Source organism: Blautia luti (genome assembly GCF_033096465.1).
Lineage (GTDB): Bacteria > Bacillota > Clostridia > Lachnospirales > Lachnospiraceae > Blautia_A > Blautia_A luti.
Window position 1 is genome coordinate 1,692,501 of sequence record NZ_AP028156.1, and the last position, 115,343, is coordinate 1,807,843.

110 protein-coding genes, 1 tRNA gene, 1 rRNA gene and 1 pseudogene (2 of these 113 cut by a window edge) are annotated in these 115,343 nt (G+C 41.6%); 29 read left to right on the forward strand and 84 right to left on the reverse strand.

Going from position 1 to position 115,343, the window contains the following annotated elements:
- From R8695_RS07965 to rsfS, 14 genes are all read left to right on the forward strand, one after another.
- Positions 1 to 1,136, forward strand: a 23S ribosomal RNA gene (locus tag R8695_RS07965) (it extends 1,748 nt beyond the left edge of the window).
- Between the two features lie 72 nt (positions 1,137 to 1,208).
- Positions 1,209 to 1,282, forward strand: a tRNA-Asp gene (locus R8695_RS07970).
- A gap of 127 nt (positions 1,283 to 1,409) precedes the next feature.
- Positions 1,410 to 1,676 (forward strand): hypothetical protein, encoded by a 267-nt coding sequence (locus R8695_RS07975; RefSeq protein ID WP_154780616.1) that lies wholly within the window; start codon positions 1,410 to 1,412, stop codon positions 1,674 to 1,676.
- A 242-nt stretch (positions 1,677 to 1,918) separates the two neighbouring features.
- Positions 1,919 to 3,790, forward strand: coding sequence for a TIGR03960 family B12-binding radical SAM protein (locus tag R8695_RS07980; protein ID WP_154780617.1), 1,872 nt, complete (start codon positions 1,919 to 1,921; stop codon positions 3,788 to 3,790).
- Positions 3,774 to 4,481, forward strand: a complete 708-nt coding sequence (locus tag R8695_RS07985; RefSeq protein WP_154780618.1) for a TIGR03936 family radical SAM-associated protein — start codon at positions 3,774 to 3,776, stop codon at positions 4,479 to 4,481. Before R8695_RS07980 ends, R8695_RS07985 begins: the two co-directional genes overlap by 17 nt.
- Positions 4,465 to 5,679, forward strand: a complete 1,215-nt coding sequence (locus tag R8695_RS07990; protein WP_167829773.1) for a ribonuclease E/G — start codon at positions 4,465 to 4,467, stop codon at positions 5,677 to 5,679. The genes R8695_RS07985 and R8695_RS07990 overlap by 17 nt, the downstream gene beginning before the upstream one ends.
- Positions 5,680 to 5,964: 285 nt before the next feature.
- Positions 5,965 to 6,270, forward strand: a complete 306-nt coding sequence (rplU, locus tag R8695_RS07995) for a 50S ribosomal protein L21 (RefSeq protein ID WP_020993901.1) — start codon at positions 5,965 to 5,967, stop codon at positions 6,268 to 6,270.
- 12 nt (positions 6,271 to 6,282) lie between these two features.
- Positions 6,283 to 6,603 (forward strand): ribosomal-processing cysteine protease Prp, encoded by a 321-nt coding sequence (locus R8695_RS08000; RefSeq protein ID WP_118511529.1) that lies wholly within the window; start codon positions 6,283 to 6,285, stop codon positions 6,601 to 6,603.
- Between the two features lie 4 nt (positions 6,604 to 6,607).
- Positions 6,608 to 6,895: a 50S ribosomal protein L27 gene (gene rpmA / locus R8695_RS08005; protein ID WP_008703124.1), complete on the forward strand. Its 288-nt coding sequence runs from the start codon at positions 6,608 to 6,610 to the stop codon at positions 6,893 to 6,895.
- 123 nt (positions 6,896 to 7,018) lie between these two features.
- Positions 7,019 to 8,314 (forward strand): GTPase ObgE, encoded by a 1,296-nt coding sequence (gene obgE / locus R8695_RS08010; protein ID WP_154780619.1) that lies wholly within the window; start codon positions 7,019 to 7,021, stop codon positions 8,312 to 8,314.
- A gap of 97 nt (positions 8,315 to 8,411) precedes the next feature.
- Entirely contained in the window at positions 8,412 to 8,708 is a 297-nt protein-coding gene (yhbY, locus tag R8695_RS08015; protein ID WP_118511525.1) for a ribosome assembly RNA-binding protein YhbY, read from the forward strand.
- A gap of 30 nt (positions 8,709 to 8,738) precedes the next feature.
- Positions 8,739 to 9,374: a nicotinate-nucleotide adenylyltransferase gene (gene nadD / locus R8695_RS08020; protein ID WP_118511523.1), complete on the forward strand. Its 636-nt coding sequence runs from the start codon at positions 8,739 to 8,741 to the stop codon at positions 9,372 to 9,374.
- Positions 9,375 to 9,383: 9 nt separating this feature from the next.
- The gene (gene yqeK, locus R8695_RS08025) at positions 9,384 to 9,974 is read left to right on the forward strand and encodes a bis(5'-nucleosyl)-tetraphosphatase (symmetrical) YqeK (protein WP_154780620.1); all 591 of its coding nucleotides are present in this window, start codon (positions 9,384 to 9,386) and stop codon (positions 9,972 to 9,974) included.
- Positions 9,975 to 10,057: 83 nt separating this feature from the next.
- Positions 10,058 to 10,417 (forward strand): ribosome silencing factor, encoded by a 360-nt coding sequence (gene rsfS / locus R8695_RS08030; protein ID WP_118511520.1) that lies wholly within the window; start codon positions 10,058 to 10,060, stop codon positions 10,415 to 10,417.
- Between the two features lie 67 nt (positions 10,418 to 10,484).
- Here the strand turns inward: rsfS and lexA are convergent, their stop codons facing one another.
- A complete protein-coding gene (lexA, locus tag R8695_RS08035) occupies positions 10,485 to 11,105 on the reverse strand; it encodes a transcriptional repressor LexA (RefSeq protein WP_118511518.1) in 621 nt (206 codons plus the stop codon).
- A 304-nt stretch (positions 11,106 to 11,409) separates the two neighbouring features.
- Between lexA and R8695_RS08040 the strand changes: the two genes are divergently transcribed.
- The 13 genes from R8695_RS08040 to R8695_RS08100 all read left to right on the forward strand — a co-directional run bounded on the left by R8695_RS08040 (position 11,410) and on the right by R8695_RS08100 (position 23,910).
- Positions 11,410 to 12,882, forward strand: a complete 1,473-nt coding sequence (locus tag R8695_RS08040) for a biotin/lipoyl attachment domain-containing protein (RefSeq protein WP_154780621.1) — start codon at positions 11,410 to 11,412, stop codon at positions 12,880 to 12,882.
- Between the two features lie 32 nt (positions 12,883 to 12,914).
- Complete coding sequence (locus R8695_RS08045; protein ID WP_118511514.1) at positions 12,915 to 13,616, forward strand: YggS family pyridoxal phosphate-dependent enzyme; 702 nt, start codon at positions 12,915 to 12,917, stop codon at positions 13,614 to 13,616.
- Positions 13,617 to 13,634: 18 nt separating this feature from the next.
- Positions 13,635 to 14,297, forward strand: a complete 663-nt coding sequence (locus R8695_RS08050) for a cell division protein SepF (RefSeq protein ID WP_154780622.1) — start codon at positions 13,635 to 13,637, stop codon at positions 14,295 to 14,297.
- 7 nt (positions 14,298 to 14,304) lie between these two features.
- Complete coding sequence (locus R8695_RS08055) at positions 14,305 to 15,057, forward strand: YlmH family RNA-binding protein (RefSeq protein ID WP_154780623.1); 753 nt, start codon at positions 14,305 to 14,307, stop codon at positions 15,055 to 15,057.
- Between the two features lie 36 nt (positions 15,058 to 15,093).
- Positions 15,094 to 16,185 (forward strand): 3-dehydroquinate synthase, encoded by a 1,092-nt coding sequence (gene aroB / locus R8695_RS08060; protein ID WP_118511508.1) that lies wholly within the window; start codon positions 15,094 to 15,096, stop codon positions 16,183 to 16,185.
- A complete protein-coding gene (gene lspA / locus R8695_RS08065; protein ID WP_118511506.1) occupies positions 16,182 to 16,706 on the forward strand; it encodes a signal peptidase II in 525 nt (174 codons plus the stop codon). Before aroB ends, lspA begins: the two co-directional genes overlap by 4 nt.
- Before the next feature lie 4 nt (positions 16,707 to 16,710).
- Positions 16,711 to 17,625, forward strand: coding sequence for an RluA family pseudouridine synthase (locus R8695_RS08070; protein ID WP_118511505.1), 915 nt, complete (start codon positions 16,711 to 16,713; stop codon positions 17,623 to 17,625).
- 66 nt (positions 17,626 to 17,691) lie between these two features.
- On the forward strand, positions 17,692 to 18,327 hold the full coding sequence (locus R8695_RS08075; protein ID WP_118511503.1) for a cytidylate kinase-like family protein: 636 nt from the start codon (positions 17,692 to 17,694) through the stop codon (positions 18,325 to 18,327).
- Positions 18,328 to 18,468: 141 nt separating this feature from the next.
- Entirely contained in the window at positions 18,469 to 19,926 is a 1,458-nt protein-coding gene (locus R8695_RS08080; protein ID WP_154780624.1) for an AI-2E family transporter, read from the forward strand.
- Complete coding sequence (gene dtd, locus R8695_RS08085) at positions 19,923 to 20,369, forward strand: D-aminoacyl-tRNA deacylase (protein ID WP_154780625.1); 447 nt, start codon at positions 19,923 to 19,925, stop codon at positions 20,367 to 20,369. The genes R8695_RS08080 and dtd overlap by 4 nt, the downstream gene beginning before the upstream one ends.
- Before the next feature lie 45 nt (positions 20,370 to 20,414).
- Positions 20,415 to 21,947: a peptidoglycan DD-metalloendopeptidase family protein gene (locus R8695_RS08090; RefSeq protein WP_154780626.1), complete on the forward strand. Its 1,533-nt coding sequence runs from the start codon at positions 20,415 to 20,417 to the stop codon at positions 21,945 to 21,947.
- Between the two features lie 37 nt (positions 21,948 to 21,984).
- A complete protein-coding gene (locus tag R8695_RS08095) occupies positions 21,985 to 22,440 on the forward strand; it encodes an acyl-CoA thioesterase (RefSeq protein WP_118511495.1) in 456 nt (151 codons plus the stop codon).
- A gap of 390 nt (positions 22,441 to 22,830) precedes the next feature.
- Positions 22,831 to 23,910, forward strand: coding sequence for a tyrosine-type recombinase/integrase (locus R8695_RS08100; RefSeq protein WP_118511493.1), 1,080 nt, complete (start codon positions 22,831 to 22,833; stop codon positions 23,908 to 23,910).
- 86 nt (positions 23,911 to 23,996) lie between these two features.
- On the opposite strand, the gene R8695_RS08105 is transcribed toward R8695_RS08100, so the two are convergent.
- From R8695_RS08105 to R8695_RS08245, 29 genes are all read right to left on the reverse strand, one after another.
- Positions 23,997 to 24,257 (reverse strand): hypothetical protein, encoded by a 261-nt coding sequence (locus R8695_RS08105; protein WP_118511491.1) that lies wholly within the window; start codon positions 24,255 to 24,257, stop codon positions 23,997 to 23,999.
- A 283-nt stretch (positions 24,258 to 24,540) separates the two neighbouring features.
- Positions 24,541 to 24,960: a twitching motility protein PilT gene (locus R8695_RS08110; protein ID WP_118511489.1), complete on the reverse strand. Its 420-nt coding sequence runs from the start codon at positions 24,958 to 24,960 to the stop codon at positions 24,541 to 24,543.
- A 202-nt stretch (positions 24,961 to 25,162) separates the two neighbouring features.
- A complete protein-coding gene (locus tag R8695_RS08115) occupies positions 25,163 to 25,711 on the reverse strand; it encodes a hypothetical protein (protein ID WP_154780627.1) in 549 nt (182 codons plus the stop codon).
- The gene (locus tag R8695_RS08120) at positions 25,708 to 26,526 is read right to left on the reverse strand and encodes a GTP pyrophosphokinase (RefSeq protein WP_118511548.1); all 819 of its coding nucleotides are present in this window, start codon (positions 26,524 to 26,526) and stop codon (positions 25,708 to 25,710) included. The genes R8695_RS08115 and R8695_RS08120 overlap by 4 nt, the downstream gene beginning before the upstream one ends.
- 71 nt (positions 26,527 to 26,597) lie before the next feature.
- Positions 26,598 to 27,821 carry a D-alanyl-D-alanine carboxypeptidase family protein gene (locus R8695_RS08125; protein WP_243139551.1) on the reverse strand — a complete coding sequence of 408 codons (1,224 nt, stop codon included), beginning with the start codon at positions 27,819 to 27,821 and terminating at the stop codon, positions 26,598 to 26,600.
- Complete coding sequence (locus R8695_RS08130) at positions 27,818 to 28,978, reverse strand: FtsW/RodA/SpoVE family cell cycle protein (RefSeq protein WP_118511485.1); 1,161 nt, start codon at positions 28,976 to 28,978, stop codon at positions 27,818 to 27,820. The genes R8695_RS08125 and R8695_RS08130 overlap by 4 nt, the downstream gene beginning before the upstream one ends.
- Before the next feature lie 2 nt (positions 28,979 to 28,980).
- Positions 28,981 to 29,223: a cell division topological specificity factor MinE gene (minE, locus tag R8695_RS08135; RefSeq protein WP_118511483.1), complete on the reverse strand. Its 243-nt coding sequence runs from the start codon at positions 29,221 to 29,223 to the stop codon at positions 28,981 to 28,983.
- Positions 29,224 to 29,238: 15 nt separating this feature from the next.
- The gene (gene minD, locus R8695_RS08140; protein WP_118511481.1) at positions 29,239 to 30,027 is read right to left on the reverse strand and encodes a septum site-determining protein MinD; all 789 of its coding nucleotides are present in this window, start codon (positions 30,025 to 30,027) and stop codon (positions 29,239 to 29,241) included.
- A gap of 74 nt (positions 30,028 to 30,101) precedes the next feature.
- Positions 30,102 to 32,999, reverse strand: coding sequence for a penicillin-binding transpeptidase domain-containing protein (locus R8695_RS08145; protein ID WP_118511479.1), 2,898 nt, complete (start codon positions 32,997 to 32,999; stop codon positions 30,102 to 30,104).
- The gene (gene mreD, locus R8695_RS08150) at positions 32,984 to 33,511 is read right to left on the reverse strand and encodes a rod shape-determining protein MreD (RefSeq protein WP_118511477.1); all 528 of its coding nucleotides are present in this window, start codon (positions 33,509 to 33,511) and stop codon (positions 32,984 to 32,986) included. Before mreD ends, R8695_RS08145 begins: the two co-directional genes overlap by 16 nt.
- A complete protein-coding gene (gene mreC, locus R8695_RS08155; RefSeq protein WP_118511475.1) occupies positions 33,501 to 34,391 on the reverse strand; it encodes a rod shape-determining protein MreC in 891 nt (296 codons plus the stop codon). Before mreC ends, mreD begins: the two co-directional genes overlap by 11 nt.
- A gap of 16 nt (positions 34,392 to 34,407) precedes the next feature.
- Positions 34,408 to 35,421, reverse strand: coding sequence for a rod shape-determining protein (locus tag R8695_RS08160; protein WP_118511473.1), 1,014 nt, complete (start codon positions 35,419 to 35,421; stop codon positions 34,408 to 34,410).
- 43 nt (positions 35,422 to 35,464) lie between these two features.
- A complete protein-coding gene (gene radC / locus R8695_RS08165) occupies positions 35,465 to 36,175 on the reverse strand; it encodes a RadC family protein (protein WP_118511471.1) in 711 nt (236 codons plus the stop codon).
- A gap of 84 nt (positions 36,176 to 36,259) precedes the next feature.
- Positions 36,260 to 37,846 (reverse strand): NAD(P)/FAD-dependent oxidoreductase, encoded by a 1,587-nt coding sequence (locus tag R8695_RS08170; RefSeq protein ID WP_154780628.1) that lies wholly within the window; start codon positions 37,844 to 37,846, stop codon positions 36,260 to 36,262.
- Positions 37,843 to 39,033 (reverse strand): BaiN/RdsA family NAD(P)/FAD-dependent oxidoreductase, encoded by a 1,191-nt coding sequence (locus R8695_RS08175; RefSeq protein WP_154780629.1) that lies wholly within the window; start codon positions 39,031 to 39,033, stop codon positions 37,843 to 37,845. Before R8695_RS08175 ends, R8695_RS08170 begins: the two co-directional genes overlap by 4 nt.
- A 24-nt stretch (positions 39,034 to 39,057) precedes the next feature.
- Positions 39,058 to 40,335: a methionine gamma-lyase family protein gene (locus R8695_RS08180; protein ID WP_118511465.1), complete on the reverse strand. Its 1,278-nt coding sequence runs from the start codon at positions 40,333 to 40,335 to the stop codon at positions 39,058 to 39,060.
- Between the two features lie 33 nt (positions 40,336 to 40,368).
- On the reverse strand, positions 40,369 to 41,313 hold the full coding sequence (gene miaA, locus R8695_RS08185; protein WP_154780630.1) for a tRNA (adenosine(37)-N6)-dimethylallyltransferase MiaA: 945 nt from the start codon (positions 41,311 to 41,313) through the stop codon (positions 40,369 to 40,371).
- A 9-nt stretch (positions 41,314 to 41,322) separates the two neighbouring features.
- Positions 41,323 to 43,551, reverse strand: coding sequence for a DNA mismatch repair endonuclease MutL (gene mutL, locus R8695_RS08190; RefSeq protein WP_154780631.1), 2,229 nt, complete (start codon positions 43,549 to 43,551; stop codon positions 41,323 to 41,325).
- Positions 43,552 to 43,557: 6 nt separating this feature from the next.
- A complete protein-coding gene (mutS, locus tag R8695_RS08195; protein ID WP_118511544.1) occupies positions 43,558 to 46,173 on the reverse strand; it encodes a DNA mismatch repair protein MutS in 2,616 nt (871 codons plus the stop codon).
- A gap of 168 nt (positions 46,174 to 46,341) precedes the next feature.
- Positions 46,342 to 47,619, reverse strand: a complete 1,278-nt coding sequence (locus tag R8695_RS08200; RefSeq protein WP_118044560.1) for a tyrosine-type recombinase/integrase — start codon at positions 47,617 to 47,619, stop codon at positions 46,342 to 46,344.
- Between the two features lie 70 nt (positions 47,620 to 47,689).
- Entirely contained in the window at positions 47,690 to 47,887 is a 198-nt protein-coding gene (locus R8695_RS17875; RefSeq protein WP_005422911.1) for a helix-turn-helix domain-containing protein, read from the reverse strand.
- Between the two features lie 94 nt (positions 47,888 to 47,981).
- The gene (locus R8695_RS08210; RefSeq protein WP_154780632.1) at positions 47,982 to 49,541 is read right to left on the reverse strand and encodes a hypothetical protein; all 1,560 of its coding nucleotides are present in this window, start codon (positions 49,539 to 49,541) and stop codon (positions 47,982 to 47,984) included.
- Between the two features lie 638 nt (positions 49,542 to 50,179).
- Positions 50,180 to 52,369, reverse strand: coding sequence for a PcfJ domain-containing protein (locus tag R8695_RS08215; protein ID WP_243139552.1), 2,190 nt, complete (start codon positions 52,367 to 52,369; stop codon positions 50,180 to 50,182).
- Between the two features lie 102 nt (positions 52,370 to 52,471).
- Positions 52,472 to 54,664 carry a PcfJ domain-containing protein gene (locus R8695_RS08220; protein ID WP_154780634.1) on the reverse strand — a complete coding sequence of 731 codons (2,193 nt, stop codon included), beginning with the start codon at positions 54,662 to 54,664 and terminating at the stop codon, positions 52,472 to 52,474.
- Complete coding sequence (locus tag R8695_RS08225; RefSeq protein ID WP_154780635.1) at positions 54,661 to 55,203, reverse strand: DUF7666 domain-containing protein; 543 nt, start codon at positions 55,201 to 55,203, stop codon at positions 54,661 to 54,663. The genes R8695_RS08220 and R8695_RS08225 overlap by 4 nt, the downstream gene beginning before the upstream one ends.
- Before the next feature lie 11 nt (positions 55,204 to 55,214).
- Complete coding sequence (locus R8695_RS08230; protein WP_167515485.1) at positions 55,215 to 55,934, reverse strand: Cas9 inhibitor AcrIIA9 family protein; 720 nt, start codon at positions 55,932 to 55,934, stop codon at positions 55,215 to 55,217.
- Between the two features lie 67 nt (positions 55,935 to 56,001).
- Entirely contained in the window at positions 56,002 to 56,415 is a 414-nt protein-coding gene (locus R8695_RS08235; protein ID WP_005422924.1) for a hypothetical protein, read from the reverse strand.
- On the reverse strand, positions 56,381 to 56,716 hold the full coding sequence (locus tag R8695_RS08240; RefSeq protein WP_005422925.1) for a hypothetical protein: 336 nt from the start codon (positions 56,714 to 56,716) through the stop codon (positions 56,381 to 56,383). Before R8695_RS08240 ends, R8695_RS08235 begins: the two co-directional genes overlap by 35 nt.
- A gap of 45 nt (positions 56,717 to 56,761) precedes the next feature.
- The gene (locus R8695_RS08245) at positions 56,762 to 57,181 is read right to left on the reverse strand and encodes a DUF4313 domain-containing protein (RefSeq protein ID WP_148446896.1); all 420 of its coding nucleotides are present in this window, start codon (positions 57,179 to 57,181) and stop codon (positions 56,762 to 56,764) included.
- Positions 57,182 to 57,839: 658 nt separating this feature from the next.
- Between R8695_RS08245 and R8695_RS08250 the strand changes: the two genes are divergently transcribed.
- Positions 57,840 to 58,973 carry a hypothetical protein gene (locus tag R8695_RS08250; protein WP_154780637.1) on the forward strand — a complete coding sequence of 378 codons (1,134 nt, stop codon included), beginning with the start codon at positions 57,840 to 57,842 and terminating at the stop codon, positions 58,971 to 58,973.
- A gap of 262 nt (positions 58,974 to 59,235) precedes the next feature.
- Here R8695_RS08250 and R8695_RS08255 read toward each other — a convergent pair whose 3' ends face one another.
- The 18 genes from R8695_RS08255 to R8695_RS08340 form a co-directional block, all read right to left on the reverse strand.
- The gene (locus tag R8695_RS08255) at positions 59,236 to 59,448 is read right to left on the reverse strand and encodes a Rossmann-fold NAD(P)-binding domain-containing protein (protein WP_243139553.1); all 213 of its coding nucleotides are present in this window, start codon (positions 59,446 to 59,448) and stop codon (positions 59,236 to 59,238) included.
- A 36-nt stretch (positions 59,449 to 59,484) separates the two neighbouring features.
- Positions 59,485 to 59,631 (reverse strand): ketopantoate reductase family protein, encoded by a 147-nt coding sequence (locus R8695_RS08260; protein ID WP_226845139.1) that lies wholly within the window; start codon positions 59,629 to 59,631, stop codon positions 59,485 to 59,487.
- Positions 59,628 to 60,470 carry a class I SAM-dependent methyltransferase gene (locus R8695_RS08265; protein ID WP_154780638.1) on the reverse strand — a complete coding sequence of 281 codons (843 nt, stop codon included), beginning with the start codon at positions 60,468 to 60,470 and terminating at the stop codon, positions 59,628 to 59,630. Before R8695_RS08265 ends, R8695_RS08260 begins: the two co-directional genes overlap by 4 nt.
- A gap of 9 nt (positions 60,471 to 60,479) precedes the next feature.
- Positions 60,480 to 61,253, reverse strand: coding sequence for an alpha/beta fold hydrolase (locus tag R8695_RS08270; RefSeq protein ID WP_154780639.1), 774 nt, complete (start codon positions 61,251 to 61,253; stop codon positions 60,480 to 60,482).
- A 10-nt stretch (positions 61,254 to 61,263) separates the two neighbouring features.
- Positions 61,264 to 61,758 (reverse strand): hypothetical protein, encoded by a 495-nt coding sequence (locus tag R8695_RS08275; RefSeq protein ID WP_114000343.1) that lies wholly within the window; start codon positions 61,756 to 61,758, stop codon positions 61,264 to 61,266.
- Entirely contained in the window at positions 61,758 to 62,459 is a 702-nt protein-coding gene (locus R8695_RS08280; protein WP_118046639.1) for an L-2-amino-thiazoline-4-carboxylic acid hydrolase, read from the reverse strand. Before R8695_RS08280 ends, R8695_RS08275 begins: the two co-directional genes overlap by 1 nt.
- A 51-nt stretch (positions 62,460 to 62,510) precedes the next feature.
- Positions 62,511 to 63,194, reverse strand: coding sequence for a class I SAM-dependent methyltransferase (locus R8695_RS08285; RefSeq protein ID WP_154780640.1), 684 nt, complete (start codon positions 63,192 to 63,194; stop codon positions 62,511 to 62,513).
- 44 nt (positions 63,195 to 63,238) lie between these two features.
- A complete protein-coding gene (locus R8695_RS08290) occupies positions 63,239 to 64,144 on the reverse strand; it encodes an alpha/beta hydrolase (protein WP_148446886.1) in 906 nt (301 codons plus the stop codon).
- Between the two features lie 12 nt (positions 64,145 to 64,156).
- Positions 64,157 to 64,762 (reverse strand): class I SAM-dependent methyltransferase, encoded by a 606-nt coding sequence (locus R8695_RS08295; RefSeq protein WP_118046645.1) that lies wholly within the window; start codon positions 64,760 to 64,762, stop codon positions 64,157 to 64,159.
- A gap of 1 nt (position 64,763) precedes the next feature.
- On the reverse strand, positions 64,764 to 65,378 hold the full coding sequence (locus tag R8695_RS08300; RefSeq protein WP_154780641.1) for a class I SAM-dependent methyltransferase: 615 nt from the start codon (positions 65,376 to 65,378) through the stop codon (positions 64,764 to 64,766).
- 111 nt (positions 65,379 to 65,489) lie between these two features.
- Positions 65,490 to 66,068 (reverse strand): TetR/AcrR family transcriptional regulator, encoded by a 579-nt coding sequence (locus tag R8695_RS08305; protein WP_148446882.1) that lies wholly within the window; start codon positions 66,066 to 66,068, stop codon positions 65,490 to 65,492.
- A gap of 419 nt (positions 66,069 to 66,487) precedes the next feature.
- Positions 66,488 to 66,658: an erythromycin esterase family protein gene (locus R8695_RS08310; RefSeq protein ID WP_330384949.1), complete on the reverse strand. Its 171-nt coding sequence runs from the start codon at positions 66,656 to 66,658 to the stop codon at positions 66,488 to 66,490.
- Positions 66,659 to 66,873: 215 nt separating this feature from the next.
- Complete coding sequence (locus tag R8695_RS08315) at positions 66,874 to 67,245, reverse strand: metal-dependent transcriptional regulator (protein ID WP_148446880.1); 372 nt, start codon at positions 67,243 to 67,245, stop codon at positions 66,874 to 66,876.
- A gap of 11 nt (positions 67,246 to 67,256) precedes the next feature.
- Positions 67,257 to 68,993 carry an ABC transporter ATP-binding protein gene (locus R8695_RS08320; protein ID WP_154780642.1) on the reverse strand — a complete coding sequence of 579 codons (1,737 nt, stop codon included), beginning with the start codon at positions 68,991 to 68,993 and terminating at the stop codon, positions 67,257 to 67,259.
- Between the two features lie 14 nt (positions 68,994 to 69,007).
- Positions 69,008 to 70,753, reverse strand: a complete 1,746-nt coding sequence (locus R8695_RS08325) for an ABC transporter ATP-binding protein (protein ID WP_167829774.1) — start codon at positions 70,751 to 70,753, stop codon at positions 69,008 to 69,010.
- Positions 70,750 to 72,222 carry an ABC transporter ATP-binding protein gene (locus R8695_RS08330; RefSeq protein WP_148446873.1) on the reverse strand — a complete coding sequence of 491 codons (1,473 nt, stop codon included), beginning with the start codon at positions 72,220 to 72,222 and terminating at the stop codon, positions 70,750 to 70,752. The genes R8695_RS08325 and R8695_RS08330 overlap by 4 nt, the downstream gene beginning before the upstream one ends.
- A gap of 17 nt (positions 72,223 to 72,239) precedes the next feature.
- Positions 72,240 to 72,980 (reverse strand): energy-coupling factor transporter transmembrane component T, encoded by a 741-nt coding sequence (locus tag R8695_RS08335; RefSeq protein WP_015524598.1) that lies wholly within the window; start codon positions 72,978 to 72,980, stop codon positions 72,240 to 72,242.
- A complete protein-coding gene (locus tag R8695_RS08340; RefSeq protein ID WP_015524597.1) occupies positions 72,980 to 73,564 on the reverse strand; it encodes an MptD family putative ECF transporter S component in 585 nt (194 codons plus the stop codon). The genes R8695_RS08335 and R8695_RS08340 overlap by 1 nt, the downstream gene beginning before the upstream one ends.
- A gap of 200 nt (positions 73,565 to 73,764) precedes the next feature.
- Here R8695_RS08340 and R8695_RS08345 point away from each other — a divergent pair, with 200 nt between their 5' ends.
- On the forward strand, positions 73,765 to 74,757 hold the full coding sequence (locus R8695_RS08345; protein ID WP_148446870.1) for an AraC family transcriptional regulator: 993 nt from the start codon (positions 73,765 to 73,767) through the stop codon (positions 74,755 to 74,757).
- Positions 74,758 to 74,814: 57 nt separating this feature from the next.
- On the opposite strand, the gene R8695_RS08350 is transcribed toward R8695_RS08345, so the two are convergent.
- The 36 genes and pseudogenes from R8695_RS08350 to R8695_RS08525 form a co-directional block, all read right to left on the reverse strand.
- Positions 74,815 to 75,168 carry a TnpV protein gene (locus R8695_RS08350; protein WP_148446868.1) on the reverse strand — a complete coding sequence of 118 codons (354 nt, stop codon included), beginning with the start codon at positions 75,166 to 75,168 and terminating at the stop codon, positions 74,815 to 74,817.
- Between the two features lie 26 nt (positions 75,169 to 75,194).
- Positions 75,195 to 76,965: pseudogene (locus tag R8695_RS08355) on the reverse strand (DUF4368 domain-containing protein).
- A gap of 184 nt (positions 76,966 to 77,149) precedes the next feature.
- Positions 77,150 to 78,028 carry an ATP-binding cassette domain-containing protein gene (locus R8695_RS08360; protein ID WP_114001641.1) on the reverse strand — a complete coding sequence of 293 codons (879 nt, stop codon included), beginning with the start codon at positions 78,026 to 78,028 and terminating at the stop codon, positions 77,150 to 77,152.
- 3 nt (positions 78,029 to 78,031) lie between these two features.
- Positions 78,032 to 78,688, reverse strand: a complete 657-nt coding sequence (locus R8695_RS08365; protein WP_226845194.1) for a transporter — start codon at positions 78,686 to 78,688, stop codon at positions 78,032 to 78,034.
- Entirely contained in the window at positions 78,685 to 79,755 is a 1,071-nt protein-coding gene (locus tag R8695_RS08370; protein ID WP_154780643.1) for an ABC transporter permease subunit, read from the reverse strand. Before R8695_RS08370 ends, R8695_RS08365 begins: the two co-directional genes overlap by 4 nt.
- A gap of 116 nt (positions 79,756 to 79,871) precedes the next feature.
- Positions 79,872 to 81,050 (reverse strand): sensor histidine kinase, encoded by a 1,179-nt coding sequence (locus R8695_RS08375; RefSeq protein ID WP_154780644.1) that lies wholly within the window; start codon positions 81,048 to 81,050, stop codon positions 79,872 to 79,874.
- Positions 81,038 to 81,712, reverse strand: coding sequence for a response regulator transcription factor (locus R8695_RS08380; RefSeq protein ID WP_114001644.1), 675 nt, complete (start codon positions 81,710 to 81,712; stop codon positions 81,038 to 81,040). The genes R8695_RS08375 and R8695_RS08380 overlap by 13 nt, the downstream gene beginning before the upstream one ends.
- 733 nt (positions 81,713 to 82,445) lie before the next feature.
- Positions 82,446 to 82,631, reverse strand: coding sequence for a hypothetical protein (locus tag R8695_RS08385; RefSeq protein ID WP_195566220.1), 186 nt, complete (start codon positions 82,629 to 82,631; stop codon positions 82,446 to 82,448).
- 67 nt (positions 82,632 to 82,698) lie between these two features.
- Positions 82,699 to 86,271 carry a trypsin-like serine peptidase gene (locus R8695_RS08390; RefSeq protein WP_154780645.1) on the reverse strand — a complete coding sequence of 1,191 codons (3,573 nt, stop codon included), beginning with the start codon at positions 86,269 to 86,271 and terminating at the stop codon, positions 82,699 to 82,701.
- Positions 86,252 to 87,391 carry a ComEC/Rec2 family competence protein gene (locus tag R8695_RS08395; RefSeq protein WP_119199902.1) on the reverse strand — a complete coding sequence of 380 codons (1,140 nt, stop codon included), beginning with the start codon at positions 87,389 to 87,391 and terminating at the stop codon, positions 86,252 to 86,254. The genes R8695_RS08390 and R8695_RS08395 overlap by 20 nt, the downstream gene beginning before the upstream one ends.
- Before the next feature lie 637 nt (positions 87,392 to 88,028).
- The gene (locus R8695_RS08400) at positions 88,029 to 88,790 is read right to left on the reverse strand and encodes an Rpn family recombination-promoting nuclease/putative transposase (protein WP_005422984.1); all 762 of its coding nucleotides are present in this window, start codon (positions 88,788 to 88,790) and stop codon (positions 88,029 to 88,031) included.
- Between the two features lie 217 nt (positions 88,791 to 89,007).
- Positions 89,008 to 89,220: a hypothetical protein gene (locus R8695_RS08405; protein WP_015525098.1), complete on the reverse strand. Its 213-nt coding sequence runs from the start codon at positions 89,218 to 89,220 to the stop codon at positions 89,008 to 89,010.
- A complete protein-coding gene (locus R8695_RS08410; protein WP_243139554.1) occupies positions 89,217 to 91,652 on the reverse strand; it encodes a hypothetical protein in 2,436 nt (811 codons plus the stop codon). The genes R8695_RS08405 and R8695_RS08410 overlap by 4 nt, the downstream gene beginning before the upstream one ends.
- Positions 91,649 to 93,787: a hypothetical protein gene (locus R8695_RS08415; protein ID WP_117753974.1), complete on the reverse strand. Its 2,139-nt coding sequence runs from the start codon at positions 93,785 to 93,787 to the stop codon at positions 91,649 to 91,651. The genes R8695_RS08410 and R8695_RS08415 overlap by 4 nt, the downstream gene beginning before the upstream one ends.
- Before the next feature lie 62 nt (positions 93,788 to 93,849).
- Complete coding sequence (locus tag R8695_RS08420; protein ID WP_117593952.1) at positions 93,850 to 94,329, reverse strand: hypothetical protein; 480 nt, start codon at positions 94,327 to 94,329, stop codon at positions 93,850 to 93,852.
- Positions 94,319 to 94,990 carry a hypothetical protein gene (locus R8695_RS08425; RefSeq protein WP_117753973.1) on the reverse strand — a complete coding sequence of 224 codons (672 nt, stop codon included), beginning with the start codon at positions 94,988 to 94,990 and terminating at the stop codon, positions 94,319 to 94,321. Before R8695_RS08425 ends, R8695_RS08420 begins: the two co-directional genes overlap by 11 nt.
- Before the next feature lie 2 nt (positions 94,991 to 94,992).
- Positions 94,993 to 97,146, reverse strand: a complete 2,154-nt coding sequence (locus R8695_RS08430; protein WP_243139555.1) for a cobaltochelatase CobT-related protein — start codon at positions 97,144 to 97,146, stop codon at positions 94,993 to 94,995.
- 19 nt (positions 97,147 to 97,165) lie between these two features.
- Positions 97,166 to 98,956 carry a P-loop NTPase family protein gene (locus R8695_RS08435; RefSeq protein ID WP_243139556.1) on the reverse strand — a complete coding sequence of 597 codons (1,791 nt, stop codon included), beginning with the start codon at positions 98,954 to 98,956 and terminating at the stop codon, positions 97,166 to 97,168.
- A 97-nt stretch (positions 98,957 to 99,053) separates the two neighbouring features.
- A complete protein-coding gene (gene recD2 / locus R8695_RS08440; RefSeq protein WP_154780647.1) occupies positions 99,054 to 101,276 on the reverse strand; it encodes an SF1B family DNA helicase RecD2 in 2,223 nt (740 codons plus the stop codon).
- 14 nt (positions 101,277 to 101,290) lie between these two features.
- On the reverse strand, positions 101,291 to 101,908 hold the full coding sequence (locus R8695_RS08445) for a hypothetical protein (protein ID WP_154780648.1): 618 nt from the start codon (positions 101,906 to 101,908) through the stop codon (positions 101,291 to 101,293).
- A 23-nt stretch (positions 101,909 to 101,931) separates the two neighbouring features.
- A complete protein-coding gene (locus tag R8695_RS08450) occupies positions 101,932 to 102,591 on the reverse strand; it encodes a single-stranded DNA-binding protein (protein WP_070102282.1) in 660 nt (219 codons plus the stop codon).
- Between the two features lie 35 nt (positions 102,592 to 102,626).
- Positions 102,627 to 102,935, reverse strand: a complete 309-nt coding sequence (locus R8695_RS08455) for a hypothetical protein (protein ID WP_015525087.1) — start codon at positions 102,933 to 102,935, stop codon at positions 102,627 to 102,629.
- Between the two features lie 345 nt (positions 102,936 to 103,280).
- Positions 103,281 to 104,633: a HEPN domain-containing protein gene (locus R8695_RS08460; protein WP_154780650.1), complete on the reverse strand. Its 1,353-nt coding sequence runs from the start codon at positions 104,631 to 104,633 to the stop codon at positions 103,281 to 103,283.
- A gap of 93 nt (positions 104,634 to 104,726) precedes the next feature.
- The gene (locus R8695_RS08465; protein ID WP_154780651.1) at positions 104,727 to 105,296 is read right to left on the reverse strand and encodes a hypothetical protein; all 570 of its coding nucleotides are present in this window, start codon (positions 105,294 to 105,296) and stop codon (positions 104,727 to 104,729) included.
- A 4-nt stretch (positions 105,297 to 105,300) separates the two neighbouring features.
- Positions 105,301 to 106,350: a M48 family metalloprotease gene (locus R8695_RS08470; RefSeq protein WP_154780652.1), complete on the reverse strand. Its 1,050-nt coding sequence runs from the start codon at positions 106,348 to 106,350 to the stop codon at positions 105,301 to 105,303.
- A gap of 149 nt (positions 106,351 to 106,499) precedes the next feature.
- Positions 106,500 to 106,757 carry an Ig-like domain-containing protein gene (locus R8695_RS08475; protein ID WP_317676258.1) on the reverse strand — a complete coding sequence of 86 codons (258 nt, stop codon included), beginning with the start codon at positions 106,755 to 106,757 and terminating at the stop codon, positions 106,500 to 106,502.
- Between the two features lie 185 nt (positions 106,758 to 106,942).
- Positions 106,943 to 108,013, reverse strand: coding sequence for a DUF4179 domain-containing protein (locus R8695_RS08480; protein WP_154780654.1), 1,071 nt, complete (start codon positions 108,011 to 108,013; stop codon positions 106,943 to 106,945).
- A complete protein-coding gene (locus tag R8695_RS08485) occupies positions 107,986 to 108,540 on the reverse strand; it encodes an RNA polymerase sigma factor (protein WP_154780655.1) in 555 nt (184 codons plus the stop codon). The genes R8695_RS08480 and R8695_RS08485 overlap by 28 nt, the downstream gene beginning before the upstream one ends.
- Before the next feature lie 300 nt (positions 108,541 to 108,840).
- Positions 108,841 to 109,041: an Ig-like domain-containing protein gene (locus R8695_RS08490; RefSeq protein ID WP_226845428.1), complete on the reverse strand. Its 201-nt coding sequence runs from the start codon at positions 109,039 to 109,041 to the stop codon at positions 108,841 to 108,843.
- A 173-nt stretch (positions 109,042 to 109,214) separates the two neighbouring features.
- A complete protein-coding gene (locus R8695_RS08495) occupies positions 109,215 to 111,860 on the reverse strand; it encodes an ABC transporter permease (RefSeq protein WP_154780656.1) in 2,646 nt (881 codons plus the stop codon).
- 13 nt (positions 111,861 to 111,873) lie between these two features.
- Positions 111,874 to 112,545, reverse strand: a complete 672-nt coding sequence (locus R8695_RS08500) for an ABC transporter ATP-binding protein (RefSeq protein WP_110103130.1) — start codon at positions 112,543 to 112,545, stop codon at positions 111,874 to 111,876.
- A 135-nt stretch (positions 112,546 to 112,680) separates the two neighbouring features.
- Positions 112,681 to 113,580, reverse strand: coding sequence for a sensor histidine kinase (locus tag R8695_RS08505; protein WP_154780657.1), 900 nt, complete (start codon positions 113,578 to 113,580; stop codon positions 112,681 to 112,683).
- On the reverse strand, positions 113,573 to 114,250 hold the full coding sequence (locus R8695_RS08510; RefSeq protein ID WP_154780658.1) for a response regulator transcription factor: 678 nt from the start codon (positions 114,248 to 114,250) through the stop codon (positions 113,573 to 113,575). The genes R8695_RS08505 and R8695_RS08510 overlap by 8 nt, the downstream gene beginning before the upstream one ends.
- A 173-nt stretch (positions 114,251 to 114,423) precedes the next feature.
- Entirely contained in the window at positions 114,424 to 114,603 is a 180-nt protein-coding gene (locus R8695_RS08515; RefSeq protein WP_225876922.1) for a DUF2007 domain-containing protein, read from the reverse strand.
- A gap of 195 nt (positions 114,604 to 114,798) precedes the next feature.
- On the reverse strand, positions 114,799 to 115,170 hold the full coding sequence (locus tag R8695_RS08520; RefSeq protein ID WP_154780659.1) for a metal-dependent transcriptional regulator: 372 nt from the start codon (positions 115,168 to 115,170) through the stop codon (positions 114,799 to 114,801).
- A 10-nt stretch (positions 115,171 to 115,180) separates the two neighbouring features.
- Positions 115,181 to 115,343: the 3' end of an ABC transporter ATP-binding protein gene (locus R8695_RS08525; RefSeq protein ID WP_154780660.1), read on the reverse strand. 1,574 nt of this gene lie beyond the right edge of the window; 163 of the gene's 1,737 nt are visible here — the last part of the coding sequence; its start codon lies beyond the right edge, outside the window; the stop codon is at positions 115,181 to 115,183.

The window sequence follows — 115,343 nt, forward strand, 5'->3', positions numbered from 1 at the left end:
AGGCTCAAGCAACTGTTTAGCAAAAACACAGGTCTATGCGAAACCGAAAGGTGAGGTATATGGGCTGACGCCTGCCCGGTGCTGGAAGGTTAAGAGGAGAGGTTAGCGCAAGCGAAGCTTTGAATTTAAGCCCCAGTAAACGGCGGCCGTAACTATAACGGTCCTAAGGTAGCGAAATTCCTTGTCGGGTAAGTTCCGACCCGCACGAAAGGCGTAATGATTTGAGCGCTGTCTCGACAATGCATCCGGTGAAATTGAAGTACCAGTGAAGATGCTGGTTACCTGCGCCAGGACGGAAAGACCCCATGGAGCTTTACTCCAGTTTGGTACTGGGACTCGGTATTGCATGTACAGGATAGGTGGGAGGCTAGGAGATAGTAACGCCAGTTATTATGGAGCCGCTGTTGGGATACCACCCTTGCAGTATTGGGTTTCTAACCAGCCGCCGTGACCCGGCGGTGGGACAATGCCAGACGGGGAGTTTGACTGGGGCGGTCGCCTCCGAAAGGGTATCGGAGGCGCCCAAAGGTTCCCTCAGAATGGACGGAAACCATTCGAAGAGTGCAAAGGCAGAAGGGAGCTTGACTGCGACACCGACGGGTGGAGCAGGTACGAAAGTAGGGCTTAGTGATCCGGTGGTATTAAGTGGGAATGCCATCGCTCAACGGATAAAAGCTACCCTGGGGATAACAGGCTTATCACTCCCAAGAGTTCACATCGACGGAGTGGTTTGGCACCTCGATGTCGGCTCATCGCATCCTGGGGCTGTAGTAGGTCCCAAGGGTTGGGCTGTTCGCCCATTAAAGCGGTACGCGAGCTGGGTTCAGAACGTCGTGAGACAGTTCGGTCCCTATCCGGCGTGGGCGTAGGATATCTGAGAGGAGCTGTCCTTAGTACGAGAGGACCGGGATGGACGGGCCGCTGGTGCATCGGTTAGACTGCCAAGTCTACGGCCGAGTAGCCAAGCCCGGAAGGGATAAACGCTGAAGGCATCTAAGCGTGAAGCCCCCCTTAAGATGAGATATCCCATTCGAAAGAAGTAAACCCCCTTGAAGACGACGAGGTAGATAGGGCAGAGGTGGAAGTGCAGTAATGCATGGAGCTGACTGTTACTAATCGGGTGAGGGCTTGACCAAGAATCGCAGGAAGTAATGAATCTCAAGGAAATGTCAACATGTATGTAGTTTTGAAGGTGCAAAACCTTTAATGGCCCAGTGGCTCAGTTGGTTAGAGCGTCGCCCTGTCACGGCGAAGGTCGAGAGTTCGAGTCTCTTCTGGGTCGTTAATAGCGGAAACTTCCGGGGAAACAGATAAAAATAACAGCGTGGTACTTATAAAAAGAGTATCGCGCTGTTTTTGAATGCAGCAACCATAATTCGACAATCTGCTTAATTTTTTGGGTTGAAAAAATGCCTCAAAATGCATTAATATATGAATATGACAGAAACTGGAGAAAAAATGATACATGTCTGAAAGCAGACGGAGCAGATCAGGCGAAACCGTTTTTTGAAAATAAAGATGAGCAGGAAGCATTCATACAGCGGCACCCCAAGAAGCAGATCAGAGAAATCCGTTTGAAAGAGGGGGAAACACTGAGAGCTTATCTGGGAATTGACTCAGGAAGTACAACCACCAAATTTGTGCTGATGAATGAAGAGGAAGAAATATCTGCTTGAACTTATGCAATAATATAGGTATAATAGGAACATTATGGGGTGTTTAGAAGCTCCAGGTCAAAAACTCTTATGGCAGCTTGAAAAAAGTTTGTGACCAAATAGATTTTTTGATAAAAAATAAGCTTCAAAAGTGCCTGCGGTTTTGTACACTTTTGAAGCCTGTTCAAAGATAATAACTGCATACTCAACCTCAAATTATATAGATGTTTTTTGCGAGTGTGCACAAAATCGAAAGGATAAAGATGAGAAAGTTAGCATTAAGTGATGAAATTTTAATGAAAGTTGACAAGGCCGCCCGCTATATTGGTGGTGAAGTTAACTCTATAATGAAAGATAAGAACAACGTAGATATCCGATTTGCCATGTGCTTCCCGGATGTCTATGAAATCGGTATGTCCAACCTCGGCATGATGATCCTCTATAATATGTTCAACGAACGCGAGGATGTCTGGGCGGAGCGTGTGTTTTCCCCGTGGCTGGATCTGGATAAGATCATGCGTGAGAAAAATATTCCACTCTTTGCACTGGAATCTCAGGAACCTGTTAAGGATTTTGATTTTCTGGGAATTACTCTTGGATATGAGATGTGCTATACAAATGTACTTCAGGTTCTGGATCTGAGCCATATTTCACTTCTGGCAAAAGATCGTGAAGAGGATGACCCGATCGTGATTGGCGGTGGTGCATGTGCCTATAACCCGGAACCGATTGCAGAATTCTTTGATATGTTTTATATCGGTGAGGGGGAAACCGTTTATGATGCTTTATTTGACGCATATAAGGCCAATAAGTCAGCAGGTGGCTCCAGAGCAGACTTCCTGTATGCAGCTTCCCAGATTCCTGGAATCTATGTTCCTTCTTTATATAATGTAACTTATAAAGAAGATGGAACTGTCGAATCCTTTACCCCTGTCAGAGACGGAGTACCGCAGAAGGTATGTAAACAGCTGATTACTGATATCAACAAAGAATACCGCGCTATCAAAGCTCCGGTAGTACCTTTTATCAAAGCTACTCAGGACCGTGTCACTCTGGAAATTCAGCGTGGATGTATCCGCGGATGCCGATTTTGTCAGGCAGGTATGATCTACCGTCCGACCAGAGAACGTGATGTAGAAACTTTAAAGGCAAGCGCCAGAGAAATGCTTCAGAATACCGGTCATGAGGAGATTTCCTTAAGTTCCTTAAGTTCCAGTGACTATTCTGAACTGAAAGAACTGGTAAACTTCTTAATCGAAGAATTCCACGGAAACGCTGTCAATATCTCCCTGCCGTCTCTTCGTATCGACGCTTTCGCTCTGGATGTTATGAGCAAAGTACAGGATATCAAGAAGAGCAGCCTGACATTCGCACCGGAAGCAGGTTCCCAGCGTCTGCGTAACGTTATCAACAAAGGTCTGACAGAAGAGAACATTCTTCACGGTGCAGGAGAAGCATTCAAGGGTGGATGGAATCAGGTAAAACTCTACTTCATGCTCGGACTTCCGACGGAAACAGAGGATGATATGAAGGGTATCGCTCATCTTGCTCAGAAGATCGCAGAAACCTATTATGAAGAAGTGCCGAAAGAAAAACGTAACGGCAAAGTTCAGGTCAACGTAAGTACCTCTTTCTTTGTACCGAAACCATTTACCCCATTCCAGTGGGCCGGCATGTACAGAGAAGAAGATTTCGTAGAGAAGGCCAAAGTTGTAAAAAGCGAAATCCGCGCACAGGTAAACCAGAGAAGTATCCGTTACAGCTGGCATGAGCCGGATGTCACAATCCTTGAAGGCTTCCTTGCAAGAGGTGACCGCCGCTGCTCAAAAGTTATCCTCAGAGCATATAAGAAAGGCGCAATCTACGATGCCTGGTCCGAAAGCTTTGACTATAATATATGGAAAGAATCTTTCGCAGAAACCAATACAGACATTGATTTCTACACACTCCGCGAACGTTCCACAGATGAAATCCTCCCATGGGATTTTATTGATGCAGGAGTGACCAAGAAGTTCCTGATCCATGAATGGGAGCAGGCAAAGAAAGAAACCGTAACACCAAACTGCCGTCAGAAATGTTCCGGCTGCGGTGCTATGCGTTATGGCGGAGGTGTATGTTATGAAAGTAAGAATTAAATTCAGCAAAGAGGGTCCGATCAAATTTGTCGGACATCTGGATACCATGCGTTATTTCCAGAAAGCAATCCGAAGAGCAAATCTCCCGGTAGCTTTTTCCGGCGGTTACAGTCCACATATGATCATGTCCTTTGCAGCACCGCTTGGTGTAGGCACGGAAAGTCTGGGAGAGTACTTCGACCTGGAGCTTACAGAGACCGTTCCTACTGATGAAATCACTCGCCGCCTGGAAGCAACTATGGTAGAGGGTGTTCGTGTCATCAGCGCCCGTCAGGTAGAAGATGGAAAAGCAGGCAAAGCAATGTCCCTGGTGGCTGCCGCTGATTACTATGTAGAATTTCGCCCCGGAAAAGAACCGGAAATCTCCTGGAAAGATAAGATCAATGATTTCCTGGCACAGCCGGAGATCAAAGTAATGAAGAAAACCAAGCGAAGCGAAAAAGAAATCGATATCCGCCCGTTTATCTATAAAATGGAACTTCAGGGAGATAAAATCTTCCTGATGCTTGCTTCCGCAAGTGCCAATTACACAAAACCGGAACTGGTAACAGACACATTCTTCTCATGGCTCGGCGTAGAACTTCCTGAGTTTGCTTATTCCATCAAACGTCTGGAAGTATATGCTGACAAAGGAACAGAAGAAGAACATAAATTTGTAACTCTGGAAGCGTTAGGTGAAGAAGTTGAGTAAACTGGTCATTACCCAAATGGATATCCGACAGGTACCCTGTTATGTATGTGCATATGAAGAAGACGGGAAAGTAATGGAACTTCGTATGGAGCCCATAGGCGGAAAATCTTCTCTTGGCAATATCTATGTGGGACAGGTTGAAAATGTGGCTGCCAACATCGGCGCTGCATTTGTCCAGATTTCTGCAAACGAGAAATGCTATCTGCAGCTTTCCGATGTTCCAAATGCGATCTATGCTTCTGTAAAAAAAGGCGACCGCCCGTTAAAAGCAGGAGATGAGATTCTTGTGCAGATCAGCCGTGATGCAATGAAGGGAAAGCTTCCGGCAGTAACCACAAATCTGAACTTTACAGGCAAATATCTTGTGCTTACAACCGGAGATAAGAAATTCGGATTATCTTCCAAACTTTCCAATGATGATCGAAGTCGTCTCAGCAAATGGATGGAAGAGGAAATCAACCGCCCGGATAAAGAATTCGGGATCATTGTTCGTACAAATGCGGCAGATGCTTCAAAAGAAGAAATCCTGAAAGAACTGAAATATCTGAAAGGCTTATATCATAAAGCCGCTGTAGACGGCAGATCACGCACCTGTTTCAGCTGCGTATACAGAACAGAGCCTTTTTATATTTCCGCAGTCCGCGACGCCAACAGCCGAAACCTGGAAGAGATCATGACAGATATTCCGGAAATTTCTCAGCAGATTTCTGATTACCTTACCAGTAACAGCCCGGAGGAAAAAGAGAAACTTCGTTTCTATGACGATAAACTTCTCCCACTTTACAAACTCCACCGGCTGGAATCTGCACTGGAAGAGATCCAGCATGAGAAAGTTTGGTTAAACAGTGGCGGCTTTCTGGTGATCCAGCAGACAGAAGCATTCGTGTCTATCGATGTAAACAGCGGCAAGTTTACAGGCAAAAAGAAAATGCAGGAAACCTACCGTAAGATCAATCTGGAAGCAGCAAAAGAGATTGCCAGACAATTACGTCTCAGAAACCTGTCCGGAATTATCCTGATTGACTTTATCAATATGGAAAACCCGGATCATCAGGACGAGCTGTTCCATGTCCTGCAGAAATATCTTCGCAAAGATCCGGTAAAGGCAAAAGCAGTGGACATCACTCCACTGCATATCCTGGAACTTACCAGAAAGAAAGTGCGAAAACCTGTGATTGAGGAAATCAGAGAATTATAGTTTACCATAAAATAATTATGTAAACCAAACAAACATCTGCAATTCTCATCGATATTTTTCCGTAACTGAATAACTGCTCTGCAGTTTGTATTTTATCACAGATCCTGACGGATACCGGATTGAAATTGTACCTGTAAAATAAAAGAAAAAAAATCAAAGAAATTGAAAAAAACTTATTGACAAATCGAATTTTGTCCGCTATTATAAACTGGATGCCGCACAGAGAGGTACAAGCACCGAAAGGTCACCATATCTGGCGAGTAAAGATTATAGGAGGTGCCACAGATGTACGCAATTATTGCAACAGGTGGTAAACAGTACAAAGTTGCTGAAGGCGACGTAATCAGAGTTGAGAAACTCGGTGTTGAAGCTGGTGAAACCGTTACTTTTGATAATGTTATTGCAGTAAGCAATGACGGATTAAAAGCTGGTGAAGATGTGAAAGATGCCAGTGTTACCGCTACTGTAGTTGAGAACGGTAAAGCAAAGAAAGTTATCGTTTACAAATACAAGAGAAAAACTGGATATCACAAGAAAAACGGTCATAGACAGCAGTACACTAAAGTAAAAATCGAAAAGATTAACGGTTAATCTGGTGTCATTATGATTACAATTACAGTTAAGAAGAGAAATGGAAATTATCTGGAATTTGTTTCGAAAGGTCACGCCGGATATGCAGAAGAGGGACAGGATATTGTCTGCGCTGCTGTTTCTGTACTGGTGATTAATACTGTAAATTCTCTTGAAGCATTTACAGACGATCAGTTTGAAGTACAGGAAGATGACGGTTATGTATCTTTTCATTTCACGGCTCCGGTTACTGAGAGGGGAATACTTCTCATGGATTCGCTGGTTCTCGGATTAACAGAAATTGAACATAGTTATAACAATCGATATTTGACAGTAAAAGTCAAGGAGGTGTAACAACATGATGAAAATGAACCTTCAGTTATTCGCACATAAAAAAGGAGTTGGTTCTACAAAGAACGGTCGTGATTCCGAATCCAAGAGATTAGGTGCGAAGAGAGCAGACGGACAGTTTGTTAAAGCTGGAAATATTCTTTACAGACAGCGCGGAACTAAGATCCATGCTGGTGAGAACGTAGGTTGCGGTAAAGATTATACTTTATTTGCACTGAAAGATGGTGTCGTAAGATTTACCAGAAAAGGACGCGATAAGAAACAGGTTTCTATCGTTCCAGTAGAAGCAGAATAATCTGGTTAAGCGGAAGGCTTCAAATCTGACAGGGTTTGGAGCCTTTCTTTTAGATTAAAACAGTATTATAATAGAAGAAACTAAGAAATAAATAATCATAAGTAAAGGACAGAGGTGTGTCATATGTTTGCAGACAGAGCGAAAATCTATATCCGCTCCGGTAAAGGCGGCGACGGCCATGTAAGTTTCCGCAGAGAATTATATGTTCCGAATGGCGGACCTGACGGTGGCGACGGCGGCCGTGGAGGAGACGTGATATTTGAGGTAGATGAAGGCCAGAACACCCTTGGCGACTACCGACACAGAAGAAAATATAAAGCAGAAGATGGACAGGAAGGCGGCAAGAAACGCTGCCACGGTGCCGATGGAAAAGATGTTGTATTAAAAGTTCCGGAAGGAACAGTCATCATGGATGCAGAATCCGGCAAAGTAATCGCTGATATGTCCGGCGAAAACAAACGCCAGATCGTATTAAAAGGCGGACGAGGTGGCAAAGGAAACCAGCATTATGCAACTGCTACCATGCAGGTTCCGAAATACGCACAGCCGGGACAGCCTGCGCAGGAACTGGAAGTTCTTCTTGAACTGAAAGTGATCGCGGATGTCGGTCTGGTTGGGTTCCCGAATGTTGGAAAATCTACATTCCTTTCCCGTGTTACCAACGCGCAGCCAAAGATTGCCAATTATCACTTTACAACCCTGAGTCCGAATCTCGGTGTTGTAGATACTGAGAATGGTGGTTTCGTAATCGCTGATATTCCCGGACTGATTGAAGGTGCATCAGAGGGTGTAGGACTTGGACATGAGTTCCTCCGCCACATCGAACGTACCAGAGTCATCATCCATATCGTAGATGCAGCATCTACTGAGGGACGTGACCCAATCGATGATATTTATAAGATCAATAAAGAACTGGAAGCCTATAATCCGGAAATTGCCGCAAGACCACAGGTAATCGCAGCAAACAAGATTGACTGTATCTATACAGAAGACGGTGAAGAGAATCCGGTAGACAAACTTAAAGCAGAATTTGAGCCAAAAGGAATTCAGGTATATCCGATTTCCGCAGTCAGCGGTCAGGGTGTAAGAGAACTTTTATTCCATGTAAAAGAACTTCTTGATAACTGCCCACAGGAACCTGTAGTATTTGAACAGGAATTCTTCCCTGAAGATATGCTGATTGGAGAGAATCTTCCATATACAGTAGAGCAGCTCCCTGAAGATCCGACAATCTTTGTAGTCGAAGGACCGAAGATTGAAAAAATGCTCGGTTATACAAACCTTGATTCTGAGAAAGGTTTTGCATTCTTCCAGAAATTCCTGAAAGAGGGCGGTATCCTGGCAGAACTTGAGAAAGCCGGCATTCAGGAAGGTGATACTGTACGTATGTACGGATTTGACTTCGATTATTATAAATAGTGAAAATTAAATTAAACAACAAGGTATGAATCATACAAATCGTAAAGCGGACGCTCCTGCCCGCTTTACATAGCAGAGAATAATAGAGGAAAAAGAAATGACAAGTAAACAGAGAGCTTATTTAAAAGGCCTTGCAATGACAATGGACCCGATCCTGCAGCTTGGAAAGGGCGGACTTACTCCTGAGAACACAGCCGCTGTAGATGAGGCACTTGCAGCCAGAGAATTAATTAAGATCAGTGTGCTCCAGAACTGTCTGGAAGATCCGCGTCAGATGGCTGAAGTTCTGGCAGAGCGTACCCATTCCCAGATCGTTCAGGTTATCGGCAAGAAGATTGTTTTGTACCGCGAAGGCAAAAACGAGAAAAAGAAGATCGAATTACCAAGAAAATAATTAAATTAAACAAACAAGTACGGAGTTTTTATGGCTGACATCAGAAAAAGAATTGGTATCATGGGCGGTACATTTGATCCCATTCATATGGGCCATCTGATTCTTGGAGAAAAAGCATACGAACAGTTTCAACTGGATAAGGTACTGTTTATGCCCTCCGGCAACCCACCTCATAAAAAGAACCGTCAGGGACGCGCCACAGATGAACAGAGAGTAGAGATGGTTCGCAGAGCTATCTCTGATAATCCTCATTTCGAGTTGTCGCTGGCTGAAATGCACGAAAATGGTTACACTTACACATATCATACACTGGAAACACTAAAAACAGAGAATCCTGATACGGATTATTATTTCATAATCGGTGCAGATTCCCTGTATGATTTCGATACCTGGAGAGAACCGGGACGTATCTGCAGAAACTGTATTCTGGTAACTGCTGTAAGAAACCATTCCACAATTGCAGAACTTGAAACAGAAATGAATCGTCTTTCACTCAAATATGACGGTACATTTCTGACTCTGAATACCACAAACATTGATGTATCCAGCAAAATGCTCAGAAACTGGATCAGTGAAGACAAAAGTGTTCGTTACTATATTCCAGATCCGGTGATCACATATATTGAAGAAAACCAGATTTACAGTCTGACTGAAAAGAAAGGATGATTTTTCCCAATGGCAGAGTATGATTTTATAAAAATGCAGAAAAAATTAGCCAAGTATCTGGATGAGGATCGTTATGCTCATACACTGGGAGTTATGTACACCTGCGCAGCACTTGCCATGGTACATGACTGCGATCTGATCGTAGCTCAGACAGCCGGGCTGCTTCACGACTGCGCAAAATGTATTCCGAATAAAAAGAAACTGAAAATGTGCAGCCAGCATAACATTCCTGTATCTGAATTTGAACAGACACATCCATTTTTACTTCACGCCAAGCTCGGTGCTTATGTAGCCAGAGCTAAATATGATGTCACTGATGAAGAGATTCTTTCTGCCATCACCTGGCATACCACCGGAAAGCCTGAGATGACATTACTGGAAAAAATCGTCTATATTGCTGACTATATTGAGCCAAAACGCGATAAAGCCCCTAACCTTGCAGTTGTCCGCAAGCTGGCTTTTGAGGATCTGGATGAATGTATGTATAAGATTTTGGCAGATACATTGGCTTATCTTGAGGAGAATCCGAAAGATATTGATAATGCTACAAAAGATGCCTTTTTATATTACAAAGACTTACATATAAAAAGACAGTCTTAGGCAGTTTCATATCAGACTGCTGTACAAATATATCATAGTGAAACAAAATGACCTATTTATTATAGAAAGAAAGGACTATTTTCATGAGTAAAGAACTTGAAATGGCAAAACTTGCCTGCCGCGCCCTTGATGACAAAAAAGGTAAAGACATTAAAGTGATCGATATCCATGAAGTATCTGTGATCGCTGATTATTTCGTAATCGCAAGTGCATCCAACCAGAACCAGGTACAGGCTATGGTTGATAATGTAGACGAAACACTGGGAAGAGCAGGATACGAAGCCAAACAGATCGAGGGAACCAGAAATTCAAGCTGGGTTCTGATGGACTACGGCGATATGATCGTTCATGTATTTGATGAAGAAAACCGTCTTTTCTATGATCTGGAAAGAATCTGGAGAGATGGAAAAGTTCTTGATATTAATGAATTTCTCGAGAAATAATTGATAACAAAAGGGAGCAGTCACTGCTCCCTTTCTACGTTTGCCCCAATCATCTCGTTGTCTGTATTTACTGATACAGACGGAATACGCCAAATACTTTTCCAAGTATCTGAAGATCACCACGAATAATAATAGGATCCATACTGTCATTTTCCGGCTGAAGACGATAGTATCCTTTTTCTTTGTAAAAAGTCTTAACAGTAGCCCCCTCATCGACCAATGCTACTACTATGTCTCCGTCAGAAGCAGTAGACTGCTGCTTTACAAGTACCTGATCTCCATCGAAAATTCCTGCATTTACCATACTTTCCCCTTTTACTTTCAGCATAAAACTCTGCTCATTAGGCATAAATTCTGCCGGAATAGGGAAATAACCTTCGATATTCTCTACTGCAAGAACAGGCTGTCCGGCTGCTACAGTTCCAACAATGGGAACATTTACTACTTCTCGACGGACCAAATTAAAATTATCATCAATAATTTCAATCGCTCTGGGTTTCGTCGCATCTCTCCGGATATATCCGTTCTTCTCCAGTGCTTCCAGATGCGCATGCACAGAAGATGTGGATTTCAGATTTACTGCTTCACAAATTTCACGAACTGCCGGAGGAAAGCCTCTGTTCAGGATCTCATTCTTAATATAGTCAAGGATTTCCTGCTGTTTCTGCGTAATTCTTCCATATGCCATAGGTTGTACCTCCTGATTTAATAGTTCTATCATATCATATTTATATCAGAAACGCAAACAGATATTCGGAAAATACGTTCTCGTTTATCCTTTTTCTTATATGATATATTACAGAAAAATACTCCGATTTTCTTATATATGAAGAATCCTTATATGTGAAGGTATATGTGAAGAATTTATGTTTCGCTTGTTTTTAGAGCTATAAAATGTTACAATATTTGGGATATCGGACAGATATTGGGCTTTTTGTTTCAGTACCTGTCTGTAATCGAATTCTTTCACTAATCAAAAGGAGGCATTTCATTTGCCCGCTAATCATAAAAAAAGCAGACAGATGCCGGGTATTCTGGCCAGGCTTCGAAAGATTTTCGGACTGAATATTGGAACTGTCATGTTTGGCGTTTTATTTATCTATATGGCATTTAGTGCTATATTGTATCTTACTACTCCTCATATTGAGTCCTACCAGGTAACTTCCGGTCCTTTGTCAAGGAATGAAACATATACAGGACTGGCAATACGTGAAGAGTCAGTGTGTAAAGCTGCTTCTTCCGGTTACATTACCTATTATGCAAGGGAGGGAAGCAAGATCAATGCATCAGGCGCTGTTTATGGTCTGAGCAGTACGAAGTCCGGTTCTTCCTCTGTCAGTCTTACACCGGAGGAACTTTCCCGTATCAGAAATGATATGATGAGTTTTTCGAAAAGTTTTAATTCAAGTAAATTTAACAATACATACAGCTTTAAATATGAACTGAAAGGAAATATTCTTCAGTATTCTGAATCTGCCACCGGCACAACAGCGCCGCTGACTTCTGACGAAAATACCGAAGATGAAAGCAGTTCTGAAAATACCTCTGCCACAGCTGCTTCAGTCAGCTATGGAAATGAAAATATCAGCCGTGCCGAATCTGATGGGATTATTTTATATTCAACAGATAATTATGAGGGAAAAACAATTGATACAGTAACAGCAGAAGATTTTGATCAGAATTCCTATCATGAAACAGATCTGAAAACTTCTGATTCAGTTAAAGCCGGAGATGATGTATATAGCATAATCACAGATGAACGTTGGAGTCTTCTGATCCCTCTAAGTGAGAAACAGGCAGAAAAATTAAAAGACCGCTCCACCATTCGTGTAAAATTTCAGAAAGATGATATGACACAGACTGGAGATTTTTCTATTATAACGATTGATGGAGAAAGATACGGCCAGATTGATTTCAATAAAGGGCTGATACGCTATGCTTCTGACCGTTTCCTGGATATAGAACTTGTGACAAATACATCCACTGGCCTGAAAATTCCACTGTCATCTATTGTCACAAAGGATTTTTATGTAATTCCGGATTCGTATGCAACAACAGATCCCCAGAGTGGTGCTACCGGCTTTATGCTTGCCACCAAAACAAAGTCAGGCAAAGCTGCTACGACCTTCAAAAGTGCCAGCATATATGCCAGTATTGAAGAGAAATCTTCTTCCGGCTCTTCCGAAGATCCGGTCAGCAATGATTATGTTGATAAAAGTTCTTTTAAAGAAGGTGATGCCATCGTTAATCCTGATACTGGTGAGAAATATGTTATCGGAGAAACAGACACCCTGCAAGGAGTTTATTGTATTAATAAAGGATATGCAGTTTTCCGGTGTATCGAAGTTTTGGATCAGAATGAAGAATATGCCATTGTAGCCAAGAATACATCCTATGGCCTTTCCAGATATGATCATATTGTAAGAAATGCTGATCAGGTAAAAGAACAGGATATTTTATATTGATAGACTAAATATAAATTAAGGAGGCTTTCCAAATGATAGCTGAAAAATTAGCAGTCGTACAGGAAAATATTAACAAAGCGTGCAAAAATGCAGGACGATCCCCCAAAGAGGTAACGTTGATCTCTGTGAGCAAAACCAAACCTGTTGAAATGCTTCAGGAAGCGTACGATGCAGGTGCACGTGTTTTTGGTGAGAATAAAGTGCAGGAGATCATGGATAAGTATGATCAGCTCCCCTCTGACATAGAGTGGCACATGATCGGACATCTTCAGCGAAACAAAGTCAAATATATTATTGATAAGGTTTCTATGATCCATTCTGTAGATTCTTTGCGCCTTGCCGAAACAATTGAGCATGAAGCAGCAAAGAAAAACGTATGTATGCCCATTCTGATCGAGGTAAATGTAGCAGAAGAGGAGAGTAAATTTGGTCTGAAAACAGAAGAAGTTCTTCCACTTATAGAGGAGATTGCTTCTTATTCCCATATTAAAGTAATGGGGCTTATGACAATCGCTCCTTTTGTTGCTGATCCAGAAGAAAACAGAAGTGTTTTTCGTAAATTAAAGAAATTAAGTGTTGACATTGCAGCCAAAAACATTAATAATATTACTATGAGCGTCCTGAGCATGGGAATGACAAACGATTATCAGGTCGCATGTGAGGAAGGTTCTACCATGGTACGTGTAGGAACAGGTATCTTTGGTGAGAGGAATTACTCAATAAAAGAAGATTAGAAAAGATTGGAGATTAAAATGGGCGTTTTAGATAAATTTTTAGATGCCATCAAATTAAATGATGATTATGATGATGACGGATTTTTAGATGAAGATCTGTTAGATGAAGAAGACGACGGGGATGATTTCCTGGATGATGATTTTGATGACAAACCAAAGAAGAAATTCTTTGATAAATTTGCCAAGAAAAAAGATTCTGAGGATATTGCAGTTTCTGATGAAATCGAGGAAAAATCTGTAAATACTGCTCCCAAACAGCCAACAGCTGCCAAACAGCAATCTTCCGCTGCCAAGGCACCTGTTCGTCAGGAGCGTTCAGAACGACTGTCACGCCCGGTCGCATCCTCTAATAAGATCACCCCGATGAGAAACAGCCGTAAAACACCTCAGGGAGCTAACATGGAAGTATGTGTGATCAAACCTTCTTCTATGGAAGATACACGGGAAATTGCAGATACCCTGGTAGATAACTCCACTGTTATTTTAAATCTGGAAGGAATTGATGTAGAACTGGCACAGAGAATCATTGATTTCACTTCCGGTGCATGTTATTCTCTGGGAGGAAGCCTTCAGAAAGTATCCAGTTACATTTTTGTTCTCGGACCATATAATGTGGATATCACCGGTGACCTTCAGAATATTCTTGGAGGTTCTGCGCCATCTGTAAGAGCAGGATACTGATCTCATAATGGAAAAAGACGAATTTTTTCTTAAGAGAATCCGGGAACTGGCAAATCTTTCCTATCAGAGAGATATTGTTACTTTTTCTGATTTTCTGAATCTTAATGAACAGAATATGGTGAATAGCCTGAAATCACAGCTTCCCGGTATTGTTATGGAAAGCAGTGGCGGCTATGATAATGCGGAGCGTCAGATGGTGGCATTTCATCCTGATGCTCTTGCTTTTACGTGGGAATACCCCATCGACTGCCTGAAAATAGAGCCAAAAGCTATTAAATTTTCAGAAGATCTCACTCATAGAGATTATCTGGGAGCACTGCTGAATCTGGGCGTGGACAGAAATGTGCTGGGAGATATTCTTGTGCAGAAAAATGCTGCATGGTTTTTCAGCAGCAATAAAATGACGGACTTTTTCCTGAAAAATATGTGCCGTGTCCGTCATACCAATATTCTGATTTCAAAAATAGAGAATCCGGATGAATTTCCACGTCCTGAACTTGAAGCAGTCAGCGGAACCTGTGCTTCTGTACGTTTAGATGCATTGATCGCTCTGGCATTTAAATCATCCCGGAGCAGTATGGTGCCTTTCATTGAAGGAGGGCATGTTTTTGTGAACGGAAAGCTGATCACATCTAATGGATATGAACCTAAAGATGGAGATATTATTTCTGTGCGTGGCAAAGGACGTTTTATTTTTGATGGTGTTTCACATCAGACGAAAAAAGGACGCTGCAGTGTTCGGATTCTACGATATATATAATGATACATTGATTTATCAGACAGGAGGATTAGCAGAATGGCAGAACAGAAATTACTTGTAAAACGAGAAGGCGACTTTCATTATCCTATTTATTTTGAAAAAGATTTCAGCTTTCTTTCTCAGGCTGTTGCAGCTGAGGGACTTCAGGATCGAAAAGTCTGCATTGTTACAGACAGTCATGTAGAACCTTTATATTACACAGCAGTCGAGACTGAACTGAAGAAAGTTTCCTCCTGTGTCTTTTCATTTGTATTTGAAGCAGGTGAACCAAATAAGAATCTTGATACAGTACAGCAGCTTTATAAAACCCTGATCGAACATGAGATGGATCGAAAGGGGCTTCTGGTTGCATTAGGCGGCGGGGTAGTAGGAGATCTTACTGGTTTCGGAGCAGCTACCTATCTCCGGGGAATTGATTTCATACAGGTTCCTACCACACTTCTGGCTCAGGTAGACAGCAGTGTCGGTGGAAAAACAGGTGTAGATTTTCAGCAGTACAAAAATATGGTAGGTGCTTTCCATCAGCCACGTCTTGTATATATGAACATGGTTTCTCTGAGAAGTCTTCCTGCGAAAGAATTTGCCTGCGGTATGGGCGAAATTCTGAAAACAGGACTGATCTGCGACGGAGATTTTTTCAGATTTGTATGTTCTAGCCAATCCGCTATCGAACAGATGGATATAGATGTATTGTCCCGTATGATCCGCAGATGTTGTGAAATTAAAGCTGGTGTTGTGGAGAGAGATCCTAAAGAACAGGGAGAACGTGCTCTTCTTAATTTAGGGCATACTGTTGGTCATGCAGTAGAGAAATTGAAAGATTTTCAGCTCCTTCATGGTCAGTGTGTCGGTGTTGGTCTGATCGCGGCTGCCTTTCTCTCCATGAAACGTGGGTTATTAACTGAACAGGAATATGAAGAAATCCGCAGAGGCTGCCAGGCTTTTGATCTTCCTCTTTCTGTTGATTCCCTCAATGCGGAAGATGTTCTTGCAGCCACAAAGAAAGACAAGAAAATGGAAGCAGGACACATTAAATTTATTCTTATGGATGGCATTGGCAAAAGTTTCATTGACAAAACAGTTACTGACCAGGAATTACTTCAGGCCATCAGGGAGATTCTTATATGACAGTAAATTCAGTGAAACCGGTCTGGGTACACTGGCTTAAGGGATGCACCATTATTTTTATACTGACATTTCTGGATCAGGGAAGCAAGTATTTTGTTCTTACCAGGTTGAAAAACACGCCGGATATCATTTTGATCCCCGGGGTTCTTCAGTTGCATTATCTTGAAAACCGCGGAATGGCTTTCGGTTTATTTGAGGGGAAGATTCCTGTTTTTGTAATTTTGTGTGTTCTGTTTTTCTGTGTATTTTTTTATGTATATGCACGGATTCCGAGAACAGGTTATTACCTTCCATTGACAATAACTTCTTTAATCATGGTATCCGGCGCTTTAGGCAACTTTATTGACAGGGTATTTCGTAAATATGTGGTGGATTTTATCTATTTTTCGTTGATTGATTTCCCTGTCTTTAATATGGCTGATATCTATGTTGTATGTAGTGGGATTCTGCTGGTCATTCTGGTGTGCTTTAAATACAAAAACGACGAAGACTATCACTTTTTGCGATTAAAAAAGGATTAATATTATGGAAATTCTTAACTATCATGTTTCTGACGGTCAGTCCGGTATTCGGATTGACCGCTATCTTTCTGAAAAAAATGAAGAATTATCACGCTCTTACATTCAGAAACTTCTGAAAGAACAGAAAATAAAAGTAAATAATGCCCCGGTGAAGGCCAATTATAAGGTTCAAATACAGGATGAGATTTCTGTAGAAGTACCGGACATGGAAGAGCCGGATATTCTGCCCGAAGATATTCCTCTGGATATTCTCTATGAGGATGAGGACGTACTGATCATAAATAAACCCAAAGGAATGGTTGTACATCCCAGCGCAGGACATACTTCAGGTACACTGGTAAATGCTATTATGTTTCACTGCAAAGATAACCTTTCCGGTATTAATGGTGTTCTCCGCCCCGGAATCGTGCACAGGATTGATAAAGACACCACAGGTGCACTCCTTGTATGTAAAAATGATAATGCACACCGGGATCTGGCTGAACAATTAAAGGAGCATTCTATCAGGCGAAGATATCGTGCCGTTGTATCGGGTGTTCTGAAAGAAGACGAGGGAACAATAGAAGGCCCCATCGGCCGTCATCCTGTTGACCGCAAAAAAATGGCTATCAATTACAAAAATGGCAAAAACGCAGTTACCCATTACAAGGTTCTGGAACGATTCAGGAATGCCACCTATGTTGAGTGCCGTCTGGAAACAGGACGTACACATCAGATCCGTGTACATATGACCAGTATCGGGCATCCGCTCCTTGGAGATGAAGTCTATGGTTCCGGTAAAAATCCGTATCATCTTCAGGGACAGACCCTTCACGCTATGATACTTGGATTTGTGCATCCTTCCACAGGAGAATATATGGAATTCACTGCACCTTTGCCCGAATATTTTATTAAATTATTAGATAAATTGCGAAAATAATTTGCATTTTTCCTCAAATATTGTATAATAATGATACAAAAGACGTGACGGAAGGGAGTGTAGCTTATGAACAGTACAAGTTCAATTATTACAATAGGACGTGAATACGGAAGTGGAGGCAGGCAGATAGGGCAGGAAGTTGCAAAATACTTCGGCGTTAAATGCTATGATAAAGAACTTCTGGAGCATGCAGCCAATGAAAGCGGCATCTGCAAGGAACTTTTTGAAAATCATGATGAGAGGCCTACCAACAGCTTTTTATATTCTCTGGTAATGGACACCTATTCTTTCGGTTATTCTTCAGCTGGCTTTACAGATATGCCTATGAATCATAAGGTTTTTCTTGCGCAGTTTGATGCGATCAAGAAACTGGCTTCTGAAGGCCCCTGTGTTATGGTTGGAAGATGTGCAGATTATGCTTTGGCAGAATACAAAGACTGCTTCAGTGTATTTGTTCATGCAGACACAGACTGGCGGATCAGCCGTCTGGCTCAGAAGCATAATAAAACACCAAAAGAAGCCAAAGACATGATCAATAAAACAGATAAAAGCCGTTCCAGTTATTACAATTACTATACAAATAAGAAATGGGGCGCTGCTGCCAGTTACAACCTCTGTGTAGACAGTAGTAAACTTGGAATTGAAGGCGCAGCTAAAGCTATCATCCAGGCAATTGAAATATTTGACTCCATGAAAAAATAAATATCATCAAATAAAGGCTTCTGCTGATTTGGGCAGGAGTCTTTATTTGTTCCCTATATTATTTTATTAAAATTTCATTAAATCCAGAGACATCTATTAAAAAAAATGTTATAATCGTACCATCTTAAAAAGGAGGATGTTATGAAGTTTCGTTGGGACAATCGCTATTTGCACTGGGGTGTAACCGCTTTTTTGGTAATTGCCGCCAGTATGCTGTTTTATTACGGTATTTTTCACATGAAGACTCTGATCATCGGGATTAAAACTTTTCTGGGGATTATGGCCCCTATTATTTATGGTGTGATTCTGGCCTATCTTCTCAGTCCGTTGATCAATCTATTTGAGCAGAAACTAATCTACCCACAGCTAAAAAAACATGAGGTTCATCTGCAGAAAAAAGGAAAACGCGCGATCCGCTGGGCATGTGTTATTCTTTCCATGTTTTTATTCTGGGTGCTCATTTATGCTTTGCTCATGATGGTACTTCCTCAGCTGATCCGAAGTGTTATGAGTATTATCTACAGCTTTCCATACTATGTAAAGGTTATTGAAAAATGGCTTAATTCTTTTGTTGAACATGGATGGAACCTGAATTCAGAAACCATTGATATGATCAATCAGTATTCTGCAAAGGCACAGGATTACCTGACTACCAATATTCTGCCGCAGATGCAGGATATGCTTAAAAACATTTCAGCAGGTATTTTTGATATTCTGACATTTATGAAGAATTTTCTGATCGGAGCGATCGTTGCCTTGTATGTGCTTGCAGACAAAGAGAAGTTTGTTGCCAAAAGCAAAATGTTCGTATACGCAGTGCTGCCTCACAAATGGGCGAATCTGCTGATCCATGCCATGCGTTTTACACATAAAACATTCGGAGGATTTATATACGGCAAGCTTCTTGATTCAGCCATTATCGGAGTTCTGTGCTATATTGGAATGCTGCTTCTCCATATGCCATTCCCTATCCTGGTCAGCGTGATCATAGGTGTTACAAATATCATTCCATTTTTTGGACCGTACATCGGAGCTATTCCATGTATCCTCCTGATTTTGGTGGTAGATCCTTTAAAGGGGCTGTATTTTGCCATCTTTATCCTGCTTCTTCAGCAGTTTGATGGGAATATCCTGGGGCCGAAGATTCTGGGCGAAACTACAGGACTTTCCAGTTTTATGGTCATTGTTGCGATCCTTATTGGCGGCGGCCTTTTCGGTGTTCCGGGAATGATCGCCGGTGTTCCGGTTTTCGCAGTACTTTATGCAATGGGATGGCGTCTGATCGATCATTCTTTAAGCAAACGTAAAATGCCTGTACAGGAGGAAGCCTATGTAAATATTGACTGTCTGGATGATCGGACAGGAGAAGTAGTTCCTCTTCGTAAAGAAGAACCACGCAAAATATCTCCTGAAAAGCTTGCAGAAAACAGAAACAATTTCTTTATGAAAATATGGAATCCATTTTCCCATCTGGTTCTGCTTATCTGGAAATATCTGCTTAAGTTTCTTCAGATTGTCTGGGAATATATAAAACAGGCATGGCGCATTTTAAAAGACAGGTATCACCAAATAAAAACAAAACAGGAGAAGAAAAAATGAGATTACTGATCCAGCGTGTAAATCACGCACAGGTTGCTGTAGATGGCAATATCTGCGGTAAAATCGGAAAAGGGTTGCTGGTTTTTATCGGCGTAGGGCACGAAGATACCAGGCAGATTGCTGATAAATATCTGAAAAAGCTCCTGGGGCTTCGTATTTTTGAGGATGAAAACGGGAAAACAAACCTGTCACTGGCAGATGTAAAAGGAGAACTTCTGATGATTTCCCAGTTTACGCTTTATGCAGACTGTAAACGTGGAAACCGCCCTGGTTTCACAAATGCAGGAGCGCCGGATATGGCCAATGAACTTTATCAGTATATGATCCAGGAAGCCCGGAAACAGATCCCGGTAGTGGAAGAGGGGATTTTCGGTGCAGATATGAAGGTTTCTTTAGAAAATGATGGACCTTTTACCATTATTCTGGATGAAGCAATTATGTAAAGTTTCTAATTGAATTGTGTTGTCTGAAAAGGAGAGACATCCTCCATGAAAAAGAGAAGGTATCTGCTTGCTGTGATCTGTCTTTTTATCGCAGTTGTATGTTCCGGGGGGTTCATACAATCTTCTGCAGTTACAGTTCAGGCGGCAGCAAAAACAACAGGTTTTGTTAAAAAAGGAAATTACTGGTATTTTTATGACAAAAAAGGAAAGCTGATAAAAGGATGGTATCAGCCTTCTTCCGGCCGTAAATACTATTTTGGAAAAACCGGTGCAGCCAAATCCGGTATCCTTACGATCAATGGGAAAAAATACTGTTTTAACGCAAAGGGACGAATGCTGACTACCTGGCAGACGGTAAACGGCAAGACTTATTTCTTTGATGAAAAAAACGGATATATGTATACCGGATGGATTACCACTCCGGCAGGAAATAAATACTATTTCTGGAAAGACGGTGTAATACGTTCCGGTTTTCATAAAGTAGGAAAAACCTATTATTGTTTTTCAAATAAGGGTAAAATGCTGAAAAACTGCTTTCAGAAGAATGGCAGATCTACCTACTATCTGAAAGCTGATGGAAAGATGGCCAAAGGCCGTTATAAAGTCAAAGGCGTCTGGTATTCTTTTAACCGTAATAACGGACGACTGGTAAAAAATGGATGGTATAAAGAAACAGATGGTTCCTATTATTACGCTGCAGCTAATGGAAAACTGGTAAAGGGATTCTATAAACCGGATGCCTATTACAGATATTTCAGGAAATCTGATTGTAAATTGCTGACTGGCTGGCAGGAGATAGATGGAGAACGATATTATTTTAAATCCACGAATGGAATCCGTTATGACAGCTGTTTCCTGACTTTATCCGGACATCGCTATTATTTTCTGTCTGATGGGAAACTCTGTACCGGCAAATGGTTTTCCAAAAATGGATCTAGGTATTATGCACAACCAAATGGTGTACTGGCTACAGGATGGCTGAAGCTGAACAATAAAAAATATTATCTGAATCCGTCTACCGGTGCCCGCGAGACAGGGTGGGTGACTATTCGTGGCAAACAGTATTATTTCAGTCCGTCTACCGGAGCAATGGCAGTCAGGCAATGGATTGATAAGAATAATTACGTAGGAGATGACGGAGCACTGATTCCAGATTATCAAAAGGTTTCTTTCCGCTGGCCATTAAAAGGCTATAAGTATATCAGCAGTTATTTCGGAAAGAGACAGTCACCAGGTGGTATTGGCTCCACAAGCCATAAAGGAATTGATATCCCGGCTCCTATAGGAACGCCCATCTATGCAGCTGCCGGCGGCACAGTTGTAGCTTTGCAAAAGCCTTCTGCAAGCGGCGGAGCAGGGTATTATACCATGATCAACCATGGGAGAGGACTGATCACCGAATATATGCATCAGTCCAAATTCTATCCAACCCTGAAAGTAGGAGCTACCGTAAGAAAAGGACAGATTATTGGTTATGTGGGAAATACAGGAAACAGTACAGGTGCTCATCTGCATTTCGGTGTTAAGGTAAACGGTGTGAATCAGAATCCTTTAAACTATGTGAAACAACCATCCTGAGTGTTCCTGTAAAATCAGCGAAAGAAGGTTACATAATATGTACATATATTTACGTAAAGCTCAATATCATGAAACAGATCAAATGGGTATCATTCATCATTCCAATTATGTAAAATGGATGGAAGAAGCCCGGATTGGATATATGGATCAGATGGGGTTCAGTTATAAAAAAGTAGAAGAACTGGGAGTGATATCTCCTGTAGTAGAAATTTCTGTTTCTTATAAAAAACAGGTTTCATTTGATGATGAGATTGAAATCCGTGTAAGTATAAAAAAATATAATGGTATTTCTCTGGAATTTAACTATGAATTCTTTAACCGGACTAAAAATGAAATCTGTACCACCGCATATTCCAGACATTGTTTCCTGAAGGATGAATGTCTGATTTCTGTTAAAAAGACAATTCCTGAACTGGATCATGCAATATCAGATTGTATGGGATCAAAAACAGAACACACCGGAAGAGGCAACAGTAACACAGGAATATCTTAATGAACTGGAAGCAGATGTTTTATCTATTGATTTTCTGATCGCATTTGCAGGTTCAGAAAAGGGTGAACAGGTATTTGGCGCAGACCGGGCCAAACATATTATAATAAACTTTATATTACTATATTACATAGTAAATAATAACATAACAGATACGTTAAATGAGAAACATGGTTTATCGTATCTGTTTTATTTTTTTATCATAGTTTGGTTTATTACTTTATATATGTGTGTTATATGTATACAAAGGGATTTTTACATAGTTTGATAGTGAAATAAGAGTGTTTTATATCTATACGACAAACGCGAGTTTTTCATATAGATATTGCTTTAAAGCCACTTTCATGGTATAATTTTTGTGTTGACCAGTTTATATTCTAAAGGAGTTTTTCAATGGACAATTACGCAGATTATAATGATAATAAAAAAGTTACTTACCATGAGCAAACCGATATTCTGAATATCCTGAAGCTTCGTGCTGTTTTAAAAACGCTTCCTGATTTCTGTAAGGATTATTTTCGCGCTATGGATCCGCTTACTACTACAAAAACGCGAATTTCCTATGCCTATGATATCCGTATCTTTTTCCAGTTTTTGCTGGATGAGAATCCTGTTTTTAAGGATTGTTCTATGAAAGATTTCACTGTGGATGTTTTGGATCAGATTAAAGCAGTTGATATTGAGGAATATCAGGAATATCTGAAAGTCTACAAAAACGGGGACAAAACCGAGACAAACGGCGAACGTGGATTAAAGAGAAAAATCTCTGCCTTAAGGAGCTTCTATGCATATTATTATAAGCATGAATTTATCAAAACTAATCCAACTGTTCTCATAGACGTTCCGAAAACTCATGAAAAAAGCATTATCCGACTTGATGCCGATGAAGTTGCTATGCTTCTGGATTATATAGAACACTGTGGCGATGAGCTTACCGGTCAGAAACGTGTTTATTACGAAAAAACCAAGGAACGTGATTTAGCGATCGTTACTCTCCTGCTTGGTACAGGAATCCGTGTATCCGAGTGCGTAGGACTGGATGTTGAAGATGTGGATTTTAAAAATAATGGAATTAAAGTCACCCGAAAAGGCGGCAATGAAATGGTGGTATATTTTGGCCGTGAAGTAGAAAAAGCCCTGAAAAAATATATAGAAGTCCGTGAAAATATAGTTTCCATAGCCGGGCATGAACACGCTCTCTTCTATTCTACCCAGAGAAAAAGAATCGGCATCCAGGCCGTTGAAAATCTGGTAAAGAAATACTCCCGTGCAATCACGACTACCAAGAAAATCACTCCACATAAGCTTCGCAGTACCTATGGCACTGCTCTGTACCAGGAAACCGGTGATATTTACCTTGTAGCCGATGTATTAGGCCATAGAGACGTAAATACCACTAAGAAGCATTATGCAGCCATGGATGATGCCAGACGCCGTAAAGCAGCCACTGCAGTTCATTTACGGGAAGATTGAGTTCTTATATTTATATATGCAGATGTATCCCGGATATCTTTCCCTGACAGAATCCGGGATACATCTGCATTACTTTTCAAATTTACTTATTCTTCATCGAAATCCGTCTCAAATACACCCTCAGGAGTGCGCATTGTCAGTACACCGAGATTAAACTCTTCATCCATAACAGTAATATGATATTCAAAGATAATATCATCCTCAAATTTGGAAAGTAAAACATAGGATCCGTTCTCTTTTCCTTCAATCTGGTCACAAATGTCTCCATAAACCGCTTCACCGGAAATAGCTCTTGGATATCCGGCATCTTTAATTTTCTTTTCAATTGTTCTATACAGTTCTTCCATGTTAATCTCCTTTTATTCTTCTCACTATTTTAGTCTGGCAGATAAAATTATCCCCTTCGCTGTTTGCTTATAGCCCAATAATGATTTTGCATTTTGCTAATTTATTGCTTCTGAATTTTTATTCATATATACACTATTTCTTCATAATAACAGGTACAGTCACAAAATGCAACTAAAAAGGATATCTGCAATCACAATACAGGCAGATATCCTTTTGTTTACGCTATGTAGTTTTTAGTATCAAGTTATAATAAAAGACTGTTTTCCTGTTTGTTTTTATTTATTATAAAGCCACTGCAATCTTATCGTGGAATGCTTCAGGAACTTCTTCTTTGTCTAAAGATACGCTGATTACAAAAGTAACGTTAAACTGTTTGCCAATCTCATCTAACTGTGACAGAGTAGCTGTAATATCTTTGTCTTCCAGTTTCGCAACTTTAAGGAAGCTGTCAAGATATACCTGTTCAAGATCGTGATCCTGAGAAAGAATACCACAGATAAATCCAACAAATTCATCTGCATTCTTAATCGGGAATCCGGATACATCAATGAGACGTACTTTGTTATTGAGTTCGTACATATGTTTTGTGCTCTTGTCTAAGTAGACAATGCTTCCATTTGCCTCTTTTACTGCACCATTTACTTTATCTAACAGTACTTTTGTTTTGCCTTTGCCTTTCTTTCCTACAATCAGTTCAACCATGCTGTTTTCCTCCTTAGACACATATAATATTAATTTTGACTAAAAACTTCAATTAATATGTTATATATTATAGTGCATATTATTCAAAAACACAAGTGGTATTTGCACTTTTTTGTGAATTTTTATTGAATTTTTTAAATTTTATTATTCATTGAACCAAAGAGATGAATTTTTCAGTACCGTCCCTGTTGTCAGAAAATTTTTACCTGCCTGCCTTCTGTGTAAGAAAATGAAACAGTTCCAGATATTCTTTTTCCGTGTATTCAAATGGATGTACTTTATAATCTATAGAAATATGAACCAATGGCTTTTTTGTTGTCTGGGTCTCGTTAAGAAGATACGTCAGATCGAACCAGAGCATGTCGTCATCAATTTCTTTTAACTGTTTTTTTTCTTCCTGGGTCAGTAAATTTCCCAGATATTTCTCGTAAATTAAATTCAGCAGAGATTCTTCCTGTCTTTTGTAGCCTGCCAGAGTCTTTTTGAATGGCCTTGGTACATCGGATAAATAACATTCGCTGGCATCATGGAGAAGGCATGCCAATGCCATACGGTCAGAACAGCCTCTTGCAAGAGCTTCTCTGGCACAGTTGATACAATGCTGCCCTACAGAAAAGAACGTCTGTACATGACCGTTTCCGCGGCAGATCAGGGACAGGGCATGTGCGATGTCTTCTATGCAGATCATATCCGGATCAGGATTTACCGGATCGATATGTCTGCCGGTGTAAGTTGTGATACAGTCACTCATAATTGTTTTCTCCTGTTTTCTCGTGTAATGGGCAGCCCCATAGGAAGAAAGATTCCCTCTTCATCTTCTTCCTCCGGAGAGTTCTGAATGATCACGTTTCGGATATTCTGCATCCGTTCATCCAGTGCTGCACTCTGCTTTGCACAGTCAGAAAGTTCATCCTGAAGAAATTTGATCTGATCCGGGGCGATATTTTTCTTATATCTCATCTTATGCTCAAGGCTTGCCCAGAAGTCCATTGCTATAGTGCGAAGCTGTACTTCAACAGTTACAAATTTCTTGGTATTCTGCAAAAAGATCGGTACCTGTACGATCAGATGAAGACTTCTGTAGCCACTGGGTTTAGGATTTTTGATATAGTCCTTTTCCTCAATGAGGGTAATATCGTCCTGGTTCAAAAAACTTTCTGCGATCTCATAAATGTCGTCAGGAAAAGAACAGATGACTCTGACTCCTGCAATATCATTAATATTTTTTTCTATGGAATCCAATGTCAGAGGAATATTTTTTCTGCGTATTTTCCGCAGCAGACTGTCATAAGATTTTACCCGGGTCTTGATGCTTTCTATTGGATTTTTATCATACTGCAAAGAATATTCCTGATTTAAAACCTTGAATTTGGTCTCTATTTCCATAATTGCACATTTATAATAAGACATCAGCAGATCCATGGGCTTTTTGTTCTTCTCAAGCATCTCCAGGAATTCATCCGAAAGCAGACTGTTTCTTACAAATTCATCCCGCTTTCGTTCGATCAGATTTCTTCCCTGCTCCCTTAAATCTTTTAATTCTTCTATGTTTCTCATTTTCTTCATCTCCATTAATTAAAAAACTGCAGTAACCATTTCAGTCACTGCAGTTATTGTAGCACAAAAATGCCAATTATTTAACTGTTAATATTCTGAAGCAGAGAATTCATTTCCTGATACAGAAGATCTTTACTGGAGGCTCCCATCACAATAGATACGAAAGTCTTTCCGTAAGCATTCTGCGTCAGAATAGCCAGACAATTGCCGGCTGAGTCTGTTGTTCCTGTTTTTCCCCCAAGGATTGTCACATCTTTCGGCGGAGTTGCCTCTCCTGTAAGATAATGATCAGTAGCCTGAAGGGTTGTACTCAATGCGGAACCATCTGCACCTGTATAATTAACTGTATAGGAAGACAACTGTGTAATTTCTGTAAATTCCTTATACTTCATCGCTTCATTCAACATCAGATAAATATCATATGGTGTGGTATAATGATTTTCATCCTGAAGACCATGTGGATTAGTGAAATGTGTCCCTGTGCATCCCAGTGCTGCCGCATAGCTGTTCATCATTTGGACAAAATTCTCTGTACTTCCACCCACATATTCAGCGATAGCAGAAGCTGCATCATTTCCTGAATATACCAGAAGACAATGCAAAAGCTGATCCAATGTTACCTGATCACCTGCTGAGAACCCACACACCTGAGAACCTTCTTCCAATGTAACATTTTCCTGGGAAATCGTTACGTTATCATCCAGTTTCCCACTTTTCAATGCAAGCATTGCAGTCATGATCTTGGTAATACTTGCCGGATAAACCTTATCATAAATTCCCTTTGCATATAATACTTTATGGTTGTTCAGACTGAACAACAGACCGCTCTGATCATCTTCTAAAGATACATTCTGTATCTTGTCCACATCGCCTTTAGAAGAAACACATAATTTCTGGGCAAAAGAGGTTGTTTTCATGTTTTCTTTTGAAGCCAGACTATTCGTAAAAACCTGTGAAGAATCAAATGCCTGAACCGGTTTTCCGACATAGTTTCCTCTCATGATCTGCATTGCCACATAAGCACCGCCTGCGGCCAGCACCAGTATGAGAAGAAGCAGTATCGTATGGCCGATTCGCTTCCCTCTGGCACGTTTATAACGGGATCTCTTCTGAACGGCAGCTTTTGCTTTTTTCTGTTCTGTCAGTTCCAGCTGTCGGGAAGGTCTCTGAGACTTTGGAAGTACAGTCGTATGAACCGGTCTTGCACTTTCTTTTCTGATATTTCTGTTCCCTGACATATTTTTGTACGGTGTCGCTGACTTTTTCTCAGGTGTCTTCTGAGGAGATGACTTTCCTAATCTCATAAGTATTCCTCTCTCCTGTCTATTTCCTTTTTCATGATTTCTTTGTTGTATGTGCTGCTCTGAAGACCTACATTGAGAACAAGTCCCATACCAATATACAAACTGATCAGAGAAGTCAGTCCATAGCTTACAAATGGAAGAGGTGTACCTGTATTTGGTGCAAGTCCTGTAGCAACACAGATGTTAATAAAACTCTGAAGTGCAACCAGACCGCCTACGCCGCAGCAAAGGATCTTTCCTGACAGATCCTTCGCCCGCAGGCTCATCCGGATACATTCAAAAGAAATTGCCAGCAGCAACAATATGATTACCACACATCCCAGAAATCCATATTCCTCACCTGCAACTGCAAAAATAAAGTCTGTCTGATTCTCAGAAACAAAATTACCCTGATTTACAGAAGTTACACTGTCATCACCACTTAATTTCTTTCCAACCAGCTCTCCTGATGCGATAGCAGTTTTGGAATTATTCTGCTGTTCGATATTATCTGAATATTCTTCATTTTCAGGATACAGGAAAGACATAATACGGTCTCTCTGATAATCTTTGATCAGTTTCTGATCCGGTTGGACCACAATTGACAAAAAGATGATCAAAAGCGGTACTGCGATCAGGAGAGCCCCTCCTATGATCTTATAACTTAAACCTGCGATATAGATCATAATACAGAATATAACAATAACAGTAATGGTATTTTTCAGGTCAGGCTGCTGCAGAATCAGAAACAACGGTACTGCAAGAAGTATTGCTGACAGTCCAAGAGTTTTCGGTGTATTCAGATGTTCCTCATTATCCATGAAAAATTTTGCAAAAAACACAATCAGTATAATCTTCGATAACTCTGTAGGCTGAAATGTAAAGGATCCGATACTGATCCATCTGGCTGCACCGTTGGCACTGTTTCCGGCAATACGTACTATCACCAGCATAACGATGTTAAATCCATACATGATCCACTGAAAATTCATCAGCCAGGAATAATCCATCAGTGACAATATTAACATAAAGATTACACCCAGAATCACTCCTACAAACTGTTTAGACTTCAGATCTGAAGCAGCAGTTCCAACCAGTGTAACACCAATCATACTGATGGCAAGCAGAAACACTACCAGTCTGAAATTATAAAATCGTAACTTATATTGCTTTAACATATTTATCTGTCCTTTTTATTCCGAACAGGAATATACGCATGAAGCACTGCCGGCTCCTGTGAAATCTGTATTTTTACCTGTTCTTCATCAATGGTAAGGTATTTCTTCACGGTATGTATCAGGTCATTCCGTAACATTTTCATCATTTGCGGAGAGCAGTCTATCCGTTCTGATATAAGGAGCAGTTTCATCCTGTCCCTGGCATATCCTGCGGAGCGTTTCTTTTCCCTGAAAAAAGCTCTCACACAAATTCCCTCCTTTTATTTTCTGAACATATTTCCCAGTCTTTTAAAGAATCCCTTCTTCTGGTTAATGTCGCTGAAAGGAACCTCTTCTCCCATCAAACGCCTGCAGATATTTTGGTACTCCTCTTCAGCCTGAGATCCCTTGCCTGAAAGCGGTTCTCCCTGATTGGTTGCGATCACGATCTGCTCGTCATCCAAAATCGTTCCTATGAGATCTACAGCAAGGATTTCAGTCACATCATCCACAGACATCATATCACCTCTGGCTATCATATCCGGTCTGAGGCGATTTATGATCAAATGAATATCACGGATATCGTTAGCTTCCAACAGACCAATGATACGGTCTGCATCTCTGATCGCGGAAACCTCCGGAGTTGTAACTACCAGTGCTTTATCAGCTCCTGCAATAGCATTTTTAAATCCCTGCTCAATTCCTGCAGGGCAATCCAGAAGTACATAATCAAACTGTTCTCTCAGGTCATCTGTAAGCTTGATCATCTGTTCCGGTGAAACAGCTGTCTTATCTTTCGTCTGTGCTGATGGAAGAAGGCACAGATCCGGATGACGCTTATCTTTGATCAGAGCCTGACGCAGACGGCAGTTCCCGTTTATCACATCTACCAGATTATACACGATCCTGTTTTCAAGTCCAAGAACTACATCCAGGTTACGAAGACCGATATCTGTATCTACTACCACAACCTTCTTTCCTAGCATGGCAAGACCGGTTCCTATATTGGCAGCTGTCGTAGTTTTACCTACTCCGCCTTTTCCGGAAGTAATCACAATGACTTCACTCATAGTTTCTATTCCTCCTAAAAGATAGCTTCCATACTTCTGGTATTCTCCCAATGTATTTCTGGTTCCATTGTATCTTAATCATTCGATGTATCGCTGGTATCACTGGCAGCAACACCTGTAAGAATCGTCTGTTCATCTGCCAGCTGGAAAATATATTTGAAAATATCATCAGCTGCAAGACACGCATTACCGGAACTGTAACCATTCTCGATACGGACAGCAATGGCATACTGTGGATCTGTAGCAGGTGCATAACCGATAAACATACCATGGTTGGGATGGTAAACACCATCCACCTCGGCTGTACCTGTCTTACCTGCCACCTGGACACCAAGGCCATCAAATTGTTTATGCGTCTGAACTACACGATACATACCATCATGGATATCATCCCATACATTCTGTGAAACATCCATAGTGTTGATCACATTCGGTTCATACTCTTTCAGAACAGATCCTTTGGAATCTGTCTGTCTGTCCAGAAGTGTAAGATCATAAACAGTACCGCTGGTTGCAATAGTAGTTGCATAACGTGCAAGCTGGCTGGTGGTATATGCATTAGTACCCTGTCCAATATAGGATGGTACTGCATAAGCATTTGATACCTGTGGAGAAGATTCTGTAAGTTCGATACCTGTTTTCTTGTCCAGTCCTATTTCAGATGCATACTTCTGAAGTACTGTCAAGCTCCGGTTTTCAGAAAAATCTCCGTTTTCATCCTGGCCAAGTTTAAAACCTACCATATTAAAGTAATAGTTACATGACTGCTCAATTGCTTCCCTGATTTCAATTTCCCCATGTCCCTGCTTGTTCCAGCAGTTGATCGCAGGAGTAACCAGGTCAAAGGAGCCTGTACAATTGATATAAGTACTATCATCCACTACACCTTCTGACATACCGGCAATGGTAGACAGGATTTTGAAAGTAGAACCCGGTGCAGTAGTCTGCTGTGTTGCCTTATTAAAAAACGGACTGGACTGGTCAAGAGAAAGTTTGGCGTAATAGTCAGTGTCCATATTGTTGACCAGACGGTTATTATCATATCCAGGATAAGATACACAGGCCAGTACATCTCCTGTATTAACATCTGTAATTACTGCAGATGCAGAACAAGGCTCCAGTGCCAGCTGTGCAGGCTCAATCTCCAGAGTATAAATTTTGTTGACCATGAAATCATAAGGCGTCATAGCTCCGGAAGCAAGTGACTCATACATGCCGTCATCTTTGGAAAGTACTCCCTGCTCATAGAGAACCAGGCACAGTTCCTGACCGGAGATCGTATCTTCCTGAAGCATATATTTATACAATAGTTTCGAAAAACTGTTGTCTGTTTTCAGATAATCAATCACATAGCTGGTAAGGGCCTGGTAAACCTCTGAAGAATCAAGATATTCTCCTTCTGTAGAGATTTTGGAGATATCAATCCAGTTCTGGCTTGCAGCATAGGTCAGATAATCTTTCAAACTGATGCTCTTATCATTGGTCCATGCCTGATATGTTGCATCTGAAGTATCAATGGCGTTCTTGGAAATGATTCCAAGGGTATCTCTGAGAAGATCATCACAGATATAAGTCATGTACTCCTGGATCTGATCATCTTCATCCTTGAGTGCTGCTGGGTTTTCTCCTGTCAGCCTCTCTGTTATTGTATCAAAAACCTGTTGCTGCTTTTGTTGAAATTTGGCATATAAATTTTTTTCTGTATCAGAAGCATCTGCTTTGCTGAATTTGCTGATATCTATCACACTGTTGGAGACCAGCGCATTGTATACATCATAGATAGGAATCTTAATCTGTGCCGCGTCCTGAACACTATAATCATACGTCTTGGTGGCTTCAATCTTGGAAAGAAGAATACCGGCGACTCTCTGTTTAAGGATTTGATAAACGGCAGACTGCCAGCTGCTGTCTATCGTCAGATATACCTCATTCCCTGCCACCGGCTCCACTCTGGTATCCGAGTCAATTTTTAATACTTTTCCAAGATTGTCTACAGTAACAGTTTCTTCTCCATCCTTGCCCTGAAGTGCTGTTTCCATATAATTTTCAATTCCAACTTTACCAACAATAGCATCATTTGCATAATCCGGATTCTTTTTACGCAGTTCTTCCAGTTCATCTGCTGATGCCTGTCCTGTGTAACCAAGGATCGGTCCCATACTCACGTCATCAATATATTTGCGGACAGAATCTTCCACAATATCAATTCCCTGAAGTTCAGACTGATTTTCTTTAATAGCAGCCACAGACTGTTCACTTACATTTGTTGCAATAGTCACTGCCATATATTTTTTGAAACTGTTGGTACTCAGCTCGTAACGAATGATAGCCAGATCCAGAATCTCCTGTCTGGTCAGTTCCAGAGGCAGATTGTGTGAGGTCAGTTCTTCTTCTGTATAAGCTTTGTCTCCGTCTAACACGATCGAAAATCCGCTGCTTCCTGTAAGGTATTCCATCATCTCATCTGCAGTGGCTTTTTTTTGTTTTTTTGTAAGGTTATCGATCAGTGCCTGTCCATATATATCTGCACGAAAACGGTTTAATGTAAAACCTTCTTCTACATCAAATTTATAATTTCCACTGTCATCCAGTACAATATGGAAATTATTACTGATAGTATCTCCATTAGACTCCAGGATATTAAGCACCTGATAGGCAGTTCCATTTAAAGTAAGATTTTTTTCTCTGGTAGAATCATAAGTTCCATTGTCTTCAAAGGTAACGGAGTACGCCAGCACGTTTGTTGCCAGCTCTTCGCCATTTTTGTCGTAAATATTTCCTCGTGTGCTTTTGATCACACGTTTCTTTGTGGTACGTGATTCAAATTTGCTGATATAATCCTGTCCCTGAATGATCTGAAGCTCAAAAAGCTGTCGTACCAGAGTTGCAGACATAAACACAAAAACCAGTACCAGTATAGTTGTACGTTTTATGCGTATTTTTCTGAAAAATCGTTTTATTTTAGTACCCAAATCGACTCACTTTCTTTCTTTAACGGATTCATTAAGTGATAGTTAATATAGCGAAAGACCCGGTAAACTACCAGGGTCAGAATGATCGTATAAAAAATTTCCGGAAGTATAATCCTGTACAGATAAGTTCCCAGTCCCAGCCTTCCTCGGAGAAGAAACTGTAGAGCATAAACAGATATCCCATAAAGCAGATCTCCCACACCTGCCAGAAGGATCGGAACTTTCAGATCATCATCATAACAGATTCTGTGAGCATATCCGCTTAAAAATCCGATATACATATAGATCAGTGCATAAAATCCAAACACGGATCCATAAAACATATCAACCAGAAATCCACAGAAAAAGCCGGTCCACATTCCATTTTTCCTGCCTCGCATCAGTCCCATGGAAATACACAGGACAAGGATCAGATTCGGCGTGATAGATCCGATGGAGATTACATGCATCACTGTACACTGGAGAAGGAAACAGATGAGAATTGTGAAAAAAAGTGTGATCTTACTCTTCATTCTGTCCTCCTTCAGTAATAGAATCCTGCTTATTTACAGTAATAACCAGGACATCCTTCAGATGCTGAAAATCCACAGGTGTAACAATTGTTCCTGTTTTTGTCAGGTTATTGCTATCCTGCTGAATATCACTTACATAACCGATAAAAAGGCCTTCCACATATTTTTCACTGATATTGGAAGTGACGATACGTTCGCCTACTGTAACTTTATTATCCTGATCATATAACTGGCTGAAACTTAACTTTCCCTCATCAATCAGCTCCAGATCACCCTCAACCACACAATTATCCTGAGTACTGACAGTCATAGCGCTGACATTGCTGCTGTCATCAATGATAGAACGTACGGTTGCCCAGTGTGTTCCCACTTCTGTGACAATTCCTACCAGACCTTTTCCTGCGATTACATTGTTATCCACACGGATCCCATCTGCAGAACCACGGTTGATCATAAAAGTATCATACCAGTTTCCCGGATCCTTGGAAATGATCTCGGCAGCAACCTTCGGATATTCTGTATACTGCTGATCCAGATTATACATCTGCTGTAATCTCACAAGTTCTGTCTGATCCTGGATCAGTTTATTGTTCTGTTCTGTCAGACTGTCCACCTGAGCTTTCAGGTTTTCGTTTTCTACAAGTATTTCTTGCTTGTCTCTCATGCTGCTCTGGATTCCTGTAAGAACTGAACTGATATTGTTGATACTGTTCTCAAAAGGAACGATCAGGGCACCTGCCGCATCCTGTAACGGTGCAGTGGTAATTCCCGAAGCAAAAGTTGCTACAATACAGCTGATGCAGAAAATAGTCATGATAGCCAGCAAATGTTTACTTTTTAAGTTTATTCTGAAACGTACTTTCTTTTTCAGGTTCTTCATAATGCACCCCTAAAAATTATAGTTTTCTCTGCGTAACCGGCACTGCCCATTTACGCAGGTCTTTATTTCTTATGATTTTCTCCAGACCGGTAACTGCTGATTTCTCATAAAGATCTGACAGATTAAAGGTAAAACCTGTATAACTTGCCAGATACTGATCAATATAGGGAAGTCTCGTGCTTCCTCCGGTTATGTAGATTCCCTGTCTGGCTATATGATAGGAAATCTGCGGAGGAATACGCTCCAGAAAAGTTTTCATTTCCTGACCGATTTCATTAACGCAGTTCATGATCCCGTCATTGACTACATAAGACGAAATGATTTCTTCTCGTGGTAAACCGGAAATACTGTCAATTCCTACTACCTTGCGTACTCCCTTTTTCTGATCACTGAGACGGCCCATAACCATTTTCAGTCTCTTGGCTGTACGTGTACCTATCTGCAGATTATAACGCTTACGTATTTCTGTACAGATAGATTCATTCAGCTGCCTGCCGCCCACAGGAATTTTTTTGCTGATAATGATCTTTCCACCGGTGATGATGGAAAATTCGGTGCTCTGGGCACCTATATTGACTATCATATTTCCAGCCGGATCCTCCAGATCCACTCCCATTGCCAGTGCATCTGCAATGGGAGCTTCTACCATAAATACCCTGTTTTTTCTGAGCCAGTGTCCATTGGCCACATGAAAATAAGCTCTTTTTTCTACAGCTGTCATATCCAGGGGAACTGTAAAATACATAACAGATCCAAATCCCAGGATGTGATCGATCTTGCGGATCATACTGTACAGTACGATTTCCTGAAGCTCCAGGTTCGCGATCATACCGAAAGCCATTGGCGAACAGACAGAAATATCTGACGGTGATTTTTCAAACATTTCGTAAGCTTCATTGCCCATGGCAATAATCCTGCGGCCTTTAGATGCGACCATGTTTTTTTCCATATAACTTTTGTTTCTAAAAAAAGAATAGACTTTTACAGAACTGCTTCCCAAATCTATCCCGTATGTTTTCTCAAACAGCATTTATCTGCCCCTTTTATTGTTACTGTTTACGGGCAATATCCCGTTATCCTGTACATGTCTCCCATAACCCGGTTTCTACAAAACTACAGTATCTGTGATCACCAATCACAATGTGATCAAGAAGAGGGATACCCAGTATTTCCCCTGCCTGATAAATTCTTTCTGTAATTTCAACATCCTCCGGACTGGGAGACGGATCCCCGCTGGGATGATTATGAATCATTATCAGGCTTATTGCATGACGACGTAAAGCTTCTATATAAATTTCCCTGGGGGTTACCAGCGAACTGGTTGCGGTTCCTCTGCTTAATATCTTATCTCCCAGAAAATGGCCCTTCACATCGACCATCATACAGATTACAAGTTCCTGCTCTTCATGTCTTAACTGCTCCATGTAATATGCTGCGATCGACCCCGGACTGTTTAATGAAAGCTGGGATCGGGCAGCAGTTGTAGCAATTCTTTTGGACAATTCTCCGATACATTTAAGCTGAACTGCCTTGACACGTCCGATTCCATGAATTTTCATCAGATCTTCCACTGAGATATGTAAAAGTCCCATCAGACCGGAATAGGAGGACTTCTCCATATACTGCAAAACTGTCTGTGCCAGTGACAGAGAATTCTGTTCTCTGGTACCACTGCGCAGGATCACAGCCAGCAATTCACTGTCACTGAGTGTATCTTCTCCCTGATAAAAACATTTCTCATAGGGACGTTGATCCTCAGGTAAATTCTTTATAATGTTTTTCATAGCATTGTCCAATGCTCTCTGACAACTTCCGGGCAAATTGCAACCTATATTCTAGCATAAAAGCGAAAGGATGTATACTCTCCCCTAAAAATTTCTGTATTTTTTAGAAATAGCTTCTGCAATCTTAATTCCATCCATAGCTGCGCTGGTAATACCGCCTGCATATCCTGCGCCTTCTCCGCAGGGATATATTCCTTCTATATTTGACAACAGATCACTGTCACGAACAATACGAACCGGTGAAGAAGTACGACTTTCCACACCGCTTAACAATGCATCATTCCTGTCAAATCCGGAGATTCTTTTTCCAAAGGAATGAACCCCTTCTTCTATGGAATTTCCTACAGTTTCCGGCAATATCGACCGTACATTGGCCAGTGTATATTCTCCTTTCATACATGGAGTGATCTCTTCCAGAGAAACACTTGGCTGATTTTTACAGAAATCACCGAAAAGCTGCACTGGAATCTTTCCCTCGCCAAGTTCCCATGCTTTACGTTCCAGTTCTCTCTGGAAACTGACGCCACCCAATGGCCCTTTTTCCGGAAAATCCTCGGGAGATACAGTTACGATCATTGCACTGTTGGCATTCCTGGAATCTCTGGCCTGATAACTCATTCCATTTACTGCCAGTTTTCCAGGTTCAGAAGATGCATTTACCACATATCCTCCAGGACACATGCAGAAAGAATAAACGCCACGGCCATTTGCACATTTATGTGTAACCTTATAGCTTGCAGCTCCCAGAAGTTCATTTTCTGCTTCTCCATAAAGATCCTCATTGATCATGGACTGGGGATGTTCAATACGAAGTCCTACGGCAAATGATTTCGGTTCCATGAACACTCCGCGCCTGTGAAGCATTTCAAATGTATCGCGGGCACTGTGTCCCACTGCCAGAACACATACCTGTGCAGGGATTTTTTCCTGTCCGTTGATCTCAATCTCTGTCAGAGAACCATTTGTAAAATGCAGATCCGTTACTTTGGAACGGAATCTGAAATGACCTCCCATATCTTCAATATCCTGACGCATTTTCTGGACAATTCCAATAAGGACATCGGTTCCCAGATGAGGTTTCTGCTGATAGAGAATCTCGTTGGGAGCTCCTGCTTCAACAAAGCGTTTCAGTACCTCATGATTACGTCCATATGGATCTTTCACAAGTGTATTTAGTTTTCCGTCAGAAAAAGTTCCTGCGCCGCCTTCTCCGAACTGTACATTGGAATCTGGATCCAATACTCCGTTTTTCCAGAAATTTTCAACCGTTTTCTGACGCTTATCTGCTTCTTCTCCTCTTTCCAGGATCAAAGGACGATAACCTGCCCGGGCCAGATACCAGCCGCAGAAGATTCCTGCCGGTCCGCTTCCGATAATAACAGGCAGATGCAGCAACGGGATATCTCCAGGTGTTGGGAACTGGTATACTTTTTCTTTAGTTACCATAACATTATTATTGTTAACTTTTCTTGCAATCTTTTGTTCATCCCGGATTTTCACATCTACAGTATACACGAAAATTTTGTCATTTTTGTGTCTGCAATCCAGAGATTGTTTTTTTATCTCATAGGAAAAAGAACATCCTGGATTTTTCAATATTTTGGCAATTTTTTTTTCAAGCTGCTCCCGGGTATGTCCTACCGGGAGTTTCATCTGGGAAATTCGAATCATCTTTTATACTCCTTTGCTGCATGGATTCCGGCTGCGGCACCGCTGCTCCATGCCCACTGAAGATTGTATCCGCCGCATGTCCCGTCAATATCCAGGAGCTCTCCTACAATATATACATTGGGACAGAATCTGGATTCCATAGTTTCGTTTACGATTTCGCTGGTATCTACTCCTCCGGAACAAACCTGCGCCTGGGAAAAGGATAAACCATCTGTAACTTCCAGTGTATACTCAGTAATAGCAGAAATCAGATTTTTCTGAGAAGTCAGTACATTGATCAGTTTTTCAGGAAACAGTCCTGTGAGAAGTTCTTTTTCATTTTTGTATGGACAATCTTTTTTTCGCTGGTGAAGAAGTTCTTTCACCTCATCGACTGTACATTCCGGAAGAAAATTAATTTTCAAAACTGCTTTTTTTCCAGTTTTCACTGCGCAAATTGCATATCTGCTCAGCTGAAATACAGGAATTCCCGAGATTCCATATTCAGTCAGCTGGAGTTCTCCTTGTTGGCAGCTGCAAAGTTCGTTATCTACCAGCAGGGAAATTCGTCCCTCGGTTCTGACTCCGGCCCAGCCTTTGTAGCTGTTTCCTTTACATTTTAAAGCTGTAAGAGCCGGATATACAGGAATAATATGATGTCCAAGACTCTTTGCCAGCTCATAGCCGCTTCCGTCAGAACCGGAAATAGAGGATGCCTTTGAACCATTGGCAAGTATGAGCGCATCTGCTTCGTAGTGCCATCCCTTGGTCAATATCTGGAAGTTATTGCCATTTCTGGCAGGTTCTATGGCAGTGACCTGCTCATTTGTCTTTATCTTTACCCCCAGATGGGAAGCTTCCATGCATAATACATCCACAACACTCTGTGCCTGATTACTTCGCGGATAGAGATATCCATTCCTGTCCAGCGGAAAGATTCCCAGTTCTTTGAAGAACTCTACCGTATCTTTGACAGAAAACCGCTCAAATGCATCTTTTACAAATTCCGGATGTCTGCCTCTGTATGCATCTTCCGGCATTGCAAGATTGGAAAAATTACATTTCCCGTTTCCTGTTGCGCAGATTTTTTTTCCTGGTTTCTCATTCTGTTCCAGAACAGTGACTGCTGCCCCGTTTCTGGCCGCCATGATCGCCGCTGTCATTCCCGAAGCACCGGCTCCTACGATCACTACCTGCCTTTTCTTCATAATCCACCCTCAACTCAATCATTGTTATTTTAAAGTCACAAGACCCTTATCTACCATTTTCTGCAGGGACATCAGTACGCCAAGCTTTGCGTGTTCCCAGGTAAGTCCGCCCTGGAAATATACTGCATATGGCGGTTTCATCGGGCCATCTGCAGAAAGCTCGATGGAAGATCCCTGTACAAATGCTCCTGCTGCCATAATTACCTGGCTGTCATATCCCGGCATGTCCCAAGGCTCCGGATCTACATAGCTGTCAACCGGTGCTGCTGCCTGGATTCCTTTACAGAATGCGATCAGTCCCTCCGGTGTGCCAAGGCTTACTGCCTGAATAATATCCTGACGCTCCTCAGTAGAATTCGGGATTACAGGGAACCCCAATTTCTCATAAACGTTTGCTGCAAATACAGCACCTTTTAACGCTCCCTTGGTAACCATTGGTGCGAGGAAAAATCCCTGGAAGAATGAACGGTTTACTCCGAGAGTAGCGCCTACTTCACTGCCAAGTCCAGGACAAGTCATTCTGTAGGACGCGTTCTCTACGCATTCTTTTGTTCCTGCAATATATCCGCCAATTGGTGCAAGTCCGCCGCCCGGGTTCTTGATCAGAGAGCCGACAACCATATCTGCGCCTACATCACTAGGTTCGATGGTGTCTACGAATTCACCATAGCAATTATCTACCATGCAGATTACATCCGGTTTGATACTCTTAACGAAAGCGATCAGTTCACCGATCTGCTTTACGGAAAATGAAGGACGGGTCTGGTATCCTTTAGAACGCTGGATCTCTACGAGACGGGTTTTCTCATTGATCGCCTTGCGGATGCTGTCATAATCGAAAGTTCCGTCTTCTAGAAGTTCTACCTGGCGGTAAGTTACACCGTATTCTGCGAGAGAACCTTTTGATGGACGAATGCCGATGACTTCTTCCAGAGTATCGTATGGTTTTCCAGCAGGCGCCAGAAGTTCATCACCTGGACGGAGATTTCCAAATAAGGCGATTGCCAGTGCGTGAGTTCCGCATGTGACCTGCGGACGTACCAGACATGCTTCTGTGTGGAACGTATCTGCATAGACTTTCTCAAGAGTTTCACGGCCAATGTCATCATAACCGTAACCGGATGAGCTGCCGAAGCACTCTGCGCTTACTTTGTTCTTCTGCATGGCAAGGAGAACTTTCATCTGGTTGTATTCTGCGGTTTTGTCAAATTTCTCAAATCTTTCTTTTAAGGATTCCTCGATTTTATGACCGAAGTCATACACTTCTGAGGAGATTCCGAGCTGTGCATACATTTCTTTCATAATTATTTATTCCTCGTTTATTTTATTGTTTTTTTAGAGAATCTTCTTATCTTTACAGATTTCCAACATCCTCTCCAGGATCATGTTTTCGTTATAATCGAACTCATCTTTATTCATCCAGATCGTGTCTTTCTCTCTGCGAAACCAGGTAAGCTGACGTTTAGCAAAGTGTCTGGTATCTCTTTTCAGGATTCTTACTGCCTCTTCCAGCGGATACTCTCCGTCCAGATAAGCAAGGATTTCTTTATATCCAAGTCCCTGCATGGAAACCATTCCTCTGTGGTATCCCATATCTTTCAATTTCTGTACTTCATCAAGAAGTCCTGCGTTCAGCATCTCATCAATTCGGTCATCAATGCGTTTGTAGAGAAGTTCTCGTGGAACATTCAGGACAAAATATGCCAGATTGTACGGGGTTTCATGTTCTTTCTGTTCCTGATTGTGTGCTGAAATCGGAGAATGATTCTGATGATAAAATTCCAGGGCGCGGATTACACGTTTTACATTGTTCGCATGGATTTCCCTGGCGCTGACCGGATCTACTTCCTGCAGCATCTGGTGAAGATATTCATTTCCTTTTTCTGCTGCAAGCTGTTCTAATTCCTGACGGTAGCCATCTTTCTGTTCTGCCTGAGTGAAATCAATATCTTTCGTAATTGCCTGTATATAGAATCCGGTTCCCCCTACCAGGATCGGGATTTTTCCTTTGGCATAGATTTCTTCCATGGCTGATTTTGCCATCTGCTGGAATTTTACGATATGAAATTCTTCCTCCGGCAGCAGTTCATCTACCAGATAATGCTTTACTCCCTGCATTTCTTTCGGACAGATCTTGGCTGATCCGATGTCCATATATTTATATACCTGCATGGAATCTGCGGAAATGATCTCTCCGTTTACTGCTTTTGCAAGTGCTATGGAGAGATGAGTTTTACCTGCTGCTGTTGGTCCGGTGAGGACAATCAGTGGCTTCTTCATAATATCTCCTTATACAATACGTTTGAATTTCTTTTCCAGTTCTGTTTTGGTCATGGAAATGATGGTTGGTCTTCCGTGAGGACAATGGTATGGATTGTCCAATGTTAAGAGTTCATCGATCAGCATATTTGCTTCCTGCGTGGACATCTGGTGATTGCCTTTTACTGCTGCCTTACATGCCATAGTCGCAAGTCTGGATGCAAAGATGCCAAGCGGATCTTTGTCTTTCTCGGAAGCAAGGTTGTCCAGCATTTCCAGAAACAGTTCTTCTTCGTCTAATCCGTAAAGATTGGTAGGTACTGCATTGATACAGTATTCCCTACCGCCGAATGGCTCAATCTCGAAGCCGAAATCCTCGAAATATTTACGGTTTGTTTCGAGGAGTGCCTCTTCCTGAAGATTCAGGGTTACAATGAGCGGTGGGCTGAGATACTGGGATTCAATGGTCTGTTCACGGAAATGTTTTACAAAACGTTCGTAGTAGACTTTCTCGTGAGCTGCGTGTTGGTCGATAATGAAAAATCTGTCCTCGAACTGTACAAGCCAATAAGTATCAAAAATCTGTCCGATCAGCTGGTGACGGCTGCGGGATTCCGGAGCAAGGAGTTTTTCCTCAAACAGTTCAAGCTGCTGAGGTTTAAACTGACTGCCGGTTTCTGCAGATGTAAAATTTTCCTGTCCTGCCGCATTCTGCATCGGATTTATCTGTTCTGTATTTCCACTCTCGGATGCATTAGAACTGACAGTATCGTCAGTTTCATGTATATCACGTATAGATACATTTGCATCCATTACGTTATTAGCCTGACTGTTTTCCCGGTTATCAGCAGAATAATTTTCCTCTACAGATGGATTTATATTTTGAGCATTAGCTGTCTTCTCCTGCGGGTTATTATACTGTACGGTCGTTGCATCTGGTTTTTTTTCAGATGCCCCGGAGGCTACAGCTTTTCTGTCACTTAATGTTCCCTCAAAAAGCTGCTCCTCTGCTTTTGTAAACGGATCTTTTGTTTGGTAGATTCTCTGTTCACGGACTGTCTGTTCTGCCATGGTGATCGTTCCGCGCGGAAGTGGAGTATAAGAAGACGTCTCAGAAACACGATTAACTGTATTCGCTACCTGAGTGCGATATTCCGGCATTCCGGCACGGCGTTTCATTTCAAATGGTTCCGGTACATCTCCCGGTTGCACTGCTGATGATGTTCTTCTTGTGTTTTCCTCTTTTCCAAAAGGAACATTCTGGATCATTTCCCGTGTCGTAAGTACCTTGCGAACAGTTTCATAAACTGCATCATAGACTTCCGTTCCTCTGGCAAATCGTACCTCCATTTTGCTCGGATGTACGTTTACATCCAGGTCATTTCCCTCCATCTGAATATGAAGAGAAACAAACGGAAATTTGTGCTGCATGAGAAATCCCTTATAGGCATCTTCAATTCCCTTGGCAATAATCCGGTTCTTTACAAATCGTCCATTAATATAATAGTTTTCAAAAGTACGATTTCCTCTGGAGATTTCCGGCTTTCCGACAAATCCCTCAATCTTCATGAAATCATTTTCATAAGATACCTCAAGAAGTGCCTTGGTGATATCTCTTCCATATATATTATAGATTACATCTTTCACACTGTAATTACCGGATGTGTGAAGCTTCACCTGTTTGTTCTGAATGTATTTAAAGGAAATCTCCGGATGGGACAATGCCAGCTGCTCCATCAGTGTGCTGATATAATTTCCCTCCGTTGTATCTGATTTCAGAAATTTACTTCTCGCAGGTGTATTATAAAAAAGATTTCTTACCAGAAATGTCGTTCCCTCCGGTGCTCCCATATCCTCTAAGGATTCCTCTACGCCGCCGTTAATCACATAACGTACACCGCTTAATGCCGAGGGTGTCTTCGTGATCAGTTCCACCTGTGCAACTGCAGCAATACTGGATAAGGCCTCACCTCGAAAACCAAGAGAAGCGATGTGTTCCAGATCCTCAACTTTCTCAATTTTACTGGTGGCATGACGCAAAAATGCTAGGGGTACCTGGTCTCGTTCCATACCCCCACCATTATCTGTAATACGTATCATCTTTTTGCCGCCGTCTGTGATCTCCACTGTTACCGCAGTTGCCCCGGCATCAATGGCATTCTCCACAAGCTCTTTTACAATGGAAGACGGACGTTCCACTACCTCACCGGCAGCGATTTTATCTATGGTCTGCTGGTCTAATACTGCAATTTTTCTCAACTTTTATCACCATCTGTTCTTAATCTTGTTCTGCAGGTTATAAAGTGTATTCATCGCCTCGATAGGAGTCATATTTCCCATATCAAGACCTTTGATCTCTTCAATGATGTCGTCATCTTTTACGGTATCAAACAGTGACATCTGTGCCATATCCATCTGGTCATATACCGGATTTTTCTTCTTTGGTGCTGTTAAATCTTTTACTGCTGCCGTGATATCTGCATCGCTCAGTTCCTCTACCAGCTCTTTGGCACGCTGGATCACGGAATCCGGAACGCCTGCCAGTTTGGCAACCTGGATACCATAGCTCTTATCTGCACCGCCCTGAACAATTTTACGCAGAAATACGATATCGTCGCCTTTTTCCTTGACTGCGATACAATAGTTATTCACCCCCGGGATCTTGCCCTCCAGCTCAGTAAGTTCATGGTAATGAGTAGCAAATAAAGTCTTGGCACCACAAAGCTTGGCGTTGCTGATATGTTCGATCACTGCCCATGCGATTGCAAGACCGTCGAATGTGCTGGTTCCTCGTCCGATCTCATCAAGGATCAGCAGACTCTTTGAAGTTGCATTTCTTAAAATATTGGCAACCTCTGTCATCTCTACCATGAAAGTACTCTGGCCGCTTGCCAGGTCATCGGATGCACCTACACGGGTAAAAATTCTGTCAACAATTCCGATGTTTGCCTTCTCTGCCGGAACAAAACTTCCAATCTGTGCCATCAGAACGATCAAGGCTGTCTGTCTCATGTAGGTGGATTTACCTGCCATGTTCGGACCGGTAATGATAGATACACGTTTCTTATTATTATCCAGATATGTATCATTTGCGATAAACATATCGTTCTCGATCATCTGCTCTACAACCGGATGACGGCCGTTCTTGATGTCGATCACACCTGTTGTATTTGTCTTCGGGCGGACGAAATGATTGCGTTCTGCAACCAGTGCAAGGGAAGCAAATACATCCAGCGCAGCTACAGCTTTGGCTGTTTTCTGAATACGCACAACTTCTTTGCCGACTGTATCACGTACATTACAGAATAATTCATATTCCAGAGCATAAAGTTTATCCTCTGCACCGAGGATCAAATCTTCCAGTTCCTTTAACTCCTGAGTAATGTAACGCTCTGCATTGGTAAGTGTCTGCTTACGGATGTAGTTATCCGGTACCAGATCTTTAAATGTATTGGTGACTTCCAGAGCATAGCCAAATACACGATTGTACTTGATCTTCATGGTCTTGATGCCGGTACGTTCACGTTCCTTTGCTTCCAGTTCAGAAAGCCACTTCTTACCGTCTGTTCTGGAACGGCGGAATTTGTCTACATTTTCATTGTATCCCTCTTTGATAATGCCTCCATCCTTCTGGGCAAGCGGCGGGTCTTCTACAATGGCACGTTTGATCAGATCAGTCACGTCTTCCAGAGGATCCATGTCTTCATAAATTTTCTGAAGCAGAGGAGTTTTAAACTCTTTTAATACCTGCTTTATATATGGAAGCATTTCCAGTGAAGATGCAAATGCGATCAGGTCTCGTGGATTCGCTGACTTGTAGCTGATACGGCTGCTCAGTCGCTCCAGGTCGTAAATTGGTCCGAGATATTCTCTGATCTCATCGCGGAGCATTCCGTTTTTATTTAATTCTTCCAGTGCTTCGAGACGTTCCTCGATCTCATCTCTGTCGATCAACGGCTGTTCTACATAACCACGGAGAGTTCTGGCTCCCATGGCTGTTTTTGTCTTGTCCAGTACCCAGAGGAGGGAACCTCGTTTCTGTTTTTCACGCAGGGTTTCTACAAGTTCGAGGTTTCTGCGGCTGGAGCTGTCGATAAGCATATATTTCTCTGCTGCATATGGGCGAATCGTTGCCATATGAGACAGGGCTGTTTTCTGTGTTTCTTTCAGATAAAGGAAAAGAGCACCTGCTGCAATGATGCCGCAGTCATAATCTCCGATTCCAAGTCCCTCCAGAGAGCCTACGTGGAAGTGTTCTTTCAGCGTACGGCGGCATAATTCATCATCGAAATACCAGGAATCCAGTGAAAAGACGCAGATTCCCAGACGGTTCTGCAGGTCATCGGTATCTATATTGGACATATAGAAAGAATCATTGCAGATGATCTCTGCAGGTACGAATTTATTAATCTCATCCAGAAGTTTCTGTGGTTTGTCTACTTCTGTGAGGAAGCAGTCACCTGTGGTAATATCTGCAATGGCACATCCAAAATGTTCTTCGATAGAGACGATAGACATCAGATAGTTGTTCTTTGTCTCATCAAGGGAAGCCGCATCCAGAGTGGTTCCCGGGGTTACAATCCTTACAACCTCACGCTTTACCAGACCTTTGGCTTTCTTCGGGTCCTCTACCTGCTCGCAGATCGCTACTTTATGTCCGCGCTCAATAAGGCGGTTGATATAAGTTTCCGCAGCATGATAAGGGACACCACACATGGGTGCCCTCTCCTCTAATCCACAATCTTTTCCTGTAAGGGTAATCTCCAGTTCCTTGGTAACAAGCAATGCATCATCAAAAAACATCTCATAAAAGTCCCCAAGGCGGTAGAATAAAATGCAGTCTTTATATTGTTCCTTTGTCTTGCAGTATTCCTGCATCATCGGTGATAATACACTAATATTCTCCGGAAACCCAGTGTTTATGCGGCTTTTAGAAGTCCCAGATGTTGATTTGACCACATTATTACGATAGTTTTTTCCCTCGTTAGTGTTTTTGTCTATACTCAAGTATTTAAACCTCTCTTTAAAATTTTATCTCCATTTGCAAAATCAGGTTTCTGTTCCGTATTTTTGAATATACAGTTCGTATTCGTCATCTATATGTTCTTCTTCAATGTGTGTATAATAATTAGTCATTTTTTCATCAGAGTGTCCAGCTATTTTCTTTACTGTAGCGGCATCCATTCCCGATTGAATGCATCTTGTTACAAAAGTATGACGGAAAATATGAGGATGAACATCCATTAAATTCGGATCTCTGTTCTCTTTTTCTGCCAGAGCAATTTCATGCTTATTAACAATCCCAACAATCCGCCTGCATTCTGTTTGAGCTGATGATGGAAGATAACTTCTTCCTGAAGATGTTGTAAAAATCAGACCGGGATATTTTTTTAAAAGTATATTTGTTTTTCCCCAGTTTTTCCCCAGTTTTTCTTTATCACGATCCTGTTTTTCCTTCCAGCTCATAAAAGCAGCAATCACTGCATCCGTTAATGGAACCTTTCTATTGCTGGCACTTTTCTTTGGTGTTGTAATCTGAATAGTAGAATACCTTTCAGGAAGTTCATTTCCTTTCGAATCATAATATTTTGTAACTCTGTTTAAGGTTTTATATACACGAAGCTTTTCATGCTTAAAGTCAAGATCACACCATTCTAGGGCAAGTGCTTCCCCTATACGTAATCCTGTATGAAGAAGAATAAAAAAGAGTTCATAATACCGGGTATTCTTGCAGCTCTCAAGGAAACGATGAGTGTCATATATACTAAGACATTTTTCATCTTCTTGTTCCTGCATTATCTTCTCATCAGGTATTTCACCCGGTTCTTCTTTAGGCAGTTTAATATCGGCTACGGGATCTATGGGTATCATTTTTCCACCATATGCCTTTTTGAAAAGCTGACGGACTACACTTAATGATTGTATTACCGTTGTACGTGCATATCCTTCTTCTTCGAGTCCCTTTATCATGTCAAGAATATGTGTTGGACGGACCTCTATTAACCTCATGTAACCAATATATTCTCTTACTCGCTCAAAACCATTTACATAGTTACTTAAAGTGGTTGCTTTAACAGAATGCACCACATAAATAAGCATCCATTTTTCATACCACTTTGAAACAGAAATTCTAGGATCATATCCTGCAATTCCGGGGGAAACATTAGCAAGGTAGGCATTTCTTTCTTTTTTTAGATGTTGTAAATTTGTACCATAAATTGAAAACGTTTTTCCTGTACCGCGAACGAAAATTCTGGCCTCATATCGTCCATCTTTTCTTTGATATAATCCTTTTCCTAATTCTTTACCCTTTAAGTTTTTGCCCATAACACCACCATCCTTTCTGATGATAATGCATGACACTGGATATATATTTTAGCACAACAAAAAAAAGCTTTCAAGACTGCCGATCTATCCATTTTTGAAATTTTTTCTTATCAATCAGTGTTCTGCGCCCAATCCGTACCATGAAACAGTTTTCATTCATCAATGATCTCATTGTTTTCTCAGAAAGTCCTGTAAGCTCACAGGCTTCTTTAACGGATATAAGAATTTTATCGTTATTTGCTTCCGGCTGTGTTTTTTTTCGCAACATATATAACCGGTCAATATCTGCAGGCAGATGATATTGACCGTTCCTCCTCTCTATTATATAAATTCTAAAAAAGGCTGCCTGCTGGCCTTATAGATTAATCCAATGTTCTACGTTCCTGTTGGCTGACATAATACTCCACTGCTTCCTGTAAACTGCATCCGGCCCTATGGCTTCGACTTATTACACTGCTTTTATTTATTCCTAATTCCTCACAGCATACTTTAAGCGATGGATAAACAGTTCCATGATATTCAAATTCCGGGTTACTTAACATTTTTTTCCTTTTTCTCGTCATAAAATGTGTAAACGATTCTTCAAGAGAACAATTCTTATCTCGTGCTCTTTGTCTCACACATATATCATCAATACCATATTTTTGACAACATGCCCGGAGACTTCGATATTCTATTCCTTTAAATGTAAATTTTTGTATTCTTTCGGCAATCATATCTTTATTTTCAATAAAATGCTCCAATGATTCTTCCATAGTACAATTCAATCTATATTTTCTTGAAGATACACTGTCAGCGTTGACTCCATATTCCAGACAGCATTCTTCCAAAGACCTATAGGTTTTGTCTCTAAAAATAAATACCGCCGGTTGTGTTTCCATTCTGGCTTTCTTTATGAAATGATCCAAAGATTCTTCAATGCTGCATTCTGTTGTTTTGGCACGGTTACGCACACTGGAAGCATTAACGCCGTATTCAGCACAACATGCTGAAACACTTTTATACCTTTTCCCTTTATAAAAGAATTGCATTTTCGGTGTTTCTGTTTCCTTTTTTTGAATATAATATTTCACAGCTTCTTCCCATGTACACTTTTTTCGCCAAGCTCTACTGCGTACACTAGATTCATTAATTCCATAGAATTCACAACATTGTCCAAGTGAGATATATTTATTTCCCTCATAAAAAAAAGCCTCTTTCGCACGATGCCTTTCTTTAGACATCACCTGATTTTCAGGAATTTCTTCTTTTTTCGTTACTTCTTTTGGCATACAACCTTCCATATGAGAGATAATTTCTTCCATAACATCCGCGTGAGGACGTTTCGCTTTAAATACTGCTGAACTTACTGACTTTGGCTTTAATCCATACGCAAGACAACATTCCGTAAAATTTTTGTATTCTTTTCCACGGAATTCAAAGGCTCTTTTCTCTTTAGATTTGATATAATGTGTAATCGCACGTGTAGAAGAAACCCCATTTTTTTCCATATACAAACGTACTGATATAGGATTTATCTCCAGGTCTTCACAACATTGAGGCAGTGATGGGTATTTCACACCATGATATGTGATTTCATGTGCCTTTTTCCATTCTATTGCCCGTTCAATCGCTTCCTGTGGTGTGCATTTTCGATTCCACATATCGGTCTTGACAGAATCTTCGTTTAAATCATAAAATTCGCAGCAGGTCTTAATGCTGGCCCATTTTCGATTTCGGAATATGATCTCTTTACTTTTTTTTAATTCAATAAAATGTGTAATCGCTTCTTCAGTTCTACATTTATATTGATTCTGATATGCCATTACGCTACGGTAACATATTCCATAAAAATTACAGCATTTATGCTTACTTTCAAAAGTTCTGCCATTGTACACAAATTTGAATTTCTCCATGTAATTTGATCTGATTTTACGTGGCATAAAAACTTCTTTCCTCCTTTTATCGTGATTGGATCTGATACATGTCAAAACATTTTGCCAAACAAAAAAAGACACTCCAAGAGTTCATTTTACTCTTTTTGTGTCTTTATCGGTTGATCCGCAGACGCGGTATAAAGTATAAAATTCTGACCTCGTATCAGAATAAAATTTGTGCGATCTGCCTTGCAAAATGTTCAATTTTATCGTATCATTCCAGATACTTAATGTCAATTTCACTACAGGCTTTAAACAGTAGCAGCTGGGTAGTATTTTACTCGTATTCCTGCGAATACATGCATAAACTGTTGCATTCATGCAAATGCCCCTCCGGTCTTTTCACCGGAAAAGGGCACTTACAGAAGGCTTTTTGTATTCATGTCATACAAAAAATCACATAAATCAAGATTGGAAATGAAACAAACATAAGCCCAAAATCAACAAAGATCAATATCAGCCAAAGCAACTTTAATTTTTCCTCCAAATCTCATCCTCCGTTTCGAGTATATTTAAGGAATTCCATAAAATCCCTTATACTTAAATAAAAGAGAATTTCAGAGCTGTTTCTGTAAATATCCCCAAATTTTCACAGGAATTTCATTTTACTGTTAAAGTTACTTTTGTGATATATCAATCTGCTATTATGCGGCCTGTTCTTCCAGTTCTCGATTCCCAGCCTCCATTAAATCTTCCTCCAGAATTTCAGCAAGCAATTTGTTGCAATACCCAACACCGTTTACACGAACGCCTTTGCTGCGGAGCTCGTCAATCTCTTTTTTCCTGAGACTCTGACTTTTTACAGCCAGTTTATAATCTTCTTTTGCCAGTTTCTTTTTTAATTGTTTCTGCCATTTTACAAGAAAATCCCTTGCAAGCTCAATATCTTCATTCTGCTGGTTATAAAAAGTACGTGTCTGCCTTATGGTCCCATCCGGTTCCACTTCAAGCGTATAGTATGCCTCCGTTGGTTGTTCTGCCTTTCTCAAAAACAGGATATAGGATTCCTGCTGGCTCATTCGTTCATAATAGGTTTCTGTATTATTTACGCAGTGATGCATCAGTTTTGCTTCATACAAAATGTCATCCACTTTTTCCGGCACAACGATCTGATACTCTTTGTCCGCATATTCATATTTTTTCAAATCCCTGCATATACGATTCAGACCCGGATACTTCTTTTCCAGCTCTCCGGCTCTTAAAATCAAATCTTTTGCTTCTATCTCTTTTATCATTTCATTATGTCTCTGCATGAGCTTTCGTGCACGGTAGATAACAGAATCCTGCACATTCACTCCGACCCGAATTGCCATATTAAGATAATCCTTCCATGTTTTGATCAGGTCTTTCACGGATTCCCCACTTTCTGCTGCCTGCTTTTCCAGATAATTTTTGATCTGTAAAGGGGCCATACGATCCATAATGAACATAAGATCCGCTGGTTTAAGCTTTTCCCGGCACATCCACGAAATCACATCGTCACGGATCAACTTGTTTTGGGCTTTTTCAAGTAATAGCCATTGAAGAAAAATCTCTCCCCCATTGTTTGTACGCAGCCTTTTTAAGCGGAATCTATCAATTCCCAGTGCTTTTCCAAGGTCTCCGGAATCTTCACAATAGATCTGTGCTTTATTATCCATAATGTCTTCTGCGAGATGATAAAGTCCTGCTTTAATGAGCCGTTCCAGATAAGGTCTTTCTTTAACCAGTTCAAAAAAACTTACCGGATCTAAATACTTTTTGGTTTTTGCATATTCGTAGAATCCTGTCCTACGGAATGTCCTGTTTTTAATGCCATACAGTGATTTCCCATAAATATTTCCCATATTATATTTTTCATAGGTCATATAGCCACCGTAACCTGGATACAGTGGAACCTGTAATTTACCCTGGATCCAGCGGTTTTCTTTTGTCCAATGATGACGGCCGAAATAATATTCTTTCGTATTTAATTCTTCATCATACAGGATTCTCCGGCGCTCAAAGAAAGAATATACTGGTTTTTTATATGAGCTGCTTACTATGAGCATCTGAAGCTGGAATTCTCTCAAAACAAACACATTATTTCCACAGGTCTGAAGCAGGTATGCAGTCTCTTTTTGGGTTTCTATATTTTTGGCCCGGCCTAATGCTTTATATTGAATCTGATGTCTGCATTTTGGACAATTCCCCACTGCATTATGGTGAGGATGGCTGATTGGAACTTCGCTTTCACACCCACTACAATATCCTGTCTGATCTTTCCTGCGGCTGTAATGATAAAAGATAAAATTCTGGGTAATTCCAACTTTTTTCTGCCATCTCAGCCAGTCTTTCGGAATTTTTGGAAGTCTATCCATACACTGATCCCAGCTTGTCAGAATTTTTTCATATTTCATGCCCAGCCTCCGGTGTCTCTGCTCACGTTGATATACATACAGTGCATAAAAAGCATCGTCATATTCACTTTCAAGATACTTTTGGATCAACGCTGTATCCGCCTCTTTCATATAAGAATTTTCCTGATATAACCATTTTGAGAAAATGGTCTTATCCAGCATACTATCTGACCATTTCTTTGTCCGGTAATCATACCCTTTAAAAATATCGTTCTTTTTATCAATATATAATGTATATACAGGTTTCCGACAGTCCGTGGAAAGATATTCTGCCAGATAAAATGCTACTTTTAAAATATTGTTTTCTACTTCTGCACGTAAATATAGCCCTCTCTGATAAATCAGCTGCTCCGTATAGTATCTTTTATCTCTTACTGGCACATCTTCTTTTGCAAGTTTTATCAGTTCATCCGTAGCTTCCAGCAATTTCATATTACGCAATTCTTTTTTATTCATTTCCGTCCTCTCCTTCATTTTTTGCTGCATATAATGTCATTTTCTCTTTTCTGCTCAAATGCAGCCGGGGAACTCCCTGCCGCATCCATTTTATTTTTTTATTTACGCCGCTATTTCAGTAGGGCTTTCTTCGTTTTCTGCCGATTCCACTGGTAGGTCCATTAAATCTTTCTCTAAAAGATCAGCCAGAAGTTCCCCAGCAAATGTTCCGCCATGGACAACTACATGCTTATCACGTATCTCCTGATAGTTCTGCCGCCTGAGCTTCCTGCTTTCTTCTGTGCTCTTACGATCTTTTTGGGTTAATCGTTTCTGAATTTCCTTCTGCCACAATGTTAAAAAAGAAGTCACTTTATCAATGTCCTTATTTTGACGATTAAATTCCGCACGTTTTTGCCGGATAGTTCCATCTGGTTCAACTTCCAGTGTATAAAACGGTACTTTCGGATTCTCTTTTTCCCGCAAAAACAGGATATAGCTTTCCTTTGAAACGATCCGGTCAAAATAAGTATCCGTTTTATTTACACAGTGATGAAGCGTATCACCTTCATATAGGATGTCATCGATACTCTTTGGCGCAATAACCTGATATTCACCGTCACTGAACTCATATTTTTCTTTCAAATCAATGAGATGTTTCTGAAATCCGACATACTTTTCTTCCAGTTCCCTGCGTCGGATTCCGCGTTTCATTTCTTCTATCTTCAAAACCGCCTCTTTATGGCGCAGTTGAAGATCTCTGGTACGGTAAATAATGGAATCATGTATATCCATTCCCAGTCTTTTTGCCATAGAAAGATAATCGTTCCACACCTGCAGCACATGGCTGATATCATCCCCGGATTTTTCTGATTGTTTCACAAGATAATGTCGAATCTGGCAGATGCTCATCTGATCCAGAACAAACTTCAGGTCGTTTGGTTCAAATCCTTCTTTTACCATCCAGCATATTTCTTCATCCCCGATTGTTTTTCCTGTACTCTTTTCAAGTTGCAGCCATTTAAGTTCTTTTACCCCGCCATTCATATCTCGGAGTCTTCGAAACTCTTTCTTATCTACGGACAGGAATTCTGTTGGTTTTCTGCCTTTTCTTTTTATTGCATCTGCTGCCCTGTGGTCCAGTACATCATCAACTAACTGGAAAAGCCCCGCTTTTACAATCTGTTCCAGTACCGGGTATGTCTTCCACAGGTAAAGATATTTTCCCGGATCTATCTTTTTCTGACCAAGGGCGTACTCACGCAGACCTGTTTCTTTTAATTCATGCCTGGACAGATCCGACAGGGTATATGGATAAACCATTCCTTTATATTGACTGTCACAGCAAGTATAATACCAAGAACTTCTACACGAAATCCAACGCATTTCCCGTTGTTTGAACAGATCATAAACGAAATTGGAAATTTCCTCTCCATTTGCAGAGAAGATTCTTCTCTGCTCTTCATGGCAGGTAGTTTCGCAATCTGTATAGCCGCCCTTTTTATACCACGTTCTGGCATGAAAGATCCGGAGCACAAAACCAGAAGTCTTGCGTCTCCTCTGGATAAGATAGACTCTGTACCACTTTGTACAAAATCTTCCAGACTTTCCCACAGAACGAAAAGTAATCGGTTGTCCACACACATTGCACTGTCCTTTCTGGTTATATTTGGGTGAGCGGATAGGAACATGTTTTTTGCAATGTGTACAGTATCCTTCTGTAGCACCATTTTTCTGATACTTGTAGAAGATATAGTGTTCCGTAATTCCATATTTTGAAACCCATCCGATCCAGTTCTTAGGCAGTCCAGATACAGTTTTCATCACCTGGTCCCATGAATCTGTAAGTTTTTTATCATGACGTATCCTTTGTTCTTTACGGATATTCGCCTGAAACTCTTCCAGTGCCCGGATTGCAGGCTGCATTGTCTTTAAATATTTTTGGATGACCTTTGTATCACAGTCATTTACATAGATGTTGCCAAGATTAATCCTTACATCCCATAAGATACTTTCAAGAAGTGCCTTTCTCCATTTTTTTAATTTTTCATCATAGGTTATAAACCGTCTCTCTTTTCTGCTGATAAACAGACGGTACCTTGGAAAGTTTATATTCTTCTCAATATCCGTTACGGCAAACAGATACACTTTTAAAATTCCTTTTTCTACTGCTGCCCGACAATACATCCGATATTTTCCGGGTTCACCCCTTTGTTTCTCCAGTGTACTCAAAGATATTTCCGTTTTCTTTGCATCGGCGATATGTCTGTTCATCACTTTTAATGGTTTTAACTCCATCAACCTCTTTTTTCTCATAACTCCACCAGCTTTCCAGTCACATCAATCCATGCTTCCTCCGGATATTTCTGACCATCGATACAGATGACCCCAATTTCCAGGATCTGGCTGTTGCCAGGCTGCTCCTTTAAAAGTAACAGTAAATCGCCCTTTTGTCCTTTGGCTTTGGGGGATTTTCCACGTACAATACAAAATCCGTTGCAGCTGGTCCCGCTTTCTTTTGCAACATGGGAGTTCCATTTCCGGTTTGGATATTTCGACATGTAAGCAGCTCCGTGTAATAACAGGCTTCTCAATTCAATTTTCTTTAACAGGCGCATCTTTGTGCAGGAGATTTTTGAATCTTCTCCATCTTCATCCAAATCCCCTGATGCATCTACTATGTAATACACGGAATTTTTCCAATTCGGATAATAGCAGAGACAATCCAGTGGGTTTTCTGCACAATGAAATCCATTTTGTCTACAGTTTGCTTTTTCCGTTTCATTTATGCCATACTCCTGAAACTGAAAGCCCCGACATTTCAAATCCTTTTGAAATCCTTTATATGCGATCATATCTTTCTCCTTCAACTCTCTTTCGGCTGCATCATGTCAAACAAGGACATCTGCCCGGAATCTTTTGATTTTTTCCTGCTGATATGCTTTTCTTCCTGCTCCGCTGCTTCTTTGGGATGCACCTCGGAATCTTTCTTTGTCCCCTGGTTTTTCGGTATTGTTTTCGTTCTCTTATTTACCGAATCCCATTCCTTTTGAATCTTTTTCTTTTCTTCCTGCTCTTTTTCTGCTATTTCTTTTTCATCATCTTTCGCATAATATTCAAGTACCCAGGGAAAAACCTGGTCGTCGGAGAGTGCCAGGCCTGTATTGGCCCGAATGCCGTTCTCTCCCTTTTTTTTCGCTTCCTCCAGTGCAATGTTATAGGCTTTTTGCGTCACGTAATCCAAACATCTCTGAAGCATCTTATGTTTTTTTAACACCTGTGCATCTAAAGCAGAATCCGTTTTGGCAAGATTTACGAGATACTGTCCTATGATGTCTGCAAAGCCTGCATCCTTTAAGGCAAACATTTCTGCACGCAGTTTTTCAGACGCATTCGCAAACTTTCTTTCCTCAATCGGTATATCAACCAGCCGGTAGCGGCTGCCTTGAATAAATTCCTCTGTCTGTTTTTTGGAAACTGCATGTGCTTTGGCAAGTTCCCGCACACCATCCATATTCCCGCTCTGGCGGTAATACAATGCTGCTGTATTTAATTCTTCTGCAGTTTTTATGATCTCATTTAACATAATCGGTCCCTTCTTTCCTGATAAAAACATGAGGCAGAAGAAAAAATCTCCTGCCTCTGCCTGCTTTTTATGCCGCATTCATTTTCTGTTCAGCCGCTTCCATTTCTTTTTCTACTTCCAATGCAATCCTGCGTCTCTCTGCATCATCAGAATCCAAAAGGCTGATCATTTCCAGTACAATACGGCGAACCCATTCATTTTCCTCCCATCCTGCACAGATCTGACGGGCTTTTTCCGTCAGTTCCTTCCAGTCAGCATCTTCCAGATCCCTGCCACGATATTCTTTATAGAAAGAATAAATTTCTTTCATGGCTTTCGGTGCCTGAATCTTTGCCGCTTCATCCAAATTGGAGAGGAGTCCCATCAGCATGGGATGGTTTTTATATTTTTCAATCAAAGGACGGATACCGGTCTGAATTTTACCCGTATAAAGTCCTAAAAAATCATTAAATATTCCTGCAATCAATTTCTGATCTGTCATTCGTTTCCTTCCTTTCTGTTAATTTTCTTACTCTGCGCCTGACCGTAGATGGAAAACACTGAAATGCTTCCGATACTGCATCCTGGCTGTATCCCTGATCAAGAAGAGCCTTCATAGCCGCTGCCATTTCTGATTCCTTGAGCTTTTTTATGGACGGTTTCCGAACTTTCTTTTTCAGTATTTTCCGGCAAAGCGGATGATCTGGTCCGTATTCGTACATTGTGCTGGCTTCCGCTGCATTCAAATTGCACAGGATTGCAATCAGCAGACAGTAATATCCCTTATATTCGTCGTCTTTCATGCCGCACCACCTTTATTGCCTGGTTTTTAAATGTACATCTTTACTCTAATCTGCTTTAAATTCTTTTTGATCAAGACCATTTTCGAGCAGATATCTTTCCGTACCTTCTGGATCGAGCTGTGCAAGTCGTGCAAGATTAAACTCTACGACATAATAGCTGCCATAATTGATTTTCCTCTTACCTATAACTTTTCCGAGTTTATACTTTTCAATAAACGCAACCTTTGCTTTTGCTCCGCAATCCGAGATTATTGCCTGCCCTGGCCTTAGGAATCCCATAACTCCAATTGTAAGATCTCCGAATAATTCCAGCTTTTCCTCACATTCCTTTTGCTCTTGCCATAATCCGATATACAGGGATCCGTTGTAGTACATATTCACTCTGACATATAATTCCTCATGTCCACATTCCCAGTCATATCCCAATGGTTTTTCATCTTTTCGAATGCATATAGCCTGTCCCATATTCTGCCTCCTTTTTTGATTTTCCTGTTCATCTTTTGTGGATTATTTTACATTTCCTCCCTTCCTGTTTTTTTGCACACTTCACATTTCGTTTTTGGACAACAAAAAAAGACACCAAAAATCTTCTTTTGATTTTTGATGTCTTCCTATTGATAAAAGGCCTTCGCCTAAATGTTGCTCCCGGAACAGCATATCCGGAACAAAAAACTTTGCTGCGTGGCAAACCATGCATAAAAAATAATCCATTTATATGGTAACACAATATATTGAATTCGTCAATAAAATACAGTAAACGAAACACCATATCTTGTTGCTGCATCATTTTTTGAGTGCACTTACCATCTTTACTTTTCTTCTATTTTCATGTCCAGCATGCCGATAAATCCTTATAATATGCTGATCTCTCCTGTAATATATATTTGACAAATCATCAACGTAAAAAATCCATTGTCTGAATAGTGGACTTCTTTTTTGACTTTAAAAGAATTTTAAAGTTTTTGTTACCATCCGGAATTTTTTACGATATATAGTATGAGTAGAAAATTTCCTTTCGGAACACAAAATGAAGAGAACAAATAAAAATATAAAGCAAAACATTTTTATGATATCATTAATCATAATTGAAGTAACTCAGAAAATCAGAATTATGGAGAACATTATGAACAGAATATTTCAGAAATTTTTGCAAAGCGTAATTGACCTTTCCTCTGTGGGAGCAAAGTGCCTCAAAGATAATACACATAATATGGATATGAACCCAACTGTAGAAGCGACCATCCCTGAATGGAAGGTTTATTTTGACGGAAACTTCTGGGAGCCTTCAGGAAAAGGCCATGCCGGAACAGAACTTCGATTAAATAAGCAATTCGAATGGGCTGGGCATCATTGGATTATTCCTGCGGTGTATTCTTGCAACAAAGGTCTTGTCTTGGATTTTTGTATGTGTACTCCGGCAGAAGATATTCGCGAATTTATGAAAAAGTGGGATTTAAGCCCCGAAAATGACTCTTGTTTAAATTTTACGCAAGAACAACAACTGCAAATAGATTTAGACAACCCTCTTTGCCTTGATATTATTCCTTGTTTAAAATTAAATGGAAAAACAATGCAGGCCTCTCACAGCTGTTCGGCGGTCTTTAATCCCTGCTTATCGGACGAAACAAACAATGAACTGGAAGCAAAATGGGCGGTGAAACACTACGAATTGGATATCTCCTATGGATGGATGATTTTTAGGGCGGCATTTCTGTGGCCAGATAAACGCCGTCCTGCAATAAAATCTCTTTCGCTTATAATGGAGCAACAACCATTCCGTGTACCTGGGCCGCATTTTAAGATACACGCTCCTGGTGACCAGTTCACTTTCTCCCATCCGGTCAGTGAAACAGAATATGCATTAACTGTACAAAAATTGGAACAGCAGACGCTTTCTCAAAACCACGTGGGCTCTGACCGTTGGTTGTATCCCACACATTTTATCTCTATGAGCTATACACTTTCTCCTAAACCAGACAATGACATTTCGATTCATGATTGTGCAGATAGCGATAAACCTTTAGAAGTTGTACCTGTAACAGACTCCTTTACACCGGAAATGCAAAACGATATTGCCTGTATTGACATTATCGGTGGTGCAGATGAGCCAACTGTAATCCTGTATAGCGACAGCAATCAGGCAAATCTCCATGTTGCTTGTTCCGCTTTACACTTCAAACCAGTATCAGACGACACTGAATGGCGAATTGAGTTTAACATTATTCGTTCTTCGAAAAAAACATTTTTGCTTATATAATGCATATTCCACTTCAGTTTGTTTAACTTATTTCTAAAGAAATTAACAACTCTCGCCATGTAAAGGGGGATGTCGTATCAATACGCCATCCCCGCTTTTTCTGTCTTACTGGTCTATTTCATATAATTCTTCAACATAAATATTTCCGTCAGGCAGCTCCTCCGTTTTCTGTGAGATCAGAGTGCCTTTTTGTGAGTATGCATAAGCCACCGATGATCCTACAAGCAAAACTCCTAAAGCACTAAGTATTGTAATCTTTACCTTATGTTTCATGCCCGGCAGAGAGCGCAAAGGCAAACAAGACATTTTTCTCCGGCAGTGCCGCCGCCAGCGCTCTTGCCTGCACATTGTTACCCACAAAAACAATATTTTTCGTCTGATTCGCCCGCAAGGTTTCCAGAGCAGAATCCAGCTGCGTATATCGCAGAACGACAAATATCACATCGTACCGGACATTCGGTGCCAGTTCCGTCACCACAGGAATATTGCTGACCGATGTGCGGAGGGAGAATTATTGATCCTTGATCCGCAGTCCGTTCTTCCTGATTTCCTCTGCCCAGTTTCCCCGGGCAAGCAGGGTCACATCCTTTCCGGCGTGAAACAGATTCCTTGCCAGATTGCACCCTAAAACACCTGCACCATATACCAGAATTTTCATTGCTTGCCTCCAAATCTGATCTTTACAATCTGCATCTTCATCATTCCGTCACCGACCCTGGCGAGAAAACGGAAAAATCCGCTGACGGATGGGTCTTTCAAATCGGTGTAGCCCAGCATATAGCCGCGGCTCGAGACCCGCAAACGGCTATCCCATGCACCGATCTCTTGGGGAGCGTCGGAAACCGCGAAATACGCGCCAACATCCTTGATTTGCGCGCTTTTGAGCCATGTTTTTGCGATCATCTTCACCGCTGTCCGGTTGGCTGCGTCAAATACCAGCACGCCGCCGGGGAAGGCATCCGCCATGGCCCGCACCAATGTCTTAACCTGCTCGGTCAGGAAGTAATAGAACACGCCGGAGGCAAAGAATACCGCGCCGCCCGAAGCGTCGATTTCAGAAAACCATGCCGTGTCGTTCAGGTCGCAGGGGATATTTTTCTCCCTCTCCCCGGCGGGTAAAAGCTCGTTGCGCACGGTGATGACATCGGGAAAATCCAAATTGTAGATTTTGCAGCTGCCGTTGTCGCAAGTTCTGCCGGTACAGTCCAGCCCGCAGCCCAGATTGACCACCGCCGCATTGGGGTGAGATTTCAGATAATCCCGCACCTCGAAGGCAAGGTCATTCTGCCGCATAGCCACCTCCAGCGAGCCGAAACGCTGCATCAGGCTGCGGGATTTTTTCTCTGCCTCAGAAAAATCGTAGTTGATCTCGTCAATCAGGCGAACCGTTGTTTCGTCCCGGTAAAGATTCGGGTATAGTTCTGAGCAGACCTTCCGCGCATACAGCGGAATGATCAGCGTCTCCTGTACGGTGTTTTTCTCGATTTTATATTTCATGGGTATCACTCACTTTCTGATAAATGGCAGTTCCGGCATACAGTCACGCTCGGCGATGTGTGCCAGCATTTCGGCGAACTCCTTTGAATCGCGTATCTGATATTGCATATGCTCGTATCCCTCAAACACGGGATAATGGCCGCAGGGATAGGCTTCCATCACTGCCTGACGGTATTTGAAATGATCTTCTATGCTGCCAAACTCGAAATAGATATGCCTTTGCAGTTCTTCGGGAAGGGACGGAAAGGGTTTATCCTCCAGGCTGTCCGAAATCTGCCGCCGCAAATTTGTATAGGTCAGATTTTCCCCTGCGGCGATAAAATACGGCTTTATGGAATCGTCGTCACACCACAGAATCTTTTTCAGTGTGCCGCCCTTCGACCAGTACAGGCTCTTGATAGCGAAATACAGAAACGGTATCATAATGCGGCGCATACCTTTTCCGATTTGCGCAAATTGCCCGCCATCAAAGAAAACGTGCCCAACGGGCAGCTTCGTGTTTGTCAAAAATGCCATGGCAAGGTCTGCACCGATGGAAGAAGCGACCACCATCGCCAGCCGCTCCACGCCCTGTCGATGCAGAAAGCCCTCCACCTGCCGTATTTCGTCCAGCTTGCTGACATATTTCTGCCCTTTGCAGTAAACGGTGGAGGTAGGCAGAATACAGAAATACCTATCCTGTAAGTAGTTCGCAACCGGTTCGCTGCTTTCTCCCGTCACGCCCATAGCGTGAAAGAACAGCACGGCAGGATTCCTCCTGTCGCCATATGTTTGAAACAGCATTTCTATCACCTCATATTTTCATAAAAAGCATCATAATCGCCGCCAGTGCTGCCGAAATGACTGCCATACCAATTGTGCCGAACAGCCACTTTTTGCCCTTATCCTTGGCTGTAATGTAGGGTTTCAGGTCTTCCGTTCCTGGAATTTCCCATGCGTTCGTATGTCCTACCCAATAGCCGTCAACCCAAAATCGGTCTATGAGATTCATAACGGACAGTATGACCAGCAGCTGCCAAAAGCCCTGAACGAAGCCCTTTGCGCCGTTGAGCGCATAGACGCAGACCAGCACATAGGCGATGTAGCCGGGGACGCAGACAGCTTTGAAAATCAAAGCATTTCGCTTGATTTTCGCGTGTGTTGTAAGTCCCAGCGTTACGCACCGCTCCTGCACCTCCTGGCTGTAAAGATGCACCATGCCCACCGCGCCCTTGCGGATACCGATGGCGCAAACCAAAATGAGCAGAACGCCCAGCCCGATGCCTTCCAAAATCACCTGTAAAAGCATTACCGATTCCTCCTGAAGCCCGCCTCATCCCGGTATTCGGGATGTCCCTTCAAGTACGGGTTTTTATCGCCGCAGATGGTGTAGTCGCATCGGCAGCCGTCCACGCAGGTGGTCGTCCGCACCAGCTTGGCATGGAGCAGTTCCATGGACGCATAGTCCACATTGCACAGGGCGGGCATAATATCCATAAGGCCGTGCCGGATGGCAAACTCCGCCGCCGGACACGCCGTAAATTCATAATAAATAGGCTTGTCGGTCTCATAAGGCGCAACCGACATCTCGTAATCGTGCCATTTGTCGCAGCCGCTTTTCGCACGAACAAACGCCTTGTACATCAGCTTCCTCCAGAACGGCTTGTTGCAGTCCACGAATTTCAGCTTGCGGAAGGTCGGCAGGATCAGATTTTCCTCCATCTCTTCAATTTCACGGAATGAAGTAGCGGCTTTGCAGACCACATAATAGCTCAGGATGGCGATGCAGTCGTAGGTGCCGCCTACGCCGTTGTGGAAGTTCTTTTTGCCGCCCAAGTCGGTGCGCCAGTCGGAGAGAAAGACCGCGTACTGCCGCTGCACCTTTTCCCATACTGTCTCCCGCTCTGCTTCCGGATAGTGCAGGGCGATTTTCGCCAGGATTTCTTTCTTGCAAGGCTTTGAATACAGCACATGGCTTTTGCGGTCGAACAGAAGCTCGTTGTCCTTCATCTAATTGCCTCCCTCCTTGTTCTTTCTTGCGTGCATGAGACCATCTCAGATTTAACCCGCTTTTCGGCAGACAAACCATGCCATGCTTTTCAGGTTTCCCATGTCCACATCCGTATACATTCCATCCAGCCGTGCTTTCAGACTGGAAACCGTCTCATAGGGCGGCGTGAAAAACCCTATCTTTTTATAAACATGCCGGACAAACCAATCCGTCCGCTTATGCTCGCCCTTCACATAAAAGCAGCCGCAGAATGTCCCGCCGGGTCTCAAGACCCGAAAAACCTCCCGATAAGCGGCCTCCTTGTCCGGAAAAGCGTGAAAGCCGTTCAACGACAAAACGATGTCGAAGGTGTCGTCTGCATAGGAGAGTGCTCCCACATCTCCCTGCCGGAAGGTTACATTTTTCAGGTGCAGGCGGTCAGCCTTTTCCCGTGCCTGCCTCATCATATCGGGCGAATAATCGAGACAGGTAATGTCCGCCTCCGGCATAGTCTGATAAATCGGCATGGTCAAAATCCCTGTTCCCACCGGCACTTCCAGCAGTTTGCCGGAGAAATGCTCCGGAATACCGGACATTGCCTTTTCCAGATAGGCGTCGTTTTCCACCTTGTTCATTGCCCACACCAAGCGGCACACCGCTTTCCCGCTCAGAGTAGAGCAGGTGATCATGCCATCATAAAAACTGTTTCCACCCGTCATTCGGTACGCACCGCGAATGGCTTCTTTTCGTTCCATGGTTCTTCCTCCGTGTTTCAATCATCACACGACCGTTTCCAATCTCATTTTTTCAAAATGTCCACGATTTTAGCAAAGTCCTCCTTTGCCTCTTTGAAGATCGGCAGCATACAGTAGCAATGCACCATCTTCGGGCGGGCGGACACCGTATAGAGGACATTTGCCCGTTTGCAGGCTTCCTCAAAGTCCGGCAATGCGCCGTAGAGCACCTCGTCGGCAGAATAGAAGAAGTGGATATCGCCTACGCCGGTAAAATCTCCCCGGGAGCCGGAGAGCATATAGTCCGGCACATTCTCGCAACCATGCCGCATGAATTTTTCCACCGTCACCATAAAGGCATAGTCGATGGAAACATCTCTTTCGTTCAATGCCTTCATCCGCGATTTTTCGCCATCGTTCCACGGCACTTCGCCGGGAGATACGGCGACGATATGCCGTGGCTGCGGCAGCGGCTCAGGCTGCGCGTTGTTGTGCGCCGCGATCCCCAGGGCCAGCGCACCGCCAGAGGAAAAACCACAGGTGCTGACATTTCCGCCGCCATACAAGCCGACCATTCTGCGGTAACATTCGTACACCATCGCATAGGTCTCGGTAATACAATGTTCCATGCAGAGCGGGTAAAACGGAAACCACACATCACAGCCGGTCTCGCGGCAGAGCTTGCGCATCACAGGCAGGTCGCCCTTATCGGGGCCGATCACCATGCCACCGCCAAAGAAATAGAGAATCGCGCGCTCGGACGGCTTCGGATGCTCTCGCACGATCAGGCAGGGAAAGCCGTTTACCGCGATCGTTTCATAATATGCCTTGCGGTCGGTGGGCGTAAAAACGCCACGATGCCGGTTCTGCTTTTCAATTTCCTTTCGCAGTGCATCCTCCGGCAAGGCGAACGCCTTTTTCGCGCCGGAGAGCTTGTATACGCTGCGTAAGATAGATGCAAAGATACTCATGATTTAGCCCCCTCATTTCCGCGCCGTGATGCAGAGCCAACTTTTCTTTTTGTGTATCTGCACATCGTGAAAGCCTGCCTGCTCCAGATACGCCTTTAATTCAATATCTTTGTAGATGGTCATGCCGCCGATGATCTCCGTCCACTTCTTGTCCTTGTCTGTATCGCCGTTGCTTTCGTTGCAGATGAGTAATGTCCCGCCGGGCTTCAGCACCCGGTAAACCTCCCGGAAGCACTGCGGCAGATCGGGCCAGAAATAGACGGTTTCAAAGGCCGTTACCGCATCGAACCAGTCGCCTGCAAAGATCATATCCGCCACGCTGCCTTGTAGGACGGTGCAGCGACCCTCCGCTATGGCGGCCTCGTTGACCTTTTTGGATTTCTCCACACTGACGGGGGAATAGTCAATGCCCTTGACAATACCCTCCGGGCATTTTTTCAGAAGTCTCTTGATGTTCGCCCCTCCGCCGCAGCCGCAGTCCAGCACCTTGGCGTCCGGCGCGGCATTCAGAAATTGAAGCCCCCACCGTGCCACGGGGCTGTGACCGAGATTCATCATGACGACCATGAGCTTTCCGCCAAGCCCCACGGGGTTGCGGGTGTTTTCAAAAAATGACATATCACACCTCCGATTTCACACATTCGGTATAAGTTAATGGAAAGGATGCTTTCAGCACGACGCTTTTCCGCACCGTCCAGCCGTTTTGCCGCAGGAAGTGCAGGTATTCCTCGCTCGTCCACTTGCTGTGGAGCGGAAAGCCCGCCAGCTTCATAAAAAACGCTCTCACCCTGCCGGAAAAAGAGTTTCCCGCATGAGTGAAGGTGGGCGCGATGAGCACGCCGTCCTCTTTCAGCACCCGATGAATCTCGGCAAGGGCTTTCTCCGGCTGCGACACGATGTGCAGTGCGTTGGACACGATCACCACATCAAAGGACTTGTCCGCATAGGGCAGGCAGAACATATCCTGCACGGAAAAGTGCAGCTTTGCAGATTGATTATCCCGCTTCGCCTCGGCAATCATCTCCGGGGAGGCGTCCGTCGCCTCGATGTGTGCCGCCGCGTTCACGATGTGTTTTGCGATCAATCCCGTGCCGGTAGCAAGCTCCAGCACCGTCTTGGCTTTTACAACCGGCTGGATCAGCGCATACATCTTTTCATACGCCGCCCGATCCTTTCGCATAAAGCGGTCGTAACGATCGGCATTTTTGTCCCAGAAGTTCTTGTGTTTTCGCATCGCTGTCATCCCTCCAGTCGTTAGATGCACCTAACCTATGTGTACACGTCTTTCGGTTAGGTGTAGCTAACTATCGTGTCTTGGAAAAGCCGCATCTCTGCGGCCTTCCGCTTATTTAAATAACTCCCTGCAAGCGCCGTACACTAACGTTTCCAGCACCTGCGGGTACAGTCCTCCTATTTGCTCCTTGTGTGAGACGGTCAGAATCAGTCCGCGCACTGTGGCGGCAGCCAAGGGTGCACCGTGTTTTGGCACAAGGTCGTGCTTCTCCAACAGCTGACGGATGTGCGTCTCGCCGTCGTGGTAATGGATGCTTTTCACATCCTCCGGCAGCCTTTCCAAAAGCAGCTTCGCATCGTTTTCGATGAAAATCATATCACCGGTATCGGACAGCCGCTGACAAACGGCAAGAACAGCCTTTGCCGCACGTTCCGACGGCGGCAAGCCGTCAGATTCACGCAGCGCGCGGTCAGCCACTCCGTAAAGCTCGGAGTGAATGTTCTCCAAAACCGCGAAGAAAAGCATTTCCTTGGATTCGTAGAATTTATAGAACGAGCCCTTCGCAATGCCGACCGCCTTCGTCAGCTGATCCACGGAGGTTTTTTTCATCCCCAGCGTGACGGCGCAGCGCCTCGTTTCCTTCAGCAACGCCTTGCGGAGCTGCTCAGTCTCGTAATCGGTAAAAGCCAATCCCACGTCCCCCCTAAACATGACCACTTTGGTTCTTTTGGTCATATTATACCGTGCTTCTTTCTGGTTTGCAAGAGGTGCTGAGAAAAAAACGCTAATCAAAAGGAGTGCAGTGTTTCAGAAAGAGACGCTGGAATTCCGGTAACCGGTAATCGCTGTTGCCGCGGTAAAAGAAACTATATCGTAAAAGGGCATCAGAGCGAAGCATTCAAATGCTGCGTTCTGATACCCTTTTTGTTTCATATTGCACGGATGGATTGATTACAAAAAAAAGCAGGAATTAACACAACATGAACGACATATGATATCTGCAATAATCTTCCTGTGGAACGATCTGCACAACGCTCGACGACATGGCCCATGTATAGAGACGGCGACTCGTATGAGCCACCGTCTTTATACATGATTACCGCTCAGGGTCATTCCAGTTCTTTGCAGACTTCTTCCAAAAACCTCATGCTGTAAGAAATCCTCTGCATATCAAAACCGTAAAAGCGAAGGTCTTCGCCTTCCAATGCACTTTCATTGTACTGGCGCATATAGGAGATAAGTTCTGCCATCTCTTCCGTTCTATAAATGGAAAATCCAATCGCTGCGGCTGCTTCCTATGCTGTCCCCTCCTAAAGCCGCCGTGTCAGCGTGTAGTCGTCACTCCTTTGTCGAGGGTATAAGGAACGGCGGCCTTGATGTTACTCAAAACCGCCGCAGTCCTTGAAAATCCATTATGGGCGCACGAAGCTGCCTGCCCTGTAACGGTTTTTTTCTTTCCCCGTCTTGCGGGGCAGGATCGCTTGTCTTATTTGGTTTAGGTTTGTTCCTGTTCGGCTGCCTCTTTCAGCCGTGAAAAGCTCTCATCGCTGATGATGTGTTCAATCCGGCAGGCGTCAGTCTCCGCAGTCCTGGGGTCAACGCCTGCGGTGATAAGCTGCTCGGTAAAGAAGCAGTGTCGCTCGAAGATTTTTTCGGCAACCTCGCGGCCTACATCGGTCAGATGGAGAAAGTGATCTTCGTCCATAGTGAGAAAGCCGCCGTCCCGCAAGGTAGCCACTGCATGGCACACGCTGGGTTTTGACACCTCCATATGCCGGGCTACATCTACGGAGCGCACCATACCGAGTTTCTTTTGGAGAACAAGGATGGTTTCCAGGTAGTCCTCCCCGGACGCATGAAGTTTCATCTGAACCTCCTTTACTGAGCCAGCTTCCAGCCGATGGCCTCCTGTCTGGCCGATACAAAATCGGCATACAGGCCCTTTTGCTGGATCAGCTCCGCATGAGTGCCGCGCTGGACGATATGAGCGTTGTCCAGTACAAGGATCTGATCGGCGTTGCGGACGGTTTTCAGCCGGTGGGCAATCATGATGATGGTCTTGTCATGGGTCAATGCCTCGATAGCTCGCTGCAATTCATCCTCATTCTCTGGGTCAACGCTGCTTGTTGCCTCGTCCAAAATGATGATAGGTGCGTCCTTCAGCATGGCGCGGGCGATAGAAATCCGCTGTTTCTCGCCTCCGGACAAAGTGCCGCCGCCCTCGCCAATCACGGTGTCATAGCCATCCGGTAGGGCAGAAATAAAGTCATGACAGCAAGCCTTTTTCGCCGCTTCAACCACCTGCTCATGGGTGGCGTCTGGGCAGCCAAACTTGATATTGTTCTCAATCGTATCTGCAAAGAGGTATACGCTCTGGAACACCATCGAGATATTCTTCATCAGGCTGTCCAGCTTGAAATCCCGTATATCCGTACCGCCAATGGTAATCTTCCCAGCGTTCACATCCCAAAAACGGGCAATCAGGTTGCACATCGTTGTCTTACCTGCCCCGGAAGGGCCGACAATGGCCGTAGTTGTTTTTTCGGGAATGGTGAAGCTGACCTGATCCAATATCTTGCGGTCAGCGTAGGAAAAATCCACCTTGTCAAACACGATCTCGCTGGACTTCGGCGTAATGTCAGCGCCTTTTTCGTCCATCGCCGGCGTGTCATCAATAGAGTTTGCCGTATCCATCGAGGCCGCCAGCATTTGCAGCAGAGAGGCCATATTCCCGGCGTTCTCCAAATCGTTGAACACCATGAAAGAAGCAATCACCAAAATCAGGCCGTAGGCCAGCGGCAAGGAGCCGTCCAGCCAGAACCAGACTGAGGCCAAAAGTAGCAGGGCGCTGAACACCCGAATAACGGCCTGTTTGATAGCGTCATAGGGAACGCTGGCCTTTGTCAATTTCAGGTTATCCCGGCAGCTCGCCTTAATTGCACTGCCGATAGACTGCGTGCTGTCCCGTTCCAGTCCAAATGCTTTGACAATCCCCATACCCTGAATGTACTCCAATACGGACTCCACAAGGGACTCCTGTGTGTGCTGGCGTACCCCGCTGAGCGCGGCAGATTTGCGAAGCGCCAGTTCCGCCGCCGCAAGGTAAATCAGGACACCGGCAGCGGCTACAAGCCCAATCCGCCAGTCGAATATCAGCAGGACGATGACAAGGGCAACCGAGTTAAAAAATCCGCCCAGCACCGACACCAGGACACGGGCTGCCGAGTTCTCCACATCGCCCAAAGTCGTTGTGACAATGGCGGTAATGTTCCCGATACTATTCTTGTTGAAGTATCCCATCGGGATATAGCGCAGCCGATCTCCGATGTGGATACGCTTTTCCGCTACCATGCAATAGCCGGTTTCTGTCTGCTCCATCGTGGAGAAATAGGTCGTAATGATACGCCCAAGAAGGGAAACGGCCATAATCCCCAGCGAAAGCCAGATAAACTTTCCGTTCCGGTCGTCAGATACCAGCGCGCCGATCACCACAAAGAGGGCGGCAAACTGCATGGCTGAAAACAGCCCGGACAGGAATGAAAATAACAGGGATTTTTTCAGAAGTCCCTTTTTACTGCCTGCAAAAGCAAAAATTTTTTTCAATGTTCCATACATCTGACAACACCCCCTTACATCTGGTCTTTCGCACCGATATGCGCCTGCCACATATCCCGGTAGAGAGGGCAGGTTTCCAGCAGCTTCTCATGCGTACCCTGTGCGTGGATGGTTCCATCCTTCACCACAACAATGTTGTCCGCGCCAACAATGGTAGACAGCCGGTGTGCGATCACAATCAGGGTCTTGCCGACAGTCAAAGCGGAAATGGCTTTCTGTACCAGCGCCTCATTTTCGGGGTCGATGTAGGCTGTTGCCTCGTCCAAAATGACAACCGGCGCATTTTTCAGCATGGCGCGGGCGATGGCGATCCGCTGGCGCTCCCCGCCAGAAAGGTGGGAACCGGCGCTGCCGACAACCGTATCATAGCCATTGTCCAGCTTGCGGATAAAGGCGTCGCAGCCGCTTTGTTTGGCGGCCTGTTCCACCTCTGCGTCCGTAGCATCGGGCCTTCCCATGCGAATATTCTCCCGGATACTGCGGTTAAACAGGTAATTGTCCTGGGACACATAGGAAATCTGATCTGCAATTTCAGACAGCGGTATATCCTTCAGCTCATGGCCGCCGAGGGTAATGCTACCGGATGTAACATCCCAATACCCGGCAATCAGCTTCGCCACCGTAGACTTGCCGGAGCCGGACGGACCTACAAGGGCGGTCATGGTTCCGGGGTGGATGGTGAGATTCACATCATGCAAAACCTCTGTTGTCCCGTCATAGGAAAACGACACAGACCTAAGAGAAATGCCGGTATCTTCCAGCTTGATCGGCGTTTCTTTATGGTTCAGTTCTTCGGCGTTCAGAAGCTGGCTGATTTCTTCCACATTTGTCCCCAGTACGGCCAAATCGTCCGTAAAGGTAAAGGCCGCAATAATCGGCCCGATCAGCCCCAGCGAGAAAATCACAATGGACAGGAAGGTGGAAAGCTCCAGACTGCCGGAGAGCCAGAACGCGAAGCCGCAGGGCAGCACGCAAATCAGCACTGAGGGCAGGATGGCGTTGTAGGCGCTCATGGTTTTCTGGTTTTCCCGCATCCAGTCCACATAGTAGTTGGCGTTATAATTCACCGAGTCAGAATATTTTTTGTAGGAACCGGCGGATTGGCTGAACGCTTTCACCACCTCAATGCCTCCGATATATTCCACGATGGCGTCTGCCATCTGCTTGCCCGCCTTGACTGCGCCCTCCCACTTGACGGGATAGTTTTTCATACCGGCGGACATAACCGCAAGGCCCACCACGAGAGTGACAAGGGACAAAAGCGCCATACGCCAGTCCAGAATAAGCAGGTACACGACAATCACAATGGGAACCAGCACATTTGCGGTCATTTCCGGGATCAGGTGTGCAAAGGTCGGCTCCATTCCCTCCACCCGGTCAACAATCGTCGTTTTATACTGTCCAGAGGGCGTATCCAAAATCGTTCCCATTGGCACACGGGCAAGTTTCTCGGTAATGTTCTCCCGCAGATCGCGCAGCGTGTAATAGGTTGCTGTGTGGGAAATCGTTGTAGAAAGACAGGAAAACAGCACCTTCCCAAAGTAGCCGCACAGTGCAATAATACCAGCGGTCACATAGCGGGAAAAATTCTGTTCCCCAGACAACATCATTGTGACAATATGCGCCACGCAGAAATAGGGCACCATCTGGCAGGCCACGCCTAATACCGCAAGAATAATACTGCCGATGAATTTTCCATGATAAGGTTTGCCCCATCCCCATAAGACGCCTATGGGTGACTCCTTCTTTTCTTCTTTCACTTTACAGATACCCCCTTTATGAAATAGTTTCTAATTTTTTCAAGTCCATCCGCATCCATTGGAAATTGGTCGATGATAGAACCATCTTCAAAATGGACAATATCCGTACAACAGTCTAATATCAACTCAAGGTCATGAGTAATGACATACACGGTAATACCCGTGTTCCTGACTTGTCGCAGGACATTTGCAACCTCTTTCATGTGCTTATAATCAAGGCCGCTGGTCGGTTCATCAAAAAATAAAATAGAGCGTTTAGACGCGATTGCTGAGGCAATCGCTACCCGCTGTTTCTGACCGCCGGAGAGGGACATAGGGTGTCTGTCTTTGAAATCTGTCAAATCTAACTCGGCAAGGATTTCCTCAGCCCACTCCTGATTTTCCTCCTCCATACTGATCAGGACTTCATCCAGCACAGTTTCCGTGAAAAGCTGGTGATTGACTTCCTGCATCACCATGTAGCAGGTATTTAGTCTGTCTTTAGGCCGATAAGTTCTGCCGTTCCAGATCACCTCACCGCAGCGCTTTTCAAGGCCGCAGAAACACCGGGAGAAGGTGGACTTTCCAGCTCCATTATTCCCGATGATCCCGACAATACGATTTGCGGGGATTTTACTTTCCCGGATGTGCAGCGTTTCCGGTTCGTTTTTGTAGGCAAAGCAGAAATTGCGAAGTTCCATTTGCTGACCGGCCTGGGGCAATGCTTTCGGCGGCAACAAATCTTCAAGAATAAAGGTACGCAGCCCCAACTTGGCTCTCTGTTGCTCCGTCAGGCTCTCAAACTCCGCTGCGGAGTAATCTTTTTCCACCTTTCCGCCGGTAATATAGATAAAACGATCCGCAAGACCGCGCAGATAGTAGAGCCGATGCTCTGACACTATAATTGTTTTCCCCTGCGACTTCCAAAACGCAAGTATTGCTCTCAGATCCAGGATAGAGGAAGCATCCAGGTTGGATGACGGCTCATCCATAACCAGCACATCCGGCTCCATGATGGATACCCCGGCACAGGCAATTTTTTGCTTTTCCCCGCCGGAGAGATGAAAGATATTGCGTCCCATCAATTTCTCCAGGCGGAAATCCCGGATGGTCTTATCTAATCGTTCCCGAATACTTTGCTCCGGCTGGCCGAGATTTTCACACCCGAATGTGATTTCGCTGGTTGTGTCCACATTGAAAAATTGTGAGCGGGGGTTTTGAAACACGCTGCCAACCGTTTTCGCGGTATCATAAAGGGGCTGTTCCGAAACCTTTGCCCCATTTACCCACACTTCTCCATTCATTTTTCCTTCATAGTAATGGGGAATCAGACCGTTGATCAGCCTGGTAATTGTCGTTTTTCCACTGCCGCTTTCGCCGCAAAGTACGACGCATTGACCGTCCTCTACGGTCAGATTTATATCATGGACTCCACCAGCGTTCTCGTTTTCTTCTCCATAAGAGAAGGTCACATGGTCAATCCGTATCATAGGTTCACCCCCTCCCGTCAAAAAGAAATCTGCTGCTGAAACAAAAACAAGGCAAAACAGATAACGCAAAACAGAATCGCAATCAAATCTTGAACATGGAAACCGATCTGGCACACGTTTGTACGTTTAACGGGGGCTCCAAGCCCCCGTGTCAACGCAGCAGCAGAAAGTTCATCACCAATCTTCACAACGGACACCATCAAAGGAACAAGGCGATATTCCAACATCAGGAAAGGATTTTTCCCGCCGAATCGTATGCCCCGCATTTTCATTGCATCCCGGATGGCCTGATATTCTTCGCTGATGGTTGGGAAAAAGCGAAAAATGACAGACATTGGAATCACGATTTTTTCCGTGATGTGCATACGCTCCATTGCGCCGATAAACTCACTGATCGAAGTGGATGAGATCAGATAGGCACCTGTCATAATGCCGGGCGCAAACCGCGTCATGATAGATGTCACTGCCAGCACGATGAACGAGAGTAATCCGCTCAAACTCGTAAGGGCAATCCGTTCCAGTATAAAGCAAACCGCATATAGCACCAGATATTTTCCTGCTGTTTTGAAACGGCGTTCCGACAAAATCAGAGCAAAGGGGACAAGGCTTAGACACGGCTTGACGATGTTCATAATTCCTTCGTTACTGGTACTGAACATCAGTGTTGTAATCGTCAGCAGCAGAATGAGCTTTGTCCGGGGATCAAGCAGGATTCCTTTTCTTTTTTCGGTTGTTGCTGAAAATGATAGCCCGTTCATCACACAATGCCCGCTTTAGCAAAATGCTTTTTCAGAAGCGCCTTACCTAAAAGTCCGCCCAGGATCGCAAAAATGAAGATTCCGGCGATTACCAGAATAATGCTCCACATAGGCATAACAGCCATTACCCTGTCAGCGTATTCCTCACCAAAGCTGGCCGCAAAACTGGCCCAGGAATCCTCAACCATGAAATACATGGGGATATATGTACCAACCATCCAAAGGCTGAACACCGCATACCCGATCAGGCTCTTCTTGGCGCTTTTATAACCGCCGGATTTCAAGATCAGATCTCCCAGCAGCCCAAAAATCACGCCCATCGGTACGCCCCAAAATCCCATGCCAGTCAGCCCCATCAGCAGGCCGCTTAAAATTCCCATAATTGTAACCATGCCGAATTTTTTAACTCTGGTCAGGAACAGCATGAACGGGATGCCGGTAATCAAAGACCACAATGCTCCGAGGATCGGCAAAAAGATAGGTACAAAGCCGACGGGAATGGCGACACAGCAGCCAATCACAAAGTAGAGAACGGTGAACAGGCCGAGGTTAATCAGGTCTTTTGCTTGTAACTTGTTACTCATAACGAATACCTCCATTCATTTGCTGGTTAGCGTTTTCTAACCTCTCTATAAGATACCATAGTTAGCAGTAGCTCTCTACAACCAATCATCTTTTTAGCTCCAAACAGCAATGAGTTTTTTTATTGACTGACTTCGCTTACAATTCTATAATATGATTAAAATCAAGGGCAATAAGCCAGACAAATCGACAGGAGTTAAAAATGAAGATTGATGATATTATTAGAAAATGTATTGAAATTCCCGGCGTTTCAATAAAACGTAGCGAGTTCAACGCAGAACTACTTATGAAAACTAAGGAAGGAAAAGGGTCTATGACATTTTTTCAACTTTTCCCCGGACTTACTATTGCGTATATTTTTATAAATTCTCCGACATGGGCAGCTCCAAATTTGGGTGAAGATAGTTTCATTAAAAAAGGGCCTTTGCTCCTAAACTATTGCGTGACTGGTCGTTGCGAGATTATCTTGAATAACGGAAACTTTGTATATGTGAAAGATGGAGATATTTCTCTCACGGAGTGTTTTGCCCAAAAGCAATATGTCTATCCTCGCCGTATCTATGAGGGAATGGAGCTTTTTGTTGATACTAATACACTGGCAACAGAGAGTACATGGATACAAAAAGAGTTTGGCATAGACATCCCTAAAATCATTGAACTTTTTTGCCCAAACGATAACACTTATATCTCAGCAGTTACTCCTGAAGTTGAAGAAATATTGATTAAGCTCTGGGAACTTTTTGATATTGCGCCTCCGTTTTCGATTTCTCAAATGAAGATCTATGTTCTGGCTCTATTTTCATTACTACAAAATCTTAACAATATCCCCCCATCGCAAGCCTGCACATTTTTTACTGAAACACAGGTAGATATAGCAAAACGTGTTGAAAAAATTATCACTTCCGATTTGCGGCAACATCATCCTGCATGGGAATTGGCAGCTCAGTTTTCTGTCAGCGAAACCAGCTTAAAAAACTATTTTCGTGGCGTTTTTGGTCAAAATATTTCCATCTATCTACGGGAAGTCCGAATGAAAAAAGCTGCAGAGTTACTGACTCTTACAAGATTGTCCGTTGCAGAAATAGCAGAGTTGGTCGGCTATATGAATCAAAGCAAATTTGCATCAGTTTTCAAAAAACAATTCGGCCTATCGCCATTGGAATACCGGCGGTCAAAAAAACTGGAAAATATATAAGATAAAGCCGGGATTGCTTGCTGGCTTGCAAAATCCCGGCTTCATCTATGCCCAAAATCAGATATAAACTAATTCCTGCAACAACACTTCCTCCACCTGCGCTTTCAGCGTGTTCATCAGCCCCGCCCAGCGCATGGGGTTGCGGGCTTTCAGTTCCTCTGTGGCACCCGCAACTTCCATCATGTGAGGCAACATGGTTTCCACACGCCCCTGTGCTGTCCGCTCAATCTCTAACAGGTGTGGATACAGCTTCTCGCTCATCAGCAGTTGGTTGTAGAGAATGGGGCGATGTTTCTTTAGGTAGGATTTTCGCATCCTGCCGTACTTGCCGATAGAAGTTTCCGGCTGTTCAGAAAGTTTTAGGTTGGGTATATCATAATCTCCACAACGAATGTAAGTCAACTTACTCATTTTCATTCTCCTTTGCTTCGTGATGATTAGACTGCTGCGCTGGCTGCTATGCTGCCTTTGCGCGGTTCTTCTTTCGGCAGCTGACCGACAGTAGAAAAAACACCTTTTTTCATATTCTCAGCCCGGATCAGGGCTTTCTTAGCGTCCATTGCCGCTTTTTTCTTCGTCTTGATTTTGTCCTCATACCGTTTTTGTGCGCCGCTGGCTTTCCGCTTCAAATAGTTCTGATGAAGCCTGTCCTTGCGTTCTTCTTTTTTCCGCAGTTCTTCCTGTTCCTCCGGGGTTAAAGGAACCGGCTGTAAGGATGGTGGGATATAGCGTCCTAAAAAATTGAAGTAGATTTCAATTTCCTGCGTGGTGTCCTGGCTGCCTTTTCGGGCGCGTTCGTGGACAAGGATTTTCTCTACAAACTCGTTGAGCATGGTATTTGTCAGCGTGTCAAAATTCTCGTACTTATCAATTAGGGCTATAAATTTCTCCGCTGATTTCTGGCTCTGCTCATAGCCGGTAACAGCCTTTTCCAGCTCCGCAATTTCAATCTCAAGTGTGTCCTGTTCTTTGGCATACTGTGGCATCAAGCGCCCTATATCGTGCATCCGGCAGTTTGCCGAGGGCGTTGTCCTCATAGATTTTGCAAATCAGTTTTTCCAGTTCTCCAGCTCTCTTTTGGGCAGCGGCCAGACGCCTGCGCTTTTTCGATATATCGGCACTCTGTTGAGCAACCTGCGTTTCCTGAACGGTGTGAATAAACTCCGTCCGGTCATTTCTGGAATATTCAGCGATAGCCCGGAGCGTATCAGAAACCAATGTCAGAACAGCACTCTCATTGATACGGTGTTGTGTAGGGCATAGTGTCCCACACGGAACTTTGGTATAATTGGAACAGGTATATTGAGAAACCCGCTTGCCATTGTTGGTGCGGTGGACATACATCTTGCCGCCGCAATCGGCACAATAGAGCAATCCTGTGAGGGGAGCCGCTTCGCCCCAGCCGTTTGGATAACGCCGTACATTGCTGCGGATTTTCTGCACCAAATCAAAGGTCTGCTGGTCGATAATGGCTTCATGGGTATTCTCAAAGATCGTCCATTCGTCCTCAGAAACATAGTGGCTTTTCTTGTCCTTAAAGTGCTTGCGGGTCTTGAAATTGATGGTATGCCCTAAATACTCTCGTTTTTTCAAGATGTTCACGATGGTAGATGATCCCCATCCATACGGGTCTTTGACCGGCTTTGAACGGTTCACACCCTCATTGAAGCGGGCAAGGTGTACGACAGGAATTTCAATTCGGTCTGTGGATAGTTTACAAGCAATCTGATAAGGTCCATATCCCTCCAGCGTGAGGGAGAATATACGGCGTACCACTTCGGCAGCTTCCTCATCTACCAGCCAATGCTCTCGTTTTTCGTCCCATAAGTAGCCGTAAATCACAGTGCCGGTCAGATGCTTGCCACTCATGCCTTTTGACTTGAACACAGAGCAGATTTTCCGGCTGGTATCACGGGCGTAAAATTCATTCATAATGTTATAGTCGCGTCCTAACCGGCTCATGTCCTTGATGACGATTGCCTCTATACGCCCTGCCTCCACTTCCTCCATCATCGCCAAAAATCCGGGGCGGTCAAAACGGGTGCCTGAGATACCGTCATCGGTAAAGTGCGTAGGGTTTGGCAGCCCATTCCGGCTGGCAAAATCCTCCAACATCTGTTTTTGGTTGGATATGGAGTTGCTCTCGCCCTGTAACTCATCGTCCCGGCTCAGGCGCTCGTACAGTGGGGTGATTTTCTCATTTCTCATAGCTGTACCTCCTGAAACAAAAATGCTCTAAGTGATTGCTTCACTAACCATGACAAAATCATGATTAAGAAGTCACTTAGAGCATATATCATCATCCACATACAAATCTGTTGTCATTTCCGTCTCTGTATAGAAGCTTCCATCAAATTTTACTTTCGTTACCGTTTCCCTACACTAATATCTTTTATTCTCGATTATTCGTCAAATAAATATATGCATCTTCCAAAGTGATATCATTATCCGGGACACAATTCTCATTTGGCTTTTCTTTGCTTAATACTTTCATATGAATTCCATTTTCTACATACTGCTTAGATGAAATAGAATAATTGGCTTCTAACAAACGGGCTTCTTCTGCATTTTGTACCGTACAATTCCAAACACAGCCCTTTGCATTTTCCAGCAACCCACTCACGCTTCCGGAATATAAAAAACTTCCTTTTTTCATAATGGCAAGCTGCGTACAGGTTGCTGCTAAATCTTCTACTACATGAGTGGAAAACAGCACAGTTCTATCCTTTGAAAAATCAACCAGAAGATTGCGGATCCTGATTCTTTCTTCCGGATCTAACCCGGTGGTAGGTTCATCAATAATCAAAAAATCCGGATTATTAAGAAGTGCCTGTATGAGTCCGACACGTCTCTTCATACCACCAGATAATTGCCGCATTTTTTTATTCTGATGCTCTGTAAGAGAAGTCTTTTCCAGATAATAGGTAATTCTTTGTTTGAGGTCATTTGTGGATACTCCTGATAGTCCTCCCATATATACAAGGCATTCTTTCACCGTAAGATTCGGATATAAGTCGATTTCCTGTGGAAGATAACCAATCTTTTTCTGTATTTTTTCATAATTTCCCTCGTTATACAGAATTCCATCAAGCGAAACCATTCCTTCCGTTTGTTTTAAAACGGTTGTAAGAACCCTCATCAGCGTGGTTTTTCCCGCACCATTCTCTCCCAAAAGTCCGTAAATTCCATTAGGTATTTCAAGAGACGCCTTATTTACTGCAACTACACCATTTTTAAATCTAACTGTTAAATCATTTATTCTAATACTCATAATCTATCCCCTTTTCTTTAAAGCCATTGGTAATACTGCAAATAAAAGCATACCCACTATAAAAGACACAAGCGTTCCATAAATCCAACTCTCGGACATTAATTGATTAAGTTCACAAGAGCTGAAAGAAAACAATCCCAGATTCCCGAAAAATGAACTGCCCGCTTTCGATATAAGACCAATGACAATTCCAAATAAGCATCCTATACCTGCCCACATATTTCCAAGCAATGTACACAAAATCACAGAGCATATACTCCAAAGCCAGATGGTTCCGAACATTGCAATGAAAAATAAAAGGAATATCAGAGTGCCCGAAACGCCTTCGTTTACACTGCCCGGTTTTTGCCAGAAAAATAAAACATATCCAACACAGGAAAGTATTAATAAATATAATATTTGAACGCACACTCTCTGTGATATTACTTTTAACTGCTTTTTTTGATCATACAAATGAAATACATCGGCACGCTTACTTTTTACTTCCATCAAATATGTGTCACTACAAAAAATAATTGTTAAAAATGCTATTGGAGACTGAATCGCTGAACCGATTTCTTCATAGTATATAATCGGATGAATAGCACACAATATCAGTATAAATGCGCATGAATAAAAAATCTTATATAATGGCAGGCAGTTTTTTAGTTCCGTTTTCAATGAACCCTCCTCCTTTTCCAGATTGTAACAGAAATACATACTAATATAACTGATGAAATTACAAGAATAATCTGATTTATGTTTGACATTTTGGCTGCATGTGTTTCAAAAAATCTGCCAGGGAATCGCACCATAATAGAGAACGGTCTCATATAATAAATATCATTCTTCATGGTCAGCATATTTGAATATATAATGTATAAAAACAAGATTGGTGCTGCCGGAAGCGGATTTTTAAATGTTACTGCTGTAATTGTATAGACACAACATATCATCAAAAGATTTGGAACAATATAGATCAGAGAATTCACGCAAAAATCAATTAATGTTACTGGAAAGCCCGATTCTAAAGACGTTTTCAAACACAGCATAAAGAATATAACATTCAAAATCACTAATACTCCCAGCATACTAATGAATCCGCTTATTACTTTCCCACATATATATTGGATTGCCGTAACAGGCTTTGTATGTAATAATTCATAGGTATTTTTTCGTGTATCTTGAATAAATAAAAATGATAGCAAGACTGTTGCAAAAAAGGCCATATGCAATCCTGCAAAATCCGTAAATTTTTTTGCAAAGTACCAGGAAAAAGAATGTTCGGATAATTTCTGTTCGATATAATGATTGATTTCTTCTGTTGTCCCCTTATGAATTTCAAGGTCTTCATAAGCATATATTGCGTTATAATAGCCATATTGGGATTCCAGGAACTCAGAAGCAGTCTTTACATCCATATTCTGAATTTTTTTCACGACATCATCCGCTTCTTGCCTGCTAAATCCAAAACCATTTTTGGAGGTGTCCATTAAAGTCTCTCTGATCGTATCTTCCCACTCCCTTCTTCTTTCCTTATCATCAGATGTGGGAATGTAGCCATCCATGACATCGGCATCTCCCAATGCTACATCATTTTGTGTAACCTGTTCATTCGGTTTGATATAATGAATTTGCAAATACGATGACAGACATTGATATATACTGGCGACTATAATAATCAAGCCAATCCACAAAACAGGGTTCTTTAAATAATCAAGTATACTTCTTTTTATGATTGTTTTCATTGTATCTCTTCCTTTCTTTATTTCTTTAACAGCATCATACAAATCAATTCTCAATAAATTCACAACAAAAAAGACTAAAACCACTTTATTTATGATCTTAGCCTTCTAACATATTTTTATTCAGCTTTGAAAAGAGCTTCTACATGAGCACCGCCCTGTCTGGCATTATATATTTTCAAATTTCCTCCATGCTTTTCACAGAAAATACGAGAAATATACATGCCAAGACCGAAATGCTTTAAATCATCTTGTGGATTCTTATGATAAAACGGCTCTGTTACTTTTTCCTCAGTATCCACAAAACCTATTCCATCATCTTCAACAGAAATTATAAGAAAACCATTTTTTTTCCTTATCTGCAGAGCAATACTTTTTTGCGCATATCGAACCGCATTTTCCAGTAAGTTGTCTGTCACTTCCATGACAAGTTCCTCATCCACTTTCACAACGTTTTGTTCCTGTACGCTTTCTACCTTACATAGTTTACTTTCCTTCTTGGACAGCATGACAGCTTCTGTCTCAATCTTTTTTGCCAGCTCCGATAATACTATCTCTGAACATTGCAGTTTCCTCTGTTCTAAATGGGACATTTTTCTCATGTTTTCCGTGAAATGTTCTATTCGGTCAATCTGATACATGCCTGTTTGCAAGATATCCATAATATCCTCTGTTTTTATACTCTCAGCAGAAATAAACTCTAAGAGCATTTCCTGATACCCTCGCAATATGGAAAGTGGAGAACGTATGTCATGTGCAATTGCATTCCGCAAGACCTTCTCGTCATCAATCATTCGCCACATCTTTCTGTTGTTATCTGCTAAAGCACTCCGCATCATTTCAAATTCTTTACACAACGTTCCCATCTCATCTTTATTTTCATAGGACACATGAAAATCCAGTTCATTATCTGCAATCATTTGTGAGGCATCTTTTAATTCCTGTAGAGGCGTCTTTAACTTGTTTTTATAAAAAAAGAAAACCGCAGCAACACTCCCAACAATCGAAAAAATCAGTACCGAATATGTTTCTATAAAGTCACACATTTCCGAAAGATGATAGTCCAAACGATTCATCTGCGATTGATTAGGTTTTGATATCTCAATATCGTATTTCTTTCCATGTTGCTGAAACACGTCCGTATAATCTGCATAATCAATATATTTTTCCCATATTTCATTCTGCATATTTCTTGCAAAATGAACTGTAAATGCAGATAACAGAAATGCTGCCGTCAAGCTGATCACAAAATAAAACAGAATTGTTTTTTTCAGTGACAAGTTTCTTATTTTTTCCATCGGTATCCAATCCCCCATACAGTTTCTATATATTCTTTTTCTGAACAATCCGCTAGTTTTTTCCTTATACGCCGTACTAACTCCGTTATCGTTCTACTGTCCCCTTCCGCATCATATCCACAGACTTGTTCATATATACGTTCTTTATCAAACACCTGCCCCGGATGCATGGATAAGAATTCAATAATCTGATATTCAATTTTTGTGAACTCCATCTTGTGTCCTGCTATAGCTACTATTTTTTCAGAATAATCAATCAGCATTTCATCCATGAAGCGGTATTCTGTTTTTTGTTGATGCCTTTCTTCTCTCTTTATGTTTGTAACAATCCTCGCTTCCAACTCCCGAAGACTAAATGGTTTCGTAATATAATCATCCCCACCCGAAAGCAACCCATTAATTTTATCATCTTCGTCAACTCTTGCTGTCAGAAATAAAATTGGACATAACACTTTACTGCGTATCAGACGACATACTTCAATCCCATCCATGCGTGGCATATTGATATCCAACAAAATAATATCCGGTTTCATTTTTATTTTATTTAATGCTTCCATTCCGTCTGTAGCCGTAATGGTTTCATATTGTTTCATATTAAAATAACTACAAAGCATTTTCACCAATTCTTTATCATCATCGACAACTAAAATCTTGTATTTCATCCAAACCACCTCCAGTATCCATATTATACGATAAAAAACAATGAAATCACAACAAGAATACATGAAGAACGTAAGCACAATATATCTTTTTTCTCAATTCCAGCTCAATTTCCCCTCAATGTCTTTTTCCTCCGATTTTCGTATGCTTATCCCACAGCAGAACAGTACCACACCGGTGCGACCTGCTGAATCAATCAATACGAAAACGGAAGTGTTTTTATGCGAGAACTCAGTTTTCGTAAAAACAATCACATACAAAAAGAATAATAAAAATGAAATAGGATTAATCAGCTGTTAGAAAACTGATTAATCCTATTTTGTTCTACATCGACACCAAATCTCAAGTTTGCCTCTAAAGCCAGAATTCCCCCTGTGTGTTAGGATAATTGTCAGTGAAAATCAATTACTTTCGTGGCAGTATGTATCCATTACAACCGGGAATCCTTCGCCCCTCCTTTTTTTATCAGGACTCCATTTTCCATCACAAATACCTTATCACATAATATATCTATTTCGTTCTTATTATGACTTGGCAACTATATGATTTTTCCGTTTTCTTTTCTTCTGTATCAAGATATTTGTTGATTCATCTAATACAATATATTTATGGCTGATGTCTCTACAACTCTGATACAGAATAACTGCTCTATTATAACTGGATATTTACTCTTAAGCACGATATTATATAAATCAGGGCAAGCCCAACAGACCTGCCCATTTATAAATGCGTTCCTTATTTTATTGCACATAGATTTTCATCAATCCATTTTTGGACTTCATTCACATTATGATTTACAGCTTTTGCAATTTTTTCAACAGGCAGACCCATTTCTGCAAGAGAAAGAGCTGTTTCTTTTTTGGCCTTTAATTCCCCACTTTCCATTCCTTCGCTATAAATTTTTTCCATTTCATGGCACATAAGCGGTGGCCCCTTTCTGTGTCTCTTTCAATTCATGTACCCTTTTCCCGACAATTCATTTACATATTTACAGTTCAGGAAGTAACCAACAATTTTTTACTTCAGCAAATTCATTTTCTGCTTTCTCACCAGTGCATATATTTTTCCATTCTTCTACTTCGGGGCAATGTTGGCCTTCATAAAATGTATTTTCAAAACGATATACCAAGAATGCAAGAGTAGCACATTGCTTTCTAACTTTAATATTTTCTTTAAACTCTTCTTGCGTCGAAGTTTGAAAATTGATTCGCGTATATTTTTCTACTAACCTAAGTACTTGTGAAACTCCTTTCATGATTTTGGAGGGAAAACGCGAATTTGTTCGGTAAAAAATATTATGTATAATCATCAAGAAATACTCCAATCCGGGTTCTTTTCGTGCTTTAATTAAATTAAACAATTCCAGCAGGGTATTTTCTTTTAATTGCTGATCCATAATTGTTTCCAGACACTTTTCAACTGCCATTGTAGCTGAAAATACCATATCTGATTCAGTTTCATACATTAGTTCCAACATTTCGTTCATAAAGGCTGGAACTTTTTCATCTGCAAGAAACATTGCTTCCACTTCCCATGAATAAATTCCTTCGTCATAGAATTCTTTTAGCAGAGTACATAGTTTTTTTGACTGAACCGGATTAACTCCCTTCCATCCATTTCTGCCAAAAGATGCAATCGCACGAATCATCATTTTCATATGCCATTTTGAAAAAGTAAATTGAAAATCGAATTTGCTTTCTTTCCAATATTTCACCATATCTGAACAACAGCCGATGAACAGTTCCAAAAACCATTCTTTTTCTTTCGCAGACCATTCATCTACATAGTACCTATTCCAAACCGCCAGTTGTTCCCAATATGATATTTCAGTAAAATTCCTGCCTCTTATATCCTCTTTCCATTTTGAAGATACTTTTTCACTGATAAAACTCTTTTTTATTCTTTCTAAGGGATCTATTTCTTCTGGATGTGGCCATTTCATAAATACAAAAAAATAATATTGCTCTAGATCTGGCAATTGCGTATCTTCATTAAATTTACTCCATAATAATTCTCCAAAGGCAACTTCTTGTTCTTTGGTTAATTTTCCCCATGTATATAACTGCCCCATTCTGGCCAATACGGAGGTTCGATTTATTTTCTGTTGTTTTCCTATATTAAATATTGCTTTAATAATTTTGGGTTCAAGATGAGCTTTTCTATATAATGGATTTGATAATTCATACTCTGTAAACACATCAAAAGGATCAAGCTGTACTACTCCAAGTATATTTTCTCTCTCTTTCATTGAGCAGGTTAATAATGCATTTATTTTAGTTCTTTTAATATAATCTGCGGTTTGATTCATAACAGAGGAAATGAATTTATTTAATAATCTTTGATCTTTCACCGCATTTTCTTCGATCAATCGGATCATCAAGTCTATCATTTTTCCCTGCTGCACAGAATCCAATACGGCACACATTCTTTCTAATATCGGAATTCCGGATGCTACAATAGAGGTATAAACATTTTGATCATACCATGGATCATATTTCTGAAATTTTCCTATATTATTCATTATCGCATTATATACATATTCAAAAAGTTCATCGATTTCTTTTCTATTCTCGGATCGTAAATATTCTCTTGTAATACATTTTTTTACCACATCTGTTTTTCCAAGACGAAGTAAAAGCTGCCATGTATATTGAGGATAGTAAGATAGCAAGCTTTTTACTAAAATATCCTGCTGATTATTCAGTAAACTTTTACTTCGAAGATATAATGGAAATCCACTATATTCAATGCTTTTAAAAACAGAATATGCCTCCCAACAATTGTTCTCAGATCTAACCAAAGTAATGGATTCCCGATTTAACTCAAATTCCGGTTCTGGAGATTCCTTTTTTAACCAGGTTAATGCACCGTCTGTAAACAGAATTTTTTCTTTATCCCAGTTATAATACTTTTTATATTTAGAAATCTCATTATTAATTTCATTGCATTTTTTTCTGGTTTCTTCCTTATATGGATTCATACAAAATAGTAAATGTTCTTTTAAATACAATGCACATACCAGCAGAGACTTCAAATATACGTTTTGGGGGCTGCTCTCTGCTATTTCATTATTATTCTTTTGTATATCGTTGGTAAGTTCTTCTACTGCTTTCAGTGCTTCCTCATTAAGACCACATTCAGTCATTACGCCAATGAATCTTAAGCGTACCTCATAAGGCATTTCTTCTAAAGAGCATGATACCAGTTCTAGCTGAACTTTTTCCAGATCCATTTTGAATAAATTCATAAGAATTTCTTCAAGTTTCAAATAATATTTGCCATCAACTATAAAATTTGTGCAAGGTTTAAGCTGGTCACAAATGCTGTTCCACTTTTCTTCATCCATATTTTGTCTATAGTTTTCAAGTAAATATAACCCTACTGTAAACCATTTATTCTTGTTTTTCTCTTTCCAATCCGAGTGAGAATTTAAAGTATCCCATATTTTATATAAGTTATTCTCAATATTTTTATCTAAAGGCAAACAAGATTTTTTATATCTCCTTGTATATTCATAAGCAAAATCCAGTAATTCATTACAGTAGTCAAAATTAGATTCTAATTCTTTTTCGCTACATTGTAAAAGTTCTTTTCCATTGGTATAACTTTTTACCTGTTGCCTGAAATCTGCCGGAACTGTAAGCCATCCAGGATACCAATCAAATTCTTCGGCCCATTGCTTGGCTAACTCTTTTCTTTCTTTTCTACGTTTATTAGAATTTCCCAATAAACCATCGATACTTGTATATTTAATATTCCAATTAAGTTCTTTGCAATCTGGATTTGTTGTTTCTTCCGAAAATCTTGTACCTTCCGTTTCATCTCCCGAATTTATAGAAAAAGCAATGTTTTCATATTGCTTATTTTTAAAATATGCATTTTGATTTATACCATCTCGAAAATCTGTTATTCTTGCCTTTTCACAATGATCGCCTAATGCTTTTTGTCTATCCTGTATTTGAAGATTATATTTTCTGCAGAATGCTAACTGATTTTTTAGACTAATTCCTAACAATGCATTCGCTTTACCATTTTCATTAAGTTGACTTTTGATTACTCCGACAACATAATTATAGGTATCGGCTATTAGGGCACCAGAAAAGCCACGATAATCTATAGCTTTGGAATTTTGCATATCTAAAATCATATTTTCAGAAATATCATTATTTATAAAATTACTATTTTGTAGTTTAATCCATCTTTTTTTGCGTTCATAGCTGTTTCCAAACCCAATTGCTTTTAAGTCTTCAAACATACAGATATCTGCATATGCAAGATAAAGTGTTGGAACATTAATTTTTTCTTCACAATGTAGTACAACTAATTCGTCAAAGCGACTATCAAACAGTTTATCTACAATTACATTAATCTTTATTTCTTCATTATTTATGTAAACTAATAACACGGCATTTGTTTCATATTTTTTTTCTTTGTCATTATAAAGACAATGTTTCACCGTTATTGCTGTGTTTTCATTTATTAAAAATGCGGTACCGTAGTTTTCACCGCATTTTATTTGAACTGTAGTATCGTCTAATTCTTTATCCGTTATAACTTTCATCTAATTCTCCTAATCCAGTAAGCAAGCTAACGTTGTAATTTTTTATCAATTTAGTGTTATTTTCCGTGTGCTTTATTATATTTGCAATTACCGCTTTTCCTGGATGCCCGTACCGGTTCCCGTCTGTAGATAATAAATAATATTTTACCTTTGTGTTTTTTATAAATTCCAAGGAAATATTTTTTACTGAACCATGGTGTGGAAGCTTTATAAGGTCAAACTCCTCTGGAAGCTCGTTTTCAAATAGCTGAATTGGACTATCTCCGGGAAATAGCATTTTTAAATTCTTATATTCAAGTAATAATGCAATTGATGAACAGTTTGTTGTTTTTGAATCCATTTCCGTTTCTTTATTTTCGGTATATTCATCCAACCAATTCGATGATTCATCTGAATATGAAATTTCCTCTTGCTCTATTTCTACATCAATTTCATTATTTAGAAAGAATCCCTCAAAAGCAGCATCAAATAATAATGCCTTTGTAATTTCAATATTTTTGTGACATTTTTCACTCAGATAATGAAGCCAATCTTCTTTCATTTCGTTTAAAATTTTGATGGTTGGATTTAATATTTTGATTTTTAAATCTCCAAACAAAATAGTTTGTTCTTTGCATACAAGACTGTTTTGGGTTGAGATATTCCAACGATAGTCTCCAGATTGAATTAATTGGGCTAGATGACAACCGCTAATATAACTTATATTTTGACTTCCATTTTCATAATCAAGGTTAATTTGGGATGGAGACATACTTTCTAAAATATTTTCCAAGGAAAAAGTCATTGTCTGTTCTGATTTCCGTGCACCAATGCACTGATCCAATCCATTAAACCAGATCTCGTCAATTCCTATAATCTGGGGATTTTTAGCGTTCCCATTTTCTTGCAATAACGATTTGATTCCATTTATATGATCATTATCTATATGTGTGACTACGATTAAATTTAATCGTTTTCCTTCGGCGGCCAGATTGAGCAAAAATTTTTTCAAGTACTTATGATAGGTTTTTGCATAACCTCCATCAATCAGTATTCTAAAATCAGGATCTGGAAATTCCAAATATATACAATCTCCCGAGGCAGCAGGAAGCATTTGTATGGTAACTCCGTTTATTTCCATTGTTCCCCTCCCATTTTTGAAAGGTAGTGTCAAATACTACCTGTTTTTGTTTCAAAATCCTATAAAAACCTTGATATTTAGGGAAATATATCAATTCATTAAATGAATGCAGTTTATTTTGCAGGTATTCAGTTAAAAATAATTGATCTTTTGTAAAATTTTTTATTGTAAAAGCAGCTATATTACCATTCTTATGGCAACGAATACGATATTGTTGCAATTTTTTTCAACGGAATGGACTGTGAGTTCATTGGCTGAAACAACTATTTTTTCCAATTCTTCTTCATGTAACGCTTCATTATCTATACTTTTGATTGAATATGGGGCAATGTAAGGACTTTGCAATAAAGATAGACATTTTTCTTTTTTTGATGATCATATGCATATGTTCTCCTTCTAATTTTGGGCTAGAACTATTTTGTTACAATTAGAGCTTGAATTTTAAATACGCAATTTTAACTCTTAAAAATAATACGAAATAAAACAACAAAAATCACAAATTATAGACAAAGAAAGTATTTATTCGAACAGATCTTTTTCCCATATTTGCTCCTTCATCTTTTTTGAAAAAACTAAATATACTGTATTGCAAAAAGGCAAGTCTAATCAGACCTGCCCTTTTATAATGATTTTTCAATTATTTTGTTACACACAAAGTTTCGTCAATCCACTTCTGGACGTCTTTCACATTATGGTTTACAGCTTTTGCGATTTTTTCAACAGGTAATCCCATTTCAGCAAGTGAAAGGGCTGTTTCCTTTTTAGCCTTTAATTCACCGCGCTTTTCGCCGCTTTCCATTCCCTCGCTATAAATTTTCTCCATTTCATGGCACATAAGCTCAACCCCTTTCTGCGTGTCTTTTAATTCATGTACCCTCTTTGCAAGAACTGGACTGTGCATTTCATCCGCATTCTTACAATGCAGATCATGCATAAGTCTCCCAAGTTCTGTGTCTTCCTGTTTTCTGGAATTCACATATATAATATGTGCTTCGTCCTGAAAGCTATCATCGGCTTCTTTGATATGCCTGTCAATATGGTAAATAGGAAAGCCATACCCAAGGATGTCATCCCTGGTAATAAAGATCACATAGCTTTCCGGTAATTCATCAAAATCCTGACCCGGATTTAAAGTGTTCATGTCCATCAAACCACTATGGTAACGTGCCCTCTTAGGTGATGCACCTTCATTATCCTGCTGGATCTCCACGTCAAACTGTTTGCCTTCGGAATCTCTGGCAACACAGTCCATGATTGCGGATCGTCCCTGCAGATTCTTATAATCCTTCTGGATGATCTGATCAATTACTTTCAGATCCTGTTTTTCCATAATGACCTGCAGAACATATTCCAGGCATTCTCTCTGTTTGAAAACATTTCTCATAAATATGTCACTCATGAGTGTAAAATTCTTAATAATACCTTTATATCTTTCGTAACGTACTTCCAATCCGTTCTCTGGCACAATTTTTTCATCTGCCACGTTCGCTGTCACCTCCCTCTTTATTCTTTTTATGTTATGAAGAAATTTTCGAAAGAGCTTTTGTTTATTTTATCTTAGCATCAATGAATGACCTTTACAAGACACTTTTTCCCCGAATTGCATCGGGTGTTTTTTAACCTACCCGTTCCACATAGCATACACTGTTTCCCTTACACTCAAATTCCGGACAAAGGGACAGCCATAGTCTTTCCAGATCATTGATATTCATGGCATCCAATTCTGTTTCATCTTCCTCACCATAAATATTTACAAAACCGATCCGATATATGCCATACCCTTTATGTAGGTTTTTTACTACTTTTCTTCCTGCTCTTCGTATATTCATAAGCTCTCTTCTCTCCTCTCTTCTGCTTCCAGCAAAAATGTATTGCAGCTATAGCTTCCGGAGTCACTGACACCAGCGGCCCCTCCGAGGCTGTCCAGATACTGGCTTCCATTTTTAGATGCAGAAATGTACATATAAAAGTTTGTCAAAACATAGTTTTTATTTTCCAGAACATTCTTATAACTGCTGCTAAGTACAAGCCTTGCTCCAAGTTTTTCTGCTTTTTCTTTTACCAGCATAGCAGTTAAATTTACTGCTTTTCGTATTTCCTGTTCGCTAAGTCCGCTTTGATAATAACGTTCCAAAAACAAAACCAGTTCTTCTGCTTTATTTTCATGTGGTTCGCTTTTGGCAGTCACATCAACAAACTCAATCGTCTTCCTTTCATCCGCAGCTACAAAAGAACCTTTTGTCAGACGGAGGATTGCACGAAATACAATTTTACTATTGTGTTTGATACATATAATTTTTTTATTTGCATCAAAACAGGATAACAGACAATCACAATTTGGACCATTCCGATAGGAAATGCAGCTGCGTAGCGGTACTTCTCCTATCTGCATGACCGGAAGCAGGCTGTCCTCTTCCCAGATTTCCCATCCACAATCCACGCGCAGCAGCTTTTCTTTCCAGATTTCTTCTGTATCTCTTTTTATTGGAAAAGCAATTTCCCGTCCCAGATCTCCTTCATGGTATTTCAGCTCCATGAACTTTCCTAATAACTCAGCATTTACGATTCTTCGGATTTCTTCCTTCTTTTTCGGCTGCCTGTTCAGAAAGGAAGTCATGATCTCAGCGCCACCTTCATAAATGAACTTCTGGATATTGGATTTATTTTCCGCGACAAAAGCATCCGAAATATTCAATTCTGTCTTTAAATTCTTCCAGGAAGGATCCTGGGACAGCAGTTTGTCCATCAATGCAGGTAATCCGGAACAGCCATTTAAAAGATTCTGATTATGTAAAAGGAAGTAAACCTGATTATCCTTTGTAAGATCCTTTAAAAGTTCAGTAAAATCCATTAAAAATATCAGAATCCATATGGCAGTTTCATGCCGGAGATCCAGAATGTTTTTTAAATCCTCATGCATCCATCTGGAAAGCGGCTTTTTTGACAAAGCTTTTGCCAAGCGCTCAATCTGATTTTCCTCTAATGCATCTGTCAGGCAGTCTCTTTTTATCAACTCACGGATCACCCGAAGACGATCATCACTTTTGGAGTATGCTAAACGATCATACAGGTCTATATAGACTGCTTTTACATTGAACAGGACTTTCAATTCTTCAAATACACGAGGCTTCGAAAACAGTGATTCTTCACTCTTTCTCCAGGGAACTACCATATATTCACAATCCATTAAATTTTGCTCGTTTAAAGTATTTAGATTCAGGCATCTTTTATAAACCTCTTCATCCAGAATCAACGAATTTCTGTCAAGGTTTATAAGCCAGTCTCCATTCTTTCGCAAAAGTTCCAGGAAATGTTTCTTCCGTTTCGTAATGGCATACAGGATAAGCTCTGTCTTTTCCAAAGTGAGCTCATAAAGATCCATATCTGGAAGCGGATTTCCATACAGAGTGTTCACATAGGCTGCCTTTCCGTTTGAAACCTTTTCAAAATCTGCATTTGGACCTGTCAAAAATCTTATCAGCTTCGGGATATCTGCATATAATGATCCGTTCCAAAGCCATAAGTGAAGAAAAGAGGCCTGCCATTCTTTTGGGATCTGAGCAAGAACCACTTCTAATCCATTCCGGATTTCTTTTGGATGCCGGCTCAGTTCTTCCAGCTGTTTCTTATTTAAACTTTCCGTTTCTTCACAAAACTCTGATAAATAATTTACAAGTTCCATCAGATCCTGTTTCAAAAGTAATGCCAATGATTCCTCATCCTTGAGCAGCTCATAAAGAAGCTCCGTTGAAAAAGCTGGATTTATCAAAAGCATGCGTATCTTTATCCCCGCCCGGGCAACATCAAACTCACCAATGCAGGTCTCAAGACTTGCTACAAGCTGTTTCTTTAACTCTTCTTCCGGTTCCAGAAAAGCATAATATTTCAGATAAACATATACGATCCGGTCCGGGATTTCCTTATCTGCCAATACTTTTTCAATTTTTTCATAGGGAAATTCGGACAGCTTTTCATTTCCTGCACATTCTACTATCATTCTGATGCGGTCTGGTTCTAAAATAGAAAAATCCTTTTTGTTCATTTTTCCCAAGTAGGTGAGCATTTCCGGATCGTCCATCAGAGAAGAAATCGTCTCCTCATTTAACCCCTCCATCAGACCGGAAAGTTCTTGCTGATTTACCAATCTGGCTGCATTCATACAGAAATCTTCCCCTTTCTTTCCTATCAGTTTCAAGGGAATTGCTGCATTTTTCATTTCCTTGTAAATATTCATGTGCTTTAAGATTCTTTCAATCATCATGCTACCTCTGCCCTTTCTATTAATCCGTTAATCTCCGTTAACTCCATGCATTCGTCCTGGTACATATTTTCTGCTAGTTTAAGAAGATACAGAGCTTCCTTTTTTGCCATAGGCTTTTTCGCTGTTCCTGCGAAATCATCTTTTAAATACGAGGAAACGATCTTACAGTAGAGTTTCTTATAGCCATATGAATACCGCCCGTTCTTGTAAAACTCATAAATAGACTGAAGCTCCTTATCCGTTTTCCTGTTTTCCCTTAACATCTGGTTAAACTGCTGTTTGATGTTTTTTTCAGTTTTCCAGCGTTCCATCCGTTTTTTCTGTTCCTTCAGCCATTCTTTCCGTTCCTGATATCTTTTCCGATCCTCTTCTGTCATATATTTCTGATACAGGGTTTCCCTTCGATAAGAATCGCTTATAAATGGGAGAAGCAATTTGGAAAGCTCATATGCTTCTGACTGTTCCATCCAAAGTGCTGTACTTTCCTTTAAAAGTAAGGCCGTCAGGTATTCTGGATAAATATCCGGATATTCATAAAAGAACTTTTTTTCTACCATTGAAAACAGTTCCCGGTGTTCCTCTTTTCCCAGAACTGGAGAAAAAAATTCGCACTCTCTATGTTGGATAGCATAGTATCCCAAGGAGAAAGTTTCCTTTAAAATCCTCCAGGGGCTTAAGAATTCGCATCCATCCATTCCAATCTCATTGATCAGAAATTTCAGCATAGGATAGGAATGCTCATTACAAAGATCCTTTATTTCACTTTTTAAATATCCTGCCATAAATTCCCATTTCTTTTCCAAATCTGGATCTTCATTTTTATAATCCTTTACAAACTCTTCCAGATACTTTTTTCCATCCAAAATCCCATGCAGGATCAGCCGGTTGAAAACCGCGTAAAGTTCCGGCTCACTCTTTTTCCAGAAAACATCCTGGTATCTTTTTCCTGTAAGGTTTTCATAACGTTCCAGATACTTCAGCAAACTTTTCGTACTGTATGTTTTGCCTTTCAGAGTATCTGTAACACACGCTTCAAATTCTTCCGAAGAGAGTTCTTTTACCAGAGGATCCCATTTTTCTTCTGTCAGATCAATGTAGTGCCACTCTTCCGGTTCATTACTTCTAAATGGAAACAACGTAAGAAACGTTTTTACATTTTCCACCCTGAACGTTTCATTCATGCATTTTTCCAGCCGTTCTTTACCGTCGATACGGACAGAAAGTTTCCCATATGTTCTTAAAATCCGTGAACAAAGTACATAAGCTTCTTCTGGATATGTCTCTTTTCCGGGCAAAAATGCCTCTAATACATTCAGCCCAATTTTTTCTGCTGTCAACCCGGAAAGGCTTATCCGATCGGGTCTCTCTACAAAATACATCAGTACAAAATTTAAAAAAGCGGTCTCTTTGTCGGAATATCCAAACATACGCATACGTTTTTCCAAAACGGCATCCGCATTTTTAGCATTTGTGACTGCTAACTTTGCCAGCAGTTTCAGGATATCCAGATCCTTTTTACGATACCCTTTAAGCTTGGTCATTACTTTGCCTACCATCCACACGAAAAGATTCCATTCAGTAAATACGGATATCTTCCGGTTCTTTGAAAAGCTGTCAGCAAGTTTCTGTTTTATGCCTTCCCACAGTATTTCATCATCTGGGAGGATGGACATGGCAAACAGCATTTCTTCTGCTCGCTCAAATGGATACGCATGCATGGCCTGTTTCCACCGATTCTTTTCCTTTTCCTCACAGATATAATTGATACTGATCAAAAACAGGTCTTTCTCTCCAAGAATCTGTTTCATCTTTTTCCAGAACAGATCCTTTTGTGCCCCATTGAACATACAGGTCTCCTGTAAAGGCATCATCCTTGCCAGGGCAAGTCCGAGGGCACGGTATGTCTGCTTTGTCAAGGTCAGATGTTCTCCAATGCGCTCCAGGACTTCTCCCGGATAGTGCAGTCCATAAGCGGTTTCCATGTCTACTTTCGGCTTTTCCAGAAACATGTCATTTTCTTTTAATTGCATATAAATTTTATATTTTTCCTCATTAGATGACAGCTTATAGATCAGGTTCGTCATCTGCCGGTACAGGGTAATATCAAGCCATTCTTCATAAATCTTCCATTCCATCCAATTTCCTCCTGTTTTCCCATATAAAAAGGGGACTGTTCGCCAGTCCCCCAAAATTGTTCTTATGCTGCCAGGATAATCTTCTTTTTCCGGCTTGCATAAGTGATCGCCATTGTAGAATGTTCCATGCCTCGCTGTTTCTGATATTGCTTTACATCTGCATAATTTGCAAACGAAAGGATTTTACCATTTTCCTCTAACAAGTTTTCTTCGTTATCCTCCATATTTTCACTCCCGCAGGAAGCCAGCGTCCAGTTTACGTGGCAGATATAACAGGTCATGCCTGCAAATCCCAGATACTTATGTACATACTCTTCCGCTGCCTCAGCACTCGGAAAATAACGTGCATACTCCAGGGAACGGCAAACGATCCGGTCTTTGTACCATCCGGCAAAATACCGGTTCTTTTTCAGTTCAAGTACATACCCTGTCAGATAAATCTTCTGTAAAGCATTTTCTTCCTCGTCCATCATATCAAGAAGCTGTTCCGCATAGATTTTTTTCCATTTCAATGTGTTCTTCTTTATTCTTTTACGCAGCATTATCTTTTTCCTCCTCAGTTCCAACAATGAGTTTTTCTACCATTCTGTACAAGTTCCGGAAATTTCCAGCCTGTCTGCGGCGTGTCATGCAATCCTGTTCAAATGCCTGGATCACAGCAGAAGTTCTTGCAAACAGTGTGAAGATTTCCTCATCTTTCAGCTGTATGGTAACCTCTTTTTCTTTCCGGTAGCTGTCTTTTTTACAATACTGCCCGCCATTGGCATTATGCATCGCTACACCGGTGCCATTCTGTATCCTGACAACCCACGGATAATTTAAAACTTCTCCTTTGTTGTTGCGAACCTTCCTCTGTATGGAAAATACTGTAACCCTTCCCATGTTGGAATTTTTATCCTCGCAAAAGATCTTTTGCTGGAAGAATTTAAATTCCTGCACATTATTCCATATACGGGAATACACGTATTTTATGATTTCCGGACTCAGATTTGCATAAACGCTGATGCTGTCTTCTTTGCTGTAGTCAACCATGACCGCCCGGATCCGGGAATAATCGCTGGCAAAGTCTTCGTGAAGGTGCCAGAACTCCTTTGGTTCTGCCATCCGCAAAAAGCTATTAAATTCCAGTAACGTATTCTGTGTCTTATGAACACAGATCTGCTTTGATACATCCGTATTCTGTTCTTTTTCTTTCCTGTTCATCCTTACCTCCTGATAAAACGCAGCAGTTTCTTTGTCAGAAGAGCCGGAAGCTGTTCAAGATCCGTAATATCCAGAAAAGATTCCTCATAAATTTCCTGAATTGCTTCCTTGTCGCTTCCGATCGCAGCAGCCTGAAAGAATACTCCCTGCTGCAGCAGTTTTTTCCGAATCTTCTGAAGGTCCCTTTTTGCCCCTGTGCCTCCATACTGGTTTGCATTAGGTGCACCATCACTGATCACAAACAGCAGTTTCTGCTTTTCCGGTCGTTCCAAAAGACGGCTGCCAGCATACCACAATGCAGTTCCATCCCGGTTGCTTCCATAAGGCTGCATACCAGCGATCCGGAACCGATCCTTTTCATCCGTTTCAAAATCTGCGCAGCAATGCAGATACACTGTTTCGTCTTTCAGGTTCTCATGCCGGTATCCATCTGTATGATGTCCGCACACTAAAACCGGTATTTCTGATTCCATACAAAAATCATACAGGCAAAGTGCTGCAAGAATGGCATGATCCATCCGTTCCCCACACATGGAAAAAGAATTATCAACCAGCACAGCCACACAGATATCCAGATTTTTTCCTGGCTGTTGTTTCTTAAATACTGCCCCAGACGGTTCAGCTATGTTTCGAAGATCTACCCGACGTCCAAGAAAAAGCTTATGTTCCGTGCGTTCTTTCTGATTTTTCAATATAGGAAGCAGTTTCAGGCGAAGTCTCTTTTTTACCTGTTTAAGCTGCCCCTCATACTTTTCTGTCTGTAATTTTAAAAAATCTGATATCTCGGTCTTACGGCAAAGTTTTTTCTGTACCAGGTCATGGCCTTCTTCAAACGGTATCTCCATCAATTCCTTTTGAAGATGTTCGAAAATTTCTTTCTGTATCTTCTCATCAAGCGTCTCTTTCGCCATTTCATAAAGGATTTTTTGCAAGGCATTATCACTGGATGCTTCCGTTTCTGAGGCAGGGATGCCACATTCATTCTGTTTGTCTTCGAAGCCACCAGACTCCCTGACACATTTCGGAAGATTTTCACACAGCTGCTGCAGAAACTTCTGAAGCTCTGCAGTGCGCCCGTTTTCATGGCTTTCCGTTTCCTGATCCTTTCCGTTTCTTTCTGCTTTGTTTTCTGTTTCCGACTCCTGTTCCGTATCCTCTTTTCTGATCTTATCTTCATTTTGCTCAGTCTGTGACCCTGTGTTACCCTGCTTTTCTTCCTCCGGTTCTTCTTCGGATTCATTCGGGTTTTCCTTTTGCCCTTCATGCTCTTCCTGTTCTGGCTTTTGCTCTTCATTTTCTGTACTGTTCTTCTCTATTTCATCTATGATTTCCGCAAAATATTTCCAGATCATCAGAAGGATATGGTTGGTGGCAAGATATCTCTCCATGTCATCTGCTGCCTTTCCCGCTTCATCAATGACCGGCATAAGCAGTTTTAGTGTATCAATAAGCTCGTAATTCGCACCATCCCAGGCATTGACCCTTGAAGACAAGGCATACTGTGCACACAGGTTCATAAGAATAGAAATCTTATCTTTCTCCGTTTCCAACATTTCCCGAAGTGTTGGAAGCCATTCCACATTCCGGTCACGATTCATAAGGATTCCCCTGCGGATGCTTCCCGGAAAAAGGGCGCACATCTTTTCTTCTATGTACATATCATTCAAAAGATTGCTGAGATAAGATGCTGTCTGCAGAAAGATAGAAAGGATTGCTTTATCTTTTCTTTCAAAGTAGACATTCATCGCATCCAATGCCTCTTTTTCCTGTGCATTTTCCGGTACTGGCTCCTTTGGATACCAGCTGCCATTTAACATATGCTCGGCATACCTTTTTCTAAGTGCAGAATCCGTATACCGGTAATGTCCGCATTCATGTCCCAGAATCCCGATCAGGCTGTCACTTTTTAATTCCAGTGTCAGAAAACTTGACGTAATCTGGTTTCCAAGATTTACGGCAACTGTTTCTCCCTGATTCCATCCTGCAATCCCTGAATTTTTATCATCGTATAAGCGTAATGTAGTCAACTTTCCACCCGTGATTTCATGCCCGATCGAGGTCAAAAGATCACGATACTGCGGCGTATGAAATACTTTTTCCGGTGTCAGTTTTTCTTTCTCTGCACATATCCGTTTCCGGTATAAAGCCTTTTTCATTCGTTTCCTCCATCCGTTTTTAATCCACAGCACAATGAGGAAGAAGAAAGACGCGTTCCATAGTTCCCTGTTCTTCCCTGTCCATGGATGCTTTACTGAGCAGTGCTGTCCATGCTGACCTCCTGAGATCATTGGAAACCATGTAACTTAACACCCAGTTTTCCAATTCCCGGTATCCGCATACGCCATCTGTAATGTCCTGTTCGATCAAATATTCATGGATCTTGCAGACCGTGGCAGCCATAAAGGACAGAAGTTCTTTGTTTTTAAACCCGGTTCTTTTCATTGCCCTTTTTGCCATTTCCTCTTCTGTCAGGGCTTCCTTTGGCTGAATCAGATTCATTCGGGAAAGAACTGACTGGTTGAAGTTCTGACAGCCAACATAATCCAGATTGGTGGTCATGATCACAATGGTATCCGGATTTCTCCGTATCTGTTCTCCATTTACCAGATCGGTTACAGCTCCATCGTCAAACAGGGAGTTTAATCTCGTAAGTGTCCCAGGTTTTTCAATCATGGCCGGCTCCTGAATTTCAATCACAGATGGTTCCCTGCATGCCTTTACGATTTCTGACTCTTTTAATAGGAAGTCTTTTTCATTTTTCGACTTTTCATAGCCTTTTTCATAAACTGCTTTCAGGATCTCCTGAAAAGCTTTTTCCCGGCTGATCCCCTCTTCATAAATGCCATTTACCGTTGCAAGAGCTGAAGCCGGATCCATTTCAATGTCTTCCAGACGTGGCAATTCCATTTCCAGATGTGCTGTTCCGCCCATATTTGGCACGGTGGTCGCTAAAAGTTCCAGTTCATCCGTTCCAGGTCCACAGGTGAACACATAATATGGAAGCCCTAATATCTGGGCGATCATTCTGGCATCCGTTGTCTTTCCAGTACCGGCATCGCCTGTCAGCATAAACAGCCTTGCCGGTGTCTTATCCACCATCTGCAGGATTTCTTCAGCTTCCTTACTTACCAGATAGTCTTCTGGAAGCGAAGGGATCCTTTCTTTTGTCCTTTCATTTACATCCCATCTGCCAGAGTAGATCTGTTTTAATTCAAAAAGTGTTCTTTTTGTCTTCTCATTTACAGGCAAAAGCACATGAAACTTTCCATAGATTTCATCGTTTGGTGCATATACCCCGGCCGCAATTTTATATTCCGGAAGCACATCCTCCAGTTCCTCTGCACGGAACTGGCTCTTTTCCAGCGGGATTGCCTGCTGCGGATTTGCTATTACTTCGCAGTACATGGCATCGCAGCAGATAAATGCCGCCCGCAGTGCAGTTTCCGTGTCTTCCCATTCCTTTTTTTCCTGTTCTTCAAGTATGTAGAAATTTTTTTGGAACTCTTCGTTAAATAAAGGATTATCCGGGACCAGATTGGCATAAGCCAAAAGGGCCAGGTACTGCTCGCCTGTGTTTTTGCCCTCCCGGATTCCCGGAAGCTTCTCGTTTTTTTCTTCTGTCTTTAAAATCCCACTGAAACGTCCGTTTTTCGAATTATAAGTCATTACATACTTTCCCTGATTTCCAGGATATTCCATGCAGAAATAATTTATGGTATCCCTGCCCCTTTGTATACCGGCAGCCCCAGAGTCTTTTTCTTTCCGGATCTGAATCAGTGTCAGAAGTGCCTGTAACGTAGGCCCATGAAGGCGGGAGACTTTTCCCTGCTTCCTGATATTTCGCATGGAACAATCTGCTTCATCATAGCTGACCCGTTTTTTCCCTGATTTTTCCAACATCACCCGAAATGGGTCCGGAATGGGTTCTTTCATAATCCATGGTGCATAAAAACAAAGATCTGGCATTTTGTTCCCTCCTCTTTCATTATGTGATTTTCTGCATACGAAGGAAAGAAACAGGCAGAGCATTGGATTTTTCCAACGTCTGCCTGTCATTCATTCTTTATGCGCTCTTTTCCTGTTCCAGGATTGCTTCATATATTTTTCGGATACGGTACCCAAACATGGTGTTTCGCCGGCTGATGTAATCCGTCCGGATAGCCTGTGCGATTGCACGTTTGCTTCCCACAATTATAAACCTTTCTCTGGCTCTTGTTACTGCCGTATAGAAAATGTTTCTGCGAAGCATCCACCGGAAACATGGAAGCATTGGAAGGATTGCCATCGGATATTCACTGCCCTGAGCCTTATGTACCGTAATCGCATATGCCAGTGTCAGCGGCCAATAATCTTCCTCCTGATATTCCATGACCCGGCCATCCCCAAAATCTACACGCATGACCATTTTTTGATCTTTCCGAAAAATCCCTATGACTTCTCCAATATCGCCATTTGCTACTTCATCGTTGTTTTTTGTCTGCATGACCCGGTCACCTTCCCGGTAAGTATTCCTGCCATTTGTGATTTCCGGATAACCGAAACGCTTTGGATTCGCAATGTCACGCAATACCAGATTCAATGCATCCGTACCTGCTTCCGTATCTTTTCGAAGCGGTGACATCACCTGCACTTCTTCCAGAGAACCGTTTCTCTGCAGTACTTCTTTTCGATAGATCTTCTGTATCTTTCGCGAAGCCTCCTCCGGTGTGGAAGCCGGAATAAACTGAAAGGTATCATCAAACACCAGATCCAGCTGATTCTTATTGATCTTAATGGCATTCTGGCTGATGGTGGAATTCCCTTCCTGTCGGAAACATTCATCTAAGACAGTTACCGGAAATACGCCGGAATCAATGATCTCCTGAAATACTTTTCCAGGCCCTACGGATTCGATCTGATCTTTATCACCCACCAGAACCAGTCTGGCACCGGATTTAATACTGGAAAACAGTTTATCCGCCAGATACATATCGACCATGCTGAACTCATCTGCTATGATCAGGTCATCTGGAATTGGCTGCTCGTTCTTCCATTCTTCCTCTCCAGCTTCTCCGGTAAGCCCTATGGATTTATGGATTGTCAGTGCTGGATACTCTGTACATTCCCGCATTCGCCTTCTGGCGATACCTGTAGGTGCACATAAAAGGATCACCGCATTTTTATCCAATGCTTCCTGTACAGCAATGATGAAACGGATCACCGTAGTCTTTCCTCTGCCGGGTCCTCCTGTAATGATGGATACCGGGTTTTCAAAGACATTTTTTACTGCCACCTGCTGTTTCGCATTCAAAATAATATCCTGTTCTTTCTGGATCTTTCTTAAAATACGGTCAACATTTACAGCCATTCCCGTCTGCATATGGAGTCTGACTAATGCGGCAGCAGCTCCCAGTTCGGCCTGGAAACTTTTGCGTGTATAAAACCCTCCATCGTGGCAGACCAGGCTTCCATCTGTATGGATCATATCATTGCCTGTATCCCGGATTGCCCGTTCAGAGACCGGTGAAACATCTTTATTGTGATTTAAAAGTTTTTCGACACGTTCAATAATGTCCTCTCTTTTTAAATACAAATGTCCTTCGCCTTCTGCTTCTGACATAATATGCAAAATAGCAGCCTTAATGCGAAGGGGATCATCTGCACGGAAATGTTTTGCCTTTACTGCAATCTGGTCAACAGTCAGAAATCCAAATCCATGAACCTCACAGAGCCGGAAAGGCTCCTCCTTCACGATCATAACTGCAGCAGGTCCAAATTTCTCTTGTATTTTTGAAACTTTTGCAGGAGTCACCCCAAAAGGGGACAAATACATCATCAGTTCCCGGATGGAACTGCTTTTTTGATATCCTTCCAGAATATCATCTAAGCGTTTCTGCGTAATTCCTTTTACCCGAAGAAGTTTCTCCGGGCTGTCATTAAAAACATTCAGTGTATCTTCCCCAAACGTTTCTACGATGCGAGCTGCCATTGCCGGTCCGATCCCTTTGATCAGGGATGACGACAAATAAGTCCGAATACCTTCTTTTGTGGTTGGCATGGTTACTGAAAAATTGCTCACACTATACTGCATTCCATATTTTGTGGGTTTCCAGTCTCCCGTCAGTTCCACATCCAGGCCTTCGTTTGTCGGAAGTTCGGTTCCAAATGCCTGAAATATTCCATAATTTCCATTCTTTTGTTTTTTTACTTCCTCCGGTAAATCTTCATTGGTCATGTAGGAAGCTACCGTATATCCACTTCCTGCATTATAATAGATCTGCCGGATGGCTTTACAGCAAATGCTCATGTTCCAGCTCCTCTCTACCATGAGATCCAGAGATAATTATTGCATCCCATACTGGTGATGAAACCATCCTTCTTTAGTTTTTCCCGGATCACCTCTGTCTGTCCAAAAGGATATCCTTTTAAAATTCCAACCCTTCGATATTTCCTTTTTCCAATGGAAATACTGCAGATTCCTTCCCTGTTTACTGAAAAACGGTTTCGATTTTCAGATTCCAGAGTTTTCCGAATCGCCTGGATCCGCTCAAAGCCTTCATCTTCGTACCATATGGCAGCCTGTGCCCTGCATCTTGCCTGCTTCTCCTGATTATCGAAATTTACCGTTTCCGATCCCTTCTCATGATTTTTCGGTAAATCCTCGGTCTTTTCAGCATCTGCATGTACTTTACGGGCATCTGCACTCTTTTGCTGTTTGTTGTCATCATCATTCTCATTCGTTTCCTCCTTGTCCTTTTTCATAATAAATTTTTCATAGAAAAACAGTCCTGCTGCAACCGGAATGACCAGTGAAAGGGACTGTATGATCACTGCCAGAAATACCGGCCATAAAAATGGTGATACTAACAGACCAAAAATTCCAGTTATCACGCACAGCTGTTTATGTGCAGACAACCATTTGTTCATTTTCTCCATCATAAGCATTTCCTCCTATGATTTGCTCAGTCAAAATCCAGTTTTTCATCATCTGTTTCCATGTACCGGTCATCAATATCCTGACTACGCTCCCGACTTCTTGCCGAAGTTCCTCTGGATCTTGTCCCGCCAGAATTTGATCTCCGTCTGTCATCCGATGCATCTGTCCTGGTATTGCTTCTGTATCTTCCACCTTCACGTTCCCTGTCATAGTCACGGTCATCCATTTCTGCTGCTCTTTCACTTCTGGTGCTTCTGGAAGCTGAACGCTGGTTTTCTGCACGGTCAGAACGGTTTCGATTAGAAGATGCCCTCGTTTCTCTTTCCGGTTCTTCCCGCTCGTCATTTCCAGATTCTAAAGCTTTCTTACTTTCTGCAAAAGAAATCTCTTCTATCATAAGCCGCATGCCGTAGACATTTTCACCAGCCCGATTCTTGTAGTTGTCATTCTGCATACGACCTTCTACCAGAATCTTGATACCCTTAAACAGATATTTTTCCGCGAACTCTGCTTTTCGGCCAAAAGCCGTACAGCTGAAGAAATCTGCTTCCGGATCTCCTCTTCGTACAAATTTCCGGTTTACCGCCAAGCGAAAGTTTGCGATGGCAAGTTCTCCATTCTCTGTCTGTGTGTAGCGTAAATCAGGCTCATTTACTACTCGTCCCATCATGATTGATTTGTTCATAATTGTCCTCCATAACTTTATAAAGTTTTCCAGTTTCATTCCAGATGTTCCCGCATACATTTGACTAATGCTCCCATACCATTTTTTCGGATCTCGCGGGCAGCAGAGTCAGCCGTACATAAATTTTTTGCCATCTCCAGTGATTCTTCTCCCGGATGTGTTGCAAACAATACCGGTATCAGATAAAACAGAGATTTTTTGACCAGCATATCATATGCCATCTTAAAAGATTCCGGCGAAGTTTCCTTTCCATCTGGATTACATACAATCTGCCATACTCCTGGATATTCGATAATCCATTCAAGAAGGTGCACGACCTCCTTTTCCATCTTTTTTCGTTTCATAACACCCTCCTTGCATTCTGAGTTTCCTTGTGTTTTTTTGTGATCCTCCTTTCCTTATTTGCTGATCTGTACTTGTTGTCTGCCATATTTTTGCAACAAAAAAAGGCCATTTAGAAATTTTCATTCTAAATGACCTTATTTATTACAAAGGCAGGAGGCTTTTGGCTCCTTAATGTTTTACTCCCGGTCAGATCCGGAACCAGCGTTTCTTATCTGTGTCTACAGATACAAATACAAATCTCACAATCATATTAACACAAGATATTGTTGGCGTCAATCGCACTTTTGCTATATTCGGTGTTCTTCTCCAACCTTTTTTAATCAAAACAATATTTTTTCCAAAATCTAATTTATGATACTTTCTACTTTAGAAAAGAAATTTTTAATTAAAATTACACAATATTCAGCATCTTCTTTTCTAAAGCAGTAAAGCGAATAATCACACTTTAGTCTCTGAGCTTTAACGTAATCAAAATCTGCCTTATCTGCTACTAAAAGTACTCCTGAATTCACCAAATCATTTAATCCTCTTTCAAGAGATTCATGGGACTCTTTTTCTTTAAGTTCGTTTACTTTCCAATTTGCCAATTTTCCTTGATACTCTAATAATACCTTTAACGTAAACATCATTGCATAATAACATCTATTGGCGCAATCCATATATCTACCCTCAGTTAGTAAAATCTCCGCAGATGTAATAGTTTCTTTGGCTTTTTCACGTAGTAACACTAAATTTATTGCCGGCTTAATAAGCGTTTGCTCAAGCTGGATATCAGATGCAGATATATTATCATGAAATTCTCCCGCACTAAGTATCAATTGATCTTTTAAAGTTTGTTTCTCATCCACTGCTGTATACTCATTGTCTAAAATAGCCTTCAATACATCTATCAATTCACTTTTCGAAGTTGATGTCAAATTATAAAAGCTATCATATAAAGGCACATATTTTATCTTTGATTTATCCTGTAATGATGACCATATTCCAAATACAAGAGAAACTCTTTTATAAAACTCTGATTCAAAATAATCCATAAAGGAACTATATTGATTTTTTCTGTCACCTGAATGATATCCAACTAATGTGAACATAAAGGCTGCTCTCAAAGCATTACTCAAATTTTGTTCAGCTTTATCAGAAGAGAACTTCCATGCTCCTAACGAAATAGTAAGTTTTTCATTTTTGGAGTCGTTTTCATTTATTCTGGAAAAATGGCCATCAAAATCAAAACAATCTATAATTTCCATTGCAGAATGTCTTAACAGGTCAATAATTATCCCTTCCCATGTTTCAACTCTAATTGTATCCTTTGCTTCTTGAAGAATTACAAATCTTTTTTTACCATTAACATCTTCCGATATTCCGATTCCAAATTTAGAAAGAATATCTTTATTATCAACAGACTGCGTCCAATTTCTAGGTGTATTGGTCATTATCAAGTCTAGCAAGGAAGAATAATCCGAATCCTCGAAAACAACTCCATATGCATATTTTTTAAATAATTTGATTTCTTTTTTTATATGTTCATCAAACATATTTTGAATATAAAGCAAATATACTCCTCGTGGTAAATCAATTGTGAGTTCCGGTTCCATATTATTTGCAATATTATCATGATTTGGCTTTATTGGTTTTCCTAATGTCAAAGACATTACTTTCGGATATATTCCTGCGTTAAATTCAATTTTATTTTTCATTTTTGCTTCTCTCTTTTCCTAATTTTCATAATCCTCTGAAATGTACTGATATTATAGCTATCAGACTTGAGTAATGGCGTTTTTCACATAAACTTATTCAATGTGTCCTAATACCAGCTCTTTCAAATAGATTTTCTCATTTTCAATATCTATAATTTTTTCTTCACGTAACATTTCAATGGTTTTATCCCATTCTAAATTATCCGGATATTTATCCAGAGTCATCTCGCACCAATGCAGATATTCCTGCTGAACCTCTGATTCACAAATTCCCTGTTCGTAACAGTTCCGTTGGTGTAGAAAATATAATACATAAGCATCTTCCTGTTTGATTTCCTGCTTTGTAGCTTTTTGAATAAACAGAGCTGTGACGATTAATAATTGCAGGTAATTAAAAAAGCTCTCTGGTAAATTGACTGATGTAACCAGTTCCAATGCTGCCATAATTGCACTTTTGATATTTAGACGCACATTTCCTAATTTGTACGATGCGGATTCTTCTCCCAGAAAAATCATTCCCTTTCTGGGATCATCAGGAATTACCAGAATATTTCTATCAATAAATTCACCTCCAGCTTTCCCTTCAATCCCAAGTGTTTCTGCTTCTTTTATCACTTCATTGATTAATAAATGATTATACTCTTCTGCTTCATGTTGGGTCATTTACTCATCTCCTCATTCTGTTTCTTCGCTCTGTATGAATAATTTTATCCAATTTTCCTTTTTCTTTTTTTAGAAAAACCTGATCCCTATATTCATCATAGACGTCAAGGAATCCACCATATAGATGATTTCCATCTATCGTATCAAAATCATATTCATCTTTATCTACAATGGCAAATAACTTTCCTTTTCGCTTAACTGGGTTTGGATGCTCTGAGTCTGAAAGCATTGTCTTATACAATACACGGTCTGTATAATAATACAAGTCAAAAAAATCCATATACATTGCAGGGGCCAAATAAGTATATTTTTCCAGAATCGGCTCCTCATTACTCTCCTTCATGATAATTTTAAGGACAATATCATAGGCTATTGCATCTGCATCGTATTCTTCCTTTTCCGGATGTCTTTCGGAGTATTTTTTGCCAATATGCGCGAGATAAGCATGTGCAATTTCGTGAGCCATGCTGAAAACTACAATTGTCCAATAACAGTCTTCTGCAAGTTTCATAATCTGCATATCTCCATTTAGTAAATGCAGCAAAGCATTATTTGCATCAAGTGCCTGCATCTCACCAAAAATACATACATCATTCATCAAAAAAAGTGTGTATCTAAAACAGTCTCCGTAAATATCCAAATTATCAAATTCTTTGGACCACTTGAACATTGCTACAAAAAAAGAAATCACTGTTGATTCAAATAATTCATCTATATGAATAAAAGTTGGATTTTTTTGATCGTTATAAATATAGCTATTGATTGTCTTCTGATAACGATTATTTAACTGAATTGCATTTCCTTCAAAATCATATTCTTTTTTAAAATACTCTTTTACTAATTCAAACATTTTAGGGAGATTATATTTTTTCATATTCTCCCGAATTTGTTCTTCTGTTAAAAGTCCTGAGAAATTTTGCAGCATTCTTTGTATGCCAACTTCATCATTTTTTATTTCTTCACCTCCGAAGCGAAATATATCATACGTTTGTGACACCATAAACTTTTCTAAAAAGGGGATTTCGTTCTGATCTTCAGGTGATTTTTTTGCCATATTTATCATCTCCCACTATTTGTTTTTCCTATATTTTACCATATTTTTATTATTATCACTACATTTTAATATAAATATTATATGATTTCAAAAAATAAGAGCTGCCACTCCATGCATTCACAGAAAGGCAGCTCCTGCTTAAATCATTTTTATTTAACAACTACTTTTACTTTTTTACGGATCTTTCCAGATTTCACTGTGATATAGGCTGTTCCCTTTTTCTTTCCGGTGATAACACCCTTGGAATTTACCGTCACGATCTTCTTATTTGAAGAACTGTAGGTAACCTTCTCCTGGAAAGTGATCGGGCTGATGACCGGTTTCAGCGTAAGTTTTTTATTCCTTGCAACGGTCACCCTGGATTTCAGTCCGGTGATTTTCGTTGTCCTTACCGTTGTTTTTTGCACAGTAACGGAAATGACCTGTTTCTTGCCGCTGGCCAGTGTAATGGTCACTTTGATTATTATTTGAATTCCAGCCCTCAGCCTTTTCATTGACAGAGGGCTAATTTTGGCTTAACAATTATTGAGCATGGGAGACATATCTCCGTCGAACACTTGCAGCTCCTCTCTTCGATCAAATTATTCTTTTGTCATCTGATTTTAATTTCTATTTTTCCTTCCACTGGGCTATATAAATCCAGAGGATCTTCATCACTTTCATAAACACGTCCTTCGCCTTCTCCGTAAGTATCTTCTGTTCCTGTTTCATATTTTTTATATGTTGTTCTGTTTTTTTCTTCTTTATTTACATATAATTCTAATGTCACCGTTTTAGCATCTGGCGAAATTCCTTTGTATTTTGTATTATTTCTGCTTTCTTCAAACACAGTCTCTGTGTCCCCATAATTTGTCATTCTATAAAGCCCCTGATTTCCTTTATCGTCGGTTCCTATTAAATAATAATCTTCATATTCTTTATTATCCAAATTTCCATAAATTGTACTTGCCAAATCGTTTAAGCTCATTTTTGAAATCGTCAGATTTTGATTTGGAGATATCTTTATTTTTTTATTCACATTTACATTTATTGTATTCTTCTCTAATTCTTCCCAATTTGATGAAAATTCAAAAATATAGTCATCCGTATCTTTTGTATCTGCAGTATCCATTTCTGTTGGATCAAATAACCATACTTTCATTTTTATATCTGCTGTATTATCTTTAATAGTTGTATCTTCCACCCTATAATGACAAACCTGACCATATGTTCCATCTAACTGTGCCGCTTTTCCATTTATCTCCACTTCTGTTAGTAGAATAGTCTCCTTTTCTTTTGAAGCATTTATATTATCAGATATTGCCACCCATAAATTCTCCTTATCCGCAGCAATTTCATCTAATGTAATAGAAATTCCATTTTTAGTAATCGTTTTTCCAACACTATCTATATATGATTCTACATTTTCATTAATCCCCAATGCAGTTTGAATCCACGAAGTAATCTGTTCCCAGGCCGCCTTTATCTCATTCGGATGTCCCAATCCTCCTAACAATAATGCTATTACAACTCCTGCTGCAATCTTTGCTAATTTTAATTTCAAATTAACATTTCGCTTTTTCCATGGCAGGGAAGCTTCGTAAACAAATTTTTCATCTATTTCTCCCATCAGATCCAAAAAATTGTTTTCTTTTTTCATATGATTTCTTTCACCTCTTCCCATAATTTGTTTCTGCTTCGAAAAAGACTGGATTTAATTTTAGTCTCAGAGCATCCATGTCTTTTTGCAATGTCTTTAATATTATCCATATACCAATATCGCCTGACAAAAATATCCCTGTCCCCTGCTTTTAAATCACTTAAAAATTTTTCTAAAATATTCAAAATTTCCTTTTTCTTTATGTCCTCTTCCACATAATCCTTTATTGTATTTTCCAGTTTTTCCACTTCACCACAAATATCCATCATATGTGTATCTGCTCTTTTTGAAGTATTTTTCTTTCTGAAATTGTCCAATGCCAAATTTCTGGTTATTTTTCCAAGAAATGCAGATAATTTTGTTGGCGTTTTGGGCGGAATCTTATTCCACGTTATCAGCCATGTATCATTTACACATTCTTCTGAATCTTCTGTGTTATATAAAATATTCCATGCAATCTTAAAGCAAAATTTTTCATACTTTACTTCTACCTGGCGAATTGCATCTTCTGATCTTTCTAAAAATAAATTTATAATATGTATATCTTCCATATCACATTTCTCCCCTGTATATTAGTGTTTTTATGCAGATAGTCTATTTGCAGTGTGCCATATTAATGTTGTCTATTATATATAACGTATTTTTTTCTGTTTGGTTGCACTTTTTTTATAAATTTTTTTGTTACCATAATTCCATTATCACTATAACATATTATCTAATCATTCTTCTCTCCCTGGTCAACTATTAATATCGTAATCTGCTTCTGCAAATAAAGCTACATGCCAAAAATGAAAAAAAGGAGCTGCCATTCAATGTGCATTCATGAACGGCAGCTCCTTTTTAAATCATTTTTATTTAACAACTACTTTTACTTTTTTGCAACTATTTCCAGATTTCACTGTGATATAGGCTGTTCCCTTTTTCTTTCCAGTGATCACACCACTGGAACTTACCGTTGCAATCTTCTTATTCGAAGAACTGTAGGTAACCTTCTCCTGGGAAGTGATCGGGCTGATGACTGGTTTCGACGTAAGTTTTTTTATTCCTTGCAACGGTCACGCTTGATTTCAGTCCGGTGATCTTTGTTGTCCTTACCGTTGTTTTCTGCACAGTAATGGAAATGACCTGTTTTTTGCCGCTGGCCAGTGTAATGGTCACTTTGATTATTATTTGAATTCCAGCCCTCAGCCTTTTCATTGACAGAGGGCTAATTTTGGCTTAACAATTATTGAGCATCCCTTAACTGATCTACAATGCTGCATTTCGCTGCGTTATTATACATCATGCAGGGAATCAGCCACCCAAGCAGAAGAAATACCGGAATTGTCAGCAGGACAGGCAGAACGGTGAACCGATACTCAAAGAACCAGAACATACTGCCCAGCATTTTCCCCGCAAGAGGTCCCACCGCCAGTGAAAGCACAAAGGCCAGCACTACGGAAGACATTGCGTAAAACAACCCCTCGTAGATCAACATGGTTTTGAGCTGTCGGGGCGTCATTCCTACAGCCTGAAGCACAGCAAATTCACGGCGGCGGGAAAGAATACCGGTCATCATGGCGTTGAAGAAATTTAAGAGTCCCACCAGCCCAATGATAGCACAGAGGATACCGCCTATCAGAAGGAACATCTGTCGGAACTGAGCGAACTCAGAGCGAGCCGTGGCTTTGCTTTCATACATCAAGGGCGAAAACTCACCGGCAGTAAGCTTCGATAGATATTGCTCTGCTTCGGTCTCGTCAGCGTCGTCCGCTGTGTCGAACAGGTAGAGCATCGGAACGACCGCACCACCGCTGTCCCTCTGTGCGGTGTCCACAGGCAAAACTGCGTTATATCCAATACCACCATAACGATAACCCATGGAGTACGGAAGTTCTACCAAGGCGCAGACCGTGTACTCTACATCTCTGGCCCCATACAATTTTGCCTGAAGGTATTCCTCCGGTGTGTCTTCGTTGCACAGTTCCCCTGTGCGGCTGTCGATATATTTCACATCATCCGCATAGGTAGCCGTGATCGTGTCTCCCACCTTGGGGTAGTATTCAGGATTGGGCAGATTGCCGTAATCATCCAAAGAAACCGCAATGGCAATGGCGTTATTGTCCGGTTCCAACATGGGAGAAATATCTCCGTCGAACACTTGCAGCTTGTCAAACAGGCTGTTATCCAGAGCCTCGATTCTGGTATCTCCCATCACCATATTGCCCCGGTGCTCCAGACGGCTCATATGGCTGTCCAACTGCTCGGCGCTTTCGTACCTTGCATAGTCCTGCCGCAGAGCATCTTCCGTCATCCACAGGTATGCGGTTTTTCGCACAGCATATCCCGTGCCGGAAAGACTGGCCTTTGTGTTTGCTGCGATCTCCTCGATCTGTTCTGGCGTGATGAATTCATCTGCCGGATTGTAACGGAAATAGTCGGGAGTGCTGACGATAAAATCGGCACAGGTCATGGAGGATACATACTTCTCCATGCTGAAGCCTCCCACAAAGGCACACAGCGCATTGAACAGTGTCACCGACAGTGCCAGAGACAACACCACCAGCACCGTCTTTTTCTTGTTTCGTCCCAGATTGGCAAAGGCCATCTGATGGAGCTTGGCTCCCCGGGTGCTGCGCTGTTTTTTCTTAGTCTGCATCACATCCGTATATTTGGTAGCCTCCACCGGAGAGACCCTGGCTGCCATTTTTCCGGGTTTGGAACAGGACAAGAGCACCGTCAACAGGGCAAACAGCATGGAACCAAGGAAGATCACAGGCGAAGTGCTGATGGTAGTGATGCCTGCATCCAACTGGGTGGAGCGCAAGACAACAGGTACCAGAACAGCGCCGATGCCGTAGCCCAGCAACAGTCCTGCCGGAATGCCGATCAGACAAAGTAGAAGTGCCTGCTGGCGAATGATGCGTTTGAGCTGCCGGGGCGTTGTGCCAATGGTTTTCAAAAGTCCGTAAAACCGGATATCCCCCGCAACAGAGATCTGGAAAATGTTATAGATGATAAGATACCCGGTGAAAATCACCAGTAGCAAAAAAGCTGCTATGGCGACCATCAGCTCTGGATCGAGCTGCGACTCCAGCTGGGATGAGGTATATCCCCAATTGACGCCGATTCGGACGCTGTTGGGATCGGTATAGCTGTCCCATGTGTAGCCAAGATCGGTATCCACCTGCTCCATCTGCCCTTGAATGTTTGTGCCGGAAGCCAGCATGACATTCAAATCGGTGCGGAAGGGCTGTAACCCTGTTTTCACTGCCTGCGCTTCGATGTCATCTGCGTAATCACGGCTGATGTTGATGTAGTGAACAGGCATTAGTTCATCATAGTCCCAATAGCCCACCAGCGTAAAGGTATCTGTTACAGTAAAGGCAGTTTGATCCTTGTCCGTGATGGAATAGGAAACCGTGACCTCTGCGCCCAGCTCCGGCGTTACGCCAAGTAGCTGCAATGCTGCCGTATCCATGGCCGCCTCTTTGCCGCTTTCGGGCATCCGCCCGGTAGTGGGGGTGGCATAGCTCCATTTGGTGCAGTTGGCATCCATGTAGCTGATCTCTGCAGGGGTTTTGGAAAAGACACCATCCACTGTGATGCCGATCACCTTCCGTGCCCCAGCAGCCTTCACCTTTGGGTGGGCAGCGATACGTTCCGCCTGCTCGGGGGAAACATCTTTAAAGGTACCGTGTGCATAGCCGCCTACCTGCCGAAACTGGTAGGTTTCATAACTGGCGTTCAACGACAAGACAATGGTGAACATGGACGTAAATAGCAGCGTTGTCAGCGCAATGGCAAAAATAGCGATCAGATTGCGGCGGCGGTTCGCATAAAGAGATTTTAAGCTGAGCTTTCGAATACATTTTTGATTTCTTACCTTCATCACGGTCACCTCCTCATCGGCCCGTGACAATGCGGCCATCTTCTATGCGGATGATCCGGTCAGATAGTTGGGCAATCTCTTCGTTGTGGGTGATCATCACGATGGTCTGGGCGAACTTTTGACTGGTGACTTTCATAAGGCTCAATACATCCTGGCTGGTCTTGGAATCCAGATTGCCGGTCGGTTCATCTGCCAGAATGATAGCGGGTGCTGCTGCCAGTGCACGGGCAATGGCTACCCGCTGCTGTTGACCACCTGAGAGCTGATTGGGCAGTGCATCCAGACGGTCGTTCAGTCCAAGCGTCTGCACGATCTGCTTCACAAAAGATTTATTTACCTTTCCACCATCCAGTTCAATGGGTAGAATGATGTTTTCATATACATTCAGCACCGGAACAAGATTGTAGCTCTGAAATACAAAACCGATTTTTCTGCGGCGGAAAATAGTCAGAGCTTCCTCCTTCAGGGAGAAAATATCCTGTCCGTCCACCATGACCGTGCCGCTTGTAGGGCGATCCAGACCGCCCAGCATATGCAGCAGCGTGGATTTGCCGGATCCGGATGTGCCGACAATTGCAACAAATTCGCCCTTTTTTACACTTAAATCAACTCCATCCAACGCATGAACGGCGTTATTGCCGGAGCCATAAATCTTTTTCAGGTCTTTTGCCTGTAAAACCTCCATAAATGAGTACCTCCATGAAAAAATCTGTATGTATGAAAGGAAACGATCCTTTGATACATACAGATTATCGCATAGGATTCTTTCCACATTCTTTCCGGCGGAAAATGAAATCTAACAATTTTGAAAGAATGGATGCTATTTCGGCAGAAACACGGAAAACGTGCTTCCTTTGCCGGGGACAGAGGCGACTTTGATATAGCCGCCCTCGCCGGATATGATCTGTCGGGCAAGGTATAAGCCGATGCCAACCCCTTCTTGTTCCTGAACAGCATTTGAACGATAAAAACGGGAAAATATCTTTGCCTGCTCGTTTTCCGGGATACCTGAACCGGTATCCGATATATCGATCCTTGTAAACATTTCGTAACTTACGGTAGAAATCGTGATTGTTCCATGCTCCGTATATTTGATGGCGTTGTCTACGATATTAGCCAGTGCTTCCGCTGTCCATTTGAAGTCAAATGTAGCGGAAATATCTGTATCGTACAGATATATGGATAATCCTTTTCCAGAAGCCTTGGAGGCATATTGTTCTACTACGCTTTCAAGCAGCGGCTGAAGTGATGCTTGCTGAGGGGAAAGTGAAATGATCCCATTTTCCAGTCTGGAAAGTTTTACGAGAGAATCAATCAGAAATCGTAGCTTTTCCGATTGTTTGTACAGTGCCTCCACATTTTCCTTTGCCGATGCAGACAGAGTTTCCTCCATCAAAAGCTCGCTGTATAACAGCAGGTTTGCAATCGGCGTTTTCGTCTGGTGGGAAATGTCCGCAATCAAGGATTTGATTTTGTCTTTTTCCTGTGCCATATTTTGAGAAGATGCTTCTGCGGCAGAAAGATAGTGTGCAAACTTTGTTTCCAAAGCAGACAGTTGGCTTTCATCAAAATTGGTTTCAGAAAAGGAGCCGGTCATGGCGGCGTCCAGCATCCTTTCGATTTCTTCCATCGTTTTTATGACCTTTCTCCGCTCCCATAATACAACAGCTGACGCCGCCAGAAAACACAGCAGTATGATCACAATGCCGGTTTTATTCATCTTTTATCACCCAGCTATAACCAATTCCATAGACGGTTTTAATGTATTTTTGTGCCCCAAGTTTATCCCTCAGACGCTTGATCGTAACAGACAAAGCATTTTCATCCACATATTCTGCACCATCTGTCCAGATCCGGTCTACAAGGTCTCCACGGGTCATGGTTCGACCGCGGTTTTCAACAAGCATACGCAGTAATTTTTGCTCTGTTTTACTTAATTCCACTTTTGAATCTCCCACATAAAAGGTCATTGCTTCAAAATCAAAGTGAAATAGATCAATATGGATCGGTGCATTTTTATGGCTTGATGTTTGCTTTCGCAGTTGGGTATTCACCCTTGCCCGCAAAACCGAAAGAGAAAAGGGCTTGGTAATGTAATCATCAGCGCCCCTCTCCAGTCCGTCCACGATGTCCAGATCGGTATCATTGGCAGTCAGCAGAATAACAGGAATCCCGGGTGTGGTTTCCTTGACCTCCCGTAGCAATTCAAGCCCACTGCCATCCGGCAGATTGATATCTAACAGGATCAGGGATACACCGCCGCAAAGCAGCTGCTCCTTCGCCGTTTTCAGGTCTTTGCAGGAAATGATTTTCCGATCATCTACTTTCAGTGCTTTGCATAAACCTTGATTCAAACCAATATCATCTTCAACAATCAATAATTGCTCCATATATCTCACTCCTTCGTTACTCAAAGGTATTCGGCAAAGATAATAACAAGACAAAAAAATAACCGCTCCAGCGTGAAGTGAACGGTTATTTTCAATCAATTAAGTATGTGGACTAACCGTCTATCGGCAGCACACTTTTTCTATAATCATATTGGCACGCATATGTGACAATGTCAAAAAATTTCTTCATTCTCTTGGTTATTAATCTCCTTGATCAGCTGTACTGCTTTCTCTGCATCATCGGTTTTCACGAATATATTCACACCATATATTCCAAATCCAGGTGCTCCATGCATTGCAACATTCGCACCTGCTTCCTGGGAAAAAGCTTCTATTTCACTTTGCTTTAACATTTCTACGAGCTGTTCTGTCTCTACTATATTCTGTGCATTATAAATCTTTGTCCATTCTGTCTTAGATTGGGAAGTTTCTTTTCTCTCCTTTTTTCTTTTCTACTTATTACATACGTTTTCTGTACGTGAAACGCAAAATAATAAGTAGAAAATCATAAAAAGACCTTCTATATTATTATAGGTAAGTTCTCGCCATCATCCCTTGCCTTTTTCTCGATATTCCTTTAGTTTAAGAAACGATTCGTCACTGATACAGTGTTCAATACGGCAGGCCTCCGTTTCCGCTATATTAGGTCTTACTCCCGCAGATATAAGCTGCTCCTTAAAAAATTTATGTCGTTCATAAATTTTTTCCGCAACCTTTCGCCCTTCCTCTGTTAAAGAAATGAAGTGCTTATCGTCCTTTGTAAGAAAACCGCCATCACATAAGACATTAACTGCATGGCATACGCTTGGCTTTGATACTCCCATGTGTCGAGCGATGTCTACCGAGCGGACACTTCCAAATTTTTTATAGAGAACCAAAATTGCTTCTAAATAATCTTCTCGAGATGCATAAAGGTTCATAAGTTCTCCTTCACTGAACCAGTTTCCAGCCGATGGCCTCCTGTCTGGCCGATACAAAGTCGGCATATAGGCCCTTCTGCCGGATCAGCTCTGCATGAGTGCCGCGCTGGACAATGTGAGCGTTGTCCAGCACAATGATCTGGTCGGCGTTCCGAACAGTTTTCAGCCGGTGG

Bases quoted from the DNA above. Each gene is read 5' to 3' on its own strand.
- R8695_RS08210 (WP_154780632.1), bottom strand. From the start codon at position 49,541: ATGCCACGTAAAATCAGATCAAATTACATGGAGAAATTCAAATTTGTG.
- R8695_RS08335 (WP_015524598.1), bottom strand. From the start codon at position 72,980: ATGAACGGGCTATCATTTTCAGCAACAACCGAAAAAAGAAAAGGAATC.
- R8695_RS08100 (WP_118511493.1), top strand. From the start codon at position 22,831: ATGGACAATTACGCAGATTATAATGATAATAAAAAAGTTACTTACCAT.
- R8695_RS08375 (WP_154780644.1), bottom strand. From the start codon at position 81,050: ATGGAAAAAATAAGAAACTTGTCACTGAAAAAAACAATTCTGTTTTAT.
- R8695_RS08445 (WP_154780648.1), bottom strand. From the start codon at position 101,908: ATGATGGAGAAAATGAACAAATGGTTGTCTGCACATAAACAGCTGTGC.
- rsfS (WP_118511520.1), top strand. From the start codon at position 10,058: ATGAGTAAAGAACTTGAAATGGCAAAACTTGCCTGCCGCGCCCTTGAT.
- obgE (WP_154780619.1), top strand. From the start codon at position 7,019: ATGTTTGCAGACAGAGCGAAAATCTATATCCGCTCCGGTAAAGGCGGC.
- R8695_RS08270 (WP_154780639.1), bottom strand. From the start codon at position 61,253: ATGCTGTTTCAAACATATGGCGACAGGAGGAATCCTGCCGTGCTGTTC.
- R8695_RS08275 (WP_114000343.1), bottom strand. From the start codon at position 61,758: ATGCTTTTACAGGTGATTTTGGAAGGCATCGGGCTGGGCGTTCTGCTC.
- recD2 (WP_154780647.1), bottom strand. From the start codon at position 101,276: ATGAGCATTTGCTGTAAAGCCATCCGGCAGATCTATTATAATGCAGGA.
- R8695_RS08410 (WP_243139554.1), bottom strand. From the start codon at position 91,652: ATGATGATTGAAAGAATCTTAAAGCACATGAATATTTACAAGGAAATG.
- R8695_RS08315 (WP_148446880.1), bottom strand. From the start codon at position 67,245: ATGAAACTTCATGCGTCCGGGGAGGACTACCTGGAAACCATCCTTGTT.
- mreD (WP_118511477.1), bottom strand. From the start codon at position 33,511: ATGAAGAGTAAGATCACACTTTTTTTCACAATTCTCATCTGTTTCCTT.
- lexA (WP_118511518.1), bottom strand. From the start codon at position 11,105: ATGGCATATGGAAGAATTACGCAGAAACAGCAGGAAATCCTTGACTAT.
- R8695_RS08455 (WP_015525087.1), bottom strand. From the start codon at position 102,935: ATGAAACGAAAAAAGATGGAAAAGGAGGTCGTGCACCTTCTTGAATGG.
- R8695_RS08110 (WP_118511489.1), bottom strand. From the start codon at position 24,960: ATGGTTGAACTGATTGTAGGAAAGAAAGGCAAAGGCAAAACAAAAGTA.
- R8695_RS08115 (WP_154780627.1), bottom strand. From the start codon at position 25,711: ATGAGTGACTGTATCACAACTTACACCGGCAGACATATCGATCCGGTA.
- yhbY (WP_118511525.1), top strand. From the start codon at position 8,412: ATGACAAGTAAACAGAGAGCTTATTTAAAAGGCCTTGCAATGACAATG.
- R8695_RS08350 (WP_148446868.1), bottom strand. From the start codon at position 75,168: ATGAGTAAGTTGACTTACATTCGTTGTGGAGATTATGATATACCCAAC.
- radC (WP_118511471.1), bottom strand. From the start codon at position 36,175: ATGAAAAACATTATAAAGAATTTACCTGAGGATCAACGTCCCTATGAG.
- R8695_RS08280 (WP_118046639.1), bottom strand. From the start codon at position 62,459: ATGAAGGACAACGAGCTTCTGTTCGACCGCAAAAGCCATGTGCTGTAT.
- R8695_RS08465 (WP_154780651.1), bottom strand. From the start codon at position 105,296: ATGACCCAACATGAAGCAGAAGAGTATAATCATTTATTAATCAATGAA.
- R8695_RS08245 (WP_148446896.1), bottom strand. From the start codon at position 57,181: ATGGGACAGGCTATATGCATTCGAAAAGATGAAAAACCATTGGGATAT.
- R8695_RS08400 (WP_005422984.1), bottom strand. From the start codon at position 88,790: ATGAGTGACATATTTATGAGAAATGTTTTCAAACAGAGAGAATGCCTG.
- R8695_RS08330 (WP_148446873.1), bottom strand. From the start codon at position 72,222: ATGATACGGATTGACCATGTGACCTTCTCTTATGGAGAAGAAAACGAG.
- R8695_RS08265 (WP_154780638.1), bottom strand. From the start codon at position 60,470: ATGAAATATAAAATCGAGAAAAACACCGTACAGGAGACGCTGATCATT.
- R8695_RS08390 (WP_154780645.1), bottom strand. From the start codon at position 86,271: ATGAAAGTTATAACGGATAAAGAATTAGACGATACTACAGTTCAAATA.
- dtd (WP_154780625.1), top strand. From the start codon at position 19,923: ATGAGATTACTGATCCAGCGTGTAAATCACGCACAGGTTGCTGTAGAT.
- R8695_RS08240 (WP_005422925.1), bottom strand. From the start codon at position 56,716: ATGAAAGACGACGAATATAAGGGATATTACTGTCTGCTGATTGCAATC.
- R8695_RS08235 (WP_005422924.1), bottom strand. From the start codon at position 56,415: ATGACAGATCAGAAATTGATTGCAGGAATATTTAATGATTTTTTAGGA.
- yqeK (WP_154780620.1), top strand. From the start codon at position 9,384: ATGGCAGAGTATGATTTTATAAAAATGCAGAAAAAATTAGCCAAGTAT.
- R8695_RS08425 (WP_117753973.1), bottom strand. From the start codon at position 94,990: ATGAACAGGAAAGAAAAAGAACAGAATACGGATGTATCAAAGCAGATC.
- R8695_RS08380 (WP_114001644.1), bottom strand. From the start codon at position 81,712: ATGAAATACAAGATTTTAGTTGTCGATGATGATAAAGAATTGGTGAAA.
- R8695_RS08080 (WP_154780624.1), top strand. From the start codon at position 18,469: ATGAAGTTTCGTTGGGACAATCGCTATTTGCACTGGGGTGTAACCGCT.
- R8695_RS08000 (WP_118511529.1), top strand. From the start codon at position 6,283: ATGATTACAATTACAGTTAAGAAGAGAAATGGAAATTATCTGGAATTT.
- R8695_RS08415 (WP_117753974.1), bottom strand. From the start codon at position 93,787: ATGGAATGGAAGATTTATGAAGAATGGCTTGATATTACCCTGTACCGG.
- R8695_RS08260 (WP_226845139.1), bottom strand. From the start codon at position 59,631: ATGAAAATTCTGGTATATGGTGCAGGTGTTTTAGGGTGCAATCTGGCA.
- R8695_RS08075 (WP_118511503.1), top strand. From the start codon at position 17,692: ATGAACAGTACAAGTTCAATTATTACAATAGGACGTGAATACGGAAGT.
- R8695_RS08120 (WP_118511548.1), bottom strand. From the start codon at position 26,526: ATGAAGAAAATGAGAAACATAGAAGAATTAAAAGATTTAAGGGAGCAG.
- R8695_RS08485 (WP_154780655.1), bottom strand. From the start codon at position 108,540: ATGGAAGATATACATATTATAAATTTATTTTTAGAAAGATCAGAAGAT.
- lspA (WP_118511506.1), top strand. From the start codon at position 16,182: ATGACAGTAAATTCAGTGAAACCGGTCTGGGTACACTGGCTTAAGGGA.
- R8695_RS08360 (WP_114001641.1), bottom strand. From the start codon at position 78,028: ATGAGTATTAGAATAAATGATTTAACAGTTAGATTTAAAAATGGTGTA.
- R8695_RS08395 (WP_119199902.1), bottom strand. From the start codon at position 87,391: ATGGAAATAAACGGAGTTACCATACAAATGCTTCCTGCTGCCTCGGGA.
- R8695_RS08250 (WP_154780637.1), top strand. From the start codon at position 57,840: ATGAACAGAATATTTCAGAAATTTTTGCAAAGCGTAATTGACCTTTCC.
- R8695_RS08290 (WP_148446886.1), bottom strand. From the start codon at position 64,144: ATGAGTATCTTTGCATCTATCTTACGCAGCGTATACAAGCTCTCCGGC.
- R8695_RS08285 (WP_154780640.1), bottom strand. From the start codon at position 63,194: ATGGAACGAAAAGAAGCCATTCGCGGTGCGTACCGAATGACGGGTGGA.
- R8695_RS08385 (WP_195566220.1), bottom strand. From the start codon at position 82,631: ATGTGCCATGAAATGGAAAAAATTTATAGCGAAGGAATGGAAAGTGGG.
- R8695_RS08345 (WP_148446870.1), top strand. From the start codon at position 73,765: ATGAAGATTGATGATATTATTAGAAAATGTATTGAAATTCCCGGCGTT.
- R8695_RS08050 (WP_154780622.1), top strand. From the start codon at position 13,635: ATGGGCGTTTTAGATAAATTTTTAGATGCCATCAAATTAAATGATGAT.
- R8695_RS08130 (WP_118511485.1), bottom strand. From the start codon at position 28,978: ATGTTAAAGCAATATAAGTTACGATTTTATAATTTCAGACTGGTAGTG.
- R8695_RS08215 (WP_243139552.1), bottom strand. From the start codon at position 52,369: ATGAATAAAAAAGAATTGCGTAATATGAAATTGCTGGAAGCTACGGAT.
- R8695_RS08480 (WP_154780654.1), bottom strand. From the start codon at position 108,013: ATGGGAAGAGGTGAAAGAAATCATATGAAAAAAGAAAACAATTTTTTG.
- R8695_RS08125 (WP_243139551.1), bottom strand. From the start codon at position 27,821: ATGAGATTAGGAAAGTCATCTCCTCAGAAGACACCTGAGAAAAAGTCA.
- minD (WP_118511481.1), bottom strand. From the start codon at position 30,027: ATGAGTGAAGTCATTGTGATTACTTCCGGAAAAGGCGGAGTAGGTAAA.
- mreC (WP_118511475.1), bottom strand. From the start codon at position 34,391: ATGAAGAACCTGAAAAAGAAAGTACGTTTCAGAATAAACTTAAAAAGT.
- R8695_RS08300 (WP_154780641.1), bottom strand. From the start codon at position 65,378: ATGCGAAAACACAAGAACTTCTGGGACAAAAATGCCGATCGTTACGAC.
- R8695_RS08045 (WP_118511514.1), top strand. From the start codon at position 12,915: ATGATAGCTGAAAAATTAGCAGTCGTACAGGAAAATATTAACAAAGCG.
- R8695_RS08175 (WP_154780629.1), bottom strand. From the start codon at position 39,033: ATGAAGAAAAGGCAGGTAGTGATCGTAGGAGCCGGTGCTTCGGGAATG.
- R8695_RS08070 (WP_118511505.1), top strand. From the start codon at position 16,711: ATGGAAATTCTTAACTATCATGTTTCTGACGGTCAGTCCGGTATTCGG.
- R8695_RS08230 (WP_167515485.1), bottom strand. From the start codon at position 55,934: ATGTTAAATGAGATCATAAAAACTGCAGAAGAATTAAATACAGCAGCA.
- R8695_RS08340 (WP_015524597.1), bottom strand. From the start codon at position 73,564: ATGAGTAACAAGTTACAAGCAAAAGACCTGATTAACCTCGGCCTGTTC.
- mutS (WP_118511544.1), bottom strand. From the start codon at position 46,173: ATGATGCAGGAATACTGCAAGACAAAGGAACAATATAAAGACTGCATT.
- R8695_RS08515 (WP_225876922.1), bottom strand. From the start codon at position 114,603: ATGTTAAAGCAAAGTGAAATAGAAGCTTTTTCCCAGGAAGCAGGTGCG.
- R8695_RS08105 (WP_118511491.1), bottom strand. From the start codon at position 24,257: ATGGAAGAACTGTATAGAACAATTGAAAAGAAAATTAAAGATGCCGGA.
- R8695_RS08420 (WP_117593952.1), bottom strand. From the start codon at position 94,329: ATGCTGCGTAAAAGAATAAAGAAGAACACATTGAAATGGAAAAAAATC.
- R8695_RS07975 (WP_154780616.1), top strand. From the start codon at position 1,410: ATGCCTCAAAATGCATTAATATATGAATATGACAGAAACTGGAGAAAA.
- R8695_RS07985 (WP_154780618.1), top strand. From the start codon at position 3,774: ATGAAAGTAAGAATTAAATTCAGCAAAGAGGGTCCGATCAAATTTGTC.
- R8695_RS08180 (WP_118511465.1), bottom strand. From the start codon at position 40,335: ATGAAAGAAATGTATGCACAGCTCGGAATCTCCTCAGAAGTGTATGAC.
- R8695_RS08320 (WP_154780642.1), bottom strand. From the start codon at position 68,993: ATGTATGGAACATTGAAAAAAATTTTTGCTTTTGCAGGCAGTAAAAAG.
- R8695_RS07980 (WP_154780617.1), top strand. From the start codon at position 1,919: ATGAGAAAGTTAGCATTAAGTGATGAAATTTTAATGAAAGTTGACAAG.
- aroB (WP_118511508.1), top strand. From the start codon at position 15,094: ATGGCAGAACAGAAATTACTTGTAAAACGAGAAGGCGACTTTCATTAT.
- R8695_RS08430 (WP_243139555.1), bottom strand. From the start codon at position 97,146: ATGAAAAAGGCTTTATACCGGAAACGGATATGTGCAGAGAAAGAAAAA.
- R8695_RS08470 (WP_154780652.1), bottom strand. From the start codon at position 106,350: ATGGCAAAAAAATCACCTGAAGATCAGAACGAAATCCCCTTTTTAGAA.
- R8695_RS08220 (WP_154780634.1), bottom strand. From the start codon at position 54,664: ATGAGAAAAAAGAGGTTGATGGAGTTAAAACCATTAAAAGTGATGAAC.
- R8695_RS08090 (WP_154780626.1), top strand. From the start codon at position 20,415: ATGAAAAAGAGAAGGTATCTGCTTGCTGTGATCTGTCTTTTTATCGCA.
- R8695_RS08405 (WP_015525098.1), bottom strand. From the start codon at position 89,220: ATGAATATACGAAGAGCAGGAAGAAAAGTAGTAAAAAACCTACATAAA.
- R8695_RS08370 (WP_154780643.1), bottom strand. From the start codon at position 79,755: ATGAAAACAATCATAAAAAGAAGTATACTTGATTATTTAAAGAACCCT.
- rpmA (WP_008703124.1), top strand. From the start codon at position 6,608: ATGATGAAAATGAACCTTCAGTTATTCGCACATAAAAAAGGAGTTGGT.
- R8695_RS08160 (WP_118511473.1), bottom strand. From the start codon at position 35,421: ATGCTGTTTGAGAAAACATACGGGATAGATTTGGGAAGCAGTTCTGTA.
- miaA (WP_154780630.1), bottom strand. From the start codon at position 41,313: ATGAAGAAGCCACTGATTGTCCTCACCGGACCAACAGCAGCAGGTAAA.
- R8695_RS08200 (WP_118044560.1), bottom strand. From the start codon at position 47,619: ATGGGCAAAAACTTAAAGGGTAAAGAATTAGGAAAAGGATTATATCAA.
- R8695_RS08170 (WP_154780628.1), bottom strand. From the start codon at position 37,846: ATGATTCGAATTTCCCAGATGAAACTCCCGGTAGGACATACCCGGGAG.
- R8695_RS08295 (WP_118046645.1), bottom strand. From the start codon at position 64,762: ATGTCATTTTTTGAAAACACCCGCAACCCCGTGGGGCTTGGCGGAAAG.
- R8695_RS08055 (WP_154780623.1), top strand. From the start codon at position 14,305: ATGGAAAAAGACGAATTTTTTCTTAAGAGAATCCGGGAACTGGCAAAT.
- R8695_RS08500 (WP_110103130.1), bottom strand. From the start codon at position 112,545: ATGGAGGTTTTACAGGCAAAAGACCTGAAAAAGATTTATGGCTCCGGC.
- R8695_RS08095 (WP_118511495.1), top strand. From the start codon at position 21,985: ATGTACATATATTTACGTAAAGCTCAATATCATGAAACAGATCAAATG.
- rplU (WP_020993901.1), top strand. From the start codon at position 5,965: ATGTACGCAATTATTGCAACAGGTGGTAAACAGTACAAAGTTGCTGAA.
- nadD (WP_118511523.1), top strand. From the start codon at position 8,739: ATGGCTGACATCAGAAAAAGAATTGGTATCATGGGCGGTACATTTGAT.
- R8695_RS17875 (WP_005422911.1), bottom strand. From the start codon at position 47,887: ATGTTGCGAAAAAAAACACAGCCGGAAGCAAATAACGATAAAATTCTT.
- R8695_RS08520 (WP_154780659.1), bottom strand. From the start codon at position 115,170: ATGAACCTTTATGCATCTCGAGAAGATTATTTAGAAGCAATTTTGGTT.
- R8695_RS08460 (WP_154780650.1), bottom strand. From the start codon at position 104,633: ATGAAAAATAAAATTGAATTTAACGCAGGAATATATCCGAAAGTAATG.
- R8695_RS08225 (WP_154780635.1), bottom strand. From the start codon at position 55,203: ATGATCGCATATAAAGGATTTCAAAAGGATTTGAAATGTCGGGGCTTT.
- R8695_RS08450 (WP_070102282.1), bottom strand. From the start codon at position 102,591: ATGAACAAATCAATCATGATGGGACGAGTAGTAAATGAGCCTGATTTA.
- R8695_RS08505 (WP_154780657.1), bottom strand. From the start codon at position 113,580: ATGAATAAAACCGGCATTGTGATCATACTGCTGTGTTTTCTGGCGGCG.
- R8695_RS08495 (WP_154780656.1), bottom strand. From the start codon at position 111,860: ATGAAGGTAAGAAATCAAAAATGTATTCGAAAGCTCAGCTTAAAATCT.
- R8695_RS08435 (WP_243139556.1), bottom strand. From the start codon at position 98,956: ATGCCAGATCTTTGTTTTTATGCACCATGGATTATGAAAGAACCCATT.
- R8695_RS08510 (WP_154780658.1), bottom strand. From the start codon at position 114,250: ATGGAGCAATTATTGATTGTTGAAGATGATATTGGTTTGAATCAAGGT.